The organism is Enterobacter cloacae complex sp. IR5422, from assembly GCF_049238165.1.
In the GTDB taxonomy this organism is placed as follows: domain Bacteria; phylum Pseudomonadota; class Gammaproteobacteria; order Enterobacterales; family Enterobacteriaceae; genus Enterobacter; species Enterobacter roggenkampii.
Genome location: NZ_JBMKHT010000005.1, coordinates 1 through 112765, shown reverse-complemented (window position 1 = coordinate 112765; position 112765 = coordinate 1). Strand labels below are relative to the sequence as shown.

Below are 112765 nucleotides of genomic sequence, written 5' to 3'. Positions count from 1 at the left end.
CCATCGTCATGCTGCTCCGCGAAGCGGGCGAGCTGTGCGTCTGCGATCTCTGCGCCGCCACCGCCGAATCTCAGCCGAAGGTTTCCCGCCATATGGCGCTGCTGCGCGAGTCCGGGCTGGTGATCGACCGTCGCGAGGGTAAGTGGGTCCATTACCGTCTCTCTCCCAACATGCCTGCATGGGCGGCAGCCGTTATCGACACCAGCGGGAACTGCCTGCGGGAAGAGACGCGTATGAAGCTGAAAAACCGGCTTCCGGGTTCGTGCTAATCAAAACACATTCACAAAAACAGATATAACGGAGTAAGCAATGTTTCTGGCAGGGGCAATTTTTCTGTTTACGCTGGTGTTGGTCATCTGGCAGCCCAAAGGACTGAGTATCGGCTGGAGCGCGACTATTGGCGCCGTGCTGGCGCTGGCCAGCGGCGTGATTCACATTAACGATATTCCGGTAGTCTGGAATATCGTCTGGAACGCCACGGCAACGTTTATCGCCGTTATCATTATCAGTCTGCTGCTGGATGAGTCCGGCTTTTTCGAGTGGGCAGCACTGCACGTCGCTCGCTGGGGGAAAGGTCGGGGGCGATTGCTGTTTACCTGGATTATCCTGCTGGGCGCAGCCGTCGCAGCGCTGTTTGCTAATGACGGCGCGGCGCTGATCCTCACGCCTATCGTCATCGCCATGCTGCTGGCGCTGGGGTTCAGCAAACAGGCCACGCTGGCGTTTGTGATGGCGGCAGGTTTTATCGCCGATACCGCCAGCCTGCCGCTGATTGTCTCCAACCTGGTCAACATCGTCTCGGCAGACTTCTTCGCGCTGGGGTTCAGCGAGTACGCTTCGGTGATGATCCCGGTGGATATCGCCGCGATTGCCGCAACGCTGGTCATGCTGCACCTATTCTTTCGCAAGGAAATTCCTCCAGAATATGACCTGGCGAAACTCCAGGAGCCTGCGCGGGCCATTCACGACCTCCCGACGTTCAGAACGGGCTGGATCGTCCTCCTTCTTCTGCTCGTCGGTTTCTTCGTGCTTGAACCTCTCGGCATTCCGGTCAGCGCCATTGCGACCGTCGGCGCGCTGATTTTATTCGCTGTCGCAAAACGCGGACATGCGATAAATACCGGAAAAGTGCTGCGCGGCGCGCCGTGGCAGATCGTCATCTTCTCGCTGGGGATGTATCTGGTGGTGTATGGCCTGCGTAATGCCGGGCTGACGGACTCTCTCACAGGCGTACTGAATAGCCTGGCCGGACACGGGCTGTGGGCCACCACGCTGGGAACCGGGTTCATCACCGCATTCCTGTCATCCATAATGAACAATATGCCCACGGTGCTGATTGGCGCGCTCTCCATTGACGGCAGCACGGCAACAGGGTTGATAAAGGAGGCGATGATTTACGCCAACGTGATTGGCTGCGATCTGGGGCCAAAAATCACGCCTATTGGTAGTCTCGCCACCCTGCTCTGGCTTCACGTGCTGGCGCAGAAAAACATGACGATTACCTGGGGCGGCTATTTCCGGACGGGCATCATCATGACGCTGCCGGTCCTGTTTGTGACGCTCGCCGCCCTGGCGCTACGTCTCTCCTTCACACTGTAATGAGCCACTGATATGAGCCACATCACCATTTATCACAACCCCGCCTGCGGCACCTCGCGCAACACGCTGGAGATGATCCGCAACAGCGGCGCGGAGCCAGAGATTATTCTCTATCTGGAAACCCCGCCGTCGCGCGATACGCTGACCGCCCTGATTGCCGATATGGGCATTTCGGTGCGCGATTTGCTGCGTAAAAACGTGGAGCCCTATGAACAGCTCGGCCTGGCCGAAGACAGCTTCACCGACGACCAGCTTATCGATTTTATGCTGCAACACCCGATCCTGATTAACCGTCCGATCGTGGTGACGCCGCTGGGCACCCGCCTGTGCCGCCCGTCTGAAGTCGTCCTCGACATCCTGCCGGACGCGCAGAAAGGGGCGTTTACGAAAGAGGATGGCGAAGCGGTGGTGGACGCCAGCGGGAAGAATATCCTGAAAAAATAATCCTTCCTCAGGTGGACGACAGGGCCAGCGCCCGGCGGGCCCTGAACGCCTGGAGAAAACAACCGCCCGCTAGCTCGCCACGCAGACTCGGTTGCGCCCCTCACGTTTTGCACGATAAAGCTCACGATCGGCTCGCGCCAGGGCTGACTGCACGCCATGTTCAATCTCCAGTTCATCCGGCGTCATGCATACGAGCCCCATGCTGGCGGTGAAGCGGATCGTCTGCCCGTTGAAGTCGACGTTCTGGCTGGCAAGGCTCATCCGTACGCGCTCGGCGATCTCAGCGGCCGTCTCCAGAGAGGTCTGCGGCATTGCCACGACAAACTCTTCCCCGCCGAAGCGGGCGACAATGTCGCTGCCTCTCACCAGTGCCGGAAGCGCGTTGCCAATATGCTTCAGCACCGCATCGCCGCCGTCATGGCCCCAGGTGTCGTTAATACGCTTGAAGAAATCCAGATCCATGCTCATCAGGCACAGGGGCTGCTGATGCCGACGGGCAAGATTGCAGGCCCGCAAAGACCACTCATCAAACTGGCGACGGTTTGCCAGCCCGGTGAGCGGATCGAGCCGCGCCTCCTGCTGGAAACGCGCCCGCTGCAGGGCGTTGACGTGAATGTAATGCATCAGAAACCACTGCGTAATGGAGATAACCAGAATCGCCAGCGCCGTCCACAGAGCCTGATAATACCAGCCGTGCAGCACGTCTTTTCTGGCCAGCCCGACGGCCAGCACCCATTTGCGTTCGTTGAGGTTAAGAAATACTCCCATACGTTCAACGCCATCAATCGGAGAGGTATATCGTTGGACCTGTGCGGTATCGCTTGCGTATTCCAGCAGCTTCGCGAGGCGCGGGTCGGAGGTGTTCAATTGCGAACCGTCATTCGCCCCCATACGGGCAAGCTGCACCGCATTGTCACGATCAAGGACCGCCATCGCCCCACCCTGACCTAAATCGAAGCCCTGCACTTCCATTTTGCGAAACATATCGTTCATGGTGTTACCATTGAAGAAACCCAACGCACCACCAAGAAAGCGACCATGTGCGTCGCGCACTGCACGGAACATCACGAAGCCCAACATGTTTTTATCCGTGCCGTTGCTCTGCCAGTAAAACAAACTTTCGGTAACTTCATCCCGGCGAAAACCGGTAAACAGAGGGTGCTGCCGAAAGCTGGCCTGCGCAAGCGTAGAGGCGTCCAGAGCGCGCTCAAAAGGAAATAGCGCGCGGCTGCTGAGAAAATCACCGTCTTCATCAAAGACGACAACGCCATCCAGCCAGGCGCGCTTGAGCTCCCCTTGCAGGAATGGCTGCGCGTTTTCAGGCGTGACCGTATGGTTGAGCAGAAAGGCATTCCCGATAAAGCGCATCTGGTAGCGCATCGCGTTAAGGCTGGTATCAAACTGCTGGGACTGGAGAATGGCCGTATTGCGAAGGATACGTGCAGCGTTATCCTCCACATAGCCGCGCTGGTAGAGCAGATGCCCAATCAGCAGACTCGCCTGAACCAAAATCAACAGTACTAACAACGCTCTCTTTTTTGCCAGACTGACCTGCACGAACCAGGTACTTACTTTTTCACCCAACGCCAACCTCAACCACTGAACAGTAAATAACCACCGCGGTGGATAGTCACGTGTTAGGTCCGGATTGTCAATATGGAGAAAAATCGTAATACATTGAAAAATATGAACTAATTTTCTTTATTTAACGGTGTAATGCCCGCAATCCTCCCCACCATCGCCCGAATCTCCTCCCGGCTTAACGGCGCCCGGTCGGTGACATAGTGCAGCGTCATCCCTTCAATAAACGCGTCCAGCGCGCGGGTGGTGACCGGGTCGAACCACTGCTCCAGCGTGGTCTGGCTCATCTTCATCCAGTCCTGCATCACCGTTTTAAGCGCCGCGCTGCGGTGCATAAAGGCGTAAAGCTGATACATCAGCGCCATGTTGTGGGGCGTTGTCACCTGCGAGCTGTGGATCAGGGTGGTGATGGATTCGCACGCCATTTCCGGCCCGGTGACGCCGGCAAAGAAATCCCGGTACTGCTGCGACATCTGGCGGGTAAACCACGTGAAGGCCTCCTCCAGCAGCGGCTCCATGCCGTCGAAATAGTAGGTCATCGACCCCAGCGGCACGCCCGCGCAGGTGGCGATTTTACGGTGCGTGACGGCATGAATGCCGTACTCGGCGATAGTGTCGAGCGTCGCCTGCAGGATCTTCTCCCGGCGATGCGGATCGTTGGGTGGTCTGCTCATCAATTCCTCACCTGGTTTGTGTACAAATGTACACAAACTTGCTAGTGTTGTCGCTATTGTTGTACTTCTGGTGCTATCCCGATGACGCTGACCTCTCCCCGCAAAGCCCTGCAGCTCCGCCTGTGGGCGCTGTTTATGTTCTTCTTCATTCCCGGTCTGCTGATGGCCTCCTGGGCCACGCGCACGCCCGCCATTCGCGATATTTTGTCCGTCTCTACCGCGGAAATGGGCATCGTGCTGTTCGGCCTGTCGATAGGCTCCATGAGCGGCATTCTCTGCTCCGCGTGGCTGGTAAAGCGCTTCGGTACGCGAGCGGTGATCCGCACCACCATGTGCTTCGCGGTGTTCGGGATGATGGTGCTGAGCGCGGCGCTGTGGTTTGCCTCACCGGTGCTGTTTGCCCTCGGGCTGACGGTATTTGGCGGCAGCTTTGGTTCGGCGGAAGTGGCGATAAATGTGGAAGGGGCAGCGGTCGAACGCGAGATGAACAAAACCGTGCTGCCAATGATGCACGGCTTCTATAGCCTCGGCACGCTGGCCGGTGCGGGCGTGGGGATGGCGCTGACGGCCACTGGCGTGAGCGCGAATCTGCATATTCTGCTGGCGGCGCTGGTGTGCATCATTCCCATTCTGACCGGCATCCGGGCCATCCCGGACGGCACCGGTAAAAACTCCGCGGACGAACAGCACTCAGCCGAAAAAGGGCTGCCCTTCTACCGCGATTTCCAGCTGATGCTGATCGGCGTGGTGGTGCTGGCGATGGCGTTCGCGGAGGGGTCCGCCAATGACTGGCTGCCCCTGCTGATGGTGGACGGTCACGGCTTTAGCCCGACCTCCGGCTCGCTGATTTACGCCGGGTTTACGCTGGGGATGACCGTCGGGCGCTTCACCGGCGGCTGGTTTATCGACCGCTACAGCCGCGTGGCGGTAGTGCGCGCCAGCGCCCTGCTCGGCGGGCTGGGTATCGCGATGATCATTTTTGTGGATGTGGACTGGATTGCCGGCGTCTCGGTGATCCTCTGGGGGCTGGGCGCGTCCCTCGGCTTCCCGCTGACCATCTCTGCCGCCAGCGATACCGGCCCGGATGCCCCGACGCGCGTCAGCGTGGTGGCAACCACGGGCTATCTCGCCTTCCTGGTCGGGCCGCCGCTGCTCGGCTTCCTCGGGGAGCACTACGGGCTGCGCAGCGCCATGCTGGTGGTGTTAGGGTTGGTCATCATCGCGGCGCTGGTGGCGCGCGCGGTGGCAAAGCCGGAAACGAATCAAACGACACTGGAGAAGGGATATGAGCGTTAAACTGATCGCCGTCGACATGGATGGCACATTCCTGAGCGATGCCAAGACCTACAATCGCCCGCGCTTTCTGGCGCAGTACGCGCGCATGAAGGCGCAAGGCATTCGTTTCGTGGTCGCCAGCGGCAACCAGTACTACCAGCTCATCTCCTTTTTCCCGGAGATTGCGCATGAAATTTCATTCGTCGCCGAAAACGGCGGCTGGGTCGTGAGTGAGGGTGAAGACGTCTTTAACGGTGAACTGTCGAAAGCCCATTTCGAGACCGTCGCGAGCGTCTTAAACGACGTGCCAGGCATTGAGATTATCGCCTGCGGGAAGAGCAGCGCCTATACGCTGAAGTGCTATGACGAGGGCTTTAAGGCCATCGCGGCGAAGTACTATCACCGTCTGGAAATGGTCAGCGATTTCGACAACCTGAACGATATTTTCTTCAAGTTCGGACTCAACGTGTCCGATGATGAAATTCCACGTATTCAGGCGCTGCTGCATGAAAAGCTCAGCGACATCATGGTGCCCGTCACCACCGGTCACGGCAGTATCGACCTGATTATCCCCGGCGTGCATAAGGCCAACGGCCTGCGGATCCTGCAACAGCGCTGGGGCATAGAGAACAGCGACGTGGTGGCCTTCGGCGACAGCGGCAACGACGTGGAGATGCTGCGCCAGTCCGGGTTCAGCTTTGCGATGGCAAATGCCAGACCGCATATCAAAGCGGCAGCGCGTTTTGAAGCGCCGCACAATAACGAGGAAGGCGTGCTGGATGTGATTGAGAAGGTGTTGAACGGGGAGGCACCGTTTAATTGACCGCGTGCAGTCTGGTGCCCTCACCCTAGCCCTCTCCCACAGGGAGAGGGTATAAGAATTAAGGTTGCAGAGCGTTTCCGACGCGCTTGTCTTTCAGGAATACCACCATCAGGCCAACCCACAGCACGCCATTGGCGAGGTTAAACAGGCTGAACAGCCCGTTACCGCCCATCGCGTAGGCATGCTTGCTCACCTCGATACCGACGGTAAAAATCAGCATCTGTAGCATCCCCATCGCCGCGGAGACCGTGCCCTTACTCATCTCGCTGGCAAACAGCGTCAGGCGCACCAGCCCGGCGTTCGCCACGCCAATCCCGAAGGCGTAGATACTCAGCCCCGCCGTCATCCACAAATAAGCGTGAGATGACGCGACGGTTGCCACCGCCGCCAGAATCAGCCCTGCCGCAATCGGCCAGCCGCCCATGATAATCAGCGAGCGCACGGTGCGGCGTGACGTCAGACGCGCCAGCACCAGGTTACCGATAATCAGCGCGCCAAAGATCGGCACCTGCAGCAGGCCGTACTCGTAGCTGCTGAGCTTTTCACCGCTGATGATAATGACCGGAGACTGGGCAATCCACGCCAGCAGCGGCAGGCTAACAAACCCGGTCGCCAGCGCGCCCGCTACAAAGCGGCCGTTTTTCAGCACCTCTTTGTAATCCCGACCCAGCTCTTTCAGCGAGAGTTTCTCGCCGATGCGGGTGGCGGTTTCCGGCATCGCACGGTGCAGGCCAAAGAACGCGATGGCGGCGAGAACGGCAAACAGCACAAACATCCCTTCCCAGGGGGCCATATGCACCCATGCGGCGCCCACCAGCGGCCCGAGCAAGGGAGCGATCAGCGCCACGTTCGCCATCAGCGCGGTGATTTTGATACACACCGCCTCTTCAAACGACTCCTGAATGGCCGCATACCCCACGGCGCCGATAAAGCACAGGCTCACCCCCTGCAGGAAACGCAGCAGAGTAAATTGTTCAATATTTTGCGCCAGCAGCGTGGCAAGGCAGGTGACGATGAACCACACCACGCCCGTCAGCATCACCGGGCGACGGCCAATACGATCCGACAGCGGGCCTAACAGCCACTGCAAAAACATGCCGCCGGCCAGATAGGCGGTCATGGAGGTCGGTACCCACTCAATTCCGGCGTTGTACTGCGCCACCACGGCCAGCATACCGGGCTGGATCATATCGTTGCCGATATAGGTAGAAAATTCGTAGAGCACCAGACACAGGGGGAAAAGCAACGCCTGACGACCCAGACGTGAACCTGAAGAAGAACGGTTTAACATGCAATCTCTTTATAATGACAAAATCGCGACGAGTGTAATGAAATGCCGCAGCCCGAGATAGTGATTTATCGAGGATAAACAGAAATAAAGCACATATCGTCTTCGTTTAAGGTTTCCTTAATTTGACAGATTTATGATAGCCCCATTACTCGTCAACGACCCCAAATTATGTCACTCACCTCCAGCCGTTCAGAATTGTCTAAGTTACAGACAAATAAGACAAAACGCCTTTACCGCTTGCCGGCCCGCTTTTATGGTTATCAGCTTTTCATACTGATAGTCCTTGCCGTGGTGTTTACGTGGCTATCGCGCAATGAAGCGCTCGACAGATGGATCACCGGCTTCTGGTATGACGCGGCGACGCAGAGCTTCCCGCTGCAGAAAGACCACCTGCTGGATCTGCTCAACCATCGTCTGGCGAAGTACATTGCCATCGCTTTAGGCGCCGTGGCGCTGTTTTACGGCGCGTACAAGCGTAACGCGAGGCTGGTTACGGCGGCGCTGCTGATGGGGCTTGGCGCGCTGGTCGTGGGCGTGCTGAAAAGCATGAGCCATCACAGCTGCCCGTGGGACCTGGTGGAATATGGCGGTAAGGCGATGTCCTATCCCCTGTTCAGCGCCGTCCCGGCGGACAGCGGCCCGGGGCGCTGCTTCCCCGGCGGCCATTCTTCCAGCGGCTTTATGGTGATGGGACTGTTTTTTGCCTTCTGGCGCGAGCGGCCGCGTCTGGCCTGGAGCTTTGTCGTTCTCGGCATTTTGCTGGGTCTGGCGATGGGCTTCGGTCAGGTCATGCGCGGAGCGCATTTTTTCTCTCACAACCTGTGGGCCGGGTGGTGGGTCTGGTTTTCCCAGGTGGCAGTCTACGGGCTGGTTTCCACCCGGTTTGCTAAAGAGTGATAACGCTATGCTAGAGAATCTGAATTATCAGCTGTTTTATCTGATCAACGCCACCCCGGCCTCGCCCGAGTGGATGATCGACTTCGCCACCTTTCTGGCAAAAGATCTGATCAGTATCGTGCCCGCGCTGGCAGCCATCCTCTGGCTGTGGGGACCGCGTAGCCAGGTGAAAGCGCAGCGCAAGCTTGTAATCAAAGTGGCGATGGCTCTCGGCGTAAGCGTCCTGGCAAGTTACATTCTGGGCCATGCGTTCCCGCACGATCGTCCGTTTGTCGATCACGTCGGCTATACCTTCCTGCACCATGCGCCGGATGACTCTTTCCCGAGCGATCACGGTACGGTGATCTTCACCTTCGCACTGGCCTTCCTGTTCTGGCATCGCCTGTGGTCGGGTGCGGTGCTGATGGTGGTCGCTGTGGCCATCGCCTGGTCTCGCGTGTATCTGGGCGTCCACTGGCCGCTGGATATGGTTGGCGGCTTCCTGGTGGGGCTGATTGGCTGCGTGAGCGCGGCTATCCTGTGGAGCCTCATTGGGGAAGCGCTCTACCGTGCGCTTTCTTCACTCTATCGCGCCATTTTCGCCATCCCGATCCGCAAAGGCTGGATACGTGACTAACCCCGACCTGACAGGTTACACTTGAACCCCCGCCCTGCGGGGGTTCATTTTTTTATGCCGAGGAACTATGGAAACACGTCGCGATGACCGCATTGCTCAGCTGCTACAGGCGCTGAAGCGCAGCGATAAGCTGCATCTTAAGGAAGCCGCCAACCTCCTCGGCGTCTCGGAGATGACCATTCGTCGGGATCTGAACAGCGAGAGCGCGCCCGTCGTGCTGCTGGGCGGATACATTGTGCTTGAGCCGCGTAGCGCCAGCCATTATCTGATCAGCGACCAGAAGACGCGCCTGGTGGAAGAGAAACGCAAAGCCGCGCGGCTTGCGGCTTCCCTGGTACAGCCGCACCAGACGCTGTTTTTTGACTGCGGTACCACCACGCCGTGGATTATCGAAGCCATCGACAGCAGCATTCCGTTTACCGCCGTCTGTTATTCCCTGAACACCTTTCTGGCGCTTCAGGAGAAACCCGAGTGCCGGGTGATCCTCTGCGGCGGTGAGTTTCACGCCAGCAACGCGATCTTTAAGCCGCTCAACCTGCAGGACACGCTCAGCAATCTCTGCCCGGACATCGCGTTTTATTCCGCCGCAGGCGTCAATGTGCGTCAGGGGGCAACCTGCTTTAACCTGGAAGAATTACCGGTCAAGCACTGGGCGTTAAGCGCCGCGCAGTACCATGTGCTGGTGGTCGATCACAGTAAGTTTGGTAAGGTGCGTCCGGCAAGAATGGGCGAGCTGGCGCAGTTCGATGCCATCGTCAGCGATTGCCGCCCGGACGACGAGATTGTGGCCCACGCGAAAGCGCAGCAGGTGAAGTTGATGTATTGAGGTTATGCCGGGTGGCGGCTTCGCCTTACCCGGCCTACAACGGCTCGAACGTAGGCCGGGTAAGCGCAGCGCCACCCGGCAAAAACTTAGCTAAACCAGCTGCCGAACCACCCGTGGAATTTCATCATCACGAAATCCCACATCCGGCTGAAGAAGCCGCCCTCTTCCACCGCTTCCATCACAATCAGCGGACGCTGTTCAATCGACTTACCGTTAAGCTGGAAATCAATCGTCCCAACCACCTGGCCTTTTTTCAGCGGGGCGGTGAGCTGCGGGTCGGTCAGAGTGTAGCTGGCCTTCAGGTTTTTCAGCTGGCCGCGCGGAATGGTTACCGAGCCCGCCTCACCCGCGCCCAGGTTCACCTCGCTCTTGTCACCAAACCAGACGCGCTGGCTGACGAACGTGGCATCCGGTTTAATCGGCGTCACGGTTTCGTAAAAGCGGAAGCCCCAGGTCAGCAGTTTTTCTGATTCGTTAAAGCGAATGCGGTCGGTTTTGGTGCCCAGCACTACCGAAATCAGGCGCATGTCGCCCTGGGTCGCGGAGGCCACCAGGTTATAGCCTGCACCCGCCGTGGTGCCGGTTTTCATCCCGTCCACGTTGACGTTGCTGCTCCACAGCAGGCGGTTGCGGTTCGGCTGGCGAATTTTGTTGAAGGTAAACTCTTTCTCTTTGTGGATGGCGTATTCATCCGGCACGTCGTGGATCAGCGCTTTCCCCAGCAGCGCCATGTCGCGCGCGGTGCTGAACTGGCCCGGCGCATCCAGGCCGTGAACCGTTTTGAACGTGGTGTTGGTTAAGCCCAGCTTCTGCGCGTAACCATTCATCAAGCCAATGAAAGAATCCTGGCTGCCTGCAACGTAGTCGGCCAGCGCGATGCACGCATCATTTCCCGACTGAATAATCACCCCTTTATTCAGATCGGAAACGGAGACCTGATCCCCTGGCTTCAGGAACATCACGGAAGATCCGCGCAGGGCCGGGTTGCCGGTCGCCCAGGCGTCTTTCCCGATGGTCACCATATCGTCCAGCTTGATCTTGCCCGCTTTCAGCGCCTGGCCTACCACATAGCTGGTCATGATTTTGGTCAGGCTTGCCGGATCGAGTTTCTCATCCGCATTCCCTTCCGCCAGCACTTTACCGCTGGCGTAGTCCATCAGGATCCAGGCGCGCGCATCCACAGGCGGCGCTTCGGGCGCAGCCTGTTCAGCTGCGTAGAGCGTTGGTGCAAACAGGAAAAGAAGCGCAGAGCCTGCCGCCAGGCTGCGCAGAGAAGTCATTTTACGCGTCATAAATGCCACCCGAGTGTCCATTCAAAAATTACGTCACATCACCGTGTCGCAAGAAGCGATGAGTAATAGCGCACTAAAACCGTTAAAGAAACCCAACGAGGGTAAAGTTATTAAAGTTTATGCAATAACATTCAGATACGCTTTGATTAAGGCGATTTTTTTGTCTTCTGTTGCGTAATTGTTAGGTTTATCTCACCATGGCGAAAAGCTGATTCGGATTCACATCTCATCGGGAGTAAATATGATTACGCTGTGGGGCAGGAATAATTCGACCAACGTTAAGAAAGTGCTCTGGACGCTGGAAGAGCTGGATTTACCGTTCAATCAAATCATGGCAGGCATGGCGTTCGGCGTGAACAAGGAGGCCGACTATCTGGCCATGAACCCGAATGGCCTGGTGCCGCTGCTGCGCGATGATGAAACGGACGCGACGCTTTGGGAGTCCAACACGATTGTGCGTTACCTCGCCGCCCAGTACGGTCAGGGCCGCCTGTGGGTAGAAAACCCGGCCCGCCGCGCCCAGGGCGAAAAGTGGATGGACTGGGCGAACCAGACGCTGTCCCCGACACACCGCGTGATCCTGATGGGGCTTATCCGCACGCCGGAAGCGGAACGCGATTATCCCGCGATTCACGCCGCGCAGGATGCCTGCGAAAATCTGTTTGCGATGATGGATGACGAGCTGGCGAAGCACGCCTGGTTCTCCGGCGAGGCGTTCGGCACAGGCGATATCGCCGTGGCGCCATTCGTCTGGAACCTCACCAACATGGGCCTGAAGTGGACGCCGCGCCCGCACCTGGAGCGCTGGCTTAAACAGCTGAGCGATCGCCCGGCGTACCGTAACGTCGTGATGATCCCGGTCACCTGATTACGCGCCGGACGGGCTGACTTTCAACAGCTGCCCGTCCGTCTCGTCGGTCAGGACATACAGATACCCATCCGGCCCCACCCGCACGTCGCGAATACGCTGATCCCGGTCACCCAGAATGCGCCCGTCCTCTGTCACCTTGTTACCCTCCACGCTCAGCACGATCACGTCCTTCTCCTTCAGCGCGCCGATAAACAGCTTGTTTTTCCACTGCGGGAAGACGTCGCTGTTGTAGAACGCCATGCCGCTTACCGCGGGTGAGACTTTCCAGACGAACAGCGGCTTCTCGGTGCCCTCAACGTGCTCGCCTTTGGCTTCCGGGATTTTCAGACCGCTGTAGTTAATGCCGTGCGTTGCCAGCGGCCAGCCGTAGTTCTTACCCTTCTCCGGGATATTGATCTCATCCCCGCCGCGCGGGCCGTGCTCGTTCAGCCACAGCGTGTCGCTCCAGGGGTTCATCGCCATCCCCTGCGGGTTGCGGATGCCGTAAGACCAGATTTCAGGTCGCGCACCGGGGGTATTCACAAAGGGGTTATCCGGCGGGACTTTTCCGTCTTCGGTGAGGCGCACCACTTTGCCCTGCAATTTATCCAGATCCTGCGCCGTGGGACGCTGGTTATTCTCGCCGAGTCCGATAAAGAGGGAGCCTTTGCCGTCGAACACCAGCCGTCCGCCGAAATGGTTACCGGTTGAGAGTTTCGGCATCTGGCGGAACGCCACCTGGAATCCCTCGATGCGGGAATAGTCGTCGCTCAGGCGGCCAAAGCCTACCACCGTTCCGGCTTTGCCGTCATGCCCGGCCTCGGCGTAGCTCAGCCAGACGCGGCGCGACGTTTCAAAATCCGGCGCCAGCACCACATCCAACAATCCTCCCTGCCCGTTTGCCCAGACCTTCGGTACGCCGACAATCGGATCGGAGAGCCCTTTTCCGGCCTGCCAGCGTTTGAGCTGACCGCCCTTCAGGGTCACCAGCAGCCCGTTATTATCCGGCAGGAACGCCAGGGACCAGGGGTGATCGAGTCTGTTTTGCAGCACCTCGACCTTCACCGCCTCTGGCGCAGCAAGAAGTGAAAACGGAATGAATAACGCAGGCAGGAAAATCAGCGAGGATCGAGGCATAACGCACTCCTTTATCGGCATATGGCTTAAAGATTAGCCACTGCGTCCGGGCGCGTTACCACTTTTACAAAAGCTTAAGCAGAAGGGGGAGTTGCCTCCCCCGGGATCAGTGCTGTTCAAGCTGTTTGTGCTCGTTCAGGCACATGATGCATAGAGAGAGCGTTGTCAGGCAGTTTTCAAGCTTCTCCGCGTTTACGGCGATAAAATTCGGGCAGTCGTGGCGTCCGTTCATCAGACACACCCCTGCAATGGAGAGCACCTCGGCGGCGCGGCGCAGCGCGACTTCTTCACTTTCGCCGTAGTTCGCCTGCAGGGCCGGTGCTTTTTCACGCATGAAATTGCAAAGTTCAAACAGGTTATCACGCAGATGTTCGCTTTCGCTGACTGACATATACCCTTTTGCCTTCCTCAACTGCAGGTACGCGGCCAGGTCGATTCGGGCGTTGATCAGCTTGTTCAGCAGATCGCGTTTTAGTCTGTCAACGGTCATGCTCTTTCCTCCTCTGTCAGCCATTGTGCATAGTCAGGATAAGTACATTTTTTGTACAGTTTAATGCCTGGGATCAATTTTTATTAACTGATTAACATTATTTACAATGTTACAACCTCTGCCCGGCGCATCCGCCTTGCAAAGAGTGTATAAATCCCCCGCGATACGCTGTAAAATCCCGCCCTGATAACTCCATAATTGATGAATTTTTAACCTATGAGCAATGTTACGCACCAGCCGAAAATCGGCTTCGTCTCCCTGGGCTGCCCGAAAAACCTGGTGGATTCAGAACGCATCCTGACCGAACTGCGCACCGAGGGCTATGACGTGGTGCCAAGCTACGACAACGCCGATATGGTGATCGTTAACACCTGCGGGTTTATCGACAGCGCGGTCCAGGAGTCACTGGAAGCCATCGGTGAAGCGCTGACCGAAAACGGCAAAGTGATCGTGACCGGCTGTCTGGGCGCGAAAGAAGACCAGATCCGCGAAGTGCACCCGAAGGTGCTGGAGATTACCGGCCCGCACAGCTACGAGCAGGTGCTGCAACATGTTCATCACTACGTGCCAAAACCCAAGCACAACCCGTTCCTGAGCCTGGTGCCGGAACAGGGCGTGAAGCTGACGCCGCGTCACTACGCGTACCTGAAAATTTCCGAAGGCTGCAACCACCGCTGCACCTTCTGCATCATCCCGTCCATGCGTGGCGATCTGGTGAGCCGTCCAATCGGCGAAGTGCTGGCGGAAGCCAAACGTCTGGCCGATGCAGGCGTGAAGGAACTGCTGGTCATCTCCCAGGACACCTCAGCTTACGGCGTGGACGTTAAGCACCGCTCCGGTTTCCACAACGGCGAGCCGGTGAAAACCAGCATGGTCGGCCTGTGCGAGCAGCTGTCCAAACTCGGTATCTGGACGCGTCTGCACTACGTTTACCCTTACCCGCACGTTGACGACGTGATCCCACTGATGGCGGAAGGCAAGATTCTGCCGTACCTGGACATCCCGCTGCAGCACGCGAGCCCGCGTATCCTGAAGCTGATGAAGCGCCCGGGCTCCGTTGACCGCCAGCTGGCGCGCATCAAACAGTGGCGTGAGATCTGCCCGGATCTGACCCTGCGCTCCACCTTCATCGTCGGCTTCCCGGGTGAAACCGAAGAAGATTTCCAGATGCTGCTCGACTTCCTGAAAGAAGCGCGTCTGGACCGCGTAGGCTGCTTCAAGTACAGCCCGGTGGAAGGCGCAACCGCCAACGAGCTGGCGGACCAGGTGCCGGAAGAGGTGAAAGAGGAGCGCTGGAACCGCTTCATGCAGCTTCAGCAGCAGATTTCTGCCGAGCGTCTGCAGGAAAAAGTGGGCCGCGAGATCATGGTTATCATCGACGAGGTGGACGAAGAAGGCGCGATTGGCCGCAGCATGGCGGACGCCCCTGAAATCGACGGTGCGGTGTACCTGAATGGCGAAACCAGCGTTAAGCCGGGTGATATTATTCGCGTGAAGGTTGAAAACGCGGATGAGTATGACCTGTGGGGTAGCCGGGTTTAATCTCCCCACTCCGCTTTTGTAGGCCGGGTAAGGCGTAGCCGCCACCCGGCACATTTCACTGCACTACCCCTTTATCCTCGGATCCAGCGCGTCGCGCAGCCCATCCCCCAGCAGGTTAAACGCCAGCACGGTCAGGAAAATCGCCAGACTCGGGAAGATCGCCACGTGCGGCGCAATCACCATATCGGCCCTCGCCTCGTTCAGCATCGCGCCCCACTCCGGCGTCGGAGGCTGTGCCCCTAGCCCCAGAAACGACAGGCTGGCCGCCGAGATAATCGACACGCCGATACGCATGGTGAAATAGACCACGATGGACGACACCGTCCCCGGCAGAATATGGCTGAAGAGAATGGTGGCGTCGCTGGCCCCCATACTGCGGGCCGACTCGATAAAGGTCTGCTGTTTCAGCACCAGCGTGTTGCCTCGCACCAGGCGCGCAAAGGCCGGAATCGAAAACACCGCGACCGCAATGATGACGTTGGCCATGCCGCTGCCCATGATCGCCACCACGGCAATCGCCAGCAGAATGCCGGGGAAGGCAAACAGCACGTCGCAGATACGCATGATGATGCGGTCCCACCAGCCTTCGTAATAGCCGGCGACCAGCCCCAGCACGATCCCAATGGCCGCGCCGATCAGCACCGCAAACACCCCGGCGGCGAGCGAAATCTGCGCCCCCACCAGCACCCGGCTAAAGATATCCCGCCCGAGAGAGTCCACGCCGAACCAGTGGAGCATTGAGGGCCCGTCGTTCAGGCGGTCGTAGTCAAAATAGTTTTCCGCATCAAACGGCGCCACCCACGGCGCCACGATCGCCACCACGATCAGCAGCAGCACGAACAGCCCCGCGGTCATCGCGACCGGCTGACGGCGAAAGCGCCGCCAGAATTCAGACCACGGGGTGCGGATGTGGTCCGGTTTTAGCCCCGGCATGGCGTTTAATACGGCCTGACGCCGCCAGTTCAACAATCGCATCTTACTTATACCTGATGGCCGGGTTAATGGCGGCGTAGAGCACGTCCACCACGAGGTTGATAAGAATAAACTCCAGCGAGAAAAGCAGGACTTCCGCCTGAATCACCGGGTAGTCGCGCATCTCGACGGAATCGACCAGCAGACGTCCCAGCCCGGGCCAGTTGAAGACCTTTTCCACCACGATAGAGCCGCCCAGCAGGAAGCCAAACTGCAGCCCCATCATCGTCACGACCGGGATCATCGCATTGCGGAACCCGTGCTTGAGAATGACCCACTTCTCGCTGACCCCTTTCGCCCGCGCGGTGCGAATATAATCTTCGCTCAGCACGTCAACGAACGAGGCGCGGGTAAAGCGGGCCATCACCGCCGACACGGCAGCCCCCAGCGTCATCGAGGGCAGAATGTAATGCTTCCAGGTATCGGCCCCGACGGTGGGCAGCCAGCCCAGCTCAACGGAGAAGATCTGCATCAGCAGCATCCCCAGCGCGAACGCCGGGAAGGAGATGCCGGTCACCGCCAGCGCCATGCCGAGCTTGTCCGGCCAGCGGTTGCGCCAGACGGCCGCCACAATCCCGGCGCCAAGTCCGAACACCACCGCCCAGGTCATGCTGGCTATCGTTAACCAGAACGTGGGCATAAAGCGGCTGGCGATCTCCTCCGACACCGGACGACGCGACACCATCGAGATACCAAAATCGCCCTGCAGAACGTTGCCAATATAGTGCAGAAACTGCATATACAGCGGCTGGTCAAGACCCAGCTGTTTACGCACCAGCTCAATGACCGTGGCATCCGCTTCGGGCCCGGCAACCAGACGCGCCGGATCGCCCGGCAGCAAGTGGACAAACAAAAACACCAGTACCGCCACAATCAGCAGCGTCGGGATAAGCCCCAGCAGGCGTTTGCAAACATAGTTCAGCATGGGCGTTATTTTAAATCCGCATCGTCAAAGCTAAAGCCCGTATCCGGCATGATGTAGAACCCGGTCAACGCTTTGTTATGGGCTGACACCAGTTTCTCCACCACCAGCGGCACCCACGGCGACTCTTTCCAGATGATGTCCTGCGCGTCCTTGTAGAGGCGTGCCTTCTCCTCCGGTTTGGTGGTTTTCAGCGCATCGGCCAGGTCTTTGTCCACCTGCGGATTGCTGTAAAACGCGGTATTGAACAGGGTTGGCGGCCAGTTCTGCGAGGCAAACAGCGGCGACAGCGCCCAGTCGGCTTCACCGGTCGAGGCCGACCAGCCGGTGTAGAACATCCTCACCCCGCTCTCTTTCTGCCCTTTCCCCTCGACCTCTGCCGCACGCTGTCCGGCATCCATGGCGGTAACCTGCGCCTTAATCCCCACCTGCGCCAGCTGCTGCTGGGTAAACTGCAGCACCTTCTGGGCGGTACTGTGGTTATGCGACGACCACAGCGTGGTGCTAAAGCCGTTCGGATAGCCCGCCTCTTTCAGCAGCTCGCGCGCTTTGGCCGGATCGTACGGCCACGGCTGATAGCTTTGCGCATACGCGATAGCCGGCGGCAGCACGCCGGTGGCCGGGGTGGCATAGCCCGCAAAAGCGACCTTCACCAGCGCCTGACGGTTAATGGCATAGTTAATGGCTTCGCGCACCTTCGGATTATCGAACGGCTTTTGCGTGACGTTCATGCTGATGTAGCGCTGCATGATCGACGGGCTGGCGACCAGCTCCAGCTTGCTGTTTTTCTCCAGAATGGCGGCCTGCTCGTACGGGACCGGGAAGGCAAACTGCGCCTCGCCGGTTTGCAGCATCGCCGCACGGGTATTGTTGTCCACCACCGGGCGCCAGGTGATGGTGTCCAGCTTCGGCAGCCCTTTCTGCCAGTATCCCGCGTATTTCTTCACCTTCACAAAATCGGTCTGGTTCCAGGTGACCAGCTCGTACGGGCCGGTACCCACCGGGTGGAAGCCAATCTCCTTGCCGTATTTCTTCAGCGCGGCAGGGGAAATCATCGCCGTCGCCGGGTGCGCCAGGATATTGATAAACGCGGAGAACGGCTCTTTCAGAGTGATTTTTACCGTCGCCGGGTCGACCACCTCGGTTTTGGCGATGTTTTTATAGAGGTTGTAACGCTTGAGGCTGTTTTCAGGATTGCTGGCGCGATCGAGGTTTACCTTCACCGCGTCGGCATTAAAGTCGGTGCCGTCCTGGAACTTCACCCCGGTTTTGAGCTTAATGGTGTACACCAGCCCGTCATCCGAAACGGTGTACCCCTCCGCCAGCACGTTTTTAAGCTTCATCTCTTTATCCAGGCCAAACAGGCCCTGGTAGAACGATTTCGCCACCGCCTGGGAGAGCGTGTCGTTAGCGTCATACGGATCCAGCGTGGTGAAGTTAGAGCCGACGGCGACCACCACATCTTTGGCAGCGAACGCGGGGGCAGCGGCCAGGGCTGCCGTCACGCTCGCGGCTAACAACCATCTACGCGCTACAAATGTAACCATTATGTTCTCCTGCCTGTTGAAAGTTATAACCGCGAAAAGGCATTGTCCTGACGCGGGGGAGCCACGAAATGACCCGGACCGACCTCGCGCAGCGCCACGCGCTCCACGGCCTCGCCGCGTTTACGAATATTGCTCGGCATTTCATCCTGCAACAGCACGCGCTGGCCGTGACGATGCGCCGGGTCGGCGACCGGGACCGCCGCGATGAGCTTGCGGGTGTACGGGTGCTGCGGGTTCTCAAATACCGCCCTTCGCGGCCCGATTTCCACGATTTGCCCCATAAACATCACCGCCACGCGATGGCTAATGCGCTCAACCACCGCCATGTCGTGCGAGATAAACAGGAAGGCGATCCCCATATCCCGCTGTAAATCCAGCAGCAGATTGATGATTTGCGCCCGGATAGAGACATCCAGCGCCGAGACGGATTCATCCGCAATCACCACTTTCGGGTTCAGCGCCAGCGCGCGGGCGATGCAGATACGCTGCCGCTGCCCGCCGGAAAACTCGTGCGGATAACGCCAGGCGTGTTCCGGCTTTAGGCCAACGCGCTCCAGCAGCCAGGCCACGCGACGCTGCGCCGCCTCGCCGTCGAGCAGGTTATGCACCCGCAGCGGCTCCATGATCGAATACCCCACCGTATGTCGCGGATCGAGGGAGGCATACGGATCCTGGAAAATAAACTGAATATCCCGCCGCACCGCCTGCAACCTGCTGTCAGGAAGGGTATCAATGCGCTCGCCGTTAAAGGTAATGCTTCCCTCCTGCGCGTCCACCAGACGGAGCAACGCGCGCCCGGTCGTGGATTTACCGCAGCCGGACTCCCCTACCAGCGCCAGCGTTTCGCCCGGCCAGAGGTCGAAGCTGACGTTTTCCACCGCGTGCACTTCGCGCTTTACGCGGTTCAACACGCCGCTGCGCAGCGGAAAACGCGTGACCAGATTGCGCACTTCCAGAATGGGCTTGCCCGGCACCACGGTGTCCTGCTCGCGTTCCTCCTCCTGCGGCTCAGACGCCTCCAGGGAAATCAACGGAAAACGACGCGGCAGATCGCTGCCGTTCATCGCCCCCAGGCGCGGAACCGCCGCCAGCAGCGCTTTGGTGTAAGGATGCGCGGGCGCGTGAAAAATCTGTTCAACCGGTCCGGTTTCCACCGCGCTGCCCTTGTGCATCACCAGCACCCGATCGGCGATATCGGCGACCACGCCCATATCGTGGGTGATGAAAATCACCCCCATCTCCATCTCCTGCTGCAGCACCTTGATGAGCTGCAGGATCTGCGCCTGAATCGTCACGTCCAGCGCCGTCGTCGGTTCATCGGCGATCAGCACCGCCGGACGGCAGGAGAGCGCCATGGCAATCATCACCCGCTGTCGCATGCCGCCGGAAAGCTGATGCGGATAGCGGCTCAGGATGGCCTGCGCCTCCGGAATGCGCACCAGCTCCAGCATCCGTCGGGCCTCGTTGAGCGCCTCATCACCGCTTAGCCCCTGATGCAGGCGGATGGACTCGGCGATTTGTTCCCCGACCGGGAAAACCGGGTTCAGGGAGGTCATCGGCTCCTGAAAGATCATCGCAATGTCCGCCCCGCGCACGCCCTGCATCTGCGAACCGCTCAACTCATTTAAATCAATGACCTGACGGTTACGGCGGCGCAGCAGCATTTTCTCGCTGCTGATTTGCCCGCCCGTCTGTTCCAGCAGGCGCATCAGCGCCAGCGCGGTGACCGATTTCCCGGAGCCGGACTCGCCAACAATCGCCAGCGTCTCGCCCCGCCTGAGCGAAAACGATAAATTCTGTACTGCGGGGATGAACTGCCGCTCTTCCTGAAACGCAATATTCAGCTGATGGACAGCCAGCACTTCGCGGTTGTCCAGCTCTTCACTGTGCGGCACGCGCTGCCCCCTTATTCACGATAGATCCCCGTGCTCGGCTCATCACCGGCATAGCCCCAGGCGCGGTACATACCTTCGCTGTTGAACGGCAGGGCCACGTTGCCCTCACGATCCACCGCAATCAGCCCGCCGACGCCGCCCAGGGCAGGCAGTTTCTCCATCACTACGCGCTCGCAGGCTTCGCTGAGGCTTAAACCGCCGTAATCCATCAGCGCGGTAATGTCGTAGGCCGCAAGGGCACGAATAAACACTTCCCCGGTGCCGGTACAGGACACCGCCGCCGTCGCGTTATTGGCATAGCAGCCCGCGCCCGGCAGCGGGCTGTCGCCCACGCGTCCGGGGAGCTTGTTGGTCATCCCGCCCGTGGAGGTTGCCGCCGCGAGGTTGCCCGCTTTGTCGAGCGCCACCGCGCCGACCGTGCCCATTTTGCTGCGCTCATCCAGCGGCGCAGTATGGTCAAGCTGCGTCATACCCGCCGAACGGGCGTCCAGCAGCTGCTGATAGCGCGCCTCTGTGGAAAACAGATCGGGCGATACCGGCGCCATTCCGTGTTCGAAGGCAAACCTCTCCGCCCCCGCGCCCGTCAGCAGCACGTGCGGGCTCTCTTCCATCACCAGACGCGCGGCCAGCACCGGGTTACGCAGGTGGCTGACGCCTGCCACGGCCCCCGCTTTCAGGGAGATACCGTCCATGACGCAGGCATCCAGCTCGTGGGTTTCATCCCGGGTAAAGACCGAACCGATCCCCGCATTAAATAACGGGCACTCCTCCAGCAGGCGTACCGCCTCGGTGACCACGTCCAGCGCGCTCTCGCCCGCTTCCAGCATTTTCTGGCCCGTTTCGACAATGGCGTACAGCGCGTCGATGTAGCGCTTTTCCTGCTCAGGATTGAGCTGTGCACGGGTGATTGCCCCGGCCCCGCCATGAATTGCGATTACCGCCTTAACCATTCGCATCACCCGTTAGCCTGTTTTGCGGCTTTTTCTATAAATATCATTATCGTCGACGAAACTTCAGATGATTTTTGAATATAGAAAGACGTAACAGTGATGTAAAGCGTACACCCTCCGGTCATACAGTTAGCCGCACTTTTCTGCCATAATGGACGCTTTCGTTGTTACTCCGCAGGAGCCCACCATGGATTTTACCGCCGGACTGATGCCGCTTGAGACGGCACTCACGCAGATGCTTGACCGAGTTTCCCCGCTGCATGACGTTGAGACGCTGCCCCTCGTGCGCTGTTTTGGCCGTATTGCCGCACGCGATATCGTCTCCCCGCTCAACGTGCCGGGGTTTGATAACTCCGCGATGGACGGTTACGCGGTACGCCTGGCGGATCTCCAGACGGGTAACGCCCTGCCGGTAGCGGGTAAAGCCTTTGCGGGTCAGCCGTTTAGCGGCGAATGGCCTGCAGGCACCTGCGTGCGCATCATGACCGGCGCGCCGGTTCCGGCTGGCTGCGACGCTGTCGTCATGCAGGAAGAGACCGAACAGACCGACGACGGCGTGCGTTTTACCGCCAGCGTCAAAGCGGGCCAGAACATCCGCCGCACGGGTGAAGACATCACCCTCGGCGCGACCGTTTTTGCCGCCGGGCAAAGGCTGACGGTGGCGGAGCTGCCGGTGCTGGCCTCGCTCGGCATCGCGGAAGTTGACGTTATCCGCAAAGTGCGCGTCGCCGTTTTCTCCACCGGCGACGAACTGCAGCTTCCGGGCCAGCCGCTGCAGGACGGCCAGATTTACGACACCAACCGCCTGGCGGTACACCTGATGCTGGAGCAGCTGGGCTGCGACGTGATTAACCTCGGCATTATTCCAGACGATCCGGAAAAACTGCGCGCGGCGTTTATCGAGGCGGATAAATCCGCCGACGTGGTCATCAGCTCCGGCGGCGTCTCCGTGGGCGAAGCGGATTACACCAAAACCCTTCTTGAAGAGCTGGGCGAAATCGCCTTCTGGAAGCTGGCGATCAAGCCGGGCAAGCCGTTCGCGTTTGGCAAGCTTCCACACAGCTGGTTCTGCGGCCTGCCGGGTAACCCGGTCTCGGCGGCACTCACCTTTTACCAGCTGGCGATCCCGCTGCTGGCGAAGCTTTCCGGCAACAAGGCCAGCCCGCTGCCGGAACGCGTGCGCGTGCGTGCCGCCACGCGGTTGAAAAAATCACCGGGCCGTCTCGATTTCCAGCGCGGCATTCTGGCGTGCGGCGCGGACGGCGAGCTCGAAGTGAGCACCACCGGACATCAGGGTTCGCACATTTTCAGCTCCTTCAGTCTGGGCAACTGCTTCATCGTGCTGGAGCGCGAACGCGGCAACGTGGAAGCCGGCGAATGGGTTGAGGTCGAGCGCTTTAACCACCTGTTCGGAGGCTGACATGACGGTGGAGCTGAGCGACCCGGAGATGATGCGCTACAACCGCCAGATTGTGCTGCGCGGGTTTGATTTCGAAGGTCAGGAAGCGCTCAAGGCGGCCAGCGTGCTGGTCGTCGGGCTGGGCGGGCTGGGCTGCGCCGCCGCGCAGTACCTTGCTGCGGCGGGCGTAGGAAGCATGACGCTGCTGGATTTCGATACCGTATCGGTGTCCAACCTGCAGCGCCAGACGCTGCACAGTGACGCGACGGTGGGCCTGCCGAAAGTGGAATCCGCCAGGGCTGCGCTGGCGCGTATCAACCCCCACGTTCAGTTCACGCTGATTGACGCAATGCTGGATGACGACGCGCTCTCCGCGCAGATTGCCCGGCACGATCTGGTCCTGGACTGCACGGATAACGTCACCGTCCGTAATCAGCTCAACGCGGGCTGTTTTGCTCACAAAACCCCGCTGGTCTCCGGCGCGGCGATCCGCATGGAGGGGCAAATCAGCGTCTTCACGTACGCCGAGGGTGAACCCTGCTACCGCTGCCTGAGCCGTCTGTTTGGCGAGAATGCGCTGACCTGCGTTGAGGCGGGCGTGATGGCGCCGCTCGTCGGCGTGATTGGTTCACTGCAGGCAATGGAAGCGATCAAGGTGCTGACGAATTACGGCACGCCCGCCGCGGGGAAAATCGTGATGTATGACGCGATGACCTGCCAGTTCCGCGAGATGAAGCTGATGCGTAACCCGGGGTGTGAGGTGTGTAGCCAGTAAAAAAGTCGGGTGGCGGCTTCGCCTTACCCGACCTACAACGGCTCGAACGTAGGCCGGGTAAGCGTTAGCGCCACCCGGCAACCGCGTCAGATGGACGTCCGTCCAAACGCCCCCTGCCAGTCCTGCTCAAACTTCACAATCGCTGCGTCTACCGCCGGAGAGGTAATAAACTGCTGCGCCACGTCCAGCGGCAGCGTGATGGACTCGCAGCCTGCCAGCAGGCAGTCCAGCGCCTGACGCGGGGTTTTAAAGCTCGCGGCCAGCACCTTTGACTGCGGCGCATGCAGCGTCAGCAACTGCTGTAATTCCACCACGGTCTGGATCCCGTCCCCGCCCTGCGCGTCCACGCGGTTAACGTAAGGGGCCACATACTCTGCCCCCGCCAGCGCGGAGAGCATCCCCTGCGCGGCACCGTAGACCGCCGTGCCCAGCGTCGGGATCCCTTCCGCTTTCAGCATCTTGATCGCCGCAAGCCCTTCTGCGGTCACCGGCACTTTCACCACCAGATCGTTAATGATGGCGCGCAGCTTACGCGCGTCTTCCACCATCCCTTCGGCGGTGGTCGCCATCACCTGCGCGAACAGACGGCCCTTGCCGCCCAGCGCGTCGTGCAGCGCGGGCAGCAGTTCGTCGAGCGGCGTTTTACCGGCCGCAACGATGCTTGGGTTGGTGGTCACGCCCGCCAGCGGGAAGATACGCGCCAGCTTTTTGACTGCCGCAACGTCAGATGTGTCGAGATAAAGTTCCATGATGTCACCCTCAAAATTAGCCTGCACTTACCCTATCACGACAAAACCTGCTCAAGAGTTGACCTGCATCAAGATAACTTTCATTCGAAAGTAATTTAATCTTCATATGCAAGATGAGAGGCGAAAAACATGATCTTCAATATTCAGCGTTACTCTACCCACGACGGCCCCGGAATTCGTACCGTGGTGTTCCTGAAAGGCTGCTCGCTGGGCTGTCGCTGGTGCCAGAACCCGGAAAGCCGCTCCCGCAGCCGGGACGTGCTGTTTGATGCGCGTCTGTGCCTGGACGGCTGCGACCTGTGCCAGCAGGCGGCCCCGGGCTGCATCGAACGCGCGCTGAATGGCCTGGTCATCCACCGCGAAAAGCTGAGTGAAGAGACGCTTAATGCCCTCACCGACTGCTGCCCGACGCAGGCGCTGACCGTTTGCGGCGAAGAAAAGCAGGTCGAGGAGATCATGGCGACCGTACTGCGCGATAAACCTTTTTATGACCGCAGCGGCGGCGGGATCACCCTCTCCGGCGGCGAGCCGTTTATGAACCCGGAGCTGGCGCACGCCCTGTTCAAGGCCAGCCACGAACAGGGTATCCACACCGCCGTCGAGACCTGCCTTCACGTGCCGTGGCACTATATCGAGCCGTCATTACCGTACGTCGATCTGTTCCTCGCCGACCTGAAGCACGTCGACGGTGACGTTTTCAAGCAGTGGACGGACGGTTCGGCTAAGCGCATCCTGGACAACCTGAAACGCCTGGCCGCCGCCGGGAAAACGATCACCATCCGCGTGCCGCTGATCCAGGGCTTCAACGCGGATGAAGCCTCCATCACCGCCATTACCAACTTCGCTGCCGATGAACTCGGCGTCGACGATATTCATTTTCTGCCGTATCACACGCTGGGCATGAACAAATACACCCTGCTCGGCCAACCCTACTCTGCCCCTGACAAACCGCTGGATAACCCTGCCCTGCTGGACTTCGCGCAGCAGTACGCCTGCCAGAAAGGGTTAACCGCGACCTTACGAGGATAAACCTATGACCACCCTGAATCTCAACACCCTCAGCGAGCGCATTAAGGCGCACAAAACGGCCCTGGTGCATATCGTGAAGCCGCCGGTCTGTACCGAGCGCGCCCAGCATTACACCGAAATGTACCAGCAGCACATGGACAAGCCGATCCCGGTGCGCCGCGCCCTGGCGCTGGCGCATCACCTGGCCAAGCGTACCATCTGGATCAAGCACGACGAGCTGATCATCGGGAACCAGGCAAGCGAAGTGCGCGCCGCGCCGATCTTCCCGGAATACACCGTCTCCTGGATTGAGAAAGAGATTGACGACCTGGCGGACCGTCCAGGCGCGGGCTTTGCGGTGAGCGAAGAGAACAAGCGCGTGCTGCATGAAATCTGCCCGTGGTGGCGCGGCCAGACGGTGCAGGACCGCTGCTACGGCATGTTCACCGACGAGCAGAAAGGCCTGCTGGAAACCGGCATCATCAAAGCCGAAGGCAACATGACCTCCGGCGATGCGCACCTGGCGGTGAACTTCCCCCTGGTGCTGGAGAAAGGTCTCGACGGCCTGCGCGCCAAAGTGGCCGAGCGCCGCTCGCGCATCAACCTGACGGTGCTGGAAGACCTGCACGGCGACCAGTTCCTGAAGGCGATCGATATCGTGCTGGAAGCGGTGAGCCTGCACATCAAACGCTTTGCCGAACTGGCGCGTGAAATGGCCTCCACCGAAACCCGCGTAAGCCGCCGCGACGAGCTGCTGGCAATGGCGGAAAACTGTGACGTAATCGCCCACGAGCCGCCAAAAACGTTCTGGCAGGCGCTGCAGCTGTGCTACTTCATTCAGCTGATCCTGCAGATTGAGTCCAACGGCCACTCCGTCTCCTTCGCGCGTATGGACCAGTATCTCTATCCGTACTACCGCCGCGACGTGGAGCTGAACCAGAGCCTGGACCGCGAGCACGCCATCGAGCTGCTGCACAGCTGCTGGCTGAAATTGCTGGAAGTGAATAAGATCCGCTCCGGCTCGCACTCGAAGGCTTCCGCCGGTAGCCCGCTGTACCAGAACGTCACCATCGGCGGCCAGAAGCTGGTTAACGGTGAGCCGATGGACGCGGTGAACCCGCTCTCCTACGCGATTCTGGAATCCTGCGGTCGCCTGCGCTCCACCCAGCCGAACCTGAGCGTGCGCTACCACGCGGGCATGAGCAACGACTTCCTCGACGCCTGCGTGCAGGTGATCCGCTGCGGCTTCGGGATGCCAGCGTTCAACAACGACGAAATCGTCATTCCGGAATTCATCAAGCTCGGCGTTGAGCGCGACGACGCCTACGACTACGCGGCCATTGGCTGCATCGAAACCGCGGTGGGCGGCAAGTGGGGCTACCGCTGCACCGGCATGAGCTTTATCAACTTCGCCCGCGTGATGCTGGCCGCGCTGGAAGGCGGCCGCGACGCCACCAGCGGCAAGGTGTTCCTGCCGCAGGAAAAAGCCCTCTCCGCCGGTAACTTCGACAACTTCGACGAAGTGATGGCAGCCTGGGATAGCCAGATCCGCTACTACACCCGCAAATCCATCGAGATTGAGTACGTCGTGGACACTATGCTGGAGGAGAACGTCCACGATATTCTCTGCTCGGCGCTGGTGGACGACTGCATCGAGCGCGCGAAAAGCATCAAGCAGGGCGGCGCGAAGTATGACTGGGTGTCCGGCCTGCAGGTGGGCATCGCCAACCTCGGCAACAGCCTGGCGGCGGTGAAGAAGCTGGTGTTCGAACAGGGGGTCATTGGCCAGCAGCAGCTGGCGGCGGCGCTGGCCGATGATTTCGATGGCCTGACCCACGAGCAGCTGCGTCAGCGCCTGATCAACGGCGCGCCGAAGTACGGCAACGACGACGACAGCGTGGATATGCTGCTGACCCGCGCCTATCAGACCTACATTGAAGAGCTGAAGCAGTACCATAACCCGCGCTACGGCCGCGGCCCGATTGGCGGTAACTACTATGCGGGCACCTCTTCCATCTCCGCGAACGTGCCGTTTGGCGCGGCGACGATGGCGACGCCGGACGGACGTAAGGCGCATACCCCTCTGGCGGAAGGGGCCAGCCCGGCTTCGGGTACGGACCACCTCGGCCCGACGGCGGTAATTGGCTCGGTGGGCAAACTGCCGACGGAAGCGATTCTCGGCGGCGTGCTGCTGAACCAGAAGCTGAACCCGTCAACGCTGGAAAACGACAGCGATCGCCAGAAGCTGATGGTGCTGCTGCGCACCTTCTTCGAGGTGCATAAGGGCTGGCATATCCAGTACAACATCGTCTCGCGCGAAACGCTGCTGGAGGCGAAGAAACATCCTGACCAGTATCGTGACCTGGTGGTGCGCGTCGCGGGTTACTCGGCGTTCTTCACCGCCCTGTCGCCGGATGCGCAGGACGATATTATCGCCCGTACTGAGCATACGCTGTAAAAAAACGCCCGGTGGCGCTGCGCTTACCGGGCCTACAGAGTCTCCCCGTAGGCCGGGTAAGGCGAAGCCGCCACCCGGCTTTCTGACTTTCATTCGAAATTAAATTTGTGCTCCTCGTCACCTTGTTATTAGAATGTTTCAAAACGCAGTGACCCAGGAGCACAGTATGACCGTTAAAGTTATCGTCACCGATATGGACGGAACTTTCCTTGATGATGCCAAGCAGTACGATCGTGACCGCTTCCAGGCACAGTTTGAACAGCTTAAAGCCCGCGACATTGAATTTGTTGTCGCCAGCGGCAACCAGTATTACCAGCTCATCTCCTTCTTTCCGGAGCTTAAAGATCGGATCTCCTTCGTGGCGGAAAACGGCGCGCTGGTGTTCGATCGCGGCGAGCAGATTTTTCACGGCGAGCTGACCCGCCATGAATCGCAGATCGTGATTGGCGAACTGCTGAAAGACAAAGGGCTGAACTTCGTGGCCTGCGGGCTGGAGAGCGCCTACGTCAGCGATAAAGCCCCGGATGCGTTCGTGGCGCTGATGTCAAAGCACTACCACCGCTTAGAGCGCATCAGCGATTACCGCGACATTGACGACGTGCTGTTTAAGTTCTCCCTGAACCTGCCGGACAGCGATATTCCTAATCTGGTGGATAAACTCCACGTCTCCCTGGACGGCATCATGAAGCCGGTCACCAGCGGCTTTGGCTTTGTCGATTTGATTATCCCCGGCCTGCACAAAGCCAACGGCATCAGCCGCCTGCTGAAACGCTGGAAAATCTCTCCGCAAGAGTGCGTGGCGATTGGCGACAGCGGCAACGATGCCGAGATGCTTAAGCTGGTGAAATATTCCTTTGCGATGGGCAACGCGGCAGAGAGCATCAAAGAAATCAGCCGCTACAGCACCGATGACAACAACCATCACGGCGCGCTGAACGTCATTCAGGCCGTGCTCGACAACCATTCCCCGTTCGACGCCTGATCCTCTTCTCGCCGGAGCCCTGCTCCGGCACCCTCACTCATTTTCCCGTCCTGTGGCGCAGGTCAAGCTTTTAAACTTGCATTAACTTATTTTTAACTTAAATTATCACTTGTAGACACTTTTACTTTCGAATGAAAGATGCGAGGCAGTTATGACCTTTACCAGTGAAACCTTGCCAGCGGATCACAAAGCGGCAATCCGTCAGTTGAAACGTGAATTACGCGCGCAGATCGGCGACGTGCAGGCGGTGTTCGACAAGCTCAGCGACAGCATTGCCACCCGCGTGGCGGAAATTAACGCCCTTAAAAATAAAGGTGAATCCGTCTGGCCGGTGATTCCGTTTAACGATGTGAAAAACGGCACGATTACCGACGCCCAGCGCGAGGCCGTTAAGCGCCGCGGCTGCGCGGTGATTAAAGGTCACTTCCCGCGCGAGCAGGCGCTGGCGTGGGATCAGTCGATGCTCGACTACCTCGATCTGAACAAGTTTGATGAGGTGTACAAAGGGCCAGGCGATAACTTCTTCGGCACCCTGAGCGCTTCCCGTCCGGAGATTTACCCGATCTACTGGTCGCAGGCGCAAATGCAGGCGCGCCAGAGCGAAGAAATGGCGCAGGTGCAGTCGTTCCTGAACCGCTTATGGACGTTCGAGAGCAACGGCAAGCAGTGGTTCGACCCGGACGTGAGCGTGATTTACCCGGATCGTATCCGCCGCCGTCCGCCGGGAACCACCTCGAAAGGACTCGGCGCGCATACCGACTCCGGCGCGCTGGAGCGCTGGCTGCTGCCTGCCTACCAGCAGGTCTTTGCCCGCGTGTTTGACGGCAACGTCGACAAGTACGATCCGTGGAACGCCGCGCACCGTACCGAAGTGGAAGAGTATACCGTCGATAACACCACCAAATGCTCGGTATTCCGCACCTTCCAGGGCTGGACGGCGCTGTCGGACATGATACCCGGCCAGGGGCTGCTGCACGTGGTGCCGATCCCGGAAGCAATGGCGTATATTCTGCTGCGTCCGCTGCTGGACGACGTGCCGGAGGACGAGCTGTGCGGCGTGGCGCCGGGGCGCGTGCTGCCGGTTTCCGAGAAGTGGCACCCGCTGCTTATCGAGGCGCTGACCAGCATTCCTGCGCTGGAGGCGGGTGATTCGGTGTGGTGGCACTGCGATGTGATCCACTCCGTCGCGCCGGTGGAAGATCAGCAGGGCTGGGGCAACGTGATGTACATCCCCGCCGCACCGATGTGCGAGAAGAACCTCGCCTACGCGAAGAAGGTCAAGGAAGCGCTGAAGACCGGCGCGTCGCCGGGAGACTTCCCGCGCGAGGATTACGAAAAAACCTGGCAGGACCGCTTTACCGTGAACGATCTCAACATCCACGGCAAACGCGCGCTGGGCATGGTCTAGCTGTCGTACAGCCCTTCCCGCTCCACGGCGGTGCGTCGTTTCCCCTGACGTATCCGCCGTACCGATTCCCGCACGGCCAGCGTGCCGTTCAGCAGCAATGTGCCTACCGGCGCGTCCGGGCGCATGAGCCGCTGCTGGAGCATGTGTACCGCTTCCGTTCCCAGCTCATCGCGGGGAACATGCACGGCCGTTAATGGAACATCCTGAATCGCCGCCAGGTTAAAGCCGTCGATGCTCATCACCGAGACGTCCTGCGGCACGCGCAGGCCGTGGTTTTGTAAGGCGCTGATGGTGCCCGCCGCCATAAAGTCGCCGCCAACCAGGAACGCCGTCGGCAGGTCTTTTCCCTGCTGCAGGTTTAGCCAATCGCTCACCAGCTGCTCCGTCTCTCTGGCGCTGAAGCTCGGCACCACCAGCAGATCGCGCTTATCGTTGAACGCCAGGTTGTGGGACTGCCACGCGTCGCGGATCCCCGACAGGCGCAGCTCCATCGTGTAGCGACGCAGGCACAGCACGTTCATCACCTCGCGGTGTCCCATCTCGAACAGGTACTCCGCCGCCCGCTCGCCGATGGCGCGGTGATCCGGCGCAACGGCAGGCAGGCGCATGTGCCGGTCGCGGCAGTTAATCAGCATGCAGGGTTTGCCCACGTCCACCGCCAGATCGTGGATGTGCGGATCGTCAATACCGAGAAGAATGGCCGCCTGGGTGTCCGGCTCGTTCATCCGCGCCAGAAACAGCTGGGCGTCGCTGTCGTTCTCCTCCAGCGCGCAGTAGCGCAACCGGACCTCGTGGGAGGCAAGTGCTTTGCTCACGCTCTGGATCACGCGGTAGTAAAAGATGTCGGACCGCTCGTCAAACGCCCGCTGCGGGGCAAAAACCACCAGGCTGTTAAGCAGCAGACGCCCTGCCGCCATGCCGTCCATTACCCCCAGCTCGCGCGCGCACGCCAGCACCTTTGCGCGCGCTTTTTCGCTGGTATTCGCTTTCCCCGCCAGCACCCGCGAAACGGTGCTGATGGAGAGCTGCGTGCGGGCCGCGATTTCGGTGATTTTTAGCCTTTTGTCCATTTTGTGATCTGGCTCCATTTGCGAAATGAAAAAATTTTCATAGCGTGTTTGTCAGGCAATAACTGGCATGAATGCCATCATGCCAGAGTGTTTTCGTCGGTTATGAGAAATTTTGCACAAAATCCACTTTTGCCCACTCATTTTCTTCCTTAAGGTGAACTTGCCACACAGCTTCCATACTAGTTGTATAGCAACTTAAGCATTATAAGCGGATAGAAATCAAAGGCATAACAATCTGTGTGACACCTGAACCTCCGTCCCCTTACCGTCCGTCTTGTGGAGAGTAAAATGAGTCAGGACATCAATAACACCATTGCGACAAGCAAAACCCGTCGCGTCATCAAGAACCTGCGCTGGTACGTGCTGGTGCTGTTTTTGCTGGGCGTCACCGTTAACTACATCACCCGAAATTCCTTAGGTATTCTCGCTCCGGAGCTAAAAGAGAGCCTCGGGATCACCACCGAGCAATACTCCTGGATCGTCGGCGCGTTTCAGATCGCCTATACCATTTTCCAGCCCCTGTGCGGCTGGCTGATTGACGTCATTGGCCTGAAGATTGGCTTTATGGTCTGCGCCGGGATCTGGGCGCTGATGTGTATCTTCCACGCGGGCGCCGGAAGCTGGCTGCACCTGGCGATTCTGCGCTTCTTTATGGGGGCTTCCGAAGCCGCCGCTACCCCGGCGAACGCCAAAACCATTGGCGAATGGTTCCCGAAATCAGAGCGTCCCGTTGCCGCCGGCTGGGCGGGCGTGGGCTTCTCCATCGGCGCAATGCTGGCTCCGCCTATCATCTACTTTGCTCACGCCTCGTTCGGCTGGCAGGGGGCGTTTATGTTTACCGGCGTGCTGGCGCTGCTGTGGGTGATCCTCTGGTGGGCGTTCTACCACAACCCCGAGCAGCACCCGAACCTGAGCAAGGACGAGCTGGCGTTTATCAAGCAGGATAACGAACCGCCTGCCGTCAAACTGCCCTTCCTGACCGCGCTGAAAACCGTCTCGAAGAACAAACGCTTCTACGGTATCGCCATCCCGGCCTTTATGGCGGAACCGGCCTGGGCGGTGCTGAGCTTCTGGGTGCCGCTGTATCTTGCCAAAGAGCACGGCATGGACCTGAAGCAGATTGCGATGTTTGCCTGGCTGCCGTTCCTCGCCGCCGACCTCGGCAGCGTGGCAAGCGGCTACCTGACGCGTCTGTACACCCGTCTGTTCGGCTGCTCCCGCGTGAACTCTGTCGTCGCCAGCTCCGTGACGGGCGCGTTCCTGATGATCTCGCTGGCCATCGTGGCCATTACCCGCGACCCGTATATCACCATCGTGCTGATCTCCATCGGCGGCTTCGGGCACCAGATCATCTCCTGCATGCTGAGCGCCCTGGTCGTGGAGTCGTTCGACAAAGGCCAGATGGCGACCGTCAACGGCATGCGCGGCTCGGCGGCGTGGATCGCCAGCTTCCTGTTCTCGCTGTTAATCGGTGTGACCGCCGACAAAATCGGCTTTAACCCGCTCTTTATCGCCATGGGCTTCTTTGACCTGATTGGCGCTCTCTTCCTGGTAGCATTTATTGCTGAACGTCGCGCCAAGCGCGCCTGATAGTGGATGTATTGCATATGAAAACCCTGAAAAACTGGACCGTTGATACGCAGTCGGCAAACCATCTTGAACTGCTGGTCGATAACCAGCACCGTCTGTGCCTGTATGTGCTGGAAGAGAACCTGTTCCGCGTGCTGATCAAACGCAAAGGCGAGCTGGCGCTGGACCGCACCTGGAGTATCGCCCCGGAACAAGACGTGCCGTGGGAAGGTCGCCGTCGTGACGATGTCAGCGGCTTCACCTGCCCGGCCTGGATGCTGACGCAGCAGGACGACACGTTAACCGTGGCAACCGAACAGCTGCGCGTCACCGTGCACCAGCCGCTGTGGCTGGAGTGGCACTACCGCAATGACGCGGGCGAGTGGCAGCCGCTGGTCAACGACCGCCCCACCAGCGCCTACCTGCTGAACGCTCACGGCGACGGCGTGGCGCACTACCTGAGCCGCCGCAAGGACGAGCGTTTCTACGGCCTGGGTGAGAAAGCGGGCGATCTGCAGCGCAACGGTAAACGCTACGAGATGCGCAACCTCGACGCGATGGGATACAACGCCGCCAGCACCGATCCGCTGTACAAGCACATTCCGTTCACCCTCACCCGCCGCGACGACGTGAGCTACGGCCTGTTCTACGACAACCTGAGCAGCTGCTGGCTGGATCTGGGTAACGAGATCGACAACTACCACACCGCCTATCGCCGCTGGCAGGCGGAAGCGGGCGATATCGACTACTACCTCTTTACCGGCAGACGCGTGCTGGACGTCACCAAAGCCTTTGTTCGCCTGACCGGAAAAACGCTGTTCGGACCGAAATGGAGCCTGGGCTACAGCGGCTCAACCATGCACTACACCGACGCGCCGGACGCGCAGAATCAGCTGATGAACTTTATTCGCCTGTGCGAAGAGCACGCCATTCCGTGCGACTCGTTCCAGCTTTCGTCTGGCTATACCTCCATCAACGACAAGCGCTACGTTTTCAACTGGAACTATGACAAGGTGCCGCAGCCGAAGGTGATGAGCCAGGCCTTCCACGACGCGGGAATGAAGCTTGCGGCGAACATCAAGCCGTGCCTGCTGCAGGACCATCCGCGCTACAGCGAAGTGGCGGAACGCGGGCTGTTCATTCGCGATTCAGAAACCGATGCACCCGAACGCTCCAGCTTCTGGGATGACGAAGGCTCACACCTCGACTTTACCAACCCGCAAACGGTGCATTGGTGGCAGAACGGCGTCACCACGCAGCTGCTGGAGATGGGCATCGACTCCACCTGGAACGACAATAACGAATATGAAGTGTGGGACGGGGAAGCCCGCTGCTTTGGCTTCGGCCAGGAGATTGCCATCAAGCATATTCGCCCGGTGATGCCGCTGCTGATGATGCGCGCCTCGCTGGAAGCGCAGCAGCGCTTTGCGCCGGAAAAGCGTCCGTATCTGATCTCCCGCTCCGGCTGCGCCGGGATGCAGCGCTACGTCCAGACCTGGAGCGGCGACAACCGCACCAACTGGGACACCCTGCGCTATAACATCCGCATGGGGCTGGGCATGAGCCTGTCCGGGCTGTTCAACGTCGGGCACGACGTCGGCGGTTTCTCCGGCGACAAGCCGGACGCCGAGCTGTTCGTGCGCTGGGTGCAGAACGGCGTGATGCACCCGCGCTTTACCATTCACTCGTGGAACGATGACCACACGGTGAACGAGCCGTGGATGTATCCGGGCGTCACGCCTGCCATTCGCGGCGCGATTGAGCTGCGCTACCGCCTGCTGCCGTATCTCTACACCCTGCTCTGGCAGGCGCACGCCGACGACGAGCCGATGCTGCGCCCGACCTTCCTCGACCACGAGCACGACGCGCAAACCTTTAAAGAGTGCGACGACTTCCTGCTGGGCCGCGACCTGCTGGTCGCCAGCGTCGTCGAAGCCGGGCAGCGCGAGCGCCGGGTCTGGCTGCCGGATAACGAAACGGGCTGGTACGATTTTTACACCCACGCGTGGTATGCGGGCGGGCAATCCATCGTCCTCGATGCGCCGCTGGAAAAACTGCCGCTGCTGGTGCGCGCCGGGGCCGGTCTGCCTCTGAGCGAGCGCATCACGCATGTGAGTGCCGAAAAAGATACGACCCGCGAGCTGAAGCTGTTCCCGGTGAAAGGCGTCGGCACAACCTCGGGGCTGCTGTTTGAAGACGACGGTGAAAGCTGGGGCTACCTGAACGGCAATGCGCTGTGGGTGGAATGGGAGATGGTGTGCGACGGCGCAACCATCAACCTGAAGGTGAACGCGCGCGGCGACTATCGTCCGGCGTGGAAGGCGCTGAAGGTATCATTACCGGCGGGGGAAAAACGTACGCTGCGGGTGAACGGGGTTGAAAGGAGTGAGTGGGTGCTCTGAACATTGCCGGGTGGCGGCTTCGCCTTACCCGGCCTACAAAGTCACCCGTAGGCCCGATAAGCGAAGCGCCACCGGGCTTTTTTTTAGCCGTCGATACCTTTGCTGCGCAGGTAATCTTCGTAGTTACCGGTGAAGTCCACCACGCGCTCTGGCGTAATCTCGATCACGCGGGTTGCCAGCGAGCTGACGAACTCACGGTCGTGAGAGACGAAGATCAGGGTGCCCTGATACATCTCCAGCGCCATGTTCAGGGATTCGATCGATTCCATATCCAGGTGGTTAGTCGGTTCGTCCATCACCAGGATGTTTGGTTTTTCCATCATCAGCTTGCCGAACAGCATGCGGCCTTTCTCGCCACCGGAGAGCACTTTAGCCGGCTTTTTGATGTCGTCCTGGCTGAACAGCAGACGGCCCAGGATGCTGCGCACCGCCTGCTCGTCGTCGCCTTCCTGCTTCCACTGGCTCATCCAGTCGAAGACGGTCAGGTCATTTTCGAATTCGTACTCATGATCCTGCGCGTAGTAGCCAATCTGCGCGTTCTCGGACCATTTCACGGTGCCGTTGTCCGGCTGCAGTTCGCCGACCAGGGTTTTCAGCATGGTGGATTTACCCACGCCGTTGGCGCCCAGAATGGCAATCTTCTCGCCCACTTCCAGCAGCAGGTTGAAGTTTTTAAACAGCGGGCCTTCATCGAAGCCTTTGGTAAGGGCTTCCACTTCCAGCGCGTTACGGAACAGCTTCTTGTCCTGCTCGAAGCGGATGAACGGGTTCTGACGGCTGGAGGCTTTAACCTCTTCCAGCTTGATTTTGTCGATCTGACGCGCACGCGAGGTCGCCTGACGCGACTTAGAGGCGTTAGCGCTGAAGCGGCTAACGAAGGACTGCAGGTCCGCAATCTGCGCTTTCTTCTTGGCGTTGTCCGCCAGCAGACGCTCGCGCGCCTGGGTGGCGGCGGTCATGTACTCGTCATAGTTGCCCGGATACACGCGCAGCTCGCCGTAGTCCAGATCCGCCATGTGCGTACAGACCATGTTCAGGAAGTGACGGTCGTGCGAGATGATGATCATGGTGCTGTCGCGGTCGTTGAGCGTCTGCTCCAGCCAGCGGATGGTGTCGATGTCCAGGTTGTTCGTTGGTTCGTCGAGCAGCAGGATGTCCGGGTTAGAGAACAGCGCCTGAGCCAGCAGCACGCGCAGCTTCCAGCCTGGCGCAACTTCGCTCATCGGGCCGTAATGCTGTTCAACCGGAATGCCGACGCCCAGCAGCAGCTCGCCCGCACGCGCTTCCGCAGAGTAACCGTCCATCTCGCCGTACTGCGTTTCCAGATCGGCCACCTTATAGCCATCTTCTTCGCTCATTTCGGCCAGCGCGTAGATGCGATCGCGCTCCTGCTTCACTTCCCACAGCTCCGCGTGCCCCATGATCACGGTGTCCAGCACGGTGAACTCTTCGAAGGCGAACTGATCCTGACGCAGCTTACCGATACGCTCGTTAGGGTCGAGCGAGACGTTGCCGAGGGTCGGCTCCAGATCGCCGCCAAGGATCTTCATGAAGGTGGATTTTCCGCTACCGTTGGCGCCAATCAGGCCGTAACGGTTGCCGCCGCCAAATTTGACGGAAATGTTTTCGAACAGCGGCTTACTGCCAAACTGCATAGTGACGTTGCTGGTAACTAACACGGGGAGATTCCTGCGAAAAGTGTGATAAACACGGCATTATGCCACAATTCCGAATTGAGATCCCGTGTTGCGGCAATCCACTAAACTTTAACAAAATCGAAAAAAATGTGATTTCGTACACATCTGAATTCCCTGTTAGCGGGAATGCACATATAATGCGCTCCCATCACAGATTCAGACTTATCAACTCATCGCCAGAATGGCTTAGATACCTCGCACAACATGAACATGAAATTAACAACGCTTTTTGCGGCGGCGTTAGCCGTAGTAGGTTTTTGTAAGACCGCGTCTGCGGTGACGTATCCCCTGCCGACCGACGGAAGCCGTCTGGTGGGTCAAAACCAGGTGGTGACGGTGCCTGAGGGTAACTCTCAGCCGCTGGAGTATTTCGCCGCGCAGTATCAGCTGGGCCTGTCTAACATGCTGGAAGCGAACCCGGGCGTTGACCCGTATCTGCCAAAAGCAGGTACCGTGCTGAATATTCCTCAGCAGCTGATCCTGCCGGATACCGTTCATGAAGGTATCGTGATCAACAGCGCCGAAATGCGTCTGTATTACTACCCGAAAGGCACCAACACCGTTATCGTGCTGCCAATCGGTATCGGCCAGCTGGGTAAAGACACCCCGCTGAACTGGACCACCAAAGTTGAACGTAAGAAAGCGGGCCCAACCTGGACCCCAACCGCCAAAATGCACGCGGAATACATCGCTGCGGGCGAACCGCTGCCAGCCGTTGTGCCAGCCGGTCCGGATAACCCGATGGGTCTGTATGCCCTGTACATTGGTCGTCTGTATGCGATTCACGGCACCAACGCCAACTTCGGTATCGGTCTGCGCGTGAGCCACGGCTGCGTGCGTCTGCGTAACGACGACATCAAGTTCCTGTTCGAAAACGTGCCGGTGGGTACGCGCGTGCAGTTTATCAATGAACCGGTGAAAGCGACGTCTGAGCCAGACGGCAGCCGCTACATCGAAGTGCACAACCCGCTGTCCACCAGCGAAGACCAGATCAACAACAACGAGATCGTGCCGATTACGCTGAACAGCGCGGTGCAGTCCGTGACCTCTCAGCCTGACGTGGAAACCACCATCGTCGACCAGGCGATTCAGAACCGTTCCGGTATGCCGGTGCGTCTGAATTAATCACGCGCATTACAAAAGCGGGCTTCAAGGCCCGCTTTTTTTTATCCGTTATTCACGATAACAATCCCGCCGTGGTCGTACCGATAGTGGCAGTGGGCATACTCCAGCGCGGTGCCATCTTCCAGATAAATGACCTGCTCCACCTCCAGCACCGGATCGGTTTCCTTACAGACCAGATGCTCCCTGTCCAGCGCGCTGGGCTTTAGCGCCCGCACCACCCGGTATGACCCCATAATTTTCAGCCCCAGGGTCTCCTGCACGTACTGGAACACCGAACCTTCAAGATGGCTTTTCGTCAGGCCCGGCACCAGATTCATCGGCATCACCGTGGAATCCAGCGACATGGGTTCGCCGTTTAATAAACGCAGACGAATAAAGTCATAGACGGGCGCATCGGCGTTAATCATCAGCGACGCCTGCTCTTTTTCGTTCGGGAAGCGCAGTTCAAAATGCACCACCTGGCTGGTAACCGTGCCCAGATGTTCCCAGGTTTTGGTGGCACCGAAATAGTCGCTGCCGGAGAGATCCCACTGCGAGAGCTGGAGGAAGTTTTTGCGGATGAACGTCCCTTGCCCCTGACGGGTGTAGACCAGCCCTTCGACGATCAGCTGGCGCATCGCCTGCTGGATGGTCATCCGGCTGGTGCAGAACTCCGCCGCCAGCGCAAACTGGTCCGGGAGCGGTTCATTGGCGGCGTACTGCTGGCTGATAATGCGTTTCTTGATTTCCCGCGCTATGGTGATGTACTTCGCCGCCATCGTCCTTCCTTACAGTTAGTTTTCTATCCCGCTGTTTTTCAACGCCACTCGCTCGGCAATCTTGAGGAAAGGCAGGTAGAAGAATACACCAAATACGATGATTGCCAACTGCACCACCACCGCCCGCCAGTCCCCTGCCGTCGCCAGCCAGGCGCTGAGAATCGGCGGCGTGGTCCACGGGATCATCACCACGCAGCGCGACATGAATCCCAGCGTGGTACAGAGCCAGGCGAAGTAAATGCCGATGGCGGGCAACAGCACAAACGGGATCATCAGCGGCAGGTTAAAGACAATCGGCAGGCCGAAGATCACCGGCTCGTTGATGTTGAATAAGCCCGGCGCCAGCGACAGACGCGCCACCTGCTTCGCCGACTGCTGTCGGGAGAAGATAAAGATGGCGATCAGCAGCGAGATCGTGCTGCCGGTTCCGCCCACCATGCCAAACGTCGGCACGAAGATGTTGTTGATGATGTGCGGAATGGGCTGGCCGTTGGCGAAGGCCAGCATGTTCTCGTTGGTGTTGATCAGCAGGAACGGCTCCAGCACCACGCTGTTGACCACCGACTGATGAATACCGAGCGTGAACAGGAAGTTGCCGAAGCTGTAGATGAAAATCGTCCCCGGCAGGCTGGTGTTGATCAGCCGCAGCGGCTGCTGGATAAAGGTCGTAATGAGATGAATCAGATCCGTGTGCAGCACGTTTGCCAGCACGGCCGCCAGCACCGCGAACAGGGAGAGCGTGAGGATCGTCGGGATCAGCGCGGTAAAGGATTTGCTGACCGCTGGGGGCACATTTTCCCCGAGCGATATGTGCAGCGCCTTCAGGCGCGAAATCGCGATAAACACTTCCGTTGAGAGCAACCCAATCAGCACCCCGGCGAAAATGCCGGTGGAGCCGATATTGGCGAAGGTCAGCACCTGCGTGACGTTCACCGCGGCGTCGCTGCCAACGGGCGTAACCTGTAAGCGCATCGGCATCATGATGATAAAACTGCTGACGGCGATAACCACTGCCGAAACCGGGTTGTCGAAATCTTTGTTGCGCGCCAGTGACCAGGCGATCATCGGGGCCAGCAGCAGCGCGGCGATGTTAAGCGTGCCGTTGATAATCGCCTCGCCCCACACTTTGAAGTGTGCCAGCGTATCGCCGTGAAAAATCCACGGGAACACCACGTTGTTCACCAGCACCGCCAGGCCGGCGAGGATGAAAATCGGCATCACCGTGGCGAAGGCGTCGCGCAGGGAGCGCAGGTGCACCTGGTTTGCCAGGCGCGCCGAGAACTCGACAAACTTATCGACAAAGGACTGCATGTGCGGTGTGATTTTTGTTTCAGACATAGCGGATAGTTCCCATCAATCAGTCACAAAAACGGCCCGGCAGCGTACGGCTTACATCTCGCGTCCGTTGGTATGGATAACCTGTTTTAACCACGCGTAGCTCTTCTTCGGCACGCGCCTGAGGTCTTTCAGGTCGTGGTTTTCCCGGTTGACGTAGACCACGCCGTAGCGCTTACGCATGTCGCCCTGGGAGCTGAGAATGTCGATTAACCCCCAGCCGAGGTAGCCCATGACCTCTGCCCCATCCTCGAATATCGCCGCTTTCATCGCCTCGATGTGCGCCCGGTGGTAGTCGATGCGGTAGGTATCCTCGATGGGGTTGACGCCATCCCAGGACTCAATCACGCCAATGCCGTTTTCAATCGGGAAGACCGGCATGCGCCAGTCGTTGGCGTAGCGGGTAATGATGGTGCGAAAACCGAGCGGGTCGATCTGCCAGTTCCACTCGGTGGCTTTCAGGTAGGGGTTATTTTTCTCGCCGTGCAGCAGGTAATAGTTGACCGGCGTGCCTTCCGGGATCGCATCGCTGTCCAGCGTTTTGCTGGCGTAGTAGCTGAAGGCCATATAGTCGTTTCTGGTGCGCGCCAGTAGCGCTAAATCTTCGGCACGGTAGATATCACCAAAGCCTTCCTGCTCCACCACCGCCATCACCGCCGGGCTGTAGCCCTGCCCGGCAAAGACGCGCAGCAGGTTCTGGTTGAGGAACTCGTCATACTGCTGGGCGCAGAAGATATCGCGCGGTTTGCAGGTGGCCGGGTAAACCAGCTGGTGCGCCAGCATGCCGCCCATCAGTTGGCCCGGTTTTGTCTGGTGCAGGTATTCGGTCAGCGCCATGTGCGCCACCATGGTATGGTGCTGCAGCTCGTACAGCTCGCGCAGGGTTTGATCGCCTTTCATATAGCCAGAAATGCGGAATGCTTCCGGCATATGGAAGATGTTCTGCTCGTTGAAGGTCAGCCAGTACTTCACGCGGTCGCCAAAGCAGTCGATCATCTTTTTACCGTAGCGGATAAAGGCGTCCATTACGCGGCGGTCATTAAAGCCGTTGTACTCCTGCGCCAACGCCAGCGGCATATCGAAGTGGTAGAGGCAGATCATCGGCTCAATACCGCGGGCGATGAGATCGTCAATAAAGCGGTCGTAAAACGCGATGCCCTCGTCGTTGAACGCGCCGTCACCCTGCGGACAGACGCGGCTCCAGGAGATCTGGAAGCGGTAGCAGTTCATGCCCAGATCCTGCATCAGGTCGAAATCTTCCCGGTAGCGATGGTAGGAGTCGGTCGCGACTTTCCAGTCGGAGATGTTCTCCCCAGCTTCGCGAATGTCGTACACCGACATCCCCTTCCCGCCCTCGTTCCAGGCCCCTTCCGTCTGCATGCTCGATACCGAGTTGCCCCATAAAAAGTTGGCCGGCAGCTGATTGCTCATGTTTCCTCCCTATATGACTAGTCATTTAAAATTTCATGACTAGTCATATAGGCGAAGATGGCATGTCGATCAAAGCGGAGGATCGTTTTTTGTGAGGTAGGTTAGAAAGAAGACGCCGGGCAGGAAAAATGATTCGCGCAAACCCTGTTATTGAGGCCGGTGCGTTAGCCTATGCAAAATCACATTTCCCGATCGTGCCGCTGGCTGGCCTCATAAAATCACTATTAACTTAATGAGCACGAACCACGGCCCAGGCCGAAAAATAAAAATCTCAACCCTATCAAATGGAAAATGACGCTCATGAAGATATTTACTAGCCGTATCGCATTCGCTCTCAGCTTAGCGTTGCCATGCTCAATGACTCACGCGGCAACGGTGTATACGGGTGATAAGGTGCAGGGGGTGCCGGTTATCTCGACTCTGGATGTATCAGACCTGACAGCAGGACAACATCGCTTCATGTTCGAGGGGGTTGAGACAGGAACAGGACAGCGCTGGTATGTCCCCATCATGGTGGCAAAAGGCAAAACGGACGGGAAGAACGTTCTGCTGCAGGCGGGCGTCCACGGGGATGAGCTAAACGGAGTGCGCATCGTACAAAAAGTGATGGAACAACTGGACCCCGCAAAAATGAACGGCAGCGTTATTGGCATTATAGGTCCAAACCGTTCTGGACTTGAAAGGGTCTCCCGGACATGGTCCGTTTCAACCGATGGGGGTGAGACGATCGACTACAACCGCGTGCATCCAGGAAAAGAAACGGGTAACCCTGCCGAGCGTCAGGCATGGATGATGTGGAATAAGGTTTACAAGGGAAATGTCGACCTGGCGATTGACTATCACACCCAGTCTACCGGAACGGCTTATCCGCTGTTCATTTATGCCGACTACCGCAATGCGGATGCCCGGACGATTGCAGAACTTTTTCCGGCCGATCAAATTAAGAAAGATCCCGGCGAAGCCGGCTCAATGGAAACCACCTTTATTCAAAATGGTATCCCGGCGATAACGGCCGAGACGGGAGAGCCGAGGATTTACCAGCAGGATATGATTGCCAGGGGTGTAGAGGGTGCCCGCAATGTACTGATCCATTATAAGGTGATTGAAGGCAAAATCGGCGCAACCGCCATCAGCAATAAAACGTATATTGGTAATGCGATCAGTTCAATACGAGCGACCACGGGTGGGTTTGCGGAAGTTTTCGTTAAACCCGGCGACAGGGTCAAAGCAGGACAAGAGGTCGCCCTGCAGCGAAATGCATTCGGTGATGTTGTCGCGAAGTATTCAGCAGAGCGGGACGGCAAAGTACTGTCAGTTGGAACAGATGTCGTGAGAGAACCCCGAGCCCTGCTGGTAAGAATCCTTGAGCAAAACCCAGCGGCAACCTGCAAAGACGGTTGCTGATTCCCGCCACAGCCCATCGTTGAATCGGCAAAAGCGTGCTCAGTGAAATAAGCCGCTTTCGCCGATTTCTGTACCGATGGGCAAACAAATTTAAAAATTACCTGATGCGGAGAGTTACTGTTGCGCGAGCTGATTACGGCGATACTCTCCCTGCCGCTCCAGCATCCAGCCGGGATACTCGCGCGGCAGCGCGCTCACCGCATCCAGCTGTTTGAGCTCGTCTTCGCTTAAGCGGATCCCGGTGGCGGCAATGTTGTCGTCCAGCTGCTCAACGCGCTTCGCGCCAATGATGACGCTGGTCACTGCCTTCTGGTGCAGCAGCCACGCCAGCGCGATTTGCGCGACGGAGACGCCCTTGCTTTCGGCAATCACGCGCATCACGTCCACGCAGTCAAAGGCGCGCTCTTTGTTCACCGGCGGGAAGTCAAACTCCAGACGGCGGCTACCGGCTTCGCTCTGCCCGTCGCGGCCATATTTTCCGCTCAGCAGGCCGCCCGCCAGCGGGCTCCAGACCATCAGCCCGACGCCTTCGCTCTGCATCATCGGCACCAGCTCGCGCTCAAGATCGCGTCCGGCGATGGTGTAATACGCCTGGAGGGAAGCGAAGCGCGCCAGCCCGAGGCGCTCGGAAATACCCAGCGCTTTGGCAATCTGCCACGCCGCCCAGTTCGAGACGCCGATATAGCGCACGTGGCCGTGCTGCACCAGGTTATCCAGCGCATACAGCGTCTCTTCAATCGGCGTGGCCGGGTCGAAGCCGTGCAGCTGATAGAGATCGATATGATCCAGCTGCAGGCGGCGCAGGCTCTCCTTCACGCTGCTGATGATGTGATAGCGCGAGCTGCCGCGCGAGTTCACTCCTGCCGTCCCGGTTTCGCCAAATACTTTAGTGGCGACTACCACGTTCTCGCGCGGAATTTTCAGGTTTTTCAGCGCCTGGCCGACGATCGCCTCCGAACGCCCTTCCGAGTAAACGTCCGCGGTGTCGATAAAGTTGATCCCGGCATCCAGCGCGCGGCCCACCAGCTGTTCTGCTTCGCTTTGCTGGAGCTGACCAATCTTGCCCCACATGCCGCCTTCACCGCCGAAGGTCATGGTGCCGAGGCAGAGTTCAGAAACGAACAGTCCGGTATTGCCCAGTTTTTGATAACGCATAACGCTTTCCTCGCATGTCGATTGGGTGTCTGTTAGTTATACCCGCCCCTCTGCCATCGCGAATGTGGCGTTCCTGTCCGTTTCTTGCCCAATCCTCTGAATATTTATCCGCGCGGGGCGTCGCCAAAGACGCTGTAGTCCGGCAGCCGCACCTGCTGATACGGCTCCCAGCCGCCGCCGAGCGCCTTGTAGAGCGCCACCAGATCGAGCGCGCTTTGCACCTGCGCCTGTGCGCGCTGCTGCTGGGCCTGCGCCAGCTGCCGCTGGGCGTCCAGCACGTCGATAAAGCTGGCGATCCCCTGTCGATAGCTGTCGCTCGCCAGGTCAAAGGCGTTTTGCAGGGCATCAATGGTTTTCGCCAGGCCCGCTTCACGCTGCTGGTCGGTGCGATAGCTCACCAGCGCATTTTCGACATCGCCGAGCGCGGTGAGCACCGTCTGCCGATAGTCCAGCACCGCGGACCCCTGCTGCGCGCGCGCCACCTTCACGCTGGAGACCAGTCGACCGCCCTGGAAGATGGGGATGGAGACCTGCGGGCCAAAGCTGTAGAAGTGGCTGCTCCAGTCGGTCAGCCAGTTGGTTTCGCTGTTGCGCAGGCCAAACTGCCCGGAGAGGGTAAAACTCGGGAACAGCTGGGCCACCGAGACGCCAATCTGCGCCGTGGCGGCATGAAGATTCGCCTCCGCTTCGCGCACGTCCGGACGGCGTCGCGCGAGCGTAGACGGAATGCCGGTTTGCACGATATCCGGCAATGCGGGCATCGGCTGCACGCTTTGTAACTCCGCATCGAGCGCCCCCGGCGGCTTGCCAAGGAGAATTGCCAGACCGTTCATCGCCTGCCGCGCCTGCGCCTGGTACTGCGGCAGCTGCGCCTCCAGGTTACCCAGCTGTGCCCGCGCATTTTCTACATCCATCTGCGGCGACAGCCCGCCGCGCTGGCGGCTTTCGGTCAGATCCAGCGTCTGCTGCGCGCTTTTAATCTGGGTGTTCAGCGTGGCGATAATGCTCTGCGCCCCGCGCAGCTGGAGCCACGCGCGCGCCACTTCCGCCTCCAGCGACACCAGCGCGTCGTTACGCTGCTCGATAGCGGCTTTCTGCTGCGCTTCGGCGGCTTCCACCTGTCGGCGCACCTTGCCCCAGAGGTCAATTTCCCACTGGGCGTCGAAGCTGCCCTGGTAGAGGTTGATCGGCTGCGTCAGGGGGCCTAACGCGCCCCGCAGCTCAGGATCGACATTATCCAGCTGGTCATACACGCCGTGGGATTTCAGCTCCCCTTCCAGCCCGAGCTGCTGGCGCGTCGCCTGCAGATTGCCGTTCACCGACGGGTAAAACGCCCCGCCCGCCTGGTTAATCTGCTCGCGCGCGCCGGCGATGCGCAGCACCGTCTGCTGCAGCGTCAGGTTTCCGGCGATGGCGCGCTCAACCAGGCTGTCGAGCTGCGGCGAGCCGAAGGTCTTCCACCAGCGCGGGTTGGTCGCGGCGGAGGTCGTCTGCGATTTTACCCCGCTGTCGCCCTTATCGTTCCAGTGCGTGACGGCAGGCGGCGCGGGCGGCTGATAGTCCGGCCCGACGGCGCAGCCTGCCAGCAGCATCATTATCATCAGGGGGTGTAAACGTCTGTGTATCATCAATGTGCTCCTGCACTCCCCTCGCTCTTAACCGGCGAGAGCAACAAACAAAACGGAATCAATAGCAAGGCCACGGCGCTCAGAAGGGTAAAGACGTCGATGTAGGCCAGGAAGCGCGACTGCTCGATCATGGTCTGGTACAGGCGTCCGGTGGCAATCCCGGTGGGATCGCCCACCTGGGTCGTGAAGTTCTGGATCGCCTGGGCGCTTTCGCGTATTGCCTGCTGAAACTGTTCGTTAAACGGCGAGGCGTGGTACGCAAGGTGCGCGCTATGCGCCTGAGACCGTTCGGTGATGGCCGCCGTCGACAGCGAGATCCCGACCGAGCCCGCGACGTTACGGAACATAGTGAACAGCGCCGCCGCGTCGGCATTCAGCCGTCTTGGAATCGAAATAAAGGCAATGGTGGTCAGGGGCACAAACAGGAACCCCAGCCCCAGCGACTGGGCGCTGCGGAACAGCACCAGGGTTTCGAAGTCGATATCCGGGGTCAGCGTGCGCGACCAGAAGAACGACACCGCCAGGCAGGTAAAGCCAAAGGCAATAATCCAGCGCGTCTGCACCACCGGCATCAGCTTCAGCACCAGCGGGATCGTTAATACAATCAGCACCGCCCCGGGCGACAGCACCAGCCCGGACCAGGTGGCGGTATAGCCTAAATCCTGCTGCGCCAGCTGGGGGATCACCACCGAGCTGCCGTACAAAATCATCGCCATCCCCGCCATCAGCAGGCTGGAAATCGCAAAGTTGCGGTCCTTCATGCAGTGCAGATCCACCACCGGCTTTTTGGCATACACCAGCCAGTAAATGGCACCGATAATGCCGATTAGCGTTAACACCGCGAAGGTACGGATAAAGTTCGAGTAGAACCAGTCCTCATCTTCTCCCCGGTCAAGCATCACCTGCAGGCAGCCAAGCCCTAAGGCGATCAGGCCGATCCCCGTCCAGTCGATGGTCAGCTTCTCTTTAGATTTGCTCTCCCACGGCGGATCTTCCAGCAGCTGGTAGATCGCCAGCACCGTCACAATCCCCACCGGGATATTGATAAAGAACACCCAGCGCCAGGAGTAGTTGTCGGTGATCCAGCCCCCCAGCGTCGGGCCGAGGACCGGTGCAACGATAATCGCGATGGAGGAAAGGCCGAACGCTTTGCCCCTGTCCTCCGGCTTAAAGTAATCGAGCAGTACCGACTGCTGCGTGGGCTGCAGCCCGCCGCCAAAAAAGCCCTGCATCACGCGGAACAGGATGATCTGCCACAGCTCGGTGGCGATGCCGCAGAGGAACGAGCAGACGGTAAACATGACGATGCAGATCAGGAAGAACTGCTTGCGGCCAAATACCCGGCTCAGAAACGCCGAGATGGGCAGCACGATGCCGTTCGCGACCAGGTAGCTGGTTAATACCCAGGTGGATTCGTCATAGCTGGACGAGAGTGAACCCGCCACGTGGGGCAGCGCCACGTTGACGATGGTGGTGTCGAGGATCTCCATAAACACCGCCAGGGTGACGACAATCGCCACCGCCCACGGATTGCTGGCGGGCTTCCAGCTGTCGTGGCTGTGATCCGTCATTCCACCGTCACCTTCGGCGCGACCGACAGCCCCAGCGGCAGCGGTTTGTTCGGATCGAGCCCCTTATCAATCACGATTTTCACCGGCACGCGCTGCACAATTTTGACAAAGTTACCGGTGGCATTTTCAGCCGGGAAGGCGGAGAAGCGCGAGCCGCTGCCCTGCTGGATACTGTCAACGTGGCCCTCAAGCGCCATATCCGGCCACGCGTCGACCGACACGGTGACCTTATCGCCGGGCTTCATGCGCTCAAGCTGGGACTCTTTGAAGTTCGCCACCACCCACACGTTCGGCGAAACCAGCGAGAACAGCGCCGTTCCCGCCTGCACCAGCGTACCGGGCTGCACGTTGCGTTTGGTGACAAACCCGTCGAACGGGGCGCGGACTTCGGTGTAAGAGAGGTTCAGATTGGCCGTTTCCAGCTGCGCTTTGGCCTGTTCGACCTGACGCTCGCGCGCTTCAACGTTGGTTTCCTGCTGGCGGATTTGCAGCTGTACCTGCTCTGCCACTTCCAGCTGCGCCTGAGCGCTGGCCAGACCCGCCTGGGCGCTGCGCAGTTGCGCATTCGCAGAATCAATACTTTGCTGGGTGGTCGCCCGCGGATCGACGCCGCGCTGGCGGCGATACTCCGCCTGCGCGTTCGCCAGATCGGCCTGCGCTTTCAGCACCTGCGCTTTGGCTTCGTCACGCTGGGCGGGATACTGCACTTTGGAGAGTGCGAGCTGCGCCTGGGCCTGGTGCAGCTGCGCGATAGCCAGCCCAAGCTGGGCCTGAGCCTGATCGCGCTGCGCGGTGGTATCACGCGGATCGATGACCACCAGCAGATCGCCTTTTTTCACGCGCTGGTTATCGCGCACCCGCAGCTCGGTGACGTAGCCTGCCGTTTTCGGGGCAATCGTCACCACGTCGCCGTCGGTAAAGGCGTCGTCAGTCGTCTCTTCGTTACGGGTTAAAAACCACCAGACCAGCGCCACGACGACCATCACCACCACGACAATGCCGAGGATAATTAACGGTTTTTTGCCCGGGCGCTTACGCTCATTATTGTTTTTGTCCTGCTCGTCAGCAGGCGGATTTTGATCTTCAGCCATAGTTCAGCAACAGTCCTGTCAGTGAGCGGCATCACACTATGCCGTTCACTAAAGCTAGGACGTTGCTATACGTTTGCCAGGAAAAACTGACAAATTGCGCACTATATGAGAAGGAATATTCCGAAACCGATCGCCGCGGCCCAAACCAGCATCGGGATTGACCAGAGATGGAAGCGCCACCAGATGCGGCGATCGTTGGCCATGCGCAGGGCAATCAGGTTGGCCAGCGAGCCGGGCAGCAGCCCAAACCCGCCGATATTCACCGCCCAGGCCAGCAGCGTGTCCGGCGGAACATAGTTGAGCAGCAGAATGGTGGAAGGCACGTTGCTGATAAACTGCGACAGGCCAATCGCCGTCAGCCACAGTCCCGGCTGAGACAGCGTGCTGACGCTGTGGAGCACGTTTTGCAGCACCGGAAGCTGAATAAGCAGATGCACATCAATAAACATCACCATAAAGACCAGCAGCAGCGTCCAGTCCACGCTGACCAGCACGCGTCGCGCGAGGACGACAAAGCCCGCGGCGACAAGCAACACGCCCGCCACCTCATACTTCAGCTCCAGCGCGAACAGAAAGACGATGTATAACCCGAGGCAGCTCCAGACCAGACGCGGCTGCCACTGCGGGCCCGTGGTGCCGCTGTGGTACTGCAGTTTTTTATCCGGAAACGCAAACCAGCAGACCGCCAGCAGCGACAGCATCATCACCAGCGCCAGCGGCGCCATCTGCCAGGTAAAAGCGGCGAACGACAGCCCGGAACGGCCCCAGAGGAGGATATTTTGCGGGTTACCGATGGGCGTTAACAGAGAACCGGCGTTAACGGCGAGCGCTTCGAAGATGATCAGCCTGCTGACCGGGATCTCGCAAAGCTTACGCAGCGTGAGGGTGAGGGGCACGATGATAAACAGCGCCACGTCGTTGGTCAGAAACGTCGACAGCACCGCGGCGGAAAACACCATAAACAGGGACAGCCTGCGCTCGGTGGCAAAGCGGCGCACCATTTTACGGCCCAGAACGTCAAAATAGCCGCTCAGCTCAACCCCTTTGGTGAGCATCATCAGGCCGCTCAGGGTAATGATGGTGCGCCAGTCAATGGCAGCGGGCCAGGCCTGCGGCGCAAACGGCACAAAGAGGCTTAACCCTGCGCCAATGAGTAATAAGAGATGGAAGAAACGATCGCGTGTCAGGGCCTGCAGTCCAGGGATTTTCATTCAGCGGAGGGACCATATTTAAGGGTAAATTCGCGAAACTTCACCAGCGTCTCTTCGCTGACGTGGTGTTCCATGCCTTCCGCATCCCGGCGGGCAATCTCCGGGCTGACGCCCAGCACCAGTAAAAAATTCTCGACAAGCTGGTGGCGCTCGCGGCTCTCCTGCGCGAGTTTCTCCCCTTCCGGCGTCAGAAAGACCCCGCGCCAGGGGATCATTTCAATTAGGCCCACGGAGGCGAGACGTTTTAACATTTTTGCGACAGTTGGCTGCGACACCCCCAGCCTGGCGGCCATATCGACCTGACGCGCTTCCCCGACCTCACGAATCAGATCGGAAATGAGTTCAACATAATCATCAATCAGTTCACGCCGGTGCGCTTCTCGGACCTGGCGAAAACCTTCGACATGCTCTTCAACATTCACCAGTTGCGTCGTTTTTTTAATGGTTGGCTTACCTGCGCGACGGTTCATTGTACTTCCTCAGTGGGGTGACGCTTCCAGCGCCCGGTATCGAGAGCGCACATTGTAAACCATCCCTCCACAAGCACAAAAAATTAACGAAATAGCCATAGCTATACAATATAGCCTGTGCTATATCTGTATGTAATGCAGTCACCCTTCACGGATCGAAGGGATCAAAAATCAGGAGGTCTTATGAACGAATTCAAGAGGTGCATGACCGTGTTTACCCACTCACCCTTTAAAGTGCGCTTAATGCTGCTGAACATGCTGTGCGATATGTTTAACGGCAAACCGCATCAGGATGATAAACCTTCCCACTAAGCGGCGTTGCGGTACGCCGCTTCATTTTCCCGTCACAATCTCGCTCTAAACTGGCTCCCAGCCGCCTTATTCCCGATCTTTTTTACGGATTTGCAATCCCCTTCGCAAAACATCTGCTTAGCAACTGTTGATATTATTTAGCGCTCGCACTATCTTCTTGCAGCCCTGCACAATTTGCGGCTCGCTGAAGCGGACCCTCATTCCCTCTCCACGCACTGTCAGGCAGGTTATGACCCTTGACGCCAGGGTGAGCACATGGCGTTTTCATCCATGATAGTGACCTATGAATGTAACCCTGATAGATACCGTTGTGACCCGCAGCCGGGCCTTAAGCCCGTGGACGGGTTTTTACTTTTTGCAGTCATTACTGATTAACTTTGCGCTGGGTTATCCCTTTAGTCTGCTCTACGCGGTGGCCTTCACCTGCATTCTGCATGTGCTATGGCGCGCCGCCCCGCGCGCGCAAAAAGCGTTAATCGGCATCTGTTCACTGGTTGCTGCACTCTATTTCCCGTTTGGTCAGGCGTACGGCTCACCAAACTTTAATACCCTTCTGGCGCTGCACTCGACCAATATGGAAGAGTCGACGGAGATCCTGACGATCTTCCCGTGGTACAGCTACGTGGTCGGGCTCTTTATCTTCGCATTGGGCGTTATCGCCATTCGTCGTCAGACGGGCGAGAAAAAATCCTGGGGTAAGATCGACATACTCTGTCTGGTGTTCAGCGTTGCCGTGGCGTTTGTCGCCCCCATCCAGAACATTCCCTGGGACGGTAAGCTAAGACTTATTAACATCGGCTATCCGGTTTTCCGCTTCGTGAAAGACGTCGTTGTTAACAATAAAGAGGTTCTCGACGAACAGGCCCGCATGGCTGAGCTTTCCAATATGAAAGATACCTGGAACGTGCTGGCCGTGAAGCCGAAATATCACACCTATGTAGTGGTGATTGGTGAAAGCGCGCGTCGCGATGCAATGGGCGCGTTTGGCGGCCACTGGGATAACACCCCGTTTGCGAGTTCGGTCAAAGGCACCCTGTTTACCGATTATGTCGCGGCCAGCGGCTCGACGCAGAAATCACTCGGTCTGACCCTTAACCGGGTGGTGGATGGCAAACCGCAGTATCAGGATAATTTCGTCACCCTGGCTAACCGCGCGGGTTTTCAGACGTGGTGGTTCTCTAATCAGGGGCAAATTGGCGAATACGATACGGCGATTGCCAGCATCGCCAAACGGGCTGACGAAGTGCAGTTCCTGAAAAACGGCGACTTTGAAGCTGACAAAAACACTAAAGACGAAGCGCTGCTGAAAATGACGGCGCAGGTCTTCGCCACCCCGCGCACCCAGCCGCAGCTGATCGTTCTGCACCTCATGGGGTCGCACCCACAGGCCTGCGATCGGACAGGCGGAAAGTTCGCGGAGTTTGTGCAGTCCAAAGAGACCTCCTGCTATCTCTACACCATGACGCAAACCGACGACCTGCTGAGCAAGCTGTACGATCAGTTGCGCAATACGGGCGACAGCTTCTCCATGGTCTATTTCTCGGATCACGGGCTGGCGTTTAAAGAGCGCGGTAAAGAGGTGCAGTATCTGGCGCACGATGACAAGTTCCAGCAGAACTTCCAGGTGCCGTTTATGGTGCTGTCGAGTGACGATAAAACGCATCGCGTCATTAAAGCACGCCGTTCAGCAAATGATTTCCTGCAGTTTTTCTCGCAGTGGACGGGGATTACCGCCGGGCAGATAAAAAACGCTTACCCGTTTGTCTCTAACAAGAAAGCTCCCCCAGTGTACGTTACCAACTTCAAGTTACAGAAAGTTGACTACAACCATCTGGGTACGGATATTTTTGATATTAAGAATAAGTAATTGCCGTCTCGTGCGGACCGATGCCCTCACCCTGGCCCTCTCCCACGGGGAGAGGGAACCAACACTCAAAACGGCAACCTCAGGTTGCCGTTTTGCTTTTATCTTCGACAAAAAAAATCCGCCACAGTGGGCGGATTTTTTATTTAATCACCGAAGTGATTAGAAGCGGTAACCTACGCCCGCGATCCAGGTGCCAACGTCAACGTTGCGGATACGGCTCTGCTCATAGGAGAAGTCCAGAGCAACGTCCTGGATTGGGTTGAACTGCAGGCCTGCGCCATAGGAGAAGCCGTAGTCGCTGTTGCTTGCAGTGCGGTTCAGACCTTCGTTTTCGGTCTGCTGGAATTTACCGTAGCCAACACCTACAACACCGTAGATGCTTGCCCAGTCGTTCAGACGGTAAGCTGGACCAGCAGTGATACCGTAGTACTGGCCTTTGTTGTATGCGCCGTTTTCAGAACGATCTTTCTCGGTGTAGGTGAAAGAACCGATCACGCCCAGTGGGTTGTTATCCTGCTCGTAACGATACTTCAGGTTGAAACCGTTAGCTTTGTTCATCACGCCCTGATAGTCGCTCTGAGCGTAACCACCAGTAACAGTAGAAGTAGCAGCTACAGCGGTACCTGCGGAAACAGCCAGTACAGCGGCCAGTGCTGAAAGACATGCAATTTTTTTCATAACCACCTCAAATGTGATCCAAGTAAGTCCGTAAGTTTTAAATATATCAAAAAAATTTGCGAAACTCTTTGTGATTCGTGATGTCTAATGAAGCCTTTCCTGTAACAGAACGTTTCCAGCGTAAGCTATCTCTTTCAAATCACATGCAATTTTCACTACTAAATGCGCATAGTGCGCGTCTGCGCCGTTACATTCATCCAGATTATTCCTAATCTGACAGGCGATAAATCCACCAGCGCTTATCCATTTTACGGATTTCACCTGCTTTTTTTTCAACAGCGCCTCAACCGTCGCAGCATATTTCCTTTAAACTGCAACCTTTACCTCATTTGACATAAGCTGACAGGAGAAAGGATGCCTGGGTTATCCCGCACGTCGTCGGTCTGGTTGCCGGTTGCAGTCATACTCATTGCCATGTTGTCCATTCAAAGCGGCGCCTCGCTGGCAAAATCGCTTTTTCCACTGGTTGGCGCGCCCGGGGTGACCGCCCTGCGTATTGTTCTGGGCACGGCGATACTGGTGGTCATTTTCAAACCGTGGCGACTGCGCTTTAAAAAGGAGCAGCGTTTACCGCTGCTGTTTTATGGACTCTCCCTGGGGGCGATGAACTACCTGTTCTACCTCTCCATCCAGACGATACCGCTGGGTATTGCCGTCGCGCTGGAGTTTACCGGCCCGCTGGCGGTGGCGCTGTTCTCCTCCCGACGTCCGGTCGATTTTATCTGGGTCGTGTTGGCCGTACTGGGCTTATGGTTCCTGCTGCCGCTGGGCCAAAGCGTTTCTGAGATTGACCTGACGGGCGCAGCGCTGGCGCTGGGCGCAGGTGCCTGCTGGGCTGTCTATATCCTCACCGGCCAGCGCGCAGGGGAAGAGCACGGACCGGCAACGGTGGCGCTGGGTTCCCTGATTGCGGCCATCGTGTTTGTGCCCATCGGCATGGCGCAGGCGACAGAATCGATCTGGCAATGGTCCGTCATGCCCATCGGGCTGGCGGTTGCGATTCTCTCTACCGCACTCCCCTACTCTCTGGAGATGATTGCCCTTACGCGTCTGCCGACGCGCATATTTGGCACCCTGATGAGCATGGAGCCTGCGCTTGCAGCCATTTCCGGGATGGTGTTTCTCGGTGAAACCCTGACATTGACCCAGACGCTGGCGCTCTGCTCGATTATCGCGGCATCAATGGGATCGACGCTCACCATGCGCCCCGAACCTAAAGTTGAGAAAGTGGATATCAACTAAGGCCATATATTCTGCATGGCTTCCACGCCATGCAGAATAAAGGCCAAAAAGACAGTCGTTATAATTTCTTACACTCTGATTCCTGCCAGCTAAATATTCCTCTGTGCTGACTTTCTCATTCAGCAATTAAGATTGATCTGTATCAATTTAAAAATTATTCAACATTTTCAATTAATTAAATTCTCAACCTCCTTCTCGCTATTAAACCGATAGGCACAGCCAAACCGCAGAGAAAAAATCCGGTGCTATACTTAGTTCCGTAATTACCTGGGACATAAACATCAAGAGGATATGAGATTATGAGTACCGCTAAACTGGTGAAAACGAAAGCGTCTAATCTGCTTTATACCCGTAACGATGTATCGGACAGCGACAAAAAAGCGACCATTGAGTTGCTGAATCGCCAGGTGATCCAGTTCATCGATCTTTCGCTGATCACCAAACAGGCCCACTGGAATATGCGCGGTGCAAACTTTATTGCCGTTCATGAAATGCTGGATGGCTTCCGCACAGCACTGGTTACCCACCTCGATACGATGGCTGAACGTGCCGTTCAGTTAGGCGGCGTGGCGCTGGGTACCACACAGGTGATCAACAGCAAAACCCCGCTGAAAAGCTATCCGCTGGATATCCATACCGTTCAGGATCACCTGAAAGAGCTGGCGGACCGCTACGCGATTGTGGCGAACGATGTGCGCAAAGCGATTAGCGAAGCGAAAGACGAAGATACCGCAGATATCTTCACCGCCGCGTCCCGCGATCTGGATCAGTTCCTGTGGTTCATCGAATCTAACATCGAATAATTCATACGAATTTTCTATCAAACCCTCGCCTTCCGGTGAGGGTTTTGCACATCTATGGTGCACGTTTTTTGCCTGAGAACGTGCAAAAGTGAAGAAATTGTAATAATCACCTCACACAACCGTTAACGGAAGATTGTTTTTTCGTCAGAATTTACGCTAAATATCTCCCCGTCAGTTGAGCCAAACGAAGCGCACCAAAACAGTGCTCCACTTTGGTGCAATAAAACCTCATTGCCCCATTTATTGTGCAATGCATGACATCATCCCCTTTGCAAAACAACAACTTGTAAAGTTGGCACGATTTTTTCATTGTGCCACCTGTTCTCGCAGGGGATCGCCCCGTGGATATAAAAGGAAATGCTATGAAGTCTGTATTAAAAGTTTCACTGGCTGCACTTACCCTGGCTTTTGCGGTGTCCTCTCAGGCTGCCGACAAACTGGTTGTGGCGACCGACACGGCGTTCGTTCCGTTTGAATTCAAACAGGGTGATAAATACGTTGGTTTTGATGTGGATCTGTGGGCCGCAGTCGCAAAAGAACTCAAGCTGGATTACACCCTGAAGCCGATGGACTTCAGCGGCATCATCCCGGCACTGCAAACCAAGAACGTTGATCTGGCGCTGGCGGGTATCACCATTACCGACGAGCGTAAAAAAGCGATCGACTTCTCTGACGGCTACTACAAAAGCGGCCTGCTGGTGATGGTCAAAGCCGATAATAACGACGTAAAAAGCGTGAAAGATCTCGACGGCAAAGTGGTGGCAGTGAAAAGCGGCACCGGGTCAGTTGATTACGCGAAAGCGAATATCAAAACCAAAGACCTGCGCCAGTTCCCGAACATCGACAATGCGTACATGGAGCTAGGTACCGGCCGCGCTGACGCAGTGCTGCACGACACGCCAAACATCCTGTACTTCATCAAAACCGCGGGCAACGGCAAGTTCAAATCTGTGGGCGAATCTCTGGAAGCTCAGCAGTACGGTATCGCCTTCCCGAAAGGCAGCGACGACCTGCGCACGAAAGTTAACGGCGCGCTGAAAACGCTGAAAGAGAACGGCACCTATAACGAAATCTACAAAAAATGGTTCGGTACCGAGCCTAAATAATTTCACCTGAATTCAGGTTTGTAACGCCCGGTGGCGCTGCCGCTTACCGGGCCTACGTTTTTCGTTTTTCACCACGGTATACAGGAATACATCATGCAGTTTGACTGGAGCGCCATCTGGCCTGCCATTCCACTCTTGCTTGAAGGCGCTAAAATGACCCTGTGGATTTCGGTCCTGGGTCTGGTTGGCGGGTTGATTATCGGTCTTGTCGCCGGTTTCGCCCGCACCTACGGTGGCTGGATTGCAAACCACATCGCACTGGTTTTCATCGAAGTGATCCGCGGCACCCCCATTGTCGTGCAGGTCATGTTCATCTACTTCGCCCTGCCTATGGCATTCACCGACCTGCGCATCGACCCGTTCAGCGCCGCCGTCGTCACCATTATGATCAACTCGGGCGCCTACATTGCGGAAATTACCCGCGGTGCGGTGCTGTCGATTCATAAAGGGTTCAGTGAAGCCGGTCTGGCATTAGGCCTTTCACGTCGCGAAACGATCCGCCACGTTATTCTGCCGCTGGCGCTGCGTCGCATGCTGCCACCGCTGGGTAACCAGTGGATCATCAGCATTAAAGATACGTCGCTGTTCATTGTTATCGGCGTGGCCGAACTGACCCGTCAGGGGCAGGAGATCATTGCTGGCAACTTCCGCGCGCTGGAAATCTGGAGTGCGGTGGCCGTTGTCTACCTGATCATTACTCTGGTTCTGAGCTTCGTTCTGCGTCGTCTTGAAAGAAGGATGAAAATCCTGTGATTGAATTTAAAAACGTTTCCAAGCACTTTGGCCCAACCCAGGTGCTGCACAATATCGATCTGAACATCAAACAGGGTGAAGTGGTGGTGATTATCGGGCCATCCGGCTCCGGTAAGTCGACCCTGCTGCGCTGCATCAACAAGCTGGAAGAGATCACCAGCGGCGACCTGATTGTCGACGGTCTGAAGGTGAATGACCCGAAAGTGGATGACCGTCTGATTCGTCAGGAAGCGGGCATGGTGTTCCAGCAGTTCTACCTTTTCCCGCACCTGACGGCGCTGGAGAACGTGATGTTTGGCCCGCTGCGCGTGCGCGGTGCCAACAAAGCGGCGGCAGAAGCGCTGGCCAAAGATCTGCTGGCGAAAGTCGGCCTGGCTGAACGCGCCCATCACTACCCTTCCGAGCTGTCCGGTGGTCAACAGCAGCGCGTGGCGATTGCCCGTGCGCTGGCGGTCAAACCGAAGCTGATGCTGTTTGATGAGCCTACGTCCGCACTCGACCCGGAGCTGCGTCACGAGGTGCTGAAGGTCATGCAGGATCTGGCGGAAGAAGGGATGACGATGGTTATCGTGACCCACGAAATCGGCTTCGCGGAGAAAGTGGCGTCCCGCCTGATCTTTATTGATAAAGGCCGTATCGCGGAAGACGGTAACCCGCAGGAATTGATTGCGAACCCGCCGAGCCCGCGTTTGCAGGAGTTCCTGCAGCACGTCTCCTGATCCCTCGCGTTACGCTAAGCCGGGCCTGCCCGGCTTTTTTACGCCAGATTGTTCCCAAAAATCCCCCTCCGCGTCCCGACTTCTATACTTATCATTTTGTTCGACATTTTCACCGGAGGACGCCGTGCCGTGGATCCTGTTGCTGTTGATTAGCCTGTTTAGTGCGCCATCGTTCGCCGTCGCGATCCCCGGTGTGACCACCGGAACAACCGCCAGCCAGCAAAGTACGCCCCCGCCGGAACCGGATGTTGAACAGAAGAAAGCGGCTTACGGCGCGCTTGCCGACGTTCTTGAGAACGACACCTCCCGAAAGGAATTAATCGAGCAGTTGCGCAAAGCCGCCGCCACGCCGCCCCAGGAAACCGTTCCGACCCTCACCCCTCCGCAGGTGGAGGAGCAAAAAACGGTGCTGGAAAATGTCACTGACGTGAGCCGCCACTATGGGGAAGCGCTCTCCTCGCGCTTTGCCCAGCTCTACCGCAACCTGATTGGCTCACCCCATAAGCCGTTTAACCCACAAACGTTTACCGCCGCCGCCATGCAGTTCCTGATGCTGGCCGGTGCAGTCTTCCTTTTTTACTGGCTGGTGCGCCTGTGCGCGTGGCCGCTGTACCGCAAAATGGGGCAATGGGGACGCAGAAAGAATCAGCAGAAAAGCAGCTGGCTGCACCTGCCGCTGATGATCGCCTCAGCCTTTATCATCGATTTACTGCTGCTGGCGCTGACGCTGTTCTTAGGCCAGATGCTGGCCGACAGGCTGAACGCGGGCAACAAAACCATCGCCTTCCAGCAGTCGCTTTTCCTGAATGCCTTTGCCCTGATTGAGTTCTTCAAGGCGCTGCTGCGGTTACTCTTTTGCCCTCACGTGCCGGCGCTGCGTCCCTTCTCCATTCGGGACGAGAGCGCAACATACTGGGCGCTGCGCCTGAGCGTGCTCAGCGGGCTGATTGGCTACGGTCTGCTGGTTGCCGTGCCGATCATCTCCAACCAGGTGAACGTCCAGTTTGGCGCGCTGGCAAACGTCATTATCATGCTCTGCATTACCGTCTGGTCGCTGTACCTTATCTTCCACAATAAAAAGACCATCACTGAGAGCCTGCTGCATCTGGCCGATCGTTCCCTCTCGTTCTTCAGCCTGTTTATTCGCGCATTCGCCCTGGTGTGGCACTGGCTGGCAAGCGCCTACTTCATCGTATTGTGCTTCTTCTCGCTGTTCGACCCGGGAAACAGCCTGAAATTTATGATGGGGGCAACATTCAAAAGCCTGGCCATTATCGGCATTGCGGCGTTTGTGTCGGGGCTGCTGTCGCGCTGGATCTCGAAAACCATCACCCTGTCGCCGCAGGTACAGCGTAATTACCCGGAGCTGCAAAAACGGGTGAACGGCTGGATGTCGGTATCCCTCAAGGTGGCGCGCATTCTCACCGTCTGCGTGGCGATCATGCTGCTCCTTAACGCGTGGAGCCTGTTTGATTTCTGGAACTGGCTGCACAACGGCGCAGGTGAAAAAACGGTCGACATTCTGATTCGCATCGCGCTGATTTTGTTCTTCTCTGCCGTCGGATGGACGCTGCTGGCGAGCCTCATCGAGAACCGTCTGGTGTCGGATATTCACGGCAGGCCCCTGCCCAGCGCGCGGGCCCGCACCTTGCTGACGCTGTTCCGCAACGCGCTGGCGGTCATCATCAGTACCATCACCATCATGATTGTGCTGTCAGAAATCGGGGTGAATATCGCCCCGCTGCTGGCCGGTGCAGGTGCCCTGGGGCTGGCGATCTCCTTCGGGTCGCAAACGCTGGTGAAGGATATTATTACCGGTATCTTTATCCAGTTTGAGAACGGGATGAACACGGGCGATCTGGTGACCATCGGGCCGCTGACCGGCACGGTGGAGCGGATGTCGATTCGCTCGGTGGGCGTGCGTCAGGATACCGGGGCGTACCACATCATTCCCTGGTCTTCGATCACCACCTTTGCCAACTTTGTGCGCGGCATTGGTTCCGTGGTGGCGAACTACGATGTGGATCGTCATGAGGATGCCGATAAAGCGAAGCAGGCGCTGCGCGATGCGGTAGAAGAGCTGATGCAGATGGAGGATATTCGCGGGCTGGTGATTGGCGAGCCGTCATTTGCCGGCATTGTCGGGCTGACGAACACGGCCTTTACCCTACGCGTGTCGTTCACCACCCAGCCGCTGAAGCAGTGGACGGTGCGCTTTGCGCTCGACAGCATGGTGAAAAAGCACTTCGATCTGGCGAACGTGCGGATGCCGGTACAGACGTATCAGGTCCTGCCGCCGCCCGCAGCGCCGCTCCCTCCGCAGGAGCCGACGCTGTAGCCGGATTGCCGGGTGGCGGCTTCGCCTGACCCGGCCTGCGACGCAGCGCTATTTGCGACGTTTGTTATCGTCCATAAATGACCAGGCGATAAAGCGGCTTTGCTTCTGGCCCTGCGCCATCTCTTTTTTCACTACTTTCACCGCGCCCGCTTCGGTGAGCGCGCGGTAAAGTGGCGGCAGGTTATCTCCGCGGGAAACCAGCGTCGTAAACCACTTCACCTGACGGCCAAACTGTTTGCTTTCCGCAATCATGCGCAGGATAAAGGCCACCTCGCCGCCTTCACACCACAGCTCCTGCTGCTGACCGCCGAAGTTCAGCGCGGCGTCTTCAGCCTGACCCAGGTTGCGGCGCTTGCGCTCGCTGCCCGCGCGGGCCGCTGCCGCCGAATCGTGGAACGGCGGGTTGCACATCGTGGCGTCATAGGTTTCATTTTTATGAATAATGCCGTTGAAGATTGAGGCGGCCTCTTTCTGACGACGCAGGCGAATGGCGCGGCTTAATCCCGGGTTCGCGTTGATAATCGCCTGGGCGCTGGCGAAGGCCTCGGCACCGATCTCGCTTCCGGTAAAGCGCCAGGGATACTCATGCGCGCCGATCAGCGGGTAAATCAGGTTCGCCCCGGTGCCGATATCCAGCACGGTCGCCTGCTGAGGAATAATGCCATCACGGTCTTCAGCCAGAAGATCGGCAAGGTGATGAAGGTAATCCGCGCGGCCCGGAACGGGTGGACAGAGAAAGCCTTCCGGAATATCCCAGTTCGCCACACCGTAGTAATGTGCGAGCAGCGCTTTGTTCAACATTTTAACCGCCTGGGGGTCAGCAAAGTTGACCGAAGGTTCACCCGCGGGGGTCTGGACAATGTAGTCCTGCAGCGGCGGGCAGCTCAGGCATAACGCATTCATGTCGTAGCGGCTGCGGTGGCGGTTTCGTGGGTGCAATCCCGGCTTTTGGGAAGTCATGGCGTTCTCCTTTAAACAGCGGCGTAAGATACCCTTTGCTGGCCCAACGGTAAATCTTTCTCTGCGGCGCTGAAAAAGCCGCCATAAATCAAACACCTTTATGTCTATGATCTGTCAGCGCAATGTCAATTTTTATCGTTCAAAAAATAAGCAGATCATCATCAAATATTTGCGCTAAGTCACACTCGTCAGGCTTCTAAACTTAAGGGGAATCACCTGTTGTTTCCTCATGAGGATGTGATTATGAAAAAGTACCTGACCCTTGTTGTTATCGCCGCCGCCCTGACGACCGCGTCATTTTCTGCGATGGCCGTTCAGTCGCTGACCCAGAGTACCGACACCAGCCAGCTTCAACCTGCAGGCACCGTCTCCGTAAGCCGCGCCAGTAACCTGGACGATCTGCAGAATAAACTGGCGGAAAAAGCCCGCCAGGAAGGTGCAAAAGGCTTCGTGGTGAATTCCGCTGGCGGAGATAACCATATGTACGGCACAGCGACCATCTATAAATAATCTGCCCCACCCCATGACTGCATCTGCCTGCCAGATGCAGTTTGCTCTCTTCCTCGCCTTGATTGTTTATTTTTTAACCCCACATTAAAAGCAGGGTATAACACCATTTCAGGAGGATGCTATGGCTTCCGGTTGGGCGAATGATGACGCCGTAAACGAACAGATCAACAGTACGATTGAAGATGCGGTTGCGCGCGCTCGCGGTGAAATCCCACGCGGCGAAAGCCTGGAGGAGTGCGAAGAGTGTGGAGAACCGATCCCGGAGGCGCGGCGAAAAGCCATGCCAGGCGTAAGGTTATGCATTACGTGTCAGCAGAATAAAGATTCAAAAAATGCTTCACATTCAGGTTATAATCGCAGAGGTTCGAAAGATAGCCAGTTACGTTGACTTTCCTTTACCTAAGTTAACCGCCGGGGCGCTTACCTTTACGCTCACGATTTTTAGCGAACCGCGTAGCAAAATGTGCCCTTCATTTTTGTTCTGTAAAGCGCATCCACAAGAAGTGTAAAGCGCCACTTTGAATTTATTAGTAATCAATAAGTTATTTGTCATTCAATTTTTTTGATTGACCACGTCAATTCTCTTCGATTTTATCTCTCAAGAAAAAACGTGATACTCATCACATCGACGGAACATCGTCCCCTTAACAGAAACACCTGCGAGAGATTACTTATGAAAACCATCAAATATGCTGTAGCTGCTGTTGCCCTGTCCGCTCTGTCTTTCGGCGCTTTCGCCGTAGAGCCAGTCTCTTCTGCTCAGGCACAGAACATGAACAAAGTCGGTGTGGTGAGTGCTGATGGCGCGACCACCCTGGACGGTCTGGAAGCCAAACTGGCTGAGAAAGCAGCTGCTGCCGGTGCAAGCGGATACACCATTACCTCCGCTAACGGCAATAACAAGCTGAGCGGTACCGCGGTTATCTACAAATAATCGCCTGAATGAATGCTGTCCCCTCGCCAAACCCTCTGGTGAGCTGCTCCAACCCTCATTGACCCTGTTGTTTGTTACCCTTGCTTGCCCGTCCGCCACTGGACGGGCTTTTTTTTGCCTAAAACGCCGCGTCCACGCGTTTGAGACCGGCCTCGACCGTATCAACTTCCCCGGTTGCCAGCAGGCAGCAGGCCATCTGCAGCTTAATAGACTGCGGCACAGGCACGTTTCCGGCGAGGCACTGTTCAATCCAGTGCGCGGTGGTGTGCGGGTCTTTCGCTTCAGGGAGAATGACGTCCGTATTCTCTTCCCCGCGCGCCAGGACAGCGCGCGTACCGGCAGAATCGATCAGCATCAGCTGAGGGCAGCGCAGTGGATTGGCATACACCTCACCTTCTGTACCGTGCATCAGCAGCGCCCTGCCGCCAATCTCCTCAAAAAATTTCCCGACACGCCCCACGTATTCCGGGTGCGATACGCTGGAAAGGCGCAATGCGGCATCTTCTGCAAACGGCGTCGCCAGCTTCGCCAGGGTGTGGGCGCTGTTGCGCACGCCCATGCGCCAGCGCATATCCAGCTGCTTTTCCAGCGGCGGGCACAGGGCTCCGACGGGGATGTAAACCGGCTGATGGCCATCCAGCTTCGCCTGCGCCTGTCCTGCATGACGCGTTGGCTCAATCCCCAGCATGCCGAAAATGGTCTCCGTCAACACGCGGGTGGGATCTTCGCTGACCCCGTGAACCACCACCGGGAACCCCAGCTTATGCAATAAGATCGCCAGCAGCGGAGTGAGGTTTGCCTGCTTGCGCGCGCCGTTATAGCTCGGGATGACAATCGGCATCGGTTTTGCCACCGGCGGCGTCAGGCGCAGCGTTTGCGCCTGCATCGCCTCGTAAAAACCGCGCATCTCCGCTTCGCCTTCGCCTTTGATACGCAGCGCAATCAGTATGCCGCCCATCTCCAGGTCAGGTACCTCGCCATCGAGCATTCGGGTATACAGGGCGCGAGCAGTTTCATGGTCCAGATCGCGGGCGTGGTTTTTGCCCCTGCCTACCTCTTTGATAATCTTGCGAAAATCCACGACATCTCTCCTGAAAATATCCTTCTGGTAACAATATAGCCCTGTTAAACGTTCGGACGTTAGTTTTTTTCTACATCATCAACGTTCTGTTTTTAAGGATAAAAAAGAAACTCAAGCATTATTTCAATTATTTGTGATTTCTGCAGAAGATTCTTAATGCACCATTATTTGTTTAAATAACCAGCGGAAAGTCATTAAGGGTCAACGGTGAAAACGTCCAGGCAACGCTCTCACCAGAAACATATCAGGATTTGTTATGAACAAGGTTGCTTTAGGTTTAATCATCGCCGCAGCGGTGGGATGTTCTGCATCCACGTTTGCGGCAACAAACGGTGAAGGTCAGATCAATTTCACCGGTGAAATTATCGATTCTGCTTGTCAGGTTGTGAATGGATTAAGTAATCCATTAAATGTTCAGCTGGGAAAAGTGTCTAAAACGGTATTTACCGGTGCTGGCTCTACCAGCACATTAACGAAGTTTGATATTCAGTTAACGAATTGTCCTGACACGGTCACCTCCGCAGCCATTAATTTCGGCGGTACGCCAGATGCGAATAACAACGCTACGCTGGCCTTAACGCCAGATAGCGATGCGGCGACCGGTGTGGCAATTCAGCTGGTTGATGCCTCAGAGCAGCCTGTCAGCCTGTATACGCCATCGCAGCAGTATCAATTAACCTCCGGTACGGCGGTTAACGATCTGGAATTTGGTGCCCGTTATATCCAAACCGGCGCTGCGATCACCGCAGGCCCTGCTAACTCTGTATCGACCTTCACCGTTATTTATAACTGATCTTATCAATCCTGAGATATTAATGCTTTTGCGGGCATTAATATCTCATCTATTTATTGAGAAATCTGTATGCGCCACGGTTATTTACTGAGCACGCTTTTACTGGTAGCCGCCACTGCACATGCGGGCGTCATTATTAATGGCACCCGTCTGGTCTACCAGGGAGATAAAAAGGAATCATCTCTTGGTCTTTCAAATCCAGATGCGACGGATTATCTGGTACAGTCCTGGGTTGATTCCGGCGGTAAAAACCTGGCCAAAGCCCCGTTCCTCATCACCCCGCCGCTTTTCCGTCTGGATGCGAAAGAAGATAACGTTCTGCGCGTGGTACGTACGGGCGGAAATTTGCCTGAAGACAGGGAATCCCTGTACTGGTTGAATATTAAAGCGATCCCTTCCTCAAAGCAGGTGGAAGGCGTGAATACGCTGCAAATTGCGATTAATACCCGTATTAAATTGCTGTATCGCCCGTCTGCGGTAAAAGGCAGACCAGAAGACGTGGCCGATAAGCTTGAATGGCGTCGCGAAGGTAACGAGCTGGTGGTGAATAACCCCACGCCGTTTTATATGAATTTCCAGGCAGTCACCCTGAATGGTCAGAAAGTGACGAAAGCGACCTGGGCCGTTCCAAAAACAGAAACGCATTTTGCCATACCGGGTAATGTCAGAGGCTCGAACGTGACGTATTCCATTATTACTGATTACGGCAGCATCAGCCATACCTGGTCGAAATCCGTTCATTAATACTTTTCCCCGGTAATAAAATAATCATGTACAGCCATAAAAAGCCGTTCACCTGCCGATTTTCGTCATTGCTGGTCATTTTTTTTGGCCTGGTAATGGCGATCTTTGCGCATCAGGTTATGGCTGATGATTATTTTAACCCTGCCCTGCTGGATATTGATAATCCCCAGCAGGGAAAAACCGATTTATCCGTCTATGAAAAAGGCCCAGGCCAGGCGCCGGGTAAATATCAGGTTACGGTGTTTATCAATAATAATAAAATTGATACCCGCGATGTCACCTTTACGCTGCAGAAAGACGATCACGGCAACAGCACGCTGCAACCTTGCTTTACCGTGGACGATTTAAAAAGCCTCGGGATCAAAACCCAAAAATATCCGCAGCTGAAAGCCAAAGGCCAGTGCGCCGATTTACACGCCATCCCTGCGGCATCCGCGACCTTCCGCGTTCGCAACCAGCAACTGCTGCTGAGCATTCCCCAGTCGGCGCTCGGTCATGTGCCTCGCGGCTACATTGACCCAAAAGAGTTTGACGAAGGAATTAACGCGGGCCTGCTTAACTACAGTGCGAATGCCAGCCAAAGCCATGCGCGCCAGCCGGGCGAACAGGATAACAGCAGCCAGTACGTTAACCTGCGTCCGGGTTTGAACATTGGCGCATGGCGCATTCGCAACTATTCCACCTGGAATCGCAGCACCACGGGTAACGAGGAGGACCAAAAATTCACCTCCGTATATACCTACGCGCAACGCGATATGGTGGCAATGAAAAGCGACTTCACCGTCGGCCAGAGTTCCTCGCCTTCCGACGTTTTTGACAGCGTACCCTACACCGGCGTGGAGCTGAAATCCGATAACGACATGCTGCCGGACAGTGAAAAAGGCTACGCCCCCATTATTCGCGGCACCGCCCACAGTAACGCGCAGGTGGTGGTACGCCAGAACGGTTACATCATTTATCAGAACACGGTCGCCCCCGGCGCGTTCGAAATTAACGATCTCTACCCCACCGGCAGCAGCGGCGATCTCCAGGTCACCGTGAAAGAGACCGACGGCAGCGAAAGCCATTTCGTCGTGCCGTTTGCCTCCGTGCCGGTATTGCAGCGTGAAAAAAATCTGCGCTACAGCTTGACTGCCGGACGCTACCGTTCTTATGACAACGACGTCGAGAAAACCCCGTTTGCCCAGGGCAGCGCCATCTACGGTTTACCCTACGGTTTCACCGCCTACGGTGGCGTGCAGCAGAGCAGCCATTACCAGTCTCAGGCGGCTGGCGTCGGGAAAAACATGGGCGATTTAGGCGCCTTCTCCCTTGACGTGACCCGCGCGAAGGCCCTGTTGAAAAAACAGCAGGCCAGCAAAGGCCAGTCGTGGCGCGTGCGCTATAGCAAAGACATCGCCCGGTCAGGCACCAACTTCTCCCTGGCCGGCTATCGCTACAACAGCAAAGGGTTTTACACCCTTGAAGACACCATGGAGTCATATACCCGCTCCGACGACTGGTCTGCACCGCAGCAGCGCCGCGCCCGAACCGAAGCCACCATCGACCAGACGCTGCCGGAAGGCTGGGGATCCGTCACCCTGAGCATGGTGAAAGAGACGTACTGGAGTCAGAGTCAGAACATGACCTCGATGAGCGTCAGCTACAACAATAGCTGGCACGGGGTGAGCTACAGCCTCAGCTACAGCATGAACAAAAACACCCAGGACAGCGATGAAGACGGTAACGAGGTGACAAACGACAACCAGTTCTCGCTGAGCGTCTCGGTGCCGCTGGACCGCTGGATGCATAACACCTGGGCCACCTACAACCTGAACAACACCAAAGACGGCACGACGCAGAACATCGGCCTGAACGGCACGGCGCTGAAAGAGGACAACCTGAACTGGAACATCCAGGAAGGGCTGAGCAGCACCGGCAGCGGTAACTCCACCAGCATCAACGCCGATTATAAAGCGACCTATGGTGAAGTGAGCGCAGGCGTCAGTCAGGATAAATATCAGCAGACCGTGAACGTCGGTTTGCAGGGTGGCGTGGTTGCCCATGCGAACGGAATAACCCTGAGCCAGCCGCTCGGTGACACCATCGCGCTGGTGAAAGCGCCGGGCACGCACGGAACCCATATCACGAACCAGACGGGCGTCGAGACCGACTTCCGCGGCTACACCGTCGTGCCGTTTGTTACCGCGTATCGCCACAACACCATCGCGCTGGATACCGAAACGCTACCGGACAACGCCGACGTCACCCACGCGGCGCAGATCGTGACGCCAACCCGCGGGGCCGTGGTGCGCGCCAGCTTTAACACCCGCGTGGGTAACCGCGTCCTGATGACGCTTACGCAAAAGGGTAAACCGCTGCCCTTCGGCGCAACGGTCACCACCGAGGATAAGGACAGCGAATTTATTGTCGGGAATGACGGCCAGACCTACCTCTCTGGTCTGCCGCAGCAAGGGCATCTCTACGTTTCCTGGGGACAGGGGGCGAACGAGCACTGCGTCGCTGACTATGCGCTAACGGATGAGAAAGAGAAAACCAGCATCATTAACGCTGCCGCGCAGTGTCACTGATCCACCGTTCAGGCTAACGATTATGCAAATGATTAAACAGTGCTTTTTCTTACTGGTTCTGGGAACCGCCGCGTTATTTATGCCGCATGCGAAGGCGACCTGTACTACGCCAGACCTGCCGAAAATGATCAACGTGGCCTCTATCTCCGTTCCCACGACGCTGGCCGTTGGCGAAACGATCCCGGGTACAGAGCAAATCGCCCATATCGCCGGTAATTGTGACAATGCGGAAGATAAGGGGCTGGAAATTGTCTCTTGTTACTACGGCACTGGGGCTGAGATTCCAGGCCTGAAAGGTGTCTACGATTCGGGAGTTCCTGGGATCGGTGTGGCCCTGATGAACGATCAGGGGCAGCGCATCAGCGGAGCCGGAGGCGTTAACTGCATTTCCACAGGAACGCCGTTGGGTTATGTTTCCAGCGATGGCAAACAGACCTTTAATTTCGACGTTACGCTGGAGTTGGTCAAAACCAGCGATACCGTAGCGTCAGGCACGCTGAATCAAAGTCAGACCCGTTTTGGGATCGGGGTTTATCACCACGAAGGGCTGGGCGATCCCAACACCATCTCCTATGCTGGCAACGTTATTCTGAAAGAGGTCACCTGCTCCGTCCTGCCGAAAAACCTGACGGTCAATCTGGGGGATTTCCCGGTCAGCGATTTTATCAGCGTGGGGATGCTCTCTTCTCCGGCACGAAACTTTGACGTCACGGTGAACTGCAACAGCACCGTACAGCCTGAAGTGAAAATTACCAGCTCAAACGGCTATGAAACGGCCTTCGAAGGGGTGCTGAAACTCACGCAGCAGACTGGCGTCGCGACGGGCGTCGGTGTCCGAATGCTGTTCGACGACAATATCGCCACCTTTGATACCTACGTTAACACCCGAAGCGAAGCCATTGCCAACGAAACGCTGACCATACCGTTTGAGGTGCGCTACGAGCAGGTCAGCGACGTGGTCACTCCCGGTCCGGCCAACACCGTTGCCACCATCACGCTTGCTTATAAGTAACTGACATGAAGAAGATAATTGCGTTTCTGGCGCTGGGGCTGATCGCCCAGGCACACGCCGAAGATATTCAGATCCAGATGACGGGCAACATTTACGCCAATACCTGCATCATCGACAGCGCCAGCCGGAACCTGACGGTGGATTTAGGTCAGGCGGCATCCGGTGATTTTAAAGACGTGGGCGATACCGGCGAGTGGAAAGACTTTTCCCTGTCAGTATCCCACTGCCCGCCAAGCCTCGCGCTTGCCACCGCCTATTTCTACGGCCAGGCGGACAGCACGCACCCCACTAAATTCGCCAATATCGGCAGCGCAAAGGGGCTGGCGCTGGAGCTGGCAGACCGGCAGGACAATATTCTCATCGCTCCGCAGGCGAGCTTTAACGCGGTGATTAATCAAAACGATCATACGGCCACCTTCCCACTCGCCGCACGCTACTACGCCACCTCCATGCCGGTGAGCGCAGGGACGTTCAGCAGCGTGGTGCAGGTGACCTTCACTTACCAGTAGGACCGCGCCCCTTAGCACGGATGCTTTTCCTGCGCCCGGCGGTCAGTGTTGCCGGGCGTTTTTTTACCTCGGGGACCTCTGGCTGTTCAATCGGAAAGATCGGCAGCGCGTTTAACAACCGTTGGCCGTAATTTTTAGTGAGCAGACGCTTGTCATAAATCACCACCTCCCCCCAGCAGCCGTGGCTACGGATCAGACGCCCGACCTGCTGAATAAGGTTAAACGACGCCGCAGGTAAACTCTGCACCTCAAACGGATAACGGTTGAGGCTCTTCAGCCACTCGCCCTCGGTGATAACGACCGGGCTGTCGATGGGCGGGAAGGCAATTTTATGAATATGCACCTGCGTCAGGTAATCGCCCTTCAAATCCAGACCTTCCGCGAAGGACTGCAATCCCACCAGCACGCTGCGCTCGCCGTTATCGATGCGCTTGCGATGGGTTTCCACCAGCCGGTAACGGGGCTGGTCGCCCTGGACCAGCAGAAGCAGGCGCAGGTCGGTCACATGTTCCAGAAAACGCTGCATCGCCCGTCCGCTGGCAAACAGCACCAGCATACCGGGGTACTTTCTGCTCTCAACCTGTTCGCGGAAGTAGGCCGCCATCTCCGCAATGTGCTGCTCTTCGTTGTCGATAAGCGGCTCATACTTCATGCGCGGGATCACCAGCTTCCCCTGCTCGCAGTGGTTAAACGGCGAATCCAGCGCGACAAAACGATCGCCCGCTTTCTCTTTCAGGCCGCTCATCTCCTGCAGCCGCGAGAAGCTGTTCAGGGAGCGCAGCGTGGCGGAGGTCACGACCACGTGCGGCACGCTGCGCCAGATGAGCTTTTCCAGCTGATCGGCCACGCGGATGCCCACGCAGTGGAAAAACAGGTGGACCTGGCCGTCGCGCACTTCACGCGTGGCCCATTTGGTGACCGGCGCGCCCGACGCCTGCGCCATCGAGGCCAGCCGCCAGAGCTTGCTCTGCGCTTCGAACATGCCGAGCGCACGGTTCATTTGCAAAAGAATACGGTGCAGACGCACCACGTCATGCGAGCCGGTTTTCTCGCTGAGATCGTTTAAGAACATCTCCGCCAGCCCGCGCAGCTTTTCAAGATGCTTCGCCAGCTGCTGGCAAATCTCCATCACCTCGTCCGGCAGTTCGCCCATCGCAAAGCGGTGTTCCGCCTCCTGGGCTGCGGGAAGATAAAGATTCAGGATGTTGTTCAGAGACGAGATAAGGCTGTAAACCTCTTCGCAGTGGTCGCTCAGACGCTCCGGCACCGCCAGCGGCGGCGTGGTTTTCGGGCGGAACTGCTCCATGCAGGTGGCGACAAGCTTGCAGAAGAGATCCAGCTGCAGGCGGAACCAGGGCGCGGTAATTTCCGCGCTCATCTCCAGCGCGTCGCGCGCCACGTCGGGCAGATGGTGGCCTTCGTCGAGCACCAGCAGCAGGTTTTTCGGCTCCGGCAGCACCGCTTCGCTCTCCAGCGCCGCCATCACCAGCGCGTGGTTAGCCACCACCACTTCGGCTTCCTGAATTTCGCGCCGCGCGACGAAGAACGGGCATTCGCGGTAGTAGTGACAGTTGCGGTTCAGACAGCTGGCCTTGTCGGTGCTGAGCCTGCGCCACAGATCGTCGCTGATGGCTTTATCGGTGTGATCGCGCAGGCCGTCCCATTTATAGCCATCAAGATCGCCTTTCAGCGTTGCGCAGAGCTCCTGCTCGGCTTTGTTGTTGGGCGTGAGATCGTCGTCGAGGAACGCCAGCAGATCCTGTTGCGACGCCTCGCTGCTGGCAAGCCCTGCCAGGTTACGCGGGCAGACGTAGCGCCCGCGGCCAAAGGCGGCCGTAAACCGCAGGTCGGGGATGATTTTGCGCAGCAGGGGCAAATCTTTGCTGAAGATCTGGTCCTGCAAGGCCACGTTGGCGGTGCTGACCACCAGCGTTTTGTCCTCCTCCCGCGCGATGGCGATGCCGGGAATGAGATAAGACAGGGTTTTCCCGACGCCGGTCGGGGCTTCAATCGCCAGATGTCGCCCGTCGTCCCCGGCGAGCGTTTTTGCCACGTCGGCAATCATCTGCCGCTGCGGCGCTCGGGGGATAAAATCGGGGATCTGCTGCTGTAGCGCCTTATACCAGGCGCCTATTTGCGCTTTCAGCGCCGCGGTTAAAGCCATCGGAAAACCTGAAATACTGTATAAACAGCCACTATTGTGGCACTTTCTCTTCGCTGCCGCAAAAAGAAAAGCCCGGCTTTACGACCGGGCTTCCAGATTACTGCGGGTTAGCAGGCTTGCGCGGGCGGCGTCGGCGCTGCCCTTCCCCTGCCGGCTTGCCTTCGCCGCTGCGCCACGGATTGTCACCGGCCGGTTTGCTGTCGTTGCTACGACGCGGCGGTTTGCCCGCTGTCTTCGGCGCGCCACCTTCAGCACGGCGCGGCTGCTGGCCGCGACCACCGCCGCCCTGACCGCGACCGCCCTGACGACCGTTCTGAATCGGCTCGGCTTTGATCGACGGATCCACTTCATAGCCCGGGGTTTCGATGCGCGGGATCTCTTTCTTCAGCAGGCGTTCGATGTCGCGCAGCAGCTTGTGCTCGTCCACGCACACCAGAGAGAGCGCTTCACCGGTGGCCGCCGCACGACCGGTACGGCCGATACGGTGCACGTAGTCTTCCGGCACGTTTGGCAGCTCGTAGTTCACCACGTGCGGCAGCTCTTCAATGTCGAGGCCACGGGCGGCGATGTCGGTCGCCACCAGCACGCGGATGTCGCCAGACTTGAAGTCCGCCAGCGCACGGGTACGCGCCCCCTGGCTCTTGTTGCCGTGGATCGCCGCACTGCGGATGCCGTCTTTGTTCAGCTGTTCCGCCAGGTGGTTCGCGCCGTGCTTGGTGCGGGTAAAGACCAGCACCTGCTGCCAGTTACCCTGGCCGATCATCTGGGAGAGCAGTTCGCGCTTGCGCTTTTTATCCACAAAGTGAACGTGCTGCGTCACCTGCTCAGAGGCGGTGTTGCGGCGCGCCACTTCTACTTCCAGCGGGTTATGCAGCAGCTTTTCCGCCAGCGCCTTGATCTCGTCGGAGAAGGTCGCGGAGAAGAGCAGGTTCTGACGACGCGGCGGCAGCTTGGCCAGCACGCGGCGAATGTCGTGAATAAAGCCCATGTCGAGCATGCGGTCGGCTTCGTCCAGCACCAGAATTTCGATGTTATCCAGCTTAACCGCGTTCTGGTGTTCCAGATCCAGCAGACGGCCCGGCGTTGCTATGAGCACGTCCACGCCGCCGCGCAGCTTCATCATCTGCGGGTTGATGCTGACCCCGCCGAACACCACCAGCGAGCGAATGTTGAGATAGCGGCTGTAGTCACGCACGTTCTCACCAATCTGCGCGGCCAGCTCGCGGGTTGGGGTGAGGATCAGCGCACGAACCGGACGACGGCCTTTGGCGTGCGGCTGGTTTTTTACCAGCAGCTCTAACAGCGGCAACGTAAAGCCCGCGGTTTTACCGGTGCCGGTCTGGGCGCTGGCCATCAGGTCACGGCCCTGAAGAACGGCAGGAATAGCCTGTTGCTGGATTGGGGTTGGCTCAACGTAGCCCTGCTCTGCGATCGCGCGCAGAATTTCCGGGTTCAGGCCAAGGGAATCAAAAGACATAAAAACTCCGAACCGCCCCGACCATCACAGGTGTAGTTTTCAGGGAGATATAACAATTGAGAGGACAAAAACCACAATGTCGCGAAGGGGCGGAGTGTAGCAGCTTTTGTGACGTGGCGCATAAAATATCCCTCCGCGTTCCCTCGACGGGGATGCGAATCAGGCATAATCTTAATCAATCGATTGATTAATTTTTAATGCCGCCATGAATACAACTCCCACAACAACCAAAGGTGAACAGGCCAAAAACCAGCTTATTGCCGCCGCGCTGGCGCAGTTTGGCGAGTACGGGCTGCACGCGACCACGCGCGATATCGCCGCGCTGGCCGGGCAAAACATTGCGGCGATTACCTACTATTTTGGCTCAAAAGAGGATTTATATCTCGCCTGCGCCGAGTGGATTGCCGATTTTATCGGCACGCAGTTTCACCCGCACGTCGAGGAGGCCACCGCGCTGCTCGGCCAGCCGTCGCCCGATCGCGAGGCCATCCGCCAGCTGATCCTGAGTGCCTGCCACAACATGATCCGCGTGCTGACGCACGACGATACGCTCAACCTGAGCAAGTTTATCTCCCGCGAGCAGCTCTCCCCCACTGCCGCCTACCAGCGGGTACACGATCGGGTGATTGCCCCGATGCATACCCACCTGACCCGGCTGATCGCCGCCTATACCGGGCGGGATGCCGGCGATACCGCGACAATTTTGCATACCCACGCCCTGCTGGGTGAAATCCTTGCCTTCCGTCTGGGCCGGGAAACCATCCTGTTACGCACCGGCTGGACACAATTTGATGAGGATAAAGCCGCGCAGATCGGTGAGGTGATCGCCTGTCATCTCGATCTGATCCTGCAAGGCTTAACGCAAAGGAGCCTGAAGTCATGAAAAAACCTGTCGCCATCATTCTGGTGGTCATTGTTTTGCTTGCCGCGGGCGTCGGTGGATGGCTGTGGTATCAGAGCCATCAGGATAAAGGCCTGACGCTGTACGGTAACGTGGATATTCGCACGGTGAACATGAGCTTCCGCGTCGGCGGACGTCTCGCCTCGCTCAACGTGGACGAAGGCGATGCCATTAAAAGCGGGCAGACGCTGGGGATGCTGGACAAAGCGCCCTATGAAAACGCGCTGCTGCAGGCCAAAGCGGGCGTCTCCGTTGCGCAGGCGCAGTATGACCTGATGCTGGCCGGCTATCGCGACGAAGAGATCGCCCAGGCCGCTGCCGCCGTCAAACAGGCACAGGCGGCCTATGACTACGCGCAGAACTTCTACGCCCGCCAGCAGGGGCTGTGGAAAAGCCGCACCATTTCCGCAAATGACCTGGAAAATGCGCGCTCCTCCCGCGACCAGGCGCAGGCAACCCTGAAGTCCGCGCAGGATAAATTAAGCCAGTACCACACCGGTAACCGCCCGCAGGATATCGCCCAGGCGAAAGCCAGCCTTGAACAGGCGCAGGCCCAGCTGGCGCAGGCAGAGCTGGATCTGCACGACACCACGCTCATCGCACCGTCTGACGGCACGCTGATGACCCGCGCCGTCGAGCCGGGCAGCATGCTCAGCGCCGGAAGCACCGTTTTAACCCTGTCGCTCACCCGTCCGGTGTGGGTGCGCGCCTACATTGATGAGCCGAATCTCGGCCAGATGCAGCCGGGCCGCGAGCTGCTGCTCTATACCGACGGTCGCCCGGACAAGCCGTATCACGGCAAGGTGGGCTTTGTCTCCCCTACCGCCGAATTCACGCCGAAAACGGTAGAAACGCCGGACCTGCGTACCGACCTGGTGTATCGCCTGCGCATCATCGTGACCGATGCGGACGACGCCCTGCGCCAGGGCATGCCCGTCACCGTAAAAGTGAACAGCGGGGAACGACATGAATGACGCGGTTATTCAGCTCAACAGTCTGGTTAAACGCTTTAAGGGGATGGATAAGCCTGCGGTCGCGCCGCTGAACTGCACCATCCGGAAAGGCTACGTGACCGGGCTGGTCGGTCCGGACGGCGCGGGGAAAACCACGCTGATGCGGATGCTGGCGGGGTTGCTGAAGCCGGATGAAGGATCGGCCCGCGTGCTGGGCCTGGATCCGATAAAAGACGACGGCCCGCTCCACGCCATGCTCGGCTATATGCCGCAGAAGTTTGGCCTGTATGAAGACCTGACGGTGATGGAAAACCTGAACCTGTACGCCGACCTGCGCAGCGTCACCGGCGAAACCCGGGAGAAAACCTTCGCCCGCCTGCTGGAATTTACCTCGCTCGGCCCGTTCACCGACCGGCTGGCGGGCAAGCTCTCCGGCGGGATGAAGCAGAAGCTGGGGCTGGCCTGCACGCTGGTGGGCGAGCCGAAGGTGCTGCTGCTGGACGAGCCCGGCGTCGGCGTAGACCCGATTTCCCGCCGCGAGCTGTGGCAGATGGTGCACGAGCTGGCGGGCGACGGGATGCTGATCCTCTGGAGCACCTCCTACCTCGACGAAGCCGAGCAGTGCCGGGACGTGCTGCTGATGAACGAAGGCGAGCTGCTCTATCAGGGCGAGCCGACGACGCTGACGCAGAGCATGGCCGGGCGCAGCTTCCTGCTGCACAGCCCGCAGGCGTCCAACCGCTCGCTGCTGCAGCGGGTGCTCAGGTTGCCGCAGGTCAGCGACGGGATGATTCAGGGCCGCTCGGTGCGGGTCATCCTCAAAAAAGAGGCCACCGTCGACGATATTCGCCGGGCGCCTGGGATGCCGACGATTGAGATGGAAGAGACGGCGCCGCGTTTTGAAGATGCGTTCATCGACCTGCTGGGCGGCGCGGGGACCTCCGAGTCGCCGCTTGGGGCGATCCTGCACACGGTGGAAGGTACGCCGGGCGAAACGGTGATCGAAGCCAAATCCCTCACCAAAAAGTTCGGGGATTTCGCCGCCACTGACAACGTGAATTTTGCCGTGAAGCGCGGCGAGATTTTTGGCCTGCTCGGACCAAACGGCGCGGGAAAATCGACCACCTTTAAGATGATGTGTGGCCTGCTGGTGCCGACGTCCGGCAAGGCGCTGGTGCTGGATATGGATCTCAAAGTCAGCTCCGGCAAGGCGCGCCAGCACCTGGGCTATATGGCGCAGAAGTTCTCCCTGTACGGCAACCTGACGGTCGAGCAGAATCTGCGCTTTTTCTCCGGCGTGTACGGCCTGCGCGGACGGGCGCAGAACGAGAAAATCCGCCGCATGAGCGACGCCTTCGGGTTAACGACGATTGCTTCCCACGCCACCGACGAACTGCCGCTCGGCTTTAAGCAGCGGCTGGCGCTGGCCTGCTCGCTGATGCACGAGCCGGATATTCTGTTTCTGGACGAGCCGACCTCCGGCGTTGATCCCATTACCCGCCGCGAGTTCTGGCTGCATATCAACAGCATGGTGGAAAAAGGGGTAACCGTGATGGTGACCACCCACTTTATGGACGAGGCGGAGTACTGCGACCGCATCGGGCTGGTGTATCGCGGCAAGCTGATTGCCCACGGCACGCCGGACGACCTGAAAAACCAGGCCGCCGACGACGCGGTGCCGGACCCGACCATGGAGCAGGCGTTTATCACCCTCATCCACGACTGGGATAAGGAGAATGCCCATGCGCAGTAACGCCCTTTCCTGGCGCCGGGTTCGCGCGCTGTGCGTTAAAGAGACGCGGCAGATCGTGCGCGATCCCAGCAGCTGGCTGATTGCGGTGGTGATCCCCCTGCTGCTGCTGTTTATCTTTGGTTACGGCATTAACCTGGACTCCAGCAAGCTGCGGGTCGGGATTTTACTCGAACAGCAGAGCGAAGAGGCGCTGGACTTTACCCACGCCATGACCGGTTCGCCCTACATTGATGCCACCATCAGCGACAACCGCCAGGAGCTGATCCAGAAGATGCAGGCCGGGAAGATTCGCGGTCTGATCGTCATTCCGGTGGATTTTGCCGCCAACATGGCGCGGGCGAATACCGATGCGCCGATCCAGGTCATCACCGACGGCAGCGAGCCGAACACCGCGAACTTCGTGCAGGGCTACGCGGAGGGGATCTGGCAGCTCTGGCAAATGCAGCGCGCCGAAGACCGGGGTGAAGAATTTAAGCCGCTCATCGACGTGCAGACGCGCTACTGGTTTAACCCCGCCGCCATCAGCCAGCACTTTATTATTCCGGGCGCGGTGACGATTATTATGACGGTGATCGGCGCGATTCTGACCTCGCTGGTTATCGCCCGCGAGTGGGAGCGCGGCACCATGGAGGCGCTGCTTTCCACCGAAGTGACGCGCGTCGAGCTGCTGCTGTGCAAGCTTATTCCCTACTACTTCCTCGGCATGCTGGCGATGCTGCTCTGCATGCTGGTATCCGTCTTTATCCTCGGCGTGCCGTATCGCGGCTCGCTGGTGGTGCTGTTCTTTATCACCAGCCTGTTTTTACTCAGCACGCTGGGGATGGGGCTGCTCATCTCCACCATCACCCGCAACCAGTTTAACGCCGCGCAGGTGGCGCTGAACGCCGCTTTCCTGCCGTCGATTATGCTGTCCGGGTTTATCTTCCAGATAGACAGCATGCCTGCCGTCATCCGCGCCGTGACCTACATTATCCCGGCGCGCTACTTCGTGAGCACGCTGCAAAGCCTGTTCCTGGCGGGGAATATTCCGGTAGTGCTGATTATCAACACGCTGTTTTTAATGGCGTCGGCGGTGATGTTTATCGGGTTGACGTGGATGAAAACCAAACGGCGGTTAGATTAAGGAGCGCGCATGTTTCACCGTTTATGGACGTTAATACGCAAAGAGCTGCAATCCCTGCTGCGCGAGCCGCAAACCCGCGCCATTCTGGTGTTGCCGGTGCTGATCCAGGTTTTACTGTTCCCGTTTGCCGCCACCCTTGAGGTGACCAACGCCACCATTGCCATTTACAACGAAGACAACGGCAAACATTCCGTCGAGCTGACGCAGCGCTTTGCGCGTGCGAAAGCCTTTACCCACATCCTGCTGCTGAAAAGCCCGCAGGACATTCAGCCCACCATCGACACGCAAAAAGCGCTGCTGCTGGTGCGCTTCCCGGCGGATTTCTCCCGCAATCTGGATACCTTCCAGACCGCGCCGATGCAGCTGATCCTCGACGGGCGCAACTCCAACAGCGCCCAGATCGCGGCCAACTACCTCCAGCAGGTGGTGAAGGATTACCAGCAGGAGCTGATGGACGGCAAACCGAAGCCCAACAACAGCGAACTGGTGGTGCGCAACTGGTATAACCCGAATCTGGACTACAAGTGGTTTGTGGTGCCGTCGCTGATCGCCATGATCACCACCATCGGGGTGATGATTGTGACCTCTCTCTCCGTCGCCCGCGAGCGCGAACAGGGCACGCTGGATCAGCTGCTGGTCTCCCCGCTCGCCACCTGGCAAATTTTCGTCGGCAAAGCGGTGCCGGCGCTAATTGTCGCCACCTTCCAGGCCACCATCGTGCTGGGGGTGGGAATTTGGGCCTACCAGATCCCGTTCGCCGGATCGCTGGCGCTGTTTTACTTCACGATGGTGATTTACGGGCTGTCGCTGGTGGGGTTTGGGCTGCTGATTTCCGCACTCTGCTCGACGCAGCAGCAGGCGTTTATCGGGGTATTCGTCTTTATGATGCCCGCGATCCTGCTCTCCGGGTACGTCTCGCCGGTTGAGAATATGCCGGTGTGGCTCCAGGATCTGACGTGGATAAACCCGATACGCCACTTTACGGATATCACCAAGCAGATCTATCTGAAGGATGCGAGTCTGGATATTGTCTGGGGAAGTTTGTGGCCGCTACTGGTCATCGCGGCCACGACAGGCTCAGTGGCCTATGCGATGTTTAGACGCAACATCGCGTAGCTTTTTCTCTTTGGTCAGCAACGAGACCACCGCAGGCCCTGCGAGGATGGCCAGACCCGCCAGGGCCAGCAGCAGGTTGTTTTGCAGCACGCGTGACAGCAGCCACAGAACAATCATCGCCGCACCAAAGTACCAGGTGGTGGTGAGCTCTTCGAGCACGTCACCCACCTCGCGCCAGCGCGCGTCATGGTGGCGCTGCAAGAACAGCATCGACAGCACGGTGACGCCGTAAAGGACGCATAGCCCCAGGCCAACACGTACCAGCGTGCCGCTCATCCAGCCCATCACCAGTACGGCCACGACCAGTAAATGCAACATTATCTGCCAGCAACTCAGGCCAGTTGCGACACGAACACGTTGTTGCCACTTCATGGCTTCTCTCCTGAAGGATTTTTCTCTGCTTAATCAGACTACCGCACTTTACGGAAAATTCCGTAACGCCGCATCTTTTTGTGACGACGACTACACTTTATTTTCATCGGGATAGTCACTCAGGAAGGAGCTTATGACGAAAAAAATGCAGCATTTCTCGCTTAAAGTGCTGACGATAAACATTCATAAGGGCTTCACAGCATTTAACCGCCGCTTCATTTTACCGGAGCTGCGCGACGCGGTGCGCACCGTCAGCGCGGATATTGTCTGCCTGCAGGAGGTGATGGGCGCGCACGAAGTACATCCGCTTCACTTTGAGAACTGGCCCGACACGCCGCACTATGAATTTCTGGCCGACACCATGTGGAGCGATTACGCCTACGGCCGCAACGCGGTCTATCCTGAAGGTCATCACGGCAACGCGGTGCTGTCGCGTTATCCCATTGAACATTATGAAAACCGCGACGTTTCCGTCGGGGAGAGCGAAAAACGCGGCCTGCTCTACTGCCGCATTACCCCGCCCGACCTTGAGCTGCCCATCCACGTCGGCTGCGTTCATCTGGGCCTGCGCGAAGCCCATCGTCAGGCGCAGCTGAAAATGCTGGCCGAATGGGCCAACGCGCTGCCTGACGGTGAACCTGTTGTCGTGGCAGGCGATTTCAACGACTGGCGCCAGCGGGCAAACCATCCGTTGAAGGTGGATGCCGGGCTGGAGGAGATCTTCACCCGGGCGAACGGCAGGCCTGCGCGCACGTTCCCGGTCCGTTTCCCGCTGCTGCGGCTTGACCGCATCTACGTGAAAAATGCCCACGCCAGCAGCCCGACCGCCCTGGCGCTTCTCAACTGGCGGCATCTTTCCGACCATGCCCCGCTCAGCGCGGAGATCCACTTATGAAATGTTCCTGGCAGGAAGGCAACCGGATCACGCTGCTGGTCAACGGGGACGAGTATTACCCGGCCGTGTTTAAGGCAATTGATAACGCCCAGCAGAAAGTGATCCTCGAAACCTTTATCTGGTTCGAAGACAACGTCGGCAAGCAGCTGCACAGCGTGCTCCTGCGCGCCGCACAGCGCGGCGTCAAAATTGAAGTACTGCTGGATGGCTACGGCTCGCCGGACCTCAGCGATGCGTTCGTCAATGAACTGACCGCCGCAGGCGTGGTATTCTGCTACTACGATCCCGGCCCTCGCCTGTTCGGCATGCGGACCAACCTTTTCCGCCGAATGCACCGCAAAATTGTGGTGGTGGATGAGACGGTGGCGTTTGTCGGCGGCATTAACTACTCGGCGGAACATATGTCCGACTACGGCCCGGAAGCGAAGCAGGATTACGCCATTCGCATTGAAGGCCCGGTAGTGCAGGATATCTTGCTGTTTGAGCTGGAGAACCTGCCGGGGAAAGAGGCCGTACGCCGCTGGTGGCGACGCCGCCATCGCCCGGAAGAGAACCGGAAGCCCGGCGAAGCGCAGGCGCTTTTCGTCTGGCGCGACAACGGCGAGCACCGGGACGACATTGAACGCCACTACCTTAAGATGCTCGCCAACGCGAAGCGCGAAGTGATTATTGCTAACGCCTACTTTTTCCCGGGCTATCGCCTGCTGCATGCCATGCGCAATGCTGCAAGACGCGGCGTGCGCGTGAAGCTGATCGTGCAAGGTGAGCCGGATATGCCGATCGTCAAAGTCGGGGCGCGGCTGCTGTACAACTACCTGGTGAAGGGCGGCGTCCAGATCTACGAATACCGCCGTCGACCGCTGCACGGCAAAGTCGCGCTGATGGACGATCACTGGGCCACCGTGGGCTCCAGCAACCTCGATCCGCTGAGCCTGTCGCTTAACCTTGAAGCCAACCTGATCATTCACGACCGCCAGTTTAACCAGACCCTGCGGGATAACCTGCAGGCGTTGATCGTTAACGACTGCGTGCGCGTGGATGAGTCTATGGTTCCCAAACGCACCTGGTGGAACCTGGGCATCAGCGTGGTGGTGTTCCACTTCCTGCGGCATTTCCCGGCGATGGTCGGCTGGCTGCCGGCGCATACGCCGAAGCTAGCGCAGGTGGACCCGCCGGTACAACCCGAAATGGAAACCCAGGACCGCATAGAAGCGGAAGACGGAGGCAAACCCTGATGTCAAAATCGCATCCACGCTGGCGACTGGCAAAAAAGATCCTCACCTGGGTGTTTTTTATTGCCGTCGCGGTGCTGCTGGTGGTCTACGCGCAGAAAGTGGACTGGGAAGAGGTGTGGAAGGTCATCCGCAACTATAACCGGATGGTGCTGCTGGGCGCGACGGGGCTGGTTATCGTGAGCTACCTGATGTACGGCTGCTATGATCTACTGGGTCGGGCCTACTGCGGCCACAAGCTGGCCAAACGTCAGGTGATGCTGGTGTCGTTTATCTGCTACGCCTTTAACCTGACGCTGAGCACCTGGGTCGGGGGGATAGGCATGCGCTATCGCCTCTACTCGCGGCTCGGCCTGCCGGGCGGGACCATCACGCGCATTTTTTCCCTGAGCATTACCACCAACTGGCTGGGCTATATTCTGCTCGGCGGGGTGATCTTCACCATCGGCGTGGTGCAGCTGCCCGCGCACTGGTATATCGACGAGGCCACGCTGCGCATTCTGGGCATCGTGCTGCTGCTGATTATCGCCGTTTATCTCTGGGCCTGCGCGTTTGCAAAGCGCCGCCATATGACCATCAAAGGGCAAAAGCTGGTCCTGCCCTCGTGGAAGTTTGCGGTGCTGCAGATGGCGGTCTCCAGCGCCAACTGGATGGCCATGGGGGCCATCATCTGGCTGCTGATTGGCGAGGACGTCAATTACTTCTTCGTGCTGGGCGTGCTGCTGGTGAGCAGCATTGCCGGGGTGATTGTGCACATTCCGGCGGGGATCGGCGTGCTGGAGGCGGTGTTTATTGCCCTGCTGGCCGGGGAGCATGTTTCTCAGGGAACGATTATCGCCGCCCTGCTGGCGTACAGGATGCTGTATTACTTCCTGCCGCTGGCGCTGGCAACGGTCTGCTATCTGGTGCTGGAAAGTCGGGCGAAAAAGCTGCGGGCGAAGAATGAGAGGATGCTAGCGAAGTGAATTGTGGGGGTGTGGTGGTCCCGTTCCCCGCCCTCCGTTCGGCGCAGCGTAGGCCGGGTCAGGCGAAGCCGCCACCCGGCAAACAACCTTAGCGACGGTTGCCTAAAATCCGCAGCAGCATCAGGAACAGGTTGATGAAGTCAAGATAGAGCGTCAGCGCGCCCAGAATCGAATATTTGCGCAGGTTTGAACTGTCGCGCACGTCGATCTGCTCACCGATGTTTTTCAGCTTCTGCGTGTCATAAGCCGTCAACCCGACGAAGAGCACCACCCCGATGTAGGTCACGGCCCACATCAGCGCGTCGCTCTTCAGCCACAGGTTCACCAGCGACGCCAGCACAATCCCGATCAGCCCCATAAACAGCATGCTGCCGAAACCGCTCAGATCGCGCTTCGTGGTGTAGCCGTACAGGCTCATCGCACCAAACATCCCGCCGGTGACCACGAAGGTGCTGGCGATGGATGAGTAGGTGTAAACGATGAAAATACTGGAAAGCGTCAGCCCCGTTAGCGCCGAATAGAGCATAAACAGGGTCGTTGCCATGCCGGCACTTAGCTTGTGCACCAGACCCGAAAGCACAAACACCAGCGCCAGCTGCGCAATAATCAGCCCAAAGAAGGTGATTTTGCTGGAGAAAATAAACATCATCAGCTCCGGCGTATTCGCCGCATACCACGCGATAAACGCGGTAAGCAGCAGGCCAACCGTCATCCAGCCGTACACCTGAGCCATATACGTCTGCAGGCCGCTACGGGTCTGCTGCACTATTGAATCGGAACGCGGAAATCGGTCCATGATTCACTCCTGATTAAGATTAAGTAGACACACTCGTTAAGAGTAACACATCCACGTAAACCGACTACCAACGGCTGGCGGCCTGTTTATCGCTATCGCGAGATTCTACCCAGCGATCGCCTTCCGGCGTGGCTTCGCGCTTCCAGAACGGGGCTTTGGTTTTGAGGTAATCCATAATGAACTCCCCTGCCGCAAACGCGCTGCCGCGGTGCGCGCTGGTCACCCCGACAAAGACAATCTCCTCGCCGGGCCACATCTCGCCGATACGGTGAATCACCGTGACGCGTCCGAGCGGCCAGCGGCCTCGCGCCTCGACCACTATCTCCGCCAGCGATTTTTCGGTCATGCCGGGATAGTGCTCCAGCGTCAGCGCCTTCACGCTGTCACCGAGGTTGTGATTGCGCACTTTGCCGGTAAAGGTCACGACCGCACCGTCTTCGTCGCGTTCCGCCAGCCAGCTGTATTCTGTCCCAACGTTAAAGCGCTCAGGGCCAACCAGAATGCGGGTTTCACTCATATTAGCCCCCTGTGACCGGCGGGAAGAAGGCCACTTCATCGCCTTCCTTCAGCGGATGAGTGAACTCCACCAGCGTCTGGTTAACGGCGGCCAGCAGTTTGCCTTCGTCGAGCGCCAGCGCCCAGCGGTCGCTCTGTGCCGCCAGATGCGCACGCAGGGCCGCAACGTTGTCAAAAGACGCATCCAGCGTCAGGCTGTCGGTATTCACCAGCTCGCGCACCTGCGCAAAAAAGAGCACCTTAATCATGGCTGTCCACCTTAAAATCTCCGGATTTGCCGCCGCTTTTTGCCAGCAGGCGAACCGGGCCAATCACCATGTCTTTCTGCACCGCTTTGCACATGTCGTAGATGGTCAGCGCGGCCACGGACGCTGCCGTCAGCGCCTCCATCTCCACGCCGGTTTTGCCGGTTAAGCGGCACAGCGATTCAATGCGCACGCGATTGTGCTCCGGCTGCGCCTGCAGGTTTACCTCCACCTTGCTCAGCATCAGCGGATGGCACAGCGGAATTAAGTCCCAGGTGCGCTTGGCGGCCTGAATACCGGCGATGCGGGCGGTCGCAAAGACATCACCCTTGTGATGGCTGCCGTCGATGATCATCGCCAGCGTTTCCGGCAGCATGGTGACGAACGCTTCGGCGCGCGCTTCGCGCACCGTTTCCGCTTTGGCAGAGACGTCCACCATATGCGCTTCGCCAGCGGCGTTAATGTGGGTCAGTTGTGACATAGCTTATTTCTTTAAATGGGGATGGAAATTACACGGACGGGTACGGGCATCCAGCTGCGGGGCGATGATGTTTTCCCACGCGGTGCGGCAGGCTTTGGTCGAGCCCGGCATGGCGAAAATCAGGGTGTTGTTCGCCACCCCGGCAACGGCGCGCGACTGCAGCGTGGAGGTGCCAATCTCTTCAAAGGAGAGCATGCGGAACACCTCGCCGAAGCCTTCCACCTCGCGGTCGAACAGCGGGATCAGCGCTTCAGGCGCCTGATCGCCTGCGGTAAAGCCGGTGCCGCCGGTGATCAGCACCACCTGCACCTCATCGCTGGCGATCCACTGAGAGACCTGCGCGCGAATGGCGTAGCGGTTCTCCTTCACGATCGCTTTATCGACGATGTGATGTCCCGCGTCATGGGCCGCCTCGCGCAGCCAGTGGCCGGAGGTATCATCCTCTTCGCCACGGCGATCGGAAACGGTAAGGATAGCAATGCGTGTCGGGATAAATTCTGCGCTTACCTGACTCATCTTCTGATTCCTTCTTAAGCCTGATTACCCGCCGATGTAAGACAGGTTCTGAGTAATGCCGGTATTGCCCTGATGCAGGAAGTGGGTCTGTTTTTTATGCGTCAGCGCTTCAGAAATGCGCGCTTCAAGTGCCTCCTGCTGGGCATCGTCTGCCAGCAGATCGCGCAGGTCCACGCCGCCGTCCCCGAACAGGCAGAGATGGAGTTTGCCGACGGAAGAGACGCGCAGGCGGTTGCAGCTGGCGCAGAAGTCTTTCTCGTAAGGCATGATAAGCCCGATCTCGCCTTCGTAATCAGGATGGCAGAAGACCTGCGCCGGGCCGTCGCTGCGCTGGCGGATCTGGTGGATCCAGCCGCGTTTCAGCAGCGCGTCGCGCAGGACCATGCCGGAGATGTGATGACGACGGAACAGCTCGCTGCCCTCGCCGGTTTCCATCAGCTCAATAAAGCGCAGCTGAATGGGGCGGGATTTGATCCAGGCGAGGAAGGTGTCCAGCTGATGGTGGTTGACGTCGCGCATCAGCACCGTATTGACTTTGACCTTCTCGAACCCGGCGCTGAACGCCGCGTCGATGCCGTCCATCACCTGGCGGAATTTATCCTGGCCGGTAATGGCGTGAAACTGGCGGGCGTCGAGACTGTCCACGCTGACGTTAATGGCGGTTAAGCCCGCATCGCGCCAGGTGGCCACGTCGCGCGCCATGCGGTAACCGTTGGTGGTCACGGCAATCTGGCGAATGCGGTCGTTTTCACGCACGGCAGCAATGATGTCCGGGAAATCACGGCGCAGAGAGGGTTCACCGCCGGTCAGACGCACTTTTTCGGTGCCGAGCTCAGAGAAGGCGCGCGTGACGCGGCGCACTTCATCCACGGAGAGAAAGCCGTTATTGGTGACGCTGCCCGGTTTGTAGCCGTCGGGCAGGCAGTAGGTGCAACGGAAGTTGCACACATCGGTAATCGACAGACGTAAGTAATAAAACTTACGCGCGAAAGCATCAGTAAGTTGTGAAGCCATGTACACCTTTCCAGATACGGGAGGCACAGTCATTTCTTTCTGTACCCTGGTGGCAAATTCGCCACGGCCAGAGCGCCATATCTTTCGACACAGGCACAAGGGCTAGAGTGTATGTTTTCAGTGTTGAAAACGTGGTTAAGGCGATAGTAGCGCGGAAAGTCTGACAGCGCCATTATCGCTTTTCGCTATATAATTACGTATATAGCGAATCAATCCTGCATTTTCGCTACAGAATACCTAAAAACTGCACTTTCACATTGATATACGTCATTTTGCTTCGGGTGAGGCATCGTCTTTTAGGGGTAGTTAGGTTACTGTTACGCGATCGAACGTGATAAGGAATACGTATGCGCAATCGCACTTTTGCGGATCTTGACCGAGTGGTCGCTCTTGGCGGAGGCCACGGCCTGGGCCGCGTTATGTCCTCTTTGTCGTCACTCGGCTCAAGGCTGACAGGGATAGTGACCACCACCGATAACGGCGGCTCAACCGGGCGGATCAGACGTGCCGAAGGCGGTATTGCCTGGGGCGATATGCGCAACTGCCTGAACCAGTTAATTACCGAGCCGAGCGTCGCGTCGGCGATGTTTGAGTACCGTTTTGGCGGCAATGGCGAACTTTCCGGACATAACCTCGGAAATCTGATGTTAAAGGCGCTGGATCACCTGAGCGTAAGGCCTCTCGAAGCCATCAATCTGATCCGTAACCTGCTCAAAGTGGACGCATTCCTGATCCCCATGTCTGAACAACCGGTTGACTTGATGGCCATCGACGCCGAAGGGCATGAAGTGTACGGCGAGGTGAATATTGACCAGCTTCTGCTGCCGCCCAAAGAGCTGATGACTTACCCGAGCGTGCCGGCGACGCGTGAAGCCGTAGAAGCAATTGGCGATGCGGATTTAATTCTGATCGGTCCGGGCAGCTTTTACACCAGCCTGATGCCGATCCTGCTGGTGAAAGAGCTGGCGCAGGCGCTGCGCCGCACCCCGGCGCCGATGGTCTACATCGGCAATTTAGGGCGTGAGCTGAGTCCGGCCGCGGCGAGCCTGTCGCTGGCGGACAAGCTCAACCTGATGGAGCAGTACGTCGGTAAGAAAATTATCGACGGTGTCGTGGTTGGGCCAAAAGTGGATGTGACAGGGATTGGCGATCGCGTGGTGGTTCAGGAGCCGCTGGAAGCCAGCGATATTAAATATCGTCACGACCGCCACCTGCTGCGCGAGGCGCTGGAGAAAGCAATTCAGGCGTTGGGTTAACAAAAACCCCGGTGGCGCGGCGCTTACCGGGGTGACAAAAGACGCTAAACCTGTAGGCCCGGTAAGCGCAGCGCCACCGGGCAAAAAACTCACGATGCCGCGATAAACAGATCCCGCAGCTGATGAAGCTGGTCGCGGATCTGCGCCGCCTCTTCGAACTCCAGGTTCTGCGCGTGCTGCATCATCTGCCCTTCCAGCTCGTGGATCTTCTGCTGCAGCGCCTTCGGCGTCAGCACGACGGTATCTTCTTCCACCACTGAACGCGCCTTGCCGCGGCCTTTCGCTTTGGTTTTGGCAATGTTCTGGCCCAGCGCCAGAATATCCACCACCTTCTTGTTCAGCCCCTGCGGGGTAATGCCGTGCTCTTCGTTGTAGCGCTGCTGCTTCTCGCGGCGGCGCTCCGTCTCACCGATCGCTTTCGCCATCGACGGGGTAATTTTGTCACCGTACAGAATCGCTTTCCCGTTGACGTTACGCGCGGCGCGGCCAATGGTCTGGATCAGGGAACGTTCAGAGCGCAGGAAGCCCTCTTTATCCGCGTCCAGAATCGCCACCAGCGAGACTTCCGGCATATCCAGACCTTCCCGCAGCAGGTTAATCCCCACCAGCACGTCAAACTCGCCCAGGCGCAGGTCGCGGATAATCTCCATGCGCTCCACGGTATCGATATCCGAGTGCAGATAACGCACCTTCTCGCCGTGCTCTTCGAGATACTCGGTCAGGTCTTCCGCCATACGCTTGGTGAGCGTGGTCACCAGCACGCGCTCGTTGATGGCGGAACGGGCGCGGATCTCAGAGAGCAGGTCGTCTACCTGCGTCGCCACCGGACGCACCTCGATAATCGGGTCCAGCAGCCCGGTCGGACGCACTACCTGGTCAACCACCTCATCGCCCGATTTTTCCAGCTCGTAGTTGCCCGGCGTGGCAGAGACGTAGATGGTTTGCGGCGCCAGCGCCTCAAACTCTTCAAACTTCATCGGACGGTTATCCAGCGCTGACGGCAGGCGGAATCCGTACTCCACCAGCGTCTCTTTACGCGCCCGGTCGCCGCGGTACATCCCGCCGATCTGCGGGATGGTGACGTGGGATTCGTCGATCACCAGCAAACCGTCGGCCGGAAGGTAATCAAACAGCGTCGGCGGCGGCTCGCCCGGCCCGCGCCCGGAGAGGAAGCGGGAGTAGTTTTCGATGCCGGAGCAGTAGCCCAGCTCGTTCATCATCTCCAGGTCGAACTGAGTACGCTGGCTGAGGCGCTGCTCTTCCAGCAGCTTATTGTTCGCCAGCAGCACTTTGCGGCGCTCGGCCAGCTCCACTTTGATCTCTTCCATCGCCTGCACGATACGCTCGCGCGGCGTCACGTAGTGCGTTTTCGGGTAGATGGTGAAGCGCTGGATCACTGACTCAACGTGTCCGGTCAGCGGGTCGAAGAGCGACAGGCGTTCGACCTCCTCGTCAAATAGCTCAACGCGCAGCGCCATATCGTCCGATTCCGCCGGGAAGATGTCGATCACTTCGCCGCGCACGCGGAACGTACCACGCTGGAAGGCCTGGTCGTTGCGGGTGTACTGCAGCTCCGCCAGACGACGCAAAATCGCGCGCTGGTCGATGATCATCCCCTGCGTCAGGTGCAGCATCATCTTGAGATAGAGATCCGGATCGCCCAGGCCGTAAATCGCCGAAACAGAGGCCACCACAACCACATCGCGACGCTCCAGTAGCGCCTTAGTGGCCGACAGTCGCATCTGCTCAATGTGTTCGTTCACCGACGCATCTTTCTCGATGAAGGTGTCAGAGCTCGGCACATAGGCTTCTGGCTGGTAGTAATCGTAGTAGGAGACGAAATACTCAACGGCGTTTTCCGGGAAGAACTCTTTCATCTCGCCGTAAAGCTGCGCCGCCAGGGTTTTGTTGGGCGCCAGCACCATCGTAGGGCGCTGGAGATCCGCAATCACGTTGGCAATGGTAAAGGTTTTACCCGAGCCGGTAACCCCCAGCAGCGTCTGGTGCGCCAGCCCATCCTCCAGCCCCTCTTCCAGACGACGGATCGCCTCAGGCTGATCGCCAGACGGACGGAAAGCAGAATTCAATTTGAACGGTTTACTCATGGGCGACAACCTGATGACGTTATAAGCGGCAGGTGAATAATTTTACTCCTTGTTGCCAGGAATGCCAGTAAAAAACACTGGATGAAAAACCAGTAGCATGTCAGGATATTTAGCATAGCGCCTGAATGATTAGCGCGATAGCGGCCAAAATTTGGACAGTGGCAACATAAAACACCAGTCAGGTCAGGTTATCCCCAGAACTTTTTCTTTTTTAACATTTGTCAAGCCAGGTAATGATAGTTTTATGGCAACGGGTGACACTTTCATGACGGGAATTGATTTTATCTAACCAATTAAAAAATAAACGATATTTTCTAAAGCCGCGTTTCGCGTCAATTTGGGCGTAAGCCGCGTCTTCTCTCGCTTATCGCGTGTTTTCTAACTCTAATGCACATGGTTATCCACAGGAATAGTGGATAACTGCTTCCAGCCCATACAGACTGGCGCTCTGCAAATTCCCGGATTTTCCCACGAGGCGGCAGCAAAAAATTTTTATAGCTCTTTTTTGCTTATTAACAGTCGCGTCATTCATAACCAACTGACGAGATCTTGCTCACATTTCCATCATTTCTGGCTCTGCACCACAACTCACCACCGTCGGCACCGTCGATGTGCAATCCCCCTTTTTATCCCCCGCGCTTCTGTGACTTATTCCTAAAAAAGACGCTTTTTTAATCACTTTCCGCTTTATGGCAGGGGTTTTGCAGTTTAACAACGAGCCACACCTACACACATTTTTAAGGAGAGAAAGATGTTGAGCCTGCGTGCAGTGAATCAGTTTTACGGAAGTCAACATACGCTATGGAATGTGGATTTAGATTTTCCGCAAGGGATGTGTACAGGCGTCGTTGGCCTGCCGGGGATGGGAAAAACCACCCTCATGAATTGCATCGCCGGGAAAGTGCCCGTCGAAAGCGGCAGCATCATCTGGTATGAGGCGGGCGCGCCGCCGCGCGATTTGCTCAACCCGCCGCCAGAACAGCGTTCCGGGCCGGGGATAGGCTATGTCTCGCAGGACAGGCGGATCTTCTCCCAGCTCACGATTGAGGAGAACCTGCATATCGCCATGCGGGCGACGGGAAAACCGAACCCGGAGGCGAAAAATGACGTTTACGACCTGTTCCCGGCGCTCTATGCCTTGCGACGAACCCGCGCCAACACGCTCTCTCCGGACGACCAGTATCAGCTGGCGCTGGCTAATGCGCTGGTGAACCGCCCTCACCTGCTGATCCTGGATGAACCGCTGCACGGCGCGGGGCACAGCGTTGCCCAGAAGCTGGTGCAGCTGCTGGGGCGCTTAAACCGGGAGTTAGGGATGACGGTGCTGTTAGCGGAGCAGCAGCTGTCGTTTATCCGCCGGGTGGCGGACCGTTTCTGTCTGCTCTATCGCGGGCGTAACGTGGCGCAGGGCCACGTTAACGAACTGGATGACGAGCTTATCGCTCACTGGATGTCGCGGGAAGCAAAACGCTGAGATCGAGATAACGTCCGATTTCGGCATTTTCCGCGCCGTCAGCCAGCCAGGGAATTTCCCCGAGGCACGGCGCGGGAAGGACGCGCCTGAGCGTCGCCAGATACGCCTGATGGCGTTTACCCGGCGCAACCACGTCGTTGGCTATCCAGCCCGCCAGACGCAGCCCTGCCTGCTGTACGGCCTGTGCGGTCAACATGGCGTGATTGATGCAGCCCAGCTTGACGCCGACGACAAGAATGACCGGAAGCTGCTCGGCCTGCACCCAGTCAGCAAACGTCTGCGTGTCTGAAAGCGGCGTAAACCAGCCGCCGGCCCCTTCCACCAGCACCCAGTCGGCCTGATTTTCCAGCGTCCGCAGTCCGGCAGACAGCACGGCAAAATCAATCGGACGGCCTTCATCGGCGCTGATAATGTGCGGCGAGGTCGGTTCGGCAAAGGTGTACGGATTCACTGCAGAATAGGCGAGTTCACGCGTGCTGTTACGCTGGAGCGCCAGCGCGTCGGTGTTGCGTAGCCCTTCCGCCGTCATCTCGCTGCCGGACGCCACGGGCTTATACCCGGCGGTGTTTTTCCCGAGCAGCCGTGCCGCCTGCAGCAATGCCGTGCTGGCAACCGTTTTGCCCACTTCTGTGTCCGTGCCGGTGACAAAATAACGTTCAGTCACGTTCGATAACCCCATGAAAAAGTTGATAGGAGAGCGGGAAATGCCCCCGCTGCTGCGGCCAGGCCAGCTCAAGGCGCTGCAGCTGACCCCGGGTAAGCGGTTTTTTCTCGCGTCCGGTATGCAGGTGCGTGGCGCCGATGCCCTTCAGCGAACGCATGGCGCTGAACGCATCGCTAAAATTGAGCGTGATGGTCTGCACCGTGCTGCGATAGCGCCAGCCTGCCAGCGCCTGCGTCACCTGCTCATGCGATAAAAACCGGTTAGCGTGCGGCTGTTCATCCACCGCTTTCCAGGCCTGATTCAGCTCCGGCAGCGAACTTTCCAGCAGGGTGGTAAAGGCCACCTTCCCGCCCGGCCGCGCCACGCGATAAAGCTCGCGCAGGGCCTGCGGCAGGCTGCTGCACCACTGAACCGCCAGATGGCTCCAGACCAGATCAAACTGCGCGTCCGCCAGCGGGATCGCCTCGATATCGGCCAGCAGATAACGATCTGCCGCCTGCCGCTGGCGTGCCTCTTCCAGCATCCGGGCGGAGAGATCGATAGCCGTCACCTGGCTTCCCGCCCCGCGCCAGTAGCGGCTGTTGCTGCCGGGACCACAGCCGGCGTCCAGCACTTGCGCAAACGAGGTCTCGCCAAGCGCGGCCAGAAGCCCCTGCGCGCTCAGACGCTGCAGCTCATCATGCTGCGAATAGCTCTGCGCGGCGCGGCCAAATGCCGCCGCGATGGCCTGCTTATTCACCGGCATCATGGAGCGCCTCCAGCAACGTCTCAATATCCTGTGCTTCATGCGCCGCCGTCAGGGTTAAGCGCAGCCGCGCCGTGCCCGGTGGAACGGTTGGCGGGCGGATGGCGGTGACCCACATGCCGCGCTGGCGCAGCGCCTGTGCCAGTGCCAGCGCGCGGGCATTTTCACCGACAATCACCGGCTGGATAGCGCTCTGCGAATCGGGACTGTGGAAAGGCAGCGCCGCGAGTCCCTGACGGAAGCGCGCAATATGCTCTGCCAGCCGCTGGCGACGCTCATCTCCTTCTGCGCTGCGTATCACCGCCAGCGACGCCGACAGCGCTACGGCCTGCGCCGGAGGCATGCTGGTGCTGTAAATCAGGTGGCGGGCAAACTGCAGCAGATAGTCGGCGACGGATTCGCTGCACAGCACGGCGGCGCCGCTGACGCCAAAGCCTTTGCCGAAGGTGACAATCAACAGCTCCGGCTTCACGTTTTGCTGGTATGCGCTCCCGCGCCCTTCGTCGCCCATCACGCCAGTGCCGTGGGCATCGTCCACCAGCAGCCAGGCGTTTTGCCGCTTTGCGGCCTCGTGCAGCGCGGCAAGCGGCGCGCTGTCGCCGTCCATGCTGAACACCCCTTCCGTGACCGCCAGCTGTTGTCCGTCGCAGGGTTTATCCAGCAGCGCAGCAAGCTGCCCCGCATCGTTATGGGCAAAACGCCGCAGCTGCGCCGGGCTTAAATTTGCCGCCTCCAGCAGGGAGGCGTGGCTTAAGCGATCGGCGACAATGCGATCGTCCTTGCCCATCAGTGCCGTGATGACCGCCTGGTTGGCGGCAAACCCAGAGATAAACAGCAGCGCGCGCGGGTAGCCCAGCCAGTCGGCAAGCGCCTCTTCCAGCGCCTGATGCGCCGTGGTGTATCCGCTGACGTGTCCCGATCCGCCGCTGCCCACGCCAAACCGCTCCGCGCCCTGCTGCCAGGCGCGGATAATGGCCGGATGCTGGCTCAGCCCAAGATAGTCGTTGCTGGAGAAATTGCAGAACTGCTGGCCTTCACGGGTAAGAAAACGGCCCGCGCCGTTTTCCACCACCCTGCGAACGCGAAATGCCTCTGCCGCCCGACGGTCGTCGAGCGCAGAGTTGATACGTGCCTGCCAGGTCATACGGCTGCCGCGTTGTAGAACTGGTCGGTGTCGGCGTTAAAAATCTGCTGCTCCAGCTGCTGCTGTTGCTCGTTATCGCCCGTCAGCACCTCGGTCTGGTGCGGGTTCAGCCCCAGCTTGCGGAACAGCTGAACGTCTTTGTCCTCTTCCGGGTTCGGCGTGGTCAGCAGCTTGCAGCCGTAGAAGATGGAGTTGGCCCCGGCCATAAAGCACATCGCCTGAGTCTGCTCGTTCATCTGCTCGCGGCCCGCAGAGAGGCGAACGTAAGACGTTGGCATCATGATGCGCGCCACCGCGATGGTGCGGATAAAATCAAACGCATCCACGTCCTCGTTATCCGCCAGCGGCGTGCCCTTGACCTTCACCAGCATGTTGATCGGCACGCTTTCCGGCGGGGTCGGCAGGTTCGCCAGCTGCAGCAGCAGGCCCGCGCGGTCTTTCACCGTTTCGCCTAAGCCCACGATGCCGCCGGAGCAGACCTTGATCCCCGCGTCACGCACTTTATCCAGCGTATCCAGACGCTCCTGGTAGGTACGCGTGGTGATGATGTTGCCGTAAAATTCCGGCGAGGTGTCGAGGTTGTGGTTGTAGTAATCCAGCCCCGCGGCCGAGAGGCGCTGCGCCTGCTCTTCGTTGAGCGTACCGAGGGTCATGCAGGCTTCGAGGCCCATCTCCTTCACGCCCTTCACCATCTGCTCCAGATACGGCATGTCGCGATCGTGCGGGTTCTTCCACGCCGCGCCCATGCAGAAGCGGGTTGATCCAGCGTTTTTCGCCTTGCGCGCGGAGTCAAGGACCTGCTCCACTTCCATCAGGCGCTCTGACTCCAGGCCGGTTTTGTAGCGCGCACTCTGCGGGCAATATTTGCAGTCTTCGGGGCAGGCGCCGGTCTTGATCGACAGCAGCGTGCTGACCTGAACATGGCGGGGATCGAAATGCTGACGATGCACCTGTTGGGCTTCGAACATCAGCTCAAGGAAAGGTTTGTTGAATAATTCAGTAACTTGCGACATCGTCCAGCGTGCGTGGTGAGCCATCGGGCTTCTCCAAAGGGTTTTGTTAATTTTCGGTTCGGTTTATACTCGTAAACCTAAAACTTTTCAAAATGGTTTACAAGTCGATTATGACCCAGGACGATCTCGCCTTCGACAAGCAGCATATCTGGCACCCTTACACCTCCACCACCTGCCCCCTTCCCGTCTATCCGGTGGCCTCCGCCCACGGCTGCGAGCTGCACCTCGCCAGCGGCGAGCGGCTGGTTGACGGGATGTCCTCCTGGTGGGCGGCGATTCACGGGTATAACCACCCGCGCCTGAACGCGGCGATGAAGGCCCAGATTGACCAGATGTCGCACGTGATGTTTGGCGGGATCACCCACCAGCCCGCGGTGGATTTATGCCGCCGTCTGGTGGCGATGACGCCTGACTCGCTGGAGTGCGTGTTCCTGGCGGATTCCGGCTCCGTGGCGGTGGAAGTGGCGATGAAAATGGCGCTGCAGTACTGGCACGCCAAAGGCGAAGCGCGCCAGCGTTTCCTCACCTTCCGCAACGGCTATCACGGGGATACCTTCGGAGCGATGTCGGTGTGCGATCCGGACAACTCCATGCACAGCCTGTGGAAGGGGTATCTGCCGGAAAACCTGTTCGCCCCGGCGCCGCAGAGCCGCTTCGACGGCGAGTGGAACGAGATGGACATGGTCGGCTTCGCCCGACTGATGGCGGCACATCGTCATGAGATTGCAGCCGTCATTCTTGAGCCGATCGTGCAGGGCGCGGGCGGGATGCGGATGTACCACCCGGAATGGCTGAAGCGTATTCGCAGGATGTGCGACCGCGAGGGCATTCTGCTGATTGCCGATGAGATCGCCACCGGCTTTGGCCGCACCGGCAAGCTGTTTGCCTGCGAACATGCGGGTATTGCGCCGGATATTCTGTGCCTCGGTAAAGCGCTGACCGGCGGCACCATGACGCTCTCCGCCACGCTTACGACCCGCCAGGTGGCCGACACCATCAGCGACGGTGAAGCCGGCTGCTTTATGCACGGCCCGACGTTTATGGGTAACCCGCTGGCCTGCGCCGTGGCGAGCGAAAGCCTTGCGATTCTGGAGAGCGGCGAGTGGCAGACGCAGGTTGCGGCGATAGAAGCGCAGCTGAAAGCGGAACTGAGCGCCGCCTCGGGCGCGAATTTCGTGGCGGACGTGCGCGTACTGGGCGCCATTGGGGTGATTGAAACCACCCATCCGGTGAATATGGCGGCGCTGCAGCGCTTCTTCGTGAACCAGGGCGTGTGGGTCCGGCCTTTCGGCAAGCTTATCTATCTGATGCCGCCGTACAGCATCACGCCAGAGCAGCTTCGAAAATTAACCGACGCGGTTGTAACAGCCGTTAACATTCCCGCGCATTTCACGATTTAACCCAATGCATTACACTTGCTGAACGAGCGATCAACGAGGGTAAACCGTATGAAAATCATCAGTAAAGATCTGCGCGACGGTGAAAAGCTGCCGGAACGGCACGTTTTCAACGGCATGGGGTATCAGGGCGATAACATCTCCCCGCACCTGGCGTGGGACGAGGTTCCGGCAGGCACCAAAAGCTTTGTCGTGACCTGCTATGACCCGGATGCGCCAACCGGTTCCGGATGGTGGCACTGGATCGTGGCAAACCTGCCTGCCGACACGCGCGTGCTGCCGCAGGGTTCCGGTTCAGACCTGGTTGCCCTGCCTGAAGGTGCCATTCAGACGCGTACTGACTTTGGTAAAGCGGGCTACGGCGGCGCGGCGCCGCCAAAAGGGGAAACCCACCGCTATATCTTCACGGTGCACGCGCTGGATGTGGAGAAGATTGAGGTCGATGAAGGCGCGAGCGGCGCGATGGTCGGGTTTAACGTGCATTTCCATTCCCTGGGGAGCGCGTCGATAACGGCGATGTATTCGTAAAAAAAGCCGGGTGGCGGCTACGCCTTACCCGGCCTGGATTTCGAACTCGTAGGCCCGGTAAGCGCAGCGCCACCGGGCAAAAAATCACAGCACCGAAGGTAACAGCCCTACCAGCCGCCCCTCTTCCAGAAGCTGCATCGCCTTATCAATATCCGGCGCAAAGAAGCGGTCGTCATCGTAATGCGATACATGCTCGCGCAGCACCTGGCGCGCCTGCTCCAGCAGCGGGCTGGATTTAAGCCCTTCACGCAGATCGATACCCTGACTTGCCGCCAGCCATTCCACCGCCAGCACGCCGCGGGTGTTGGAGGCCATCTCCCACAGACGACGCCCGGCAGCCGGTGCCATCGAAACGTGATCTTCCTGGTTTGCAGACGTTGGCAGGCTGTCCACGCTGTGCGGGTGCGACAGCGCCTTGTTCTCGCTTGCCAGCGCTGCGGCCGTCACCTGAGCAATCATAAAGCCCGAGTTGACCCCGCCGTTACGCACCAGGAACGGTGGCAGCTGGGACATGTGTTTATCCATCATCAGCGCGATGCGGCGCTCGGACAACGCGCCGACTTCGGCAATCGCCAGCGCGATATTATCCGCCGCCATTGCCACCGGCTCGGCGTGGAAATTACCGCCGGAGACCACCTCGTTTTCCTGGGCGAATACCAGCGGGTTATCGGACACCGCGTTGGCCTCCACCAGCAGCACCTCCGCCGCCTGGCGCAGCTGCGTCAGGCACGCGCCCATCACCTGCGGCTGGCAGCGCAGGGAATACGGATCCTGCACCTTTTCGCAGTTATGGTGTGAATCGGCAATTTCGCTGGTGTCGGTAAGCACGTGACGGTACATCGCGGCGGCATCAATCTGCCCGCGCTGACCGCGCACCTCGTGGATGCGGGCATCGAACGGGCGACGCGAGCCCAGCACCGCTTCGGTGGTCAGCGCACCGCACACCACCGCCGAGGCAAACAGATCTTCCGCTTCAAACAGGCCGCGCAGCGCGAAAGCGGTCGATGCCTGGGTACCGTTCAGCAGCGCCAGCCCCTCTTTCGCCGCCAGCGTGATCGGCGTTAAGCCGGCTTTTTTCAGCGCCTCTTTCGCAGGCAGCCACTCGCCCTGCCAGCGCGCTTTGCCTTCGCCCAGCAGCAGCAGCGACATGTGCGCCAGCGGCGCGAGATCGCCGGAGGCACCGACGGAGCCCTTCGCCGGGATCCACGGATAGACCTCCGCATTAACCAGCGCCATCAGCGCCTGAATCACGCTCAGGCGAATGCCGGAGAAACCGCGCGCCAGGCTGTTGATTTTGAGCACCATCATCAGACGGACAATCTCATCGTCAAGCGGCTGACCCACGCCCGCCGCGTGCGACAGCACCAGCGAACGCTGCAGGTTTTCCAGATCGTGCGTCGCGATGCGGGTCTGCGCCAGCAGCCCAAAGCCGGTATTAATCCCGTAAGCCGTGCGCCCTTCGGCAACGATGGCTTCAACGCAGGCCACGCTGTCGTTAATGGCGGCGTGGGCGCTTTCATCAAGCGACAGGGTGACCGGCTGACGCCAGACGTTACGCAGCTGCTTGAGCGTCAGTGAGCCGGGAGTGAGTGTTAACGCGTTCATTCATGCTTTCCTTGTGTGGCAGGGATCATCGGCAGGTTAAGTCCCTGCTCTTTGGCACAGTCAATGGCAATCTCGTAACCCGCATCCGCGTGACGCATCACGCCGGTGGCCGGGTCGTTGTGGAGCACGCGAGCGATACGCGCGGCGGCTTCATCGGTACCGTCGCAGACGATGACCATCCCGGAATGCTGGGAGAAGCCCATTCCCACGCCGCCGCCGTGGTGCAGCGACACCCAGGTCGCGCCGCTGGCGGTGTTGAGCAGGGCGTTCAGCAATGGCCAGTCGGAGACCGCGTCCGAGCCGTCGCGCATGGCTTCGGTTTCGCGGTTCGGGCTGGCGACGGAGCCGGAGTCCAGGTGGTCTCGGCCGATGACGATCGGCGCGGAAACTTCACCGTTGCGCACCATTTCGTTGAAGGCGAGGCCCAGTTTTTGACGCCACTCCAGCCCTACCCAGCAGATACGCGCCGGCAGGCCCTGGAAGTTAATGCGCTCGCGGGCCATGTCCAGCCAGTGGTGAAGATGCTCGTCATCCGCGACGATCTCCTTCACTTTGGCGTCGGTTTTGTAGATATCCTCCGGGTCACCGGACAGGGCAACCCAGCGGAACGGTCCGATGCCGCGGCAGAACAGCGGGCGGATATAGGCCGGGACGAAGCCGGGGAAGTCGAAGGCGTTACTCACGCCCATCTCTTTCGCCATCTGGCGAATGTTGTTGCCGTAGTCAAAGGTCGGAATGCCCATCTGGCTGAAGGCCAGCATCGCGGAGACGTGCTCGGCCATGGAGCGTTTCGCGGCAAGCACCGTACCTTCCGGGTCGGTCTCCGCTTTTTGCTGATATTCTTCCCACGACCAGCCTTTTGGCAGGTAGCCGTGCAGCGGGTCATGGGCGCTGGTCTGGTCGGTGACCAGATCCGGGCGCACGCCGCGGGCGACGAGTTCAGGAAGAATGTCCGCCGCGTTGCCGCACAGGGCAATCGACACCGCTTTGCCTTCGGACGTGTATTTTTTGATGCGCGCCAGCGCGTCATCGAGATTCTCGGCCTGTTCGTCGACGTAACGGGTGCGCAGTCGGAAATCAATGCGGCTCTGCTGGCACTCAATGTTCAGGGAACATGCTCCGGCCAGCGTGGCGGCCAGCGGCTGCGCGCCGCCCATGCCGCCCAGACCGGCGGTCAATACCCAGCGGCCTTTCAGCGAGCCGTTGTAGTGCTGGCGACCGGCTTCCACGAAGGTTTCGTACGTGCCCTGCACGATCCCCTGGCTGCCGATGTAGATCCAGCTCCCGGCGGTCATCTGGCCATACATCGCCAGCCCTTTCGCGTCCAGTTCGTTGAAGTGTTCCCAGGTGGCCCAGTGCGGCACGAGGTTAGAGTTGGCGATCAGCACGCGCGGGGCATTTTTGTGGGTTTTAAACACGCCAACCGGCTTGCCGGACTGCACCAGCAGGGTTTCGTCGTGTTCGAGTTCGGTCAGTGCCTTAACAATGGCGTCATAGCATTCCCAGTTGCGCGCGGCGCGGCCAATGCCGCCGTAGACCACCAGCTCGTGGGGGTTTTCCGCCACCTCAGGATCAAGGTTGTTCATCAACATGCGCAGCGGGGCTTCGGTGAGCCAGCTTTTGGCAGTAAGGGTGGTGCCGCGCGCGGCGCGGACGTCCTGCTGGCGGTATTTACCTGACGACATTGTGTGCTCCTATACGGGACAGATGATGCATTTAGATATACTTGTATAGACAAGCACACACAAGGTCGGATTTAACAAAAAAGATACAATTTTGTTATATTGCGTTAGCGATCACGCTTATAAAACTTATGACATAAAGTGGCCCTGCAGCCGGTAACGGTTCCCCGGGAAAAGCAGACGGGCATGTGACACGATGTGCGACGAGGACCAGGTTCGACGGCGGATCAGCAGGCACGGGTCGTGCTCTTTAATGCGCAGCCGTTCGCACTCCTGCGGCGTGGCGCGCACGGCTTCCACAATGTGCTCCCCTTCCGTCAGCGGTGCGACGAGCGAGAGATAGGCGTGCGGCGTGGTCTGGGTGTAATCCTGGTTCAGATAGTCCGGTATCCGTTCGGCGTTCACGCAGCGATCCTCAATCTGCACCGGAATGTCGTTTTCGAAATGCACCATCACCGAGTGGAAGATCCGGCTGCCTTCTTTAACATTCAGCTCTACCGCCTGCTCGGCGCTGGCTTGAGTCTCTTCGAGCACCAGCACCTCACAGCGGTGCTGATGATTACGCGCGGCAATCTCGTCCGCAATGCTGCGGATTTCAAACAGGGCGGACTGCCCTTTCGGCTCCGCCACAAACGTCCCGACGCCCTGCAGGCGCACCAGAAGCCCTTCGTCGGTCAGCTCGCGCAGCGCCCGGTTGACGGTCATCCGGCTAAAGCCAAACTGCGCCACCAGATCGGCCTCCGAGGGAATGCGGTCGTGCGGCCGCCAGACGCCGGTGGCGATTTTTTCGCTGATCGCCTGCTTCACCTTTTCGTAGAAAGGCGCGGGAGGGCTCGACGGCGGCAGGGGTGAGCGTGAAAACATCGTGACTCCTTGAATAGTGTTATGCCCACCAGTGAGCAATTTGCCAGGCCAGACGGGCGGCAAGCTTTGCGCCCTGCCCGTCCCGATCGAACTGCGGGTTAAACTCTACCAGATCGGCGGCCTGTAGCTTACCGCTACGGCAGATTTGTTCGATAACGGGGAGGAGATCCAGTGCCGGTATGCCTAACGCAGCCGGAGCGGAAACGGCGGGCATTTCGCTGGCGGGCAGGACGTCCAGATCGATTGTCAGGTAGACGCGATCGGCCTGGGCCAGCACCTTTTCCAGCGCGGATAGCGCATCGCGCCTGAAATGGAGATCCTCCACCAGCGTGACGTTCAGGCGCTCGGCCTCATCCCACAGCGCCTGCGTGTTCGCCGCCCGGCTCACGCCAAAGCAGGCGTACTGAAATGACCGCCCGCGCTCAGCGCAGTAGTGCGCCAGCTGGCGAAACGGCGTGCCGGACGTCGCCCGGTCGGCCTTGCGCAGATCGAGATGGGCATCCAGGTTGATAATGACCACCCGCTCGTTCGGAAAGGCGTCCAGCACGCCGCGACCGTGCGCCCACGCGGTTTCGTGTCCGCCGCCAAAGACCAGCGTGCGCATCCCGGACCGCTGGCATGACGTCACGGCATCGCTTAACGCCTGCTGTGCCGCTTCCAGCTCGTCACCTTCAACGTAAACCGACCCCATATCCGCCAGCCGCTCGTGCCCCAGATGGCTTGCCATATTTGCCAGCGCCTTACGCAGCACATCAGGCGCCTGCACGGCGCCGGGCCTGCCCTGATTACGTTTTACCCCTGCATCACATTCAAAGCCTATCAGCGCAATGCCGGATGCCAGCGGCGTGAACGTCCCCTGCTGCCGTATCGTCTGGAAAATGCGCGTTGCGTTGCTGGCCTCGGCGCTGTCGTCGCGCCCCTGCCAGACCGTTTCGGCGACGGGCCGCCATAACCTCATACTGCCTCCCCACGGAAAATACGTTGATACAGCGGATTGCGTCCCGGCTCGTAGACCATCTCTACCGGATCGTGAGCATCCCAGACGATGAAATCAGCGACAAACCCGGCCCGCAGCTGTCCGTGGGTTTCACCGCGGCCCAGCGCCTGCGCGGCATGGCGCGTGACGCCAGCCCAGGCTTCCTCGGGCGTCAGGCCAAACTGGACGCAGGCCATGTTCATCGCCAGGTGCAGGCTGGCAAACGGGCTGGTGCCGGGGTTATAGTCGGTGGCGACCGCCATCGGCACGCCGTGTTTTCTGAGCTGTTCCACCGGCGGACGCTGGCGCTCCTGCAGAAAATAGAACGCGCCCGGCAACAGGACCGCAACCGTGCCGCTTTGCGCCATCGCCTGAACGCCTGCGTCGTCAAGATATTCGATATGATCGGCTGAGCGTCCTTTATACCGGCTGACCAATGCCGCACCGCCCTGATTCGACAGCTGCTCGACGTGCCCTTTCACCGGAATACCGAGCGCGGTCGCCGCCTTGAAGAGGCGCTCGGTTTGCGACGGGGTAAAGCCGACGTTTTCACAGAACACGTCGACAGCTTCAAACAACTCTTTTTGCCACAGCGTGGGCAATATTTGCTCGCAGACCAGCGTGAGGTAGGCATCCGGATCCTGTCGGTATTCCGGCGGAACGGCATGGGCCGCCAGCAGCGTTGGGCTGATATCGATCGGATTATTGAGGCTCAGCTGGCGTGCGACCTGCAGCATTTTCTCTTCGGCCTCGGCGTTGAGGCCGTATCCCGATTTGATTTCAATCGTGGTGACGCCTTCATTTATCAGACGCTGAAGCCGCTGCTGTGCCAGCTTAAGCAGGGTTTCGGGTGAACTGCTGCGCGTCGCCGTCACGGTCGCGTTAATCCCGCCCCCCTGGGCGCTGATGGTTTGATAAGAGACACCGTTCAGACGCTGCTCCCACTCCGCCGCGCGATCGCCGCCAAACACCAGGTGGGTATGGCAATCAATCAGGCCCGGGGTGACCAGACGACCCTGAAGATCGACACAGTGAGTGTGTCCGGCCGGAATGTCAGATTCAGGTATCACGGCCAGGATAGTTTGACCCCGTATAACCAGGGCGTGTTGATCTTTCAGTCCATAGGGCGCACGGACGTCCGGCGCCATCGTAGCCAGTCGCGCATTTCGCCATATCACATCGTCAGGATGAATCTGCTGCATGGGCTTTCCACTTGTCATGGGTTGTATAGACATTTATTTTCATCTGTTGTCTGCTGTCAACCGACTTTGCGGAAAATGTTATTTATTTGTGATCACTTACCCGCCGCTCCAGGGCTAAAAATGCAACTTTTACCCTTTTTATCTTCCCGTTTCGCTCAACTTAGTATAAAAAAGCAGGCTATTTCGTCTATCCCGTAAAGACTTGCATACCCAGGAGCTTCACCTTGAACATTTCCAGGATTTCCCGTCTGGCGTTAGCGCTCGCCTTTGGCGTGACCTTATCCGCATGCAGTTCAACCCCACCGGATCAGCGCCCTTCTGAGCAGGTCGCGCCCGGTACCGCCTCCCGCCCGATTTTGTCCGCTGATGAAGCGAAGAACTTCGACCGTGCGCACTACTTCTCGTCGATGGATCCTAACGCTGCGCCGTGGACCCCGTCTTCGATTAACCTGCCGAAACAGCCTGACTTCGTGGTTGGCCCGGCAGGTGCGCAGGGCGTAACGCATACCTCTATTCAGGCTGCGGTTGATGCTGCCATCACGAAACACAGCGCGTCTCGCCAGTACATCGCGATCCTGCCAGGCGAATATGAAGGCACCGTCTATGTTCCGGCGGCACCGGGCAGCATTACGCTTTACGGTCTGGGCGAAAAAGCAATCGACGTAAAAATTGGCCTGGCGATTGATTCTGAAATCGACAGCAACACCTGGCGTCACCTGGTGAACCCGGCCGGTAAATATATGCCGGGCAAACCGGCGTGGTACATGTTTGATAACTGCCAGAGCAAGCGTTCCGCCACCGTTGGCGTGATGTGCTCAGCGGTATTCTGGTCTCAGAATAACGGTCTGCAGCTGCAGAACCTGACCATCCAGAATACCCTGGGCGACAGCGTTGACGCCGGTAACCACCAGGCGGTCGCGCTGCGCAGCGATGGCGATAAGGTTCAGATTAACAACGTGAACATTCTGGGTCGTCAGAACACCTTCTTCGTGACCAACAGCGGCGTGCAGAACACCCTGCAGAATAACCGTCTGACCCGTACGCTGGTAACCAACAGCTACGTTGAAGGTGACGTGGATCTGGTGTCCGGCCGCGGCGCGGTGGTATTTGATAACACCGATTTCCGCGTGGTGAACTCACGTACCCAGCAGGAAGGTTACGTGTTTGCTCCGGCAACCCCGTCGAACCTCTTCTTCGGCTTCCTGGCCGTGAACAGCCGCTTTAACGCTGCCGGTGACGGCGTGGCGCAGCTGGGACGCTCCCTGGACGTGGACGCAGCGACCAACGGTCAGGTGGTGATCCGCGACAGCGTGATCAACGAAGGCTTCAACATGGCGAAGCCGTGGGCGGATGCGGCGATCTCTAAACGTCCGTTCTCCGGCAATACCGGTGCGGTGGACGATAAAGGGAACGTGCAGCGCAACCTGAACGACGCTAACTTCAACCGTATGTGGGAGTACAACAACCGCGGTCTGGGTAGCAAAGTGGTTGCTGAGCCGAAGCAGTAAGCTGTCCTTTTGCCGGGTGGCGGCTTTGCCTTACCCGGCCTACAGGTTATGTAAGCCCGGTAAACGCACTGCCACCGGGCATAAAAAAACCTCGCATTCGCGAGGTTTTTTGTTTAAGCCGCTTAGTGAGCGTTAACCACCACCCACATCGGCCCCTGGCCTACGGCGTAGCGCCCTTTCTCTTCCAGCAGCCCCTGCTCGCCTTTAATTTCATACAGCGCGATGTGGTGGGATTTCTGCCCCGCCGCAATCAGGTATTTGCCGCTGTGATCGATATTAAAGCCGCGCGGCTGGGTTTCCGTCGGCTGGAAGCCTTCAATCGCCAGCACGCTGCCGTCTTCGGAAACGCTAAACACGGTGATCAGGCTGGAGGTGCGGTCACAGGCGTACAGATGACGGCCATTTGGCGTAATGTGAATATCCGCCGCCCAGCGGGTGTCGGAGAAATCAGACGGCATCATATCCAGCGTCTGCACGCACTCAATCTGACCGTTTGGATCTTTCAGCTCCCATACGTCCACGGAGCTGTTCAGTTCGTTGACCACATAGGCGTACTGCTGGTTCGGATGGAAGACCATATGACGCGGGCCTGCACCTTCTACCGTCGTGACTTCAGCTGGATTCTGCGCCACCAGGTGACCATCGTCGCTCAGGGTGAACAGGCAGATACGATCCTGCTTCAGGGCAGGCACCCACAGCGTGCGGTTATCCGGAGAGATATTCGCCGAGTGGCAGCCTTCCAGCCCTTCCACCACATCCACGGTTTCGACCGGAATGCCATCTTCCAGACGCGTTACGCTGACGCAGCCCGCATTATACGAGCCGCTGAAGACAAAGTTGCCTTTACGATCGGTTGAGATATGGGTTGGACTGCCCGGCAACGGCGCTTCGGCAGTGTACGTCAGCGCGCCGTCGTCCGGAGAGATGCGATAGGCCAGCACGCGAAACTCCGGGCGCACACCCACGTACAAGAAACGTTTATCCGGGCTGATGACCATCGGCTGTACCTGGCCTGGCACATCAACAACCTGAACCAGCGTGAGTGTCCCTTCGGTATTTAAGCGCCAGACGTGGATCTGCTGGCTTTCAGGACTGGCGGTATAAACGGTTTGTTTCATGAATATTCACTCCTCACTGCGCATGAAAGTAATTAACTTTTGACGGTGAATGCTGAATTGTCGACAGGAATTTTGAAGCCTTCGCCTCTCGGTGTACCATCCCATCAAAACGTAAATTCAATATTAACCCGGGAAAACAGATGACCTCGCGTGTGATTGCTCTGGATTTAGACGGTACCTTACTGACGCCGCAAAAAACCCTTCTCCCCTCTTCTCTGGAAGCGCTTAAACGCGCGCAGGAAGCGGGATATCAACTCCTTATCGTAACGGGTCGACATCACGTAGCCATTCACCCTTTTTATCAGGCACTGGCGTTAGATACACCTGCAATTTGTTGTAATGGCACTTATTTGAGTGTGTGACGCTTATTACAACATTTTCACCAATCCAGGGCAATACGCCAGTATCCAACGTTGTTCCAGTGCTCAACAAGACTCTCTTCACCTTGTTTCGTCGTAGCCGCAAAGCGGTGTACTATCGGAAAAACTACATACCAAAATCAGGTGAATCACTACATGGACTATCAGGTAATCGCCCTTGATCTGGACGGCACTTTATTGACGCCAGAAAAAACTATTTTACCAGCCTCATTAACTGCCCTACAGAATGCCCGTAAATCAGGGGCAAAGGTTGTCATAGTTACCGGACGGCACTTTGTAGCCATCCATCCTTTTTATCAGGCATTAGCACTGAATACACCAGCTATATGTTGTAACGGTGCTTTATTGTACGATTACGCCGAAAAAAGAGTTATTGCCTCAGACCCATTACAACCAGAACAAGCTACTCAATTAGTAAACCTACTTGATAGTTACAATGTTCATAGTCTGATGTATGCCGATGATGCCATGTTTTATCAAAATCCAACGGGGCATATTATCCGTACAGAAAATTGGGCTAAATCTCTTCCAGAGTCACAACGTCCAGTATTCAAACAAGTACCCTCTCTGAGTGAAGCCTCTCAAAATGTTGATGCTATATGGAAATTCGCCCTTACTGATTCTGATACTGAAAAACTACATCGCTTTGGTCAGATCGTAGAGCGTGAGCTTGGCCTTGCTTGTGAATGGTCTTGGCACGACCAAGTAGACATAGCACAAGCCGGAAACAGTAAGGGTAAACGCCTGGCACAATGGGTAGAATCGCAAGGCTTATCTATGAGCCAGGTTATGGCCTTTGGTGATAATTTCAACGATCTAAGTATGCTGGAGACTGCTGGCCTGGGTGTTGCTATGGGTAACGCTGTTGATGAAGTGAAAGCGTGTGCTGATTTAGTAATAGGTAACAATACAGAAACTGGAATTGCTGATGTATTAAACCAGTACTTTTCAGTAGAAAAAATTACAGCGTGAAACTGAAACAGGGATGTTCGATATGATAAAATTCACACCTGAAAATGGAATGCGAACTTATATTGATGAACAGTTAGCTCAGTTTGGTTTTCAATATGATGATAGCTTAACAACAATTGAAAATTTAAAAGCTGTTTTCGCCTTACAAAGAAGAATACCAAGCGATAAAAGAAGATTAGTAATCGAACTACCAGGAATTCAAGTACCTGAAGAAACAGAAAAGGCATATGAATCCATCAAGAGGAAACTTACCCTTGGGTTAACAATAAATCCGCATCTTTCCTTGAGTACAACAAAATACATTTACAACGACCTACTATTAAACTCTTGGAATATTCATCACCTACATCTTTCTGAAGAACCCGTTAAAAATGGATTCTTTAAGCGAACAGGTCCTGTTTTATTTTGTATGTTTTTTGAAAACGCCGTCATTTTCATAGACATTATGCCTCATGGAAGAGGATATTCTGATGTTTGGGTAAATGAAAATCTGATAAAAAAAATTCATAAGTATCTTCCTGAATCTATAGAGCACTTTAGAGTGAAAGGTATAACAGGACATAATTTAGATACTAAACAACGCATGGCATTACGAAATGCTCATTGTAACTATGCTATGCAAATGGAAGATGGAACTGTTTATCAACTATTTGGAACTATGACTAATGGTGATAGTTTCCATGACGTACGTAGATTAATGTATATTCAAAGAATGGTAGACTATTACTCTCAGATAGTCCAAACCAATCAGAAAGAAATCAGGCAGTCATTAAATTTAAAAGAAACAGAAAGTTTAGAATTGACGATAGCTTTTCATGATAACGATGTAAAACTTTATGCTAATCAGCAAAACGTCATGATTAATATAAATACTCCCAAATGAAAATGGCCTCGGTTAAGAGGCCTACATAATCACTTCCCTAAATCAAGAAAAGACTTTGGAGGCTTACTGATAATCATTTGTACACCATCTTTCGTAGACTTAAGTGATTTCATTAACTTTCTAGCCGCATCAGGTAGTTTACTATGCTTGACAACCAGATAACCTCCCCTGATTTTTTTAATGACACCATCTCTTTCAAGTTGTTCAAAGTCGATCGCTGCGTACTCTTTTGCTTGTGCCACTATTGTACTTAACATCTCTTCTTTGGATACATCATTTTCATTTTTCATAATAGCCTCGAAGCTCATTTATACTTTTTTAGATTATCAGCATAGTCTATGAGTTATCAAGAGACATACTGAAAAATGGCAATATACATATCAAAAGCATTACCGACTATCAATGTTTTATAATTAGATTGTAATCATTATGCATTTTCTCCACTTAATTTAAAAAAAAGCCCCATAAGGGGCTTTCTAATTAGTTACCACTAAGTAACAAAATGATGATTCTGATAATGTCAGATAGTGGGAATGAGAATAAAACGATACCAAAGTAATCTAAGATAGGTACTAAGATATAGTTATAAACAAGAATACCAGTACACGCATAACCTAAAAATGATCTCCAGCCTTTTCCAGCCTTGATCTCTTCACGGTTTGTTTCCTGTGCTTCACTTGTTTTTTCTGTTTCAAGTTCGTCTTTTGACTTAGCAACTTCGGTTTTGTTCTTACTGATAAGACTTATACCGTTTTTGATAAGGTCAATGATAATACTTAACATATGTTATCCTTGTATTTGGCAAACACAAGAAACTACGCGATGACCTTTAAAGATGTGGTTGTAAGATAATAGTACCTTTACTTCTACTTGTTCTTTCATTAATTCAACCATCAATACATCATCTTCATTTACTTTAGGTGTTGTATGATGATGGAAGCTATATACGACTAAATCACCTTTTGTTTTATCTACTTTCTTTTTTATGAGCTTACTACCAGATAGTGCTTTATCATATGTTAATGTAACACTTACAGGTTGTATTGTCTGAAAAGAAAAATCTGTTAGTACAGAATGATCATAACATGGGAAATTTTCTAAGTTATCCATCTTACTTCCTCCAACGGTAATCAAACGTACCGCGTAATGTTCTTAATTGTTCTATTACTTGCTTCTCGGTTTCATCATAGAAATCAAACAATGGTTTTCTACCAACGGAACCATAATAACCAATCACCCTTTGTTCACGTGCCAGTTTAGGATTACGTTTAGAGGATTTCTTGGTAGTGTCGATTAAGTACGTGTTACCGTTCCTACTCTTCACCTTTTTGTATTTATCACTCTTGGTTCTTGAACGTAGCTGTGTAATGTTACCTTGCTTAGTTAACTTAGCATTCTGGTACGGTATAATCTTACCTTCATTAACACGTTTATATGCTGGATCAAGAATGTACTTTAGATATGATGTTTGATTAGGTAATAGAATGATTTGGTTCACTGTATTGAACTCACTTATCTTTCTAAAGTTAAAGTACATACTCTTTCCAGTAAACGCGACACCACCACCCGCAACATCATTATCAATCTTTCTTTGAATGTGCTGTGTAACAATACGCATACGGCTACTTAATTCTTTCTTAAATTCTTGTCCTATCTTTGGGCTATTCTTGTTTATGAATCGCTTCATATCACTAGGGCTATTGCTGTTTCTCCAAGCCATATCTATTCCTTAATTGAGTATTTCATATAATGATTGAAGGATTCCGCGAATACGTACAGCATCTTTCCCACTTGGTAATCTTGCCTTATGCATTACAGCAAGGTTTAGATTACCCGTTTTTAGTCCTTCGTTTATAATTAATGCTGTTTCTACAAAAAGTGTTTCTTTCATCGAAGGGAAAGCCCACAAAATGGTTCGAGTATAATTCACCCCTTCTTCAATCTTGGAATTAACTATCTTTGAACTTGAACTGTACTCACGCCATCCGTTTTCTATTGAATTATCTTTTAGTTTAGTAATGTCCTTAACTCTCTTGTACATCTGTTTGCTACCTATGTAGCTTGTGTTATCTTCAAATTGGAACAAATACACGAATCCTACATAACTACCGTTTGTTAATTCCTTCTCACTCCAATCTTCGTTGTATTGCCATGCTTCCATATAAATACCTTATAAAAATTATCATAAGGTATTTATTCAATGGATATAAAAACACGACTAATAGATTATGAGGGATCACGAGCATATCAAACACGTATGGGGTACTTTAGAAACAACAAGTATTATCCATATAAGGATAGTGAAGGGTTCTTAACCGTAGGATTCGGGCATAAAGTACTACAAGGTGACAATTTCAATAATGGTATTACTGAAGTAGAAGCACTTCACCTACTTGATAAAGATATTGCTATAGCAGAAAGCCATCTAAGTAAACTAAACCTAATCATTCCAAAAGATTGGCAAGACTTCATGATCATCATGATTTTTCAACTTGGCCTATCTGGAACGATGAAGTTTAAAAAGATGATTGAGGCACTACGTGATGCCAACTACCCCGAAGCAATTAAACAAGCGAAAGATAGTTTATGGTATCGTCAGACACCAAATAGAGTTAATGCGATGATCGCACAATTAACCAACAAATAAGAAAAAGGGATAGTACCATAATTGATACTATCCCTTTTTTTTGTTACTGCTTTGATTGTTCAAGAATAGTAATAATCCTTTCAAGTTTGATATCCAATTCGTGAATTTGAATTTCAAGATTTCGCAAGGTTTCTTTCATCTTGTCTTGTTCGTCGCTTAGACGTGTAATGTTACTATCTTGTACCGCAATGGTAGTTTCAATATCAGATACACGACTTAGTAAGTCAGTAGTATCTTTTGTATTGTCACGGAAAATAGTATATATCAGCACTAAACCACTAATAACCAAAGCAAGAATTGTTCCCATACCCATTTAGTACTTCCCTATTTTATATTTTGGTAATAGTATTTATTACGCATTATATAAAGGCTGATCACCAGCACGATATAAGAATGATGACCAGTTAGCAGGAACATTAAGTGAAGCAATACCACTACGTGAAGTTGTACACATCACATAGATATAATTCCAGTTACCACGACCTACAGGCGGAACATATATAGAATTCAATCTGAAAGATGTAGAACTACCACCGTTACCAGCATCATAATAATAGAGATTAGTTAAACCGATTCCATCACCACCCATACGAATATAGAAGTATTGACGTTCATATGAGGTTAAACCAATTGATAAATCACTATCAAAATAACGTGGAAAATCTTCACCACGTATACGCAATGCTATATAGTGTTGGTTAGCTACTGGATTTAATGCGGCCTGCCCACCTGATACAGTCTTAGAGCCAAAGATAAACGGTACAGGGTTGATACCAGTTGATTGTGGACGGCAAATATCACCAACGATACGTGCGGCACTTAGAGTACCAAGAATGTTACAGTTTTCATTGATAGTAACGTTATTCAGTACACCAGATGTTGCCTGTATATTTCCACGTACAGATACGTTACCAAACCAGGCATTACCATTTTTATTGATAGCCCAACCATTCACACCATCCCAATTACTGGATTGTATCTGCTGGCTAATCTTCGCTGAGTCGATCACGCCGTCCATAATGTGGGCGTTACGGATTGCGGCATTGGCGATTTTCGTATTGTCTATTGCGGCATCCTGAATTTTCGCACGGGAAACGGAAAGGTTATTTATCATAGCCTCATTGATGCTCGCTGATGCTATCACCGCTGAGTTGATATAAGTCTTACCACCCTGAACCACAAACGGATATACCCTGTCTGATAGCTTGGCACTGTCTGTACTGATGATGCTAAAGCGATCCGCCATGACGGTAAACACCGATGTTTTTTCATCTGCTGCTAAGGCAATGCCCGTTACGTTACCGTTGTTTGATACCTGTAGCTGCCAGCGTGAACCAAGTTCATCTACGATCTGTTTCTCAACAATGCCAGTAGCCGTATCACTGTTAAGTAGGCTATCAATAACGTCTTCGTTCAATTTACTGTACGGTACTTTCGTGTTTTGGTTAAAACCGATAGTAGGCGACCATACCAATTCATCCTGTCCGAACACGTCATAGGCTGCCACACGTGCGAACCATGAGCCATCTTCAATACCAAACGATGCTGAATAGCGGTTAGCACTGCTAAAGTACTTAGAACCTGAGCTAAAGCCCTCATCAAGTGCGATTTGAAGAACTACCCCCGCATAATCAGGTACGTTTGATTCTGTCCAGTCAATGAACACGGAATCATAACCACTCTTCAAATTGATACCTAACAACTGTGGATGCTGTGGGTTACTAACTTCAATCTGAACTTCTTCACTATAGATACCAGTACCCCAACCATGAGCGATGATCCCAAACACACGGTAACGGCTTAGGCCATCACTGGTATTCATTGAATATGAGTACGTCCAATTGCTTGTAGTGGTGTAATATGACGTGATGTAATTACGATAACGGTCATATACACGGATTTCATAGTATTTGAAGAAATCGGCAAAGGTTTTACCATTTACGGCTAAGTTAGCCTGATCATCCCAACGGAAAATAAAATCTTGAGCATAAGTCTGGTTTAAACCCACATCATCATTCACCATATCAAGGCTAGTAATCTTCGGCAATGCGAAAATAACTTGTGGTGTTTGATTATAGATAGCTACTAAATCTGATGAATAACCTAATGTGTTATAAGCCTCAATAGCAAAATCGTACTGTACACCATATAGAAGATTTAATATCTCAAAACTCGTAGAGTACTGCCCTACGTTACCAATGTTGATCCACACACTGGAATCACTGCGTTTATAACGAATCTTATAACCACGTACAGTTGTATCCTGACTAAGATCCCATGTTAACAGTACTGTATTACCTGATGCTGTAGCCCCTAAGCGTTGAGCCTGTAGATTCGTTGGCGGTTGTACATATGTTGGGTTAGGTAGATTTGTTAATCCATCCTGTGGGAATTGCCCCGGATCTTTTCCTTGATAGATACCATCATCATACGAAATTGCTGTAATCTGAATAATACCCGCTTTATCAACAGTCATTGGTACAGTACGTTGAATTACGCGATATTTGTTATTACTAAAACCTGCTTCAGAAAAATCAATTGTAAACACATCATATACTTTCAAATCTGTTACATAGGTATTGAAAGTAATCGTGTTCGTAATGTACTTAGATTTAAGCAATTCAATGTTACTAAGAATAGCAAGCTGATCTTTATCCTGTACCCATAGATAGTTTAAATCTTTCTTGATAATATAACCATCTTTAGGGAAGTTGCGATTAAGTGGTCCGCAGCTCCCGATATGACGCCCCAAACCGTCCTTTATCGACGTCCTGTGGCTCAATTTTCCAATTTTCAGCCCAAAATCGTCTCTTCGTGGCTGATTTTGGCCCTG

At 57.0% G+C, this 112765-nt stretch carries 105 protein-coding genes, 1 pseudogene and 1 riboswitch (1 of these 107 cut by a window edge); of the genes and pseudogenes, 53 read left to right on the top strand and 53 right to left on the bottom strand.

What is annotated here, in order from left to right; all coding sequences use genetic code 11:
* The 3 genes in view from ACOTXT_RS04315 to arsC are tightly spaced (at most 40 nt apart) and all read left to right on the top strand, a layout consistent with a single transcriptional unit that may run on beyond the window.
* Window positions 1-269, top strand: partial view of a metalloregulator ArsR/SmtB family transcription factor gene (locus ACOTXT_RS04315; protein ID WP_025912898.1) — the 3' portion only. It extends 52 nt beyond the left edge of the window; only the last 269 of its 321 coding nucleotides appear in the window; its start codon lies off the left edge, out of view; its stop codon occupies window positions 267-269.
* A 40-nt stretch (window positions 270-309) separates the two neighbouring features.
* Window positions 310-1599 carry an arsenic transporter gene (locus tag ACOTXT_RS04310; protein WP_055321938.1) on the top strand — a complete coding sequence of 430 codons (1290 nt, stop codon included), beginning with the start codon at window positions 310-312 and terminating at the stop codon, window positions 1597-1599.
* Window positions 1600-1611: 12 nt separating this feature from the next.
* Window positions 1612-2043, top strand: a complete 432-nt coding sequence (gene arsC, locus ACOTXT_RS04305) for a glutaredoxin-dependent arsenate reductase (RefSeq protein WP_055321937.1) — start codon at window positions 1612-1614, stop codon at window positions 2041-2043.
* A gap of 69 nt (window positions 2044-2112) precedes the next feature.
* On the opposite strand, the gene ACOTXT_RS04300 is transcribed toward arsC, so the two are convergent.
* Window positions 2113-3627, bottom strand: a complete 1515-nt coding sequence (locus tag ACOTXT_RS04300; protein WP_055321936.1) for a sensor domain-containing diguanylate cyclase — start codon at window positions 3625-3627, stop codon at window positions 2113-2115.
* Between the two features lie 107 nt (window positions 3628-3734).
* Entirely contained in the window at window positions 3735-4298 is a 564-nt protein-coding gene (locus tag ACOTXT_RS04295; RefSeq protein WP_055321935.1) for a TetR/AcrR family transcriptional regulator, read from the bottom strand.
* 81 nt (window positions 4299-4379) lie between these two features.
* On the opposite strand from ACOTXT_RS04295, the gene ACOTXT_RS04290 reads away from it, so the two are divergent.
* Together ACOTXT_RS04290 and ACOTXT_RS04285 are read left to right on the top strand one after the other, a co-directional pair.
* The gene (locus tag ACOTXT_RS04290) at window positions 4380-5594 is read left to right on the top strand and encodes an MFS transporter (protein ID WP_023326980.1); all 1215 of its coding nucleotides are present in this window, start codon (window positions 4380-4382) and stop codon (window positions 5592-5594) included.
* Window positions 5584-6396, top strand: a complete 813-nt coding sequence (locus ACOTXT_RS04285) for a Cof-type HAD-IIB family hydrolase (protein WP_021240941.1) — start codon at window positions 5584-5586, stop codon at window positions 6394-6396. Before ACOTXT_RS04290 ends, ACOTXT_RS04285 begins: the two co-directional genes overlap by 11 nt.
* 58 nt (window positions 6397-6454) lie before the next feature.
* Here ACOTXT_RS04285 and ACOTXT_RS04280 read toward each other — a convergent pair whose 3' ends face one another.
* Window positions 6455-7687: an MFS transporter gene (locus tag ACOTXT_RS04280; RefSeq protein WP_021240942.1), complete on the bottom strand. Its 1233-nt coding sequence runs from the start codon at window positions 7685-7687 to the stop codon at window positions 6455-6457.
* 168 nt (window positions 7688-7855) lie between these two features.
* Between ACOTXT_RS04280 and ACOTXT_RS04275 the strand changes: the two genes are divergently transcribed.
* From ACOTXT_RS04275 to deoR, 3 genes are all read left to right on the top strand, one after another.
* Window positions 7856-8584 (top strand): phosphatase PAP2 family protein, encoded by a 729-nt coding sequence (locus ACOTXT_RS04275; protein ID WP_023326979.1) that lies wholly within the window; start codon window positions 7856-7858, stop codon window positions 8582-8584.
* Between the two features lie 7 nt (window positions 8585-8591).
* Window positions 8592-9200, top strand: coding sequence for an undecaprenyl-diphosphate phosphatase (gene ybjG, locus ACOTXT_RS04270; RefSeq protein WP_021240944.1), 609 nt, complete (start codon window positions 8592-8594; stop codon window positions 9198-9200).
* Window positions 9201-9267: 67 nt separating this feature from the next.
* Window positions 9268-10026 (top strand): DNA-binding transcriptional repressor DeoR, encoded by a 759-nt coding sequence (deoR, locus tag ACOTXT_RS04265; RefSeq protein WP_023292922.1) that lies wholly within the window; start codon window positions 9268-9270, stop codon window positions 10024-10026.
* 86 nt (window positions 10027-10112) lie between these two features.
* On the opposite strand, the gene dacC is transcribed toward deoR, so the two are convergent.
* Window positions 10113-11318: a serine-type D-Ala-D-Ala carboxypeptidase gene (dacC, locus tag ACOTXT_RS04260; RefSeq protein ID WP_008501207.1), complete on the bottom strand. Its 1206-nt coding sequence runs from the start codon at window positions 11316-11318 to the stop codon at window positions 10113-10115.
* Window positions 11319-11559: 241 nt separating this feature from the next.
* On the opposite strand from dacC, the gene ACOTXT_RS04255 reads away from it, so the two are divergent.
* Window positions 11560-12186 carry a glutathione S-transferase family protein gene (locus tag ACOTXT_RS04255; RefSeq protein WP_023326978.1) on the top strand — a complete coding sequence of 209 codons (627 nt, stop codon included), beginning with the start codon at window positions 11560-11562 and terminating at the stop codon, window positions 12184-12186.
* Here the strand turns inward: ACOTXT_RS04255 and ACOTXT_RS04250 are convergent, their stop codons facing one another.
* Both ACOTXT_RS04250 and bssR read right to left on the bottom strand, forming a co-directional pair.
* Window positions 12187-13305 (bottom strand): PQQ-dependent sugar dehydrogenase, encoded by a 1119-nt coding sequence (locus ACOTXT_RS04250; protein WP_333163679.1) that lies wholly within the window; start codon window positions 13303-13305, stop codon window positions 12187-12189.
* A 106-nt stretch (window positions 13306-13411) separates the two neighbouring features.
* On the bottom strand, window positions 13412-13795 hold the full coding sequence (bssR, locus tag ACOTXT_RS04245; RefSeq protein WP_021240947.1) for a biofilm formation regulator BssR: 384 nt from the start codon (window positions 13793-13795) through the stop codon (window positions 13412-13414).
* A 216-nt stretch (window positions 13796-14011) separates the two neighbouring features.
* Here bssR and rimO point away from each other — a divergent pair, with 216 nt between their 5' ends.
* Window positions 14012-15337 (top strand): 30S ribosomal protein S12 methylthiotransferase RimO, encoded by a 1326-nt coding sequence (rimO, locus tag ACOTXT_RS04240; protein WP_023335043.1) that lies wholly within the window; start codon window positions 14012-14014, stop codon window positions 15335-15337.
* A gap of 63 nt (window positions 15338-15400) precedes the next feature.
* Here rimO and gsiD read toward each other — a convergent pair whose 3' ends face one another.
* Genes gsiD through iaaA form a run of 5 tightly spaced genes read right to left on the bottom strand, consistent with a single transcriptional unit; the run spans window position 15401 to window position 21623 of the window.
* A complete protein-coding gene (gsiD, locus tag ACOTXT_RS04235; RefSeq protein ID WP_021240948.1) occupies window positions 15401-16312 on the bottom strand; it encodes a glutathione ABC transporter permease GsiD in 912 nt (303 codons plus the stop codon).
* Window position 16313: 1 nt separating this feature from the next.
* Window positions 16314-17234, bottom strand: a complete 921-nt coding sequence (gene gsiC / locus ACOTXT_RS04230; RefSeq protein WP_055322463.1) for a glutathione ABC transporter permease GsiC — start codon at window positions 17232-17234, stop codon at window positions 16314-16316.
* A 5-nt stretch (window positions 17235-17239) separates the two neighbouring features.
* Window positions 17240-18778 carry a glutathione ABC transporter substrate-binding protein GsiB gene (gsiB, locus tag ACOTXT_RS04225; RefSeq protein ID WP_023292928.1) on the bottom strand — a complete coding sequence of 513 codons (1539 nt, stop codon included), beginning with the start codon at window positions 18776-18778 and terminating at the stop codon, window positions 17240-17242.
* A 23-nt stretch (window positions 18779-18801) separates the two neighbouring features.
* Window positions 18802-20673 (bottom strand): glutathione ABC transporter ATP-binding protein GsiA, encoded by a 1872-nt coding sequence (gsiA, locus tag ACOTXT_RS04220; RefSeq protein WP_094943806.1) that lies wholly within the window; start codon window positions 20671-20673, stop codon window positions 18802-18804.
* An 11-nt stretch (window positions 20674-20684) separates the two neighbouring features.
* A complete protein-coding gene (iaaA, locus tag ACOTXT_RS04215; RefSeq protein ID WP_333163673.1) occupies window positions 20685-21623 on the bottom strand; it encodes a beta-aspartyl-peptidase in 939 nt (312 codons plus the stop codon).
* 187 nt (window positions 21624-21810) lie between these two features.
* Between iaaA and moeA the strand changes: the two genes are divergently transcribed.
* Window positions 21811-23043, top strand: coding sequence for a molybdopterin molybdotransferase MoeA (gene moeA / locus ACOTXT_RS04210; protein WP_249564179.1), 1233 nt, complete (start codon window positions 21811-21813; stop codon window positions 23041-23043).
* 1 nt (window position 23044) lies between these two features.
* Window positions 23045-23797 carry a molybdopterin-synthase adenylyltransferase MoeB gene (gene moeB, locus ACOTXT_RS04205; RefSeq protein WP_063436335.1) on the top strand — a complete coding sequence of 251 codons (753 nt, stop codon included), beginning with the start codon at window positions 23045-23047 and terminating at the stop codon, window positions 23795-23797.
* 86 nt (window positions 23798-23883) lie between these two features.
* Here the strand turns inward: moeB and fsa are convergent, their stop codons facing one another.
* Entirely contained in the window at window positions 23884-24546 is a 663-nt protein-coding gene (fsa, locus tag ACOTXT_RS04200; RefSeq protein ID WP_023326972.1) for a fructose-6-phosphate aldolase, read from the bottom strand.
* A gap of 129 nt (window positions 24547-24675) precedes the next feature.
* On the opposite strand from fsa, the gene ACOTXT_RS04195 reads away from it, so the two are divergent.
* From ACOTXT_RS04195 to ACOTXT_RS04180, 4 genes are all read left to right on the top strand, one after another.
* Window positions 24676-25575 carry a glycyl-radical enzyme activating protein gene (locus ACOTXT_RS04195; RefSeq protein ID WP_055321865.1) on the top strand — a complete coding sequence of 300 codons (900 nt, stop codon included), beginning with the start codon at window positions 24676-24678 and terminating at the stop codon, window positions 25573-25575.
* Window positions 25576-25579: 4 nt separating this feature from the next.
* Window positions 25580-28012 carry a formate C-acetyltransferase/glycerol dehydratase family glycyl radical enzyme gene (locus tag ACOTXT_RS04190; RefSeq protein ID WP_046092303.1) on the top strand — a complete coding sequence of 811 codons (2433 nt, stop codon included), beginning with the start codon at window positions 25580-25582 and terminating at the stop codon, window positions 28010-28012.
* Between the two features lie 166 nt (window positions 28013-28178).
* Window positions 28179-28994 carry a Cof-type HAD-IIB family hydrolase gene (locus ACOTXT_RS04185; RefSeq protein WP_055321864.1) on the top strand — a complete coding sequence of 272 codons (816 nt, stop codon included), beginning with the start codon at window positions 28179-28181 and terminating at the stop codon, window positions 28992-28994.
* Between the two features lie 151 nt (window positions 28995-29145).
* Window positions 29146-30402, top strand: a complete 1257-nt coding sequence (locus ACOTXT_RS04180) for a DUF1479 domain-containing protein (protein WP_055321863.1) — start codon at window positions 29146-29148, stop codon at window positions 30400-30402.
* On the opposite strand, the gene ACOTXT_RS04175 is transcribed toward ACOTXT_RS04180, so the two are convergent.
* Window positions 30399-31472, bottom strand: coding sequence for a LacI family DNA-binding transcriptional regulator (locus ACOTXT_RS04175; protein ID WP_045352148.1), 1074 nt, complete (start codon window positions 31470-31472; stop codon window positions 30399-30401). The two genes, ACOTXT_RS04180 and ACOTXT_RS04175, sit on opposite strands and share 4 nt — an antisense overlap.
* A 288-nt stretch (window positions 31473-31760) precedes the next feature.
* Between ACOTXT_RS04175 and ACOTXT_RS04170 the strand changes: the two genes are divergently transcribed.
* Both ACOTXT_RS04170 and ACOTXT_RS04165 read left to right on the top strand, forming a co-directional pair.
* A complete protein-coding gene (locus ACOTXT_RS04170) occupies window positions 31761-33062 on the top strand; it encodes an MFS transporter (protein ID WP_045405948.1) in 1302 nt (433 codons plus the stop codon).
* A 17-nt stretch (window positions 33063-33079) separates the two neighbouring features.
* Window positions 33080-35443, top strand: coding sequence for a TIM-barrel domain-containing protein (locus tag ACOTXT_RS04165; protein ID WP_248260352.1), 2364 nt, complete (start codon window positions 33080-33082; stop codon window positions 35441-35443).
* Window positions 35444-35526: 83 nt separating this feature from the next.
* On the opposite strand, the gene ACOTXT_RS04160 is transcribed toward ACOTXT_RS04165, so the two are convergent.
* A complete protein-coding gene (locus tag ACOTXT_RS04160; protein WP_008501187.1) occupies window positions 35527-37122 on the bottom strand; it encodes an ABC-F family ATPase in 1596 nt (531 codons plus the stop codon).
* A gap of 222 nt (window positions 37123-37344) precedes the next feature.
* On the opposite strand from ACOTXT_RS04160, the gene ldtB reads away from it, so the two are divergent.
* Window positions 37345-38265 (top strand): L,D-transpeptidase, encoded by a 921-nt coding sequence (gene ldtB / locus ACOTXT_RS04155; protein ID WP_008501186.1) that lies wholly within the window; start codon window positions 37345-37347, stop codon window positions 38263-38265.
* 41 nt (window positions 38266-38306) lie between these two features.
* On the opposite strand, the gene ACOTXT_RS04150 is transcribed toward ldtB, so the two are convergent.
* The 3 genes from ACOTXT_RS04150 to ACOTXT_RS04140 are packed head-to-tail and all read right to left on the bottom strand — an operon-like array spanning window position 38307 to window position 41789.
* A complete protein-coding gene (locus tag ACOTXT_RS04150) occupies window positions 38307-39023 on the bottom strand; it encodes a GntR family transcriptional regulator (RefSeq protein ID WP_333163654.1) in 717 nt (238 codons plus the stop codon).
* A 15-nt stretch (window positions 39024-39038) separates the two neighbouring features.
* The gene (locus ACOTXT_RS04145; protein WP_023292937.1) at window positions 39039-40361 is read right to left on the bottom strand and encodes a PTS sugar transporter subunit IIC; all 1323 of its coding nucleotides are present in this window, start codon (window positions 40359-40361) and stop codon (window positions 39039-39041) included.
* Window positions 40362-40412: 51 nt separating this feature from the next.
* Window positions 40413-41789 carry a glycoside hydrolase family 1 protein gene (locus ACOTXT_RS04140; protein WP_008501183.1) on the bottom strand — a complete coding sequence of 459 codons (1377 nt, stop codon included), beginning with the start codon at window positions 41787-41789 and terminating at the stop codon, window positions 40413-40415.
* 300 nt (window positions 41790-42089) lie between these two features.
* Here ACOTXT_RS04140 and ACOTXT_RS04135 point away from each other — a divergent pair, with 300 nt between their 5' ends.
* Window positions 42090-43193 (top strand): succinylglutamate desuccinylase/aspartoacylase family protein, encoded by a 1104-nt coding sequence (locus tag ACOTXT_RS04135; protein WP_333163651.1) that lies wholly within the window; start codon window positions 42090-42092, stop codon window positions 43191-43193.
* 114 nt (window positions 43194-43307) lie between these two features.
* Here the strand turns inward: ACOTXT_RS04135 and ACOTXT_RS04130 are convergent, their stop codons facing one another.
* From ACOTXT_RS04130 to mntR, 6 genes are all read right to left on the bottom strand, one after another.
* On the bottom strand, window positions 43308-44348 hold the full coding sequence (locus ACOTXT_RS04130) for an aldo/keto reductase (protein ID WP_025912876.1): 1041 nt from the start codon (window positions 44346-44348) through the stop codon (window positions 43308-43310).
* Window positions 44349-44452: 104 nt separating this feature from the next.
* A complete protein-coding gene (locus tag ACOTXT_RS04125) occupies window positions 44453-45976 on the bottom strand; it encodes an efflux transporter outer membrane subunit (protein ID WP_126324803.1) in 1524 nt (507 codons plus the stop codon).
* A complete protein-coding gene (locus ACOTXT_RS04120; RefSeq protein ID WP_008501179.1) occupies window positions 45976-47547 on the bottom strand; it encodes a DHA2 family efflux MFS transporter permease subunit in 1572 nt (523 codons plus the stop codon). The genes ACOTXT_RS04125 and ACOTXT_RS04120 overlap by 1 nt, the downstream gene beginning before the upstream one ends.
* Entirely contained in the window at window positions 47544-48638 is a 1095-nt protein-coding gene (locus ACOTXT_RS04115) for an HlyD family secretion protein (RefSeq protein WP_021240968.1), read from the bottom strand. The genes ACOTXT_RS04120 and ACOTXT_RS04115 overlap by 4 nt, the downstream gene beginning before the upstream one ends.
* 101 nt (window positions 48639-48739) lie before the next feature.
* Window positions 48740-49849, bottom strand: a complete 1110-nt coding sequence (locus ACOTXT_RS04110; RefSeq protein WP_055322262.1) for an anion transporter — start codon at window positions 49847-49849, stop codon at window positions 48740-48742.
* Entirely contained in the window at window positions 49846-50319 is a 474-nt protein-coding gene (mntR, locus tag ACOTXT_RS04105; protein ID WP_008501176.1) for a manganese-binding transcriptional regulator MntR, read from the bottom strand. The genes ACOTXT_RS04110 and mntR overlap by 4 nt, the downstream gene beginning before the upstream one ends.
* A gap of 183 nt (window positions 50320-50502) precedes the next feature.
* Here mntR and mntS point away from each other — a divergent pair, with 183 nt between their 5' ends.
* Together mntS and ACOTXT_RS04095 are read left to right on the top strand one after the other, a co-directional pair.
* Window positions 50503-50631: a manganase accumulation protein MntS gene (mntS, locus tag ACOTXT_RS04100; RefSeq protein ID WP_008501175.1), complete on the top strand. Its 129-nt coding sequence runs from the start codon at window positions 50503-50505 to the stop codon at window positions 50629-50631.
* 283 nt (window positions 50632-50914) lie between these two features.
* A complete protein-coding gene (locus tag ACOTXT_RS04095; protein ID WP_055322263.1) occupies window positions 50915-52498 on the top strand; it encodes a phosphoethanolamine transferase in 1584 nt (527 codons plus the stop codon).
* A 159-nt stretch (window positions 52499-52657) separates the two neighbouring features.
* Here the strand turns inward: ACOTXT_RS04095 and ompX are convergent, their stop codons facing one another.
* The gene (gene ompX, locus ACOTXT_RS04090) at window positions 52658-53176 is read right to left on the bottom strand and encodes an outer membrane protein OmpX (protein ID WP_008501173.1); all 519 of its coding nucleotides are present in this window, start codon (window positions 53174-53176) and stop codon (window positions 52658-52660) included.
* A 354-nt stretch (window positions 53177-53530) separates the two neighbouring features.
* Between ompX and rhtA the strand changes: the two genes are divergently transcribed.
* The 6 genes from rhtA (at window position 53531) to ybiO (ending at window position 60137) form a co-directional block, all read left to right on the top strand.
* Complete coding sequence (gene rhtA, locus ACOTXT_RS04085; protein WP_008501172.1) at window positions 53531-54418, top strand: threonine/homoserine exporter RhtA; 888 nt, start codon at window positions 53531-53533, stop codon at window positions 54416-54418.
* Between the two features lie 299 nt (window positions 54419-54717).
* A complete protein-coding gene (gene dps / locus ACOTXT_RS04080) occupies window positions 54718-55221 on the top strand; it encodes a DNA starvation/stationary phase protection protein Dps (RefSeq protein ID WP_008501171.1) in 504 nt (167 codons plus the stop codon).
* A gap of 362 nt (window positions 55222-55583) precedes the next feature.
* The gene (gene glnH, locus ACOTXT_RS04075; RefSeq protein WP_008501170.1) at window positions 55584-56327 is read left to right on the top strand and encodes a glutamine ABC transporter substrate-binding protein GlnH; all 744 of its coding nucleotides are present in this window, start codon (window positions 55584-55586) and stop codon (window positions 56325-56327) included.
* Window positions 56328-56420: 93 nt separating this feature from the next.
* A complete protein-coding gene (gene glnP / locus ACOTXT_RS04070) occupies window positions 56421-57080 on the top strand; it encodes a glutamine ABC transporter permease GlnP (protein ID WP_003858462.1) in 660 nt (219 codons plus the stop codon).
* Entirely contained in the window at window positions 57077-57799 is a 723-nt protein-coding gene (glnQ, locus tag ACOTXT_RS04065) for a glutamine ABC transporter ATP-binding protein GlnQ (RefSeq protein ID WP_008501169.1), read from the top strand. Before glnP ends, glnQ begins: the two co-directional genes overlap by 4 nt.
* A 124-nt stretch (window positions 57800-57923) precedes the next feature.
* On the top strand, window positions 57924-60137 hold the full coding sequence (gene ybiO / locus ACOTXT_RS04060) for a mechanosensitive channel protein (protein WP_023292946.1): 2214 nt from the start codon (window positions 57924-57926) through the stop codon (window positions 60135-60137).
* Window positions 60138-60185: 48 nt separating this feature from the next.
* Here the strand turns inward: ybiO and rlmF are convergent, their stop codons facing one another.
* On the bottom strand, window positions 60186-61097 hold the full coding sequence (gene rlmF / locus ACOTXT_RS04055) for a 23S rRNA (adenine(1618)-N(6))-methyltransferase RlmF (protein ID WP_333163645.1): 912 nt from the start codon (window positions 61095-61097) through the stop codon (window positions 60186-60188).
* Between the two features lie 243 nt (window positions 61098-61340).
* Here rlmF and mcbA point away from each other — a divergent pair, with 243 nt between their 5' ends.
* The 3 genes from mcbA to ybiJ all read left to right on the top strand — a co-directional run bounded on the left by mcbA (window position 61341) and on the right by ybiJ (window position 62541).
* Window positions 61341-61607, top strand: coding sequence for a DUF1471 family periplasmic protein McbA (mcbA, locus tag ACOTXT_RS04050; RefSeq protein ID WP_021240977.1), 267 nt, complete (start codon window positions 61341-61343; stop codon window positions 61605-61607).
* 121 nt (window positions 61608-61728) lie between these two features.
* Window positions 61729-61995, top strand: a complete 267-nt coding sequence (locus ACOTXT_RS04045) for a DksA/TraR family C4-type zinc finger protein (protein WP_021240978.1) — start codon at window positions 61729-61731, stop codon at window positions 61993-61995.
* 285 nt (window positions 61996-62280) lie between these two features.
* Entirely contained in the window at window positions 62281-62541 is a 261-nt protein-coding gene (gene ybiJ / locus ACOTXT_RS04040; RefSeq protein ID WP_013097471.1) for a DUF1471 family protein YbiJ, read from the top strand.
* Between the two features lie 118 nt (window positions 62542-62659).
* Here the strand turns inward: ybiJ and ybiB are convergent, their stop codons facing one another.
* Window positions 62660-63622 carry a DNA-binding protein YbiB gene (gene ybiB, locus ACOTXT_RS04035; RefSeq protein WP_055322264.1) on the bottom strand — a complete coding sequence of 321 codons (963 nt, stop codon included), beginning with the start codon at window positions 63620-63622 and terminating at the stop codon, window positions 62660-62662.
* A gap of 256 nt (window positions 63623-63878) precedes the next feature.
* Here ybiB and ACOTXT_RS04030 point away from each other — a divergent pair, with 256 nt between their 5' ends.
* From ACOTXT_RS04030 to ACOTXT_RS04010, 5 genes are all read left to right on the top strand, one after another.
* Complete coding sequence (locus ACOTXT_RS04030) at window positions 63879-64415, top strand: fimbrial protein (RefSeq protein ID WP_021240980.1); 537 nt, start codon at window positions 63879-63881, stop codon at window positions 64413-64415.
* Window positions 64416-64484: 69 nt separating this feature from the next.
* The gene (locus ACOTXT_RS04025) at window positions 64485-65159 is read left to right on the top strand and encodes a fimbrial biogenesis chaperone (protein ID WP_008501161.1); all 675 of its coding nucleotides are present in this window, start codon (window positions 64485-64487) and stop codon (window positions 65157-65159) included.
* Between the two features lie 26 nt (window positions 65160-65185).
* Complete coding sequence (locus tag ACOTXT_RS04020) at window positions 65186-67729, top strand: fimbria/pilus outer membrane usher protein (RefSeq protein ID WP_333163640.1); 2544 nt, start codon at window positions 65186-65188, stop codon at window positions 67727-67729.
* Window positions 67730-67751: 22 nt separating this feature from the next.
* A complete protein-coding gene (locus tag ACOTXT_RS04015; protein ID WP_023343628.1) occupies window positions 67752-68741 on the top strand; it encodes a fimbrial protein in 990 nt (329 codons plus the stop codon).
* 5 nt (window positions 68742-68746) lie between these two features.
* Window positions 68747-69250, top strand: a complete 504-nt coding sequence (locus tag ACOTXT_RS04010) for a fimbrial protein (RefSeq protein ID WP_008501157.1) — start codon at window positions 68747-68749, stop codon at window positions 69248-69250.
* Here ACOTXT_RS04010 and dinG read toward each other — a convergent pair.
* Together dinG and rhlE are read right to left on the bottom strand one after the other, a co-directional pair.
* Window positions 69237-71414 (bottom strand): ATP-dependent DNA helicase DinG, encoded by a 2178-nt coding sequence (gene dinG, locus ACOTXT_RS04005; RefSeq protein WP_046092314.1) that lies wholly within the window; start codon window positions 71412-71414, stop codon window positions 69237-69239. The two genes, ACOTXT_RS04010 and dinG, sit on opposite strands and share 14 nt — an antisense overlap.
* A gap of 97 nt (window positions 71415-71511) precedes the next feature.
* A complete protein-coding gene (gene rhlE, locus ACOTXT_RS04000) occupies window positions 71512-72891 on the bottom strand; it encodes an ATP-dependent RNA helicase RhlE (RefSeq protein WP_055321534.1) in 1380 nt (459 codons plus the stop codon).
* Window positions 72892-73096: 205 nt separating this feature from the next.
* On the opposite strand from rhlE, the gene cecR reads away from it, so the two are divergent.
* Genes cecR through ACOTXT_RS03975 form a run of 5 tightly spaced genes read left to right on the top strand, consistent with a single transcriptional unit; the run spans window position 73097 to window position 78737 of the window.
* Window positions 73097-73774 (top strand): transcriptional regulator CecR, encoded by a 678-nt coding sequence (gene cecR / locus ACOTXT_RS03995; RefSeq protein WP_023343624.1) that lies wholly within the window; start codon window positions 73097-73099, stop codon window positions 73772-73774.
* On the top strand, window positions 73771-74766 hold the full coding sequence (hlyD, locus tag ACOTXT_RS03990; RefSeq protein ID WP_047745315.1) for a secretion protein HlyD: 996 nt from the start codon (window positions 73771-73773) through the stop codon (window positions 74764-74766). The genes cecR and hlyD overlap by 4 nt, the downstream gene beginning before the upstream one ends.
* A complete protein-coding gene (locus tag ACOTXT_RS03985; RefSeq protein WP_032663914.1) occupies window positions 74759-76498 on the top strand; it encodes an ATP-binding cassette domain-containing protein in 1740 nt (579 codons plus the stop codon). The genes hlyD and ACOTXT_RS03985 overlap by 8 nt, the downstream gene beginning before the upstream one ends.
* On the top strand, window positions 76488-77621 hold the full coding sequence (locus tag ACOTXT_RS03980; protein ID WP_021240987.1) for an ABC transporter permease: 1134 nt from the start codon (window positions 76488-76490) through the stop codon (window positions 77619-77621). The genes ACOTXT_RS03985 and ACOTXT_RS03980 overlap by 11 nt, the downstream gene beginning before the upstream one ends.
* Window positions 77622-77630: 9 nt before the next feature.
* Window positions 77631-78737: an ABC transporter permease gene (locus ACOTXT_RS03975; protein ID WP_008501150.1), complete on the top strand. Its 1107-nt coding sequence runs from the start codon at window positions 77631-77633 to the stop codon at window positions 78735-78737.
* Here ACOTXT_RS03975 and ACOTXT_RS03970 read toward each other — a convergent pair.
* Window positions 78699-79109, bottom strand: a complete 411-nt coding sequence (locus tag ACOTXT_RS03970; RefSeq protein WP_008501149.1) for a YbhQ family protein — start codon at window positions 79107-79109, stop codon at window positions 78699-78701. The genes ACOTXT_RS03975 and ACOTXT_RS03970 overlap by 39 nt on opposite strands.
* Window positions 79110-79242: 133 nt before the next feature.
* Here ACOTXT_RS03970 and ACOTXT_RS03965 point away from each other — a divergent pair, with 133 nt between their 5' ends.
* Genes ACOTXT_RS03965 through ACOTXT_RS03955 form a run of 3 tightly spaced genes read left to right on the top strand, consistent with a single transcriptional unit; the run spans window position 79243 to window position 82201 of the window.
* Window positions 79243-80004: an endonuclease/exonuclease/phosphatase family protein gene (locus ACOTXT_RS03965; RefSeq protein ID WP_008501148.1), complete on the top strand. Its 762-nt coding sequence runs from the start codon at window positions 79243-79245 to the stop codon at window positions 80002-80004.
* On the top strand, window positions 80001-81239 hold the full coding sequence (gene clsB, locus ACOTXT_RS03960) for a cardiolipin synthase ClsB (protein ID WP_333163630.1): 1239 nt from the start codon (window positions 80001-80003) through the stop codon (window positions 81237-81239). The genes ACOTXT_RS03965 and clsB overlap by 4 nt, the downstream gene beginning before the upstream one ends.
* Window positions 81239-82201, top strand: a complete 963-nt coding sequence (locus ACOTXT_RS03955) for a lysylphosphatidylglycerol synthase domain-containing protein (protein ID WP_008501146.1) — start codon at window positions 81239-81241, stop codon at window positions 82199-82201. Before clsB ends, ACOTXT_RS03955 begins: the two co-directional genes overlap by 1 nt.
* Window positions 82202-82289: 88 nt before the next feature.
* Here the strand turns inward: ACOTXT_RS03955 and ACOTXT_RS03950 are convergent, their stop codons facing one another.
* The 6 genes from ACOTXT_RS03950 to moaA all read right to left on the bottom strand — a co-directional run bounded on the left by ACOTXT_RS03950 (window position 82290) and on the right by moaA (window position 85769).
* Complete coding sequence (locus ACOTXT_RS03950; RefSeq protein WP_008501145.1) at window positions 82290-82997, bottom strand: Bax inhibitor-1/YccA family protein; 708 nt, start codon at window positions 82995-82997, stop codon at window positions 82290-82292.
* A gap of 64 nt (window positions 82998-83061) precedes the next feature.
* Complete coding sequence (moaE, locus tag ACOTXT_RS03945) at window positions 83062-83514, bottom strand: molybdopterin synthase catalytic subunit MoaE (RefSeq protein WP_008501144.1); 453 nt, start codon at window positions 83512-83514, stop codon at window positions 83062-83064.
* A gap of 1 nt (window position 83515) precedes the next feature.
* The gene (gene moaD / locus ACOTXT_RS03940; RefSeq protein ID WP_023292961.1) at window positions 83516-83761 is read right to left on the bottom strand and encodes a molybdopterin synthase sulfur carrier subunit; all 246 of its coding nucleotides are present in this window, start codon (window positions 83759-83761) and stop codon (window positions 83516-83518) included.
* Window positions 83754-84239, bottom strand: coding sequence for a cyclic pyranopterin monophosphate synthase MoaC (gene moaC, locus ACOTXT_RS03935; RefSeq protein ID WP_008501142.1), 486 nt, complete (start codon window positions 84237-84239; stop codon window positions 83754-83756). The genes moaD and moaC overlap by 8 nt, the downstream gene beginning before the upstream one ends.
* Window positions 84240-84242: 3 nt before the next feature.
* Window positions 84243-84755, bottom strand: coding sequence for a molybdenum cofactor biosynthesis protein B (gene moaB / locus ACOTXT_RS03930; protein WP_023292963.1), 513 nt, complete (start codon window positions 84753-84755; stop codon window positions 84243-84245).
* A gap of 24 nt (window positions 84756-84779) precedes the next feature.
* Window positions 84780-85769: a GTP 3',8-cyclase MoaA gene (gene moaA, locus ACOTXT_RS03925; RefSeq protein ID WP_008501140.1), complete on the bottom strand. Its 990-nt coding sequence runs from the start codon at window positions 85767-85769 to the stop codon at window positions 84780-84782.
* A riboswitch (molybdenum cofactor riboswitch) is annotated at window positions 85757-85891 on the bottom strand. (Overlaps the previous gene by 13 nt.)
* 225 nt (window positions 85892-86116) lie before the next feature.
* Here moaA and yvcK point away from each other — a divergent pair.
* Window positions 86117-87025 (top strand): uridine diphosphate-N-acetylglucosamine-binding protein YvcK, encoded by a 909-nt coding sequence (gene yvcK / locus ACOTXT_RS03920; RefSeq protein ID WP_039024400.1) that lies wholly within the window; start codon window positions 86117-86119, stop codon window positions 87023-87025.
* Between the two features lie 89 nt (window positions 87026-87114).
* On the opposite strand, the gene uvrB is transcribed toward yvcK, so the two are convergent.
* Window positions 87115-89130, bottom strand: a complete 2016-nt coding sequence (gene uvrB, locus ACOTXT_RS03915; RefSeq protein ID WP_008501138.1) for an excinuclease ABC subunit UvrB — start codon at window positions 89128-89130, stop codon at window positions 87115-87117.
* A gap of 751 nt (window positions 89131-89881) precedes the next feature.
* On the opposite strand from uvrB, the gene ACOTXT_RS03910 reads away from it, so the two are divergent.
* Window positions 89882-90604, top strand: coding sequence for an ABC transporter ATP-binding protein (locus tag ACOTXT_RS03910; protein WP_008501137.1), 723 nt, complete (start codon window positions 89882-89884; stop codon window positions 90602-90604).
* On the opposite strand, the gene bioD is transcribed toward ACOTXT_RS03910, so the two are convergent.
* From bioD to bioB, 4 genes are read right to left on the bottom strand one after another with little or no spacing between them, the layout of a single operon-like run.
* Window positions 90567-91268, bottom strand: coding sequence for a dethiobiotin synthase (bioD, locus tag ACOTXT_RS03905; RefSeq protein WP_074165755.1), 702 nt, complete (start codon window positions 91266-91268; stop codon window positions 90567-90569). The two genes, ACOTXT_RS03910 and bioD, sit on opposite strands and share 38 nt — an antisense overlap.
* Window positions 91261-92016, bottom strand: a complete 756-nt coding sequence (gene bioC / locus ACOTXT_RS03900; protein ID WP_039266002.1) for a malonyl-ACP O-methyltransferase BioC — start codon at window positions 92014-92016, stop codon at window positions 91261-91263. Before bioC ends, bioD begins: the two co-directional genes overlap by 8 nt.
* Entirely contained in the window at window positions 92000-93157 is a 1158-nt protein-coding gene (gene bioF / locus ACOTXT_RS03895; protein ID WP_055321532.1) for an 8-amino-7-oxononanoate synthase, read from the bottom strand. The genes bioC and bioF overlap by 17 nt, the downstream gene beginning before the upstream one ends.
* The gene (bioB, locus tag ACOTXT_RS03890; protein ID WP_008501133.1) at window positions 93154-94194 is read right to left on the bottom strand and encodes a biotin synthase BioB; all 1041 of its coding nucleotides are present in this window, start codon (window positions 94192-94194) and stop codon (window positions 93154-93156) included. Before bioB ends, bioF begins: the two co-directional genes overlap by 4 nt.
* 86 nt (window positions 94195-94280) lie before the next feature.
* Between bioB and bioA the strand changes: the two genes are divergently transcribed.
* Entirely contained in the window at window positions 94281-95570 is a 1290-nt protein-coding gene (gene bioA / locus ACOTXT_RS03885; protein ID WP_416187338.1) for an adenosylmethionine--8-amino-7-oxononanoate transaminase, read from the top strand.
* 48 nt (window positions 95571-95618) lie between these two features.
* On the top strand, window positions 95619-96095 hold the full coding sequence (locus ACOTXT_RS03880) for a kinase inhibitor (protein WP_008501131.1): 477 nt from the start codon (window positions 95619-95621) through the stop codon (window positions 96093-96095).
* A gap of 84 nt (window positions 96096-96179) precedes the next feature.
* Here the strand turns inward: ACOTXT_RS03880 and hutH are convergent, their stop codons facing one another.
* From hutH to hutI, 5 genes are all read right to left on the bottom strand, one after another.
* A complete protein-coding gene (gene hutH, locus ACOTXT_RS03875; RefSeq protein WP_023617880.1) occupies window positions 96180-97700 on the bottom strand; it encodes a histidine ammonia-lyase in 1521 nt (506 codons plus the stop codon).
* Window positions 97697-99385: a urocanate hydratase gene (gene hutU, locus ACOTXT_RS03870; protein ID WP_063929884.1), complete on the bottom strand. Its 1689-nt coding sequence runs from the start codon at window positions 99383-99385 to the stop codon at window positions 97697-97699. The genes hutH and hutU overlap by 4 nt, the downstream gene beginning before the upstream one ends.
* 126 nt (window positions 99386-99511) lie before the next feature.
* Complete coding sequence (locus tag ACOTXT_RS03865; RefSeq protein WP_045417467.1) at window positions 99512-100246, bottom strand: histidine utilization repressor; 735 nt, start codon at window positions 100244-100246, stop codon at window positions 99512-99514.
* Window positions 100247-100265: 19 nt separating this feature from the next.
* Complete coding sequence (gene hutG, locus ACOTXT_RS03860) at window positions 100266-101204, bottom strand: formimidoylglutamase (protein ID WP_055321529.1); 939 nt, start codon at window positions 101202-101204, stop codon at window positions 100266-100268.
* The gene (gene hutI / locus ACOTXT_RS03855) at window positions 101201-102424 is read right to left on the bottom strand and encodes an imidazolonepropionase (protein ID WP_055321528.1); all 1224 of its coding nucleotides are present in this window, start codon (window positions 102422-102424) and stop codon (window positions 101201-101203) included. Before hutI ends, hutG begins: the two co-directional genes overlap by 4 nt.
* Window positions 102425-102648: 224 nt before the next feature.
* On the opposite strand from hutI, the gene ACOTXT_RS03850 reads away from it, so the two are divergent.
* Complete coding sequence (locus ACOTXT_RS03850) at window positions 102649-103932, top strand: putative acyl-CoA thioester hydrolase (protein ID WP_008501124.1); 1284 nt, start codon at window positions 102649-102651, stop codon at window positions 103930-103932.
* Between the two features lie 122 nt (window positions 103933-104054).
* Here the strand turns inward: ACOTXT_RS03850 and pgl are convergent, their stop codons facing one another.
* Entirely contained in the window at window positions 104055-105050 is a 996-nt protein-coding gene (gene pgl / locus ACOTXT_RS03845) for a 6-phosphogluconolactonase (protein ID WP_023292974.1), read from the bottom strand.
* A gap of 140 nt (window positions 105051-105190) precedes the next feature.
* Between pgl and ACOTXT_RS03840 the strand changes: the two are divergent.
* The 3 genes and pseudogenes from ACOTXT_RS03840 to ACOTXT_RS03830 form a co-directional block, all read left to right on the top strand.
* Window positions 105191-105403: pseudogene (locus tag ACOTXT_RS03840) on the top strand (HAD-IIB family hydrolase); the annotation flags it as partial.
* 162 nt (window positions 105404-105565) lie between these two features.
* Window positions 105566-106402: a pyridoxal phosphatase gene (locus tag ACOTXT_RS03835; RefSeq protein ID WP_032674400.1), complete on the top strand. Its 837-nt coding sequence runs from the start codon at window positions 105566-105568 to the stop codon at window positions 106400-106402.
* 22 nt (window positions 106403-106424) lie between these two features.
* The gene (locus ACOTXT_RS03830; protein ID WP_126787445.1) at window positions 106425-107285 is read left to right on the top strand and encodes a hypothetical protein; all 861 of its coding nucleotides are present in this window, start codon (window positions 106425-106427) and stop codon (window positions 107283-107285) included.
* Between the two features lie 29 nt (window positions 107286-107314).
* Here the strand turns inward: ACOTXT_RS03830 and ACOTXT_RS03825 are convergent, their stop codons facing one another.
* From ACOTXT_RS03825 to ACOTXT_RS03805, 5 genes are all read right to left on the bottom strand, one after another.
* Window positions 107315-107575, bottom strand: coding sequence for a hypothetical protein (locus ACOTXT_RS03825; protein WP_421625283.1), 261 nt, complete (start codon window positions 107573-107575; stop codon window positions 107315-107317).
* A 190-nt stretch (window positions 107576-107765) separates the two neighbouring features.
* A complete protein-coding gene (locus ACOTXT_RS03820) occupies window positions 107766-108068 on the bottom strand; it encodes a hypothetical protein (RefSeq protein ID WP_032674394.1) in 303 nt (100 codons plus the stop codon).
* A 3-nt stretch (window positions 108069-108071) separates the two neighbouring features.
* Window positions 108072-108395 (bottom strand): hypothetical protein, encoded by a 324-nt coding sequence (locus tag ACOTXT_RS03815; RefSeq protein ID WP_128302283.1) that lies wholly within the window; start codon window positions 108393-108395, stop codon window positions 108072-108074.
* 1 nt (window position 108396) lies between these two features.
* Window positions 108397-109005, bottom strand: coding sequence for a hypothetical protein (locus ACOTXT_RS03810; protein WP_048619567.1), 609 nt, complete (start codon window positions 109003-109005; stop codon window positions 108397-108399).
* 9 nt (window positions 109006-109014) lie between these two features.
* Window positions 109015-109446, bottom strand: coding sequence for a hypothetical protein (locus tag ACOTXT_RS03805; RefSeq protein ID WP_032674393.1), 432 nt, complete (start codon window positions 109444-109446; stop codon window positions 109015-109017).
* A 39-nt stretch (window positions 109447-109485) separates the two neighbouring features.
* Between ACOTXT_RS03805 and ACOTXT_RS03800 the strand changes: the two genes are divergently transcribed.
* On the top strand, window positions 109486-109932 hold the full coding sequence (locus ACOTXT_RS03800) for a glycoside hydrolase family protein (protein WP_032656300.1): 447 nt from the start codon (window positions 109486-109488) through the stop codon (window positions 109930-109932).
* A 43-nt stretch (window positions 109933-109975) separates the two neighbouring features.
* Here the strand turns inward: ACOTXT_RS03800 and ACOTXT_RS03795 are convergent, their stop codons facing one another.
* Together ACOTXT_RS03795 and ACOTXT_RS03790 are read right to left on the bottom strand one after the other, a co-directional pair.
* Complete coding sequence (locus ACOTXT_RS03795; RefSeq protein ID WP_046852895.1) at window positions 109976-110245, bottom strand: hypothetical protein; 270 nt, start codon at window positions 110243-110245, stop codon at window positions 109976-109978.
* Between the two features lie 39 nt (window positions 110246-110284).
* On the bottom strand, window positions 110285-112765 hold a 2481-nt coding region (locus ACOTXT_RS03790), incomplete at its 5' end, for a phage tail tip fiber protein (RefSeq protein ID WP_421625282.1).

What these genes read in the sequence shown, in the direction of transcription:
- hlyD (WP_047745315.1), top strand. Translation starts at nt 73,771, where the DNA reads ATGAAAAAACCTGTCGCCATCATTCTGGTGGTCATTGTTTTGCTTGCC.
- ACOTXT_RS04135 (WP_333163651.1), top strand. Translation starts at nt 42,090, where the DNA reads ATGAAGATATTTACTAGCCGTATCGCATTCGCTCTCAGCTTAGCGTTG.
- ACOTXT_RS04170 (WP_045405948.1), top strand. Translation starts at nt 31,761, where the DNA reads ATGAGTCAGGACATCAATAACACCATTGCGACAAGCAAAACCCGTCGC.
- ACOTXT_RS03910 (WP_008501137.1), top strand. Translation starts at nt 89,882, where the DNA reads ATGTTGAGCCTGCGTGCAGTGAATCAGTTTTACGGAAGTCAACATACG.
- ACOTXT_RS04295 (WP_055321935.1), bottom strand. Translation starts at nt 4,298, where the DNA reads ATGAGCAGACCACCCAACGATCCGCATCGCCGGGAGAAGATCCTGCAG.
- ACOTXT_RS04175 (WP_045352148.1), bottom strand. Translation starts at nt 31,472, where the DNA reads ATGGACAAAAGGCTAAAAATCACCGAAATCGCGGCCCGCACGCAGCTC.
- rimO (WP_023335043.1), top strand. Translation starts at nt 14,012, where the DNA reads ATGAGCAATGTTACGCACCAGCCGAAAATCGGCTTCGTCTCCCTGGGC.
- ACOTXT_RS03835 (WP_032674400.1), top strand. Translation starts at nt 105,566, where the DNA reads ATGGACTATCAGGTAATCGCCCTTGATCTGGACGGCACTTTATTGACG.
- dps (WP_008501171.1), top strand. Translation starts at nt 54,718, where the DNA reads ATGAGTACCGCTAAACTGGTGAAAACGAAAGCGTCTAATCTGCTTTAT.
- ACOTXT_RS04015 (WP_023343628.1), top strand. Translation starts at nt 67,752, where the DNA reads ATGCAAATGATTAAACAGTGCTTTTTCTTACTGGTTCTGGGAACCGCC.
- ACOTXT_RS03950 (WP_008501145.1), bottom strand. Translation starts at nt 82,997, where the DNA reads ATGGACCGATTTCCGCGTTCCGATTCAATAGTGCAGCAGACCCGTAGC.
- ACOTXT_RS04115 (WP_021240968.1), bottom strand. Translation starts at nt 48,638, where the DNA reads ATGGCTGAAGATCAAAATCCGCCTGCTGACGAGCAGGACAAAAACAAT.
- mntR (WP_008501176.1), bottom strand. Translation starts at nt 50,319, where the DNA reads ATGAACCGTCGCGCAGGTAAGCCAACCATTAAAAAAACGACGCAACTG.
- rhtA (WP_008501172.1), top strand. Translation starts at nt 53,531, where the DNA reads ATGCCTGGGTTATCCCGCACGTCGTCGGTCTGGTTGCCGGTTGCAGTC.
- ACOTXT_RS03795 (WP_046852895.1), bottom strand. Translation starts at nt 110,245, where the DNA reads ATGGGTATGGGAACAATTCTTGCTTTGGTTATTAGTGGTTTAGTGCTG.
- gsiD (WP_021240948.1), bottom strand. Translation starts at nt 16,312, where the DNA reads ATGCGATTGTTGAACTGGCGGCGTCAGGCCGTATTAAACGCCATGCCG.
- ACOTXT_RS03980 (WP_021240987.1), top strand. Translation starts at nt 76,488, where the DNA reads ATGCGCAGTAACGCCCTTTCCTGGCGCCGGGTTCGCGCGCTGTGCGTT.
- rhlE (WP_055321534.1), bottom strand. Translation starts at nt 72,891, where the DNA reads ATGTCTTTTGATTCCCTTGGCCTGAACCCGGAAATTCTGCGCGCGATC.
- ACOTXT_RS03865 (WP_045417467.1), bottom strand. Translation starts at nt 100,246, where the DNA reads ATGTTTTCACGCTCACCCCTGCCGCCGTCGAGCCCTCCCGCGCCTTTC.
- ACOTXT_RS04280 (WP_021240942.1), bottom strand. Translation starts at nt 7,687, where the DNA reads ATGTTAAACCGTTCTTCTTCAGGTTCACGTCTGGGTCGTCAGGCGTTG.
- ACOTXT_RS04195 (WP_055321865.1), top strand. Translation starts at nt 24,676, where the DNA reads ATGATCTTCAATATTCAGCGTTACTCTACCCACGACGGCCCCGGAATT.
- ACOTXT_RS03965 (WP_008501148.1), top strand. Translation starts at nt 79,243, where the DNA reads ATGACGAAAAAAATGCAGCATTTCTCGCTTAAAGTGCTGACGATAAAC.
- ACOTXT_RS04310 (WP_055321938.1), top strand. Translation starts at nt 310, where the DNA reads ATGTTTCTGGCAGGGGCAATTTTTCTGTTTACGCTGGTGTTGGTCATC.
- deoR (WP_023292922.1), top strand. Translation starts at nt 9,268, where the DNA reads ATGGAAACACGTCGCGATGACCGCATTGCTCAGCTGCTACAGGCGCTG.
- ybjG (WP_021240944.1), top strand. Translation starts at nt 8,592, where the DNA reads ATGCTAGAGAATCTGAATTATCAGCTGTTTTATCTGATCAACGCCACC.
- ACOTXT_RS04025 (WP_008501161.1), top strand. Translation starts at nt 64,485, where the DNA reads ATGCGCCACGGTTATTTACTGAGCACGCTTTTACTGGTAGCCGCCACT.
- ACOTXT_RS03825 (WP_421625283.1), bottom strand. Translation starts at nt 107,575, where the DNA reads ATGAAAAATGAAAATGATGTATCCAAAGAAGAGATGTTAAGTACAATA.
- mcbA (WP_021240977.1), top strand. Translation starts at nt 61,341, where the DNA reads ATGAAAAAGTACCTGACCCTTGTTGTTATCGCCGCCGCCCTGACGACC.
- uvrB (WP_008501138.1), bottom strand. Translation starts at nt 89,130, where the DNA reads ATGAGTAAACCGTTCAAATTGAATTCTGCTTTCCGTCCGTCTGGCGAT.
- ACOTXT_RS03820 (WP_032674394.1), bottom strand. Translation starts at nt 108,068, where the DNA reads ATGTTAAGTATTATCATTGACCTTATCAAAAACGGTATAAGTCTTATC.
- ACOTXT_RS03800 (WP_032656300.1), top strand. Translation starts at nt 109,486, where the DNA reads ATGGATATAAAAACACGACTAATAGATTATGAGGGATCACGAGCATAT.
- gsiC (WP_055322463.1), bottom strand. Translation starts at nt 17,234, where the DNA reads ATGCTGAACTATGTTTGCAAACGCCTGCTGGGGCTTATCCCGACGCTG.
- bioC (WP_039266002.1), bottom strand. Translation starts at nt 92,016, where the DNA reads ATGATGCCGGTGAATAAGCAGGCCATCGCGGCGGCATTTGGCCGCGCC.
- ACOTXT_RS03985 (WP_032663914.1), top strand. Translation starts at nt 74,759, where the DNA reads ATGAATGACGCGGTTATTCAGCTCAACAGTCTGGTTAAACGCTTTAAG.
- ACOTXT_RS04030 (WP_021240980.1), top strand. Translation starts at nt 63,879, where the DNA reads ATGAACAAGGTTGCTTTAGGTTTAATCATCGCCGCAGCGGTGGGATGT.
- glnH (WP_008501170.1), top strand. Translation starts at nt 55,584, where the DNA reads ATGAAGTCTGTATTAAAAGTTTCACTGGCTGCACTTACCCTGGCTTTT.
- arsC (WP_055321937.1), top strand. Translation starts at nt 1,612, where the DNA reads ATGAGCCACATCACCATTTATCACAACCCCGCCTGCGGCACCTCGCGC.
- cecR (WP_023343624.1), top strand. Translation starts at nt 73,097, where the DNA reads ATGAATACAACTCCCACAACAACCAAAGGTGAACAGGCCAAAAACCAG.
- moaC (WP_008501142.1), bottom strand. Translation starts at nt 84,239, where the DNA reads ATGTCACAACTGACCCACATTAACGCCGCTGGCGAAGCGCATATGGTG.
- ACOTXT_RS04190 (WP_046092303.1), top strand. Translation starts at nt 25,580, where the DNA reads ATGACCACCCTGAATCTCAACACCCTCAGCGAGCGCATTAAGGCGCAC.
- dacC (WP_008501207.1), bottom strand. Translation starts at nt 11,318, where the DNA reads ATGACGCGTAAAATGACTTCTCTGCGCAGCCTGGCGGCAGGCTCTGCG.
- ACOTXT_RS04275 (WP_023326979.1), top strand. Translation starts at nt 7,856, where the DNA reads ATGTCACTCACCTCCAGCCGTTCAGAATTGTCTAAGTTACAGACAAAT.
- ACOTXT_RS04180 (WP_055321863.1), top strand. Translation starts at nt 29,146, where the DNA reads ATGACCTTTACCAGTGAAACCTTGCCAGCGGATCACAAAGCGGCAATC.
- ACOTXT_RS04110 (WP_055322262.1), bottom strand. Translation starts at nt 49,849, where the DNA reads ATGAAAATCCCTGGACTGCAGGCCCTGACACGCGATCGTTTCTTCCAT.
- dinG (WP_046092314.1), bottom strand. Translation starts at nt 71,414, where the DNA reads ATGGCTTTAACCGCGGCGCTGAAAGCGCAAATAGGCGCCTGGTATAAG.
- ACOTXT_RS03830 (WP_126787445.1), top strand. Translation starts at nt 106,425, where the DNA reads ATGATAAAATTCACACCTGAAAATGGAATGCGAACTTATATTGATGAA.
- bioF (WP_055321532.1), bottom strand. Translation starts at nt 93,157, where the DNA reads ATGACCTGGCAGGCACGTATCAACTCTGCGCTCGACGACCGTCGGGCG.
- moeB (WP_063436335.1), top strand. Translation starts at nt 23,045, where the DNA reads ATGACGGTGGAGCTGAGCGACCCGGAGATGATGCGCTACAACCGCCAG.
- ACOTXT_RS03955 (WP_008501146.1), top strand. Translation starts at nt 81,239, where the DNA reads ATGTCAAAATCGCATCCACGCTGGCGACTGGCAAAAAAGATCCTCACC.
- glnP (WP_003858462.1), top strand. Translation starts at nt 56,421, where the DNA reads ATGCAGTTTGACTGGAGCGCCATCTGGCCTGCCATTCCACTCTTGCTT.
- ompX (WP_008501173.1), bottom strand. Translation starts at nt 53,176, where the DNA reads ATGAAAAAAATTGCATGTCTTTCAGCACTGGCCGCTGTACTGGCTGTT.
- ACOTXT_RS03975 (WP_008501150.1), top strand. Translation starts at nt 77,631, where the DNA reads ATGTTTCACCGTTTATGGACGTTAATACGCAAAGAGCTGCAATCCCTG.
- bssR (WP_021240947.1), bottom strand. Translation starts at nt 13,795, where the DNA reads ATGACCGTTGACAGACTAAAACGCGATCTGCTGAACAAGCTGATCAAC.
- ACOTXT_RS04125 (WP_126324803.1), bottom strand. Translation starts at nt 45,976, where the DNA reads ATGATACACAGACGTTTACACCCCCTGATGATAATGATGCTGCTGGCA.
- hutI (WP_055321528.1), bottom strand. Translation starts at nt 102,424, where the DNA reads ATGCAGCAGATTCATCCTGACGATGTGATATGGCGAAATGCGCGACTG.
- ACOTXT_RS04250 (WP_333163679.1), bottom strand. Translation starts at nt 13,305, where the DNA reads ATGCCTCGATCCTCGCTGATTTTCCTGCCTGCGTTATTCATTCCGTTT.
- moaE (WP_008501144.1), bottom strand. Translation starts at nt 83,514, where the DNA reads ATGAGTGAAACCCGCATTCTGGTTGGCCCTGAGCGCTTTAACGTTGGG.
- bioB (WP_008501133.1), bottom strand. Translation starts at nt 94,194, where the DNA reads ATGGCTCACCACGCACGCTGGACGATGTCGCAAGTTACTGAATTATTC.
- yvcK (WP_039024400.1), top strand. Translation starts at nt 86,117, where the DNA reads ATGCGCAATCGCACTTTTGCGGATCTTGACCGAGTGGTCGCTCTTGGC.
- moaA (WP_008501140.1), bottom strand. Translation starts at nt 85,769, where the DNA reads ATGGCTTCACAACTTACTGATGCTTTCGCGCGTAAGTTTTATTACTTA.
- moeA (WP_249564179.1), top strand. Translation starts at nt 21,811, where the DNA reads ATGGATTTTACCGCCGGACTGATGCCGCTTGAGACGGCACTCACGCAG.
- hutH (WP_023617880.1), bottom strand. Translation starts at nt 97,700, where the DNA reads ATGAACGCGTTAACACTCACTCCCGGCTCACTGACGCTCAAGCAGCTG.
- mntS (WP_008501175.1), top strand. Translation starts at nt 50,503, where the DNA reads ATGAACGAATTCAAGAGGTGCATGACCGTGTTTACCCACTCACCCTTT.
- ACOTXT_RS04130 (WP_025912876.1), bottom strand. Translation starts at nt 44,348, where the DNA reads ATGCGTTATCAAAAACTGGGCAATACCGGACTGTTCGTTTCTGAACTC.
- pgl (WP_023292974.1), bottom strand. Translation starts at nt 105,050, where the DNA reads ATGAAACAAACCGTTTATACCGCCAGTCCTGAAAGCCAGCAGATCCAC.
- ACOTXT_RS04095 (WP_055322263.1), top strand. Translation starts at nt 50,915, where the DNA reads ATGAATGTAACCCTGATAGATACCGTTGTGACCCGCAGCCGGGCCTTA.
- iaaA (WP_333163673.1), bottom strand. Translation starts at nt 21,623, where the DNA reads ATGGTTAAGGCGGTAATCGCAATTCATGGCGGGGCCGGGGCAATCACC.
- ACOTXT_RS04185 (WP_055321864.1), top strand. Translation starts at nt 28,179, where the DNA reads ATGACCGTTAAAGTTATCGTCACCGATATGGACGGAACTTTCCTTGAT.
- clsB (WP_333163630.1), top strand. Translation starts at nt 80,001, where the DNA reads ATGAAATGTTCCTGGCAGGAAGGCAACCGGATCACGCTGCTGGTCAAC.
- ACOTXT_RS04140 (WP_008501183.1), bottom strand. Translation starts at nt 41,789, where the DNA reads ATGAGCAATCAGCTGCCGGCCAACTTTTTATGGGGCAACTCGGTATCG.
- ACOTXT_RS04290 (WP_023326980.1), top strand. Translation starts at nt 4,380, where the DNA reads ATGACGCTGACCTCTCCCCGCAAAGCCCTGCAGCTCCGCCTGTGGGCG.
- ACOTXT_RS04285 (WP_021240941.1), top strand. Translation starts at nt 5,584, where the DNA reads ATGAGCGTTAAACTGATCGCCGTCGACATGGATGGCACATTCCTGAGC.
- ybiJ (WP_013097471.1), top strand. Translation starts at nt 62,281, where the DNA reads ATGAAAACCATCAAATATGCTGTAGCTGCTGTTGCCCTGTCCGCTCTG.
- moaD (WP_023292961.1), bottom strand. Translation starts at nt 83,761, where the DNA reads ATGATTAAGGTGCTCTTTTTTGCGCAGGTGCGCGAGCTGGTGAATACC.
- bioA (WP_416187338.1), top strand. Translation starts at nt 94,281, where the DNA reads ATGACCCAGGACGATCTCGCCTTCGACAAGCAGCATATCTGGCACCCT.
- ACOTXT_RS04255 (WP_023326978.1), top strand. Translation starts at nt 11,560, where the DNA reads ATGATTACGCTGTGGGGCAGGAATAATTCGACCAACGTTAAGAAAGTG.
- ACOTXT_RS04020 (WP_333163640.1), top strand. Translation starts at nt 65,186, where the DNA reads ATGTACAGCCATAAAAAGCCGTTCACCTGCCGATTTTCGTCATTGCTG.
- ACOTXT_RS04045 (WP_021240978.1), top strand. Translation starts at nt 61,729, where the DNA reads ATGGCTTCCGGTTGGGCGAATGATGACGCCGTAAACGAACAGATCAAC.
- ACOTXT_RS04010 (WP_008501157.1), top strand. Translation starts at nt 68,747, where the DNA reads ATGAAGAAGATAATTGCGTTTCTGGCGCTGGGGCTGATCGCCCAGGCA.
- ACOTXT_RS03815 (WP_128302283.1), bottom strand. Translation starts at nt 108,395, where the DNA reads ATGGATAACTTAGAAAATTTCCCATGTTATGATCATTCTGTACTAACA.
- ACOTXT_RS03810 (WP_048619567.1), bottom strand. Translation starts at nt 109,005, where the DNA reads ATGGCTTGGAGAAACAGCAATAGCCCTAGTGATATGAAGCGATTCATA.
- rlmF (WP_333163645.1), bottom strand. Translation starts at nt 61,097, where the DNA reads ATGACTTCCCAAAAGCCGGGATTGCACCCACGAAACCGCCACCGCAGC.
- ACOTXT_RS03880 (WP_008501131.1), top strand. Translation starts at nt 95,619, where the DNA reads ATGAAAATCATCAGTAAAGATCTGCGCGACGGTGAAAAGCTGCCGGAA.
- ACOTXT_RS04120 (WP_008501179.1), bottom strand. Translation starts at nt 47,547, where the DNA reads ATGACGGATCACAGCCACGACAGCTGGAAGCCCGCCAGCAATCCGTGG.
- ACOTXT_RS03970 (WP_008501149.1), bottom strand. Translation starts at nt 79,109, where the DNA reads ATGAAGTGGCAACAACGTGTTCGTGTCGCAACTGGCCTGAGTTGCTGG.
- moaB (WP_023292963.1), bottom strand. Translation starts at nt 84,755, where the DNA reads ATGAGTCAGGTAAGCGCAGAATTTATCCCGACACGCATTGCTATCCTT.
- ACOTXT_RS04150 (WP_333163654.1), bottom strand. Translation starts at nt 39,023, where the DNA reads ATGGCGGCGAAGTACATCACCATAGCGCGGGAAATCAAGAAACGCATT.
- hutU (WP_063929884.1), bottom strand. Translation starts at nt 99,385, where the DNA reads ATGTCGTCAGGTAAATACCGCCAGCAGGACGTCCGCGCCGCGCGCGGC.
- gsiB (WP_023292928.1), bottom strand. Translation starts at nt 18,778, where the DNA reads ATGGTTACATTTGTAGCGCGTAGATGGTTGTTAGCCGCGAGCGTGACG.
- ACOTXT_RS04145 (WP_023292937.1), bottom strand. Translation starts at nt 40,361, where the DNA reads ATGTCTGAAACAAAAATCACACCGCACATGCAGTCCTTTGTCGATAAG.
- ldtB (WP_008501186.1), top strand. Translation starts at nt 37,345, where the DNA reads ATGAACATGAAATTAACAACGCTTTTTGCGGCGGCGTTAGCCGTAGTA.
- hutG (WP_055321529.1), bottom strand. Translation starts at nt 101,204, where the DNA reads ATGAGGTTATGGCGGCCCGTCGCCGAAACGGTCTGGCAGGGGCGCGAC.
- ACOTXT_RS03805 (WP_032674393.1), bottom strand. Translation starts at nt 109,446, where the DNA reads ATGGAAGCATGGCAATACAACGAAGATTGGAGTGAGAAGGAATTAACA.
- ACOTXT_RS04165 (WP_248260352.1), top strand. Translation starts at nt 33,080, where the DNA reads ATGAAAACCCTGAAAAACTGGACCGTTGATACGCAGTCGGCAAACCAT.
- fsa (WP_023326972.1), bottom strand. Translation starts at nt 24,546, where the DNA reads ATGGAACTTTATCTCGACACATCTGACGTTGCGGCAGTCAAAAAGCTG.